This window comes from Ottowia cancrivicina (assembly GCF_029813755.1).
GTDB classification, from domain to species: Bacteria; Pseudomonadota; Gammaproteobacteria; order Burkholderiales; family Burkholderiaceae_C; genus Ottowia; species Ottowia massiliensis.
Genome location: NZ_JARVII010000011.1, coordinates 1 through 94,628 on the forward strand (window position 1 = coordinate 1; position 94,628 = coordinate 94,628).

A 94,628-nucleotide genomic window follows, 5' to 3' on the forward strand; every position below is an offset into this window, starting at 1 on the left:
GCTGCTGCTGGCCAGCGCCGTTTTCACGCTGGCCGCCGCCATTGGCTTGGTGCGCCTGCAAAGCTTTTTCCAGCGCATGCATCCGCCCGCGCTCATCTATACGGGTGCTGCCTGGTGCGTCACCTTGGCTTCCATCACCTACTTTTCAGCGCAGGGGCATGGCCTGGTGCTGCATGTGTGGATCATCATCATCTTGCTGTCCATCACGGTGCCCATCGCCACCGTGCTGCTGGCTCGCGCAGCGCTTTTTCGCAACCGGCAAGAACGCTTGGCGGGCACGCCCCTGCCGCTGCAACCGATGGTGGAGCCCAGCCTGGCTGAGGGCGAAAGCGCCGATCCTCAAACATGAAACGGCGCAAGGCAGGCGCTGGCCCGGCAATCCACCCGCCACGCCGGGCGTGCCGTGCAGGCACGGCGGCTCGCCTACACTGCCCGCGCGTGCGCAAAAGCACGCACTTTTTTCTCCCTCTTTTTCTTGAAAGGAACGCACCGTGTTCAAAAAACTGCTGATCCTGGGCGCCATGCTCTGCTGCTCCACCTTGTTTGCCGCAGACGTCAATACAGCCACTGCCGCCGAGCTGGACGCGATCAAGGGCATCGGCCCGGCCATGTCCGCCCGCATCATGAGCGAGCGCGAAAAAGCCCCGTTCAAGGACTGGGAAGATTTCAAAACCCGCGTCAAGGGCGTTGGCGACAAAAGCGCAGCCAAGCTCTCTGACGCCGGGCTGACCGTAGGCGGCGGCGCTTACCCGCAAGCCAAGGCGGCCGCCCCGGCCGCTGCGGAAAAGCCTGCAGCCGAAGGCCGGAAGGGGAAGAAAGCCGAGAAGGCGGCCAAAGCCGAAAAAGCGGCCAAGGCTGAAAAACCAGCCGAATCGGCCAAGCCGTAAAAACGGCCCTCTGCTCACGCAAAAAAGCCCGCACACGCGGGCTTTTCCGATTGAAGGCAGAGCTTGCAAATACTGACGCCACAAGGGCTTCCCAGCTTTTGCCGCTACCAACGAGCCACAGAAAGAGCGCGCCTGGCCTGGCAATGCACAGACATAAACTTAGCTCCTCTATTCATAGCAATAGGTCCTAGTCGAAACTGCGCGGAATGGCATTTCATCCCATCTTTATTCGCTCCTGTTTTTAATGTGGACAGCAGGCAAAGCCAGGCCGCGCAAACCTAGAATGCCCTTTTCTTCACTTCCTGCGATGCTGTCATGACCCTGCCACGCCCTGCCGCCAAGCCCCGCTGCCCCCATTTTTCTTCCGGCCCCTGCGCCAAGCGCCCCGGCTACAGCCTTGCGGCGCTGGAGACGCAAACGCTGGGCCGCTCGCACCGCTCGGCCATCGGCAAGCAGGCGCTGGCTAGGGCATGCAGCGAAACGCACCGCCTGCTGGGGCTGCCAGCCGACTGGCGCCTGGGCATCGTGCCCGCCTCGGACACCGGCGCGATGGAAATGGCGCTGTGGAGCCTGCTGGGGCCGCGCGGCGTGGACGCGCTCGGCTGGGAAACCTTTGGCTTGACCTGGGTGAAAGACGTGACGCAGCAGCTGAAGCTGCCCGACGTGCGCGTGTTCCAGGCCCCTTACGGCGAGCTGCCTGACCTGGCGCAAGTCGATTGCGACCGCGATGTGGTCTTTGCCTGGAACGGCACCACCAGCGGCGTGTGCGTGCCCAATGGCGACTGGATTGCCGACGATCGCCAGGGCCTGACTATTTGCGATGCGACCAGCGCCGCCTTTGCCATGCCGCTGCCCTGGCACAAGCTGGACGTGGCCACCTTCTCGTGGCAAAAGGCGCTGGGCGGCGAAGGCGCGCACGGCGTCATCGTGCTGTCGCCGCGCGCCGTGGCCCGGCTGCAAAGCTACACGCCGCCCTGGCCCATGCCCAAAATCTTCCGCATGACCACGCCCGACAAGCAAACGGGCGGCAACCAGCTCAACGAAGGCATCTTCCGGGGCGAAACCATCAACACCCCTTCCATGCTCTGTGTGGCCGACTGGCTGGACACCCTGGCCTGGGCCGAAGCGATGGGCGGCGTGCCCGCCCTGGCGGCCCGCAGCCGCCAGAGCCTGGCGCACATCGAGGCCTTTGTGGCGCAGCGCGACTGGATCAGCTTTCTGGCGCGCGATGCGGCCACGCGCTCATGCACCAGCGTGTGCCTGAAGCTGGCGCTGCCAGACGAGCAAGTCAAACAGCTGGCCAAACTGCTGCAAGACGAAGGCGTGGCCTACGACATCGGCTCCTACAAAGACGCCCCCGTGGGCCTGCGCATCTGGTGCGGCGCCACCGTGGAGCCGGAAGATGTGCGCGTGCTGCTGCAATGGCTGGACTGGGGGCGCGCGCAGCTTGGTCAAGTGTGAGCGGCGCATGCGCAAGACGGCGGCGCGGCGCTGTCTTGCGCCGCTCACCCCCTTCATTTGCTCTTTTATCAAGAGCAAGATGTCCTAGTGAAACCTGCGCAAGGCGTCTTTTTGCCCCTTCAAATCAGCTCCTGTTTTTGATGCTCCTTGAGCTGGCCGCCGGATCGGGCTGAAGGCTAGGGCGCGCGCAGCGCCGCCGCGTGGTGCGCCATGTGATCGGCCATGAAGCTGGCCATGAAGTAGTAGCTGTGGTCATGGCCCGCGTGCATGCGCAGCGTGAGCGGGTGGCCCGCCCGCTCGCAGGCGGCTTGCAGCAAATCGGGCCGCAGCTGGGGCAGAAATTCATCCGCCTCGCCCTGATCGACCAGCAGCGGCAGGCGCTCGCTCAAAGGCCGGGCGATGAGGGCCGTGGCATCGTGCGCCTGCCAGGCGGCGGGGTTGTCGCCCAGATAGGCGGCAAACGCCTTGCGCCCCCACGGCGCTTGCGCGGCGGCGCAAATGGGCGCAAAGGCGCTCACGCTGCGATAGCGCCCCGGATGCCGCAGCGCCAGCGTGATGGCCCCGTGCCCGCCCATGCTGTGGCCGCTGATGCCGCGCACGGGCAGCGCGGCAAAGTGCCGCTCCACCAGCGCGGGCAGCTCCTGCGCCACGTAATCTTCCATGCGGAAATGCGCGGCCCAGGGCGCTTGCGTGGCGTTCACGTAAAAGCCCGCGCCCTGGCCCAGGTCATAGGCCGCGTCATCCGGCACGCCAGCGCCGCGCGGGCTGGTATCGGGCGCCACCACGATCAGCCCGTGCTGCGCCGCCCACTGCTGCGCCCCGGCCTTGGTGATGAAGTTCTGCTCGGTGCAAGTCAGCCCCGAAAGCCAATACAAAACCGGGCATTTTTCTCCCGCCAATGCCGCTGGCGGCAAGTAAATGCCGAATTTCATGGGTGTGCCCGTGCTGGCGGCGTCGTGCTGCCAGACTTCCTGGCGGCCGCCAAAACTGGCGTGCTGTTCAAGGCGTTGCATGATGGTTTTTCCTGATTTGGCGTGTTTTCAAAAACCGTGCGTCATGAATTCATTCATCCAGATTCAAATAACGCAAATAACATGAATCGCGCAAATGGCGAAATCAATAATGCACCACGCTGCGAATGGATTGGCCCGCGTGCATCAGTTCAAACGCCTCGTTGATATTTTCCAGCGGCAGGGTGTGCGTCACGAACGGGGCCAGTTTGATTTCGCCTTTCATGGCCTGCTCGACCATGCCGGGCAACTCGCTGCGGCCCTTGACGCCGCCAAAGGCGCTGCCCAGCCAGCGGCGGCCGGTGACGAGCTGGAAGGGGCGGGTGGAAATCTCCTGCCCCGCGCCTGCCACGCCGATGATGACGCTCTGGCCCCAGCCCCGGTGCGCGCATTCCAGCGCGGCGCGCATGACTTGAACGTTGCCGATGCATTCAAAGCTGTGGTCCACGCCCCAGCCGGTCATTTCGATGATGACTTGCTGGATGGGCTGCGCGTGGTCTTTGGGATTGACGCAATCGGTCGCGCCGAAGGTGCGGGCCAGCTCGAATTTGGCGGGGTTGGTGTCGATGGCGATGATGCGGCCCGCCTTGGCGAGCTTTGCGCCCTGGATGACGGCCAGGCCGATGCCGCCCAGCCCGAACACGGCCACGCTGTCGCCCGGCTGCACTTTGGCGGTGTTTTTCACGGCGCCCAGGCCGGTGGTCACGCCGCAGCCCAGCAGGCAGACTTGCTCCGGATTGGCGGCGGGGTTGATCTTGGCCAGCGAGACTTCGGCCACCACCGTGTATTCGCTGAAAGTGGAGCAGCCCATGTAGTGATACACGGGCTGGCCCTGGTATGAAAAGCGCGTGCTGCCGTCGGGCATCAGGCCCTTGCCTTGCGTGGCGCGCACGGCAGTGCACAGATTGGTTTTGCCGCTTTTGCAAAACAGGCACTGGCGGCACTCGGCGGTGTACAAGGGGATGACGTGATCGCCCGGCTGCACGCTGGTAACGCCCTCGCCCACTTGCACGACGACGCCCGCGCCTTCGTGCCCCAGCACGGCGGGAAAGACGCCTTCGGGGTCATCGCCGCTCAAGGTGAAGGCGTCGGTGTGGCACACGCCGGTGTGGGTGATGCGCAGCAGCACTTCGCCCGCGCGGGGCGGGGCCACGTCGATTTCGACAATCTGCAAGGGTTTGCCGGGTTCAAAGGCAACGGCGGCGCGTGATTTCATGGCCTGGCTCTCCTGTGAATGATGGGGAGCGGGCAGTGTAGGCCCCGCCGCCCGGCCTGGCGCGAGAGAAGGCGGGCCGCGTGGTCAGTCCATGTCGCAAGCCGTGCCGTTTTGCAGGCGGCGGGCGCGGTCATGCGTGTCGGGGTGGGTGCTGAACCAGTTGTCGCCGCCGGGGGCCGGGGAGTCGGCTGGTTTGCGCCGTTCAGGCTGGTTTTCAGGTTTGGGGGCCTGGCCCGCCTTGCGGGATGGGGCGGGCGCTGGCGGCTTGTCGTTCCATTTTTCAGCGGCCAGCAGCAGCGTGCCCAGCGGGGCGGCGGGCATGTGCAGCGCGTGCAGCAGGCGCTGGGCGTAGCAGTCGGCTTCGCGTTCGTGGCTGCGGCTGTAGGAGGTGGCGGCCAGCAGCGTGGTGGCGGAAGCGGTGACGGTGGGCAAGTCGCCCAGCGCGAAGCCCAGGCCCAGGCCGATGACGCTTTGCTCCAGCACGGAGCGGGTGCCGTGGCGGTGCTGCACGTGGCCGATTTCATGGGCGAGCACGCCCATGAGCGCTTCGTCGCCCGCGCCGGGGGTGCTGCCGGCCAGCTCCACCATCGCGTCGGTCATGACGATGGCGCCGCCGGGCATGGCGAAGGCGTTGGGCGGCATACCGGAGCGAAAGCGCAGCTCCAGCGGGGGCGCGTAGCCGCTGTAGTGGTGCAGGGCGGCGTCTTGCTGCACGGCGGCGGCCAGGCGGGCGAATTGCGCTTGCAGCTCAGCCTGGCGCGCGGGCGGAATTTTGCTGGGCTTGAGGTAGCCGCCGTCCAGCTGATCAAGCACTTGCCGGGTGACTTGCCGCTCCCAGGCCAGCGGCACGGCGCGCGCCAGATGGCGGGCGGCCCAGGGCGTGCCGTGGTGGTAGAAGGTCCACAGCCCCGCGCCCACGAGCAGCAGCATGCCCAGCAGCGCGGGCCAGCGCGTTTGCATTTTCTCGGCCAGCGTGGGCCGCCCGCCAGCAGCGGCCAAGGCGGCCTGCCAGGCGGCGGGATCGTGCACTTGCAGGCTGCCGTGCGGCCCCAAGTCGATGGAGAGGGTTTCGGGCGTGCGGCGCGCGCTCCAGCGTTCGGGCCACTGCACGTCTTTGCGGGGCACGGCAAAGGGCGCGCCGCCTTCGGGACGCAGCCACAGCACGGGGCCTTGCGGACTGGCCTGAAGCAGCGCCTGCGCGGGCCGCGCGCGGGTGCTGCGGCCATCGAACCAGTGAACGTTCAGGGGGGTCATCGCGGGGCGCTCAGATCAGATCCAGCCCCAGCACATCGGCCACGGCGTCGCCGAAAGCGCCTTGCTGGCGCACCATTTCACCGCTCACCTGGTCCAGCCCGCCGCGCACGTACAGCGTGACAGAATTGGCGCGCGCCGCGTATTCGCTGACCACGGCATAGGGGCGGTAAAAGCCCAGGGTGAGCAGCGTCAGCAGCATGTTCCTGACGCACAGCCATACGTAGGCGCCGGCCTTGAGGCTGGTTTTGGAGCGGGCCATGCCGCCCAGCCCGGCGCCGTTCCACACCAGCTGGAACCGGCGCGCCACGCGGAAGGCGCGCGCGGGCACCGTGACGGCCACCACGAGCGTGAGGATGACCAGCGCCGCCATCACCAACATGCCAATGTTGCCGGGGCGGCCCCCGCCCGCCGCCGCTCCCATGATGCCCACAAAGGCAAGCATCATCAGCACCCAGGCGGCCACCATGCCGATGGCGCCGATGATGCCTATCTGCACGTACATCACCACCCACTCGCTGAAGGCCAGCCGCAGCCGCCCTGGCTGCTGGCCCAAAAAGGCGCGCCGCACGCGCAGCACGCAGTAGTTGTATTCCAGCCGCATGAACGCCAGCCAGCCGCCCAGCACGGCCAGCAGCATGCCGCCCAGCGCCAGCAGCATGTGTTCCGGCAGCTCCGGCTCGCGGGCATCGCCGGCGGGTTCATCGCCGGATTCGTCAAGCTCGCCAGATTCGCTTTCTCCGGCTTCGCTCTCGTCTGCGCCAGGTTCGCCGGATTCAGGCGCGCGCGCTTCAGCTGCATTGCCTTCTGGCGGCAGCCCGTCCGGCGTCGCAGCCTGCGGGCCGCTGCCGCTGGCAGCGGAATGAGATGCGGCAGAGGATGCCGCGCTGGCGGCCGTTTCTTTTCCGTCTTCCAGCACTGCGGCGGCGAAGCCCACGCCCATCATCAGCGCGCCCGCCAGCGCCAGCGGCCAGCTGGCCTTGTACACCTCGCCCCAGGTGGCGCGAAACGACATGCGCACCCCGCGCCAGCGCGTGCAGCCAAAGCGAAAACGCATGGCGCTGCCCCACAGAAACGGCAGCACCGCCAGAAAGGCTGCCCACAGCCCGATTGCCAGCTTCTGGAAGCCGAAGTGATTGGCCGCCTCGAACAGGCCGTAGAACGAGAGCATGACCACAAAGCCCAGAAACATGCGCCACGGCCTGCGCACCGAAAACTCCAGCGGGCTGCCCGCCACCTGCGTGTGCCCGTAAAAGTATTTGATGCTGCGGTAGCGCGCAAAGGGCGTGTACAGCCCCAGCGTGGCCAGCATCAGCAGCACATTGACGATCCACACCCTGAAATATTCGCTGCCCAGCCCCGTGAAGCGGACGGCATGGGCCTCAATGGCGGGGCGCTGCGCCGCCGCTGGCAAAGGCGGCGGCGCGAAGGGCGGTGAAGGCGGCAATGGCGGTGTGACTGGCATGGCTCAATTGTTTCATGAGGTGACGGTCACGCCCCTTCATGGCCAGGCCGTGAAAAAAGGAAAAGGCGGACCGCTACAGGCGGAGCGCGGCAATCCCAGGTGGCTATTCACTCGCCAGAGATTGTTCTCAGCGAATTTCTTCTCCATGGACATGCCGGAAGGCAAAAAGAATTTGATGGTTGGCCGCTGCCAGGACTTGCCGTAACCATCACGCCCAGCCCAGCCCCAGGCGCAAGGGCAAATACACGGCCATGCCCGCGCCGATCACGCCCGGCAGCGTCCAGGGCCGGCCCTGAAACCGCCTGTAAAACAGCGCAGCCGCCAGCGCGGCCCACAGGCGGGCGTCGCGCCACTGGAAAAAGTTCTGCATTTGCAGCGCCAGCACATCCGGGGCCACCACGGCAGCCAGCGCGGCAATGGGGGCGTATTGCAGGCCGCGCTCCAGCCAGCGGGGCATGGGCAGCGGCCGCGCGGAGATGAAAAACAGGCAGCGCGTGATGACCGTCAGGGCCGTCAGCCCCGCCAGCGCCAGCAGCGTCCAGCCGTCGGTTGCGCCCGCGCTCATGGGCACTGCCCTCGCGGGCGGGCCAGGCCCTCCAGCGCCAGCCCGGCCGACACGGCAGCGGCAATGGCCGCGACGATGCCCAGGCGATACGGCATGGCATGGGCGGCCACGGCCGCCGCGCCCGCCACCAGGGCGGCTATGCCACGCAAGCGCCGCCCTGCCAGCGACAGCGTCACGCCCAGCAAGGCCAGCGTGCCCGCAAACTCCAGCCCCCATCCCGGCGGCATGGCATGACCGGCGAAGATGCCCGCCAGGCCCGCCGCCTGCCAGCTGCACCAGCCCAGCGCGTTGCCGCCCCACAGATAAGCCAGCCGCGCGCGGCGCTGGCGCGGCGTGCGCCCCGGCGCGGGAAAACGCCGCACCAGCAGCACATAGCTCAAGTCGCCCGTGGTGTAGCCCAGCAGCAGGCGGCGCAGCAGCGGCAGGTGAATGAGGTAGGCGCGCAAATGCAGGCTGAAGACGACAAAGCGCAAGTTCACGCACAGCGCCGTCAGCCAAATGACCCACAGCGGCGCGGCAGCGGCAATCAGGGGCAGCGCCGCCAGCTGCGCGCTGCCCGCATAGACAAGCAGCGCCATCAGCACGCTTTCAGCCACCGACATGCCGGACTTGACCATGGCCACCCCCGTCATGAACGACCAGACGGATGTGCCCAGGGCCACGCCCGCCATGTCTTGCGCACCGGCGCGAAAGAAAGGGTTGTGCAGCAGCTGAAAAAAAGCGCGCCGCCGCTGCCCGCATGCCGCGCGCGCGCCGGCATCAGTCAAGCAGCGCTCCGGCTTGCAAGGCGGGCAGGCCGCGCACGAAATCGCTGGCGGGCAGACGCTTGCCGCCAGCGCGTTGCAGCTCGCTCACGCACACCGCGCTTGCGCCCGCGCCTGTTTCAGCGTCAGCCCCGCAAGCGATGTGTATGCCCTGCCCGTCAACGGCCAGCACCTGCCCCGGCCGGCTGCCGGCGGGCACGGGCAACGGGCTGAGGGCGCTGCGCCAGAGCTTGAGCGTTTCCGCGCCCAGGCGGGCGCTGGCGCAAGGAAAGGGGTTGAACGCGCGAATGCGGCAGTCAATCTGCCGCGCCGGCAGCGCCCAGTCGATGGCGCTTTCGGCTTTTTCCACCTTGCGCGCGTAGCTCACGCCTTCTTCGGGTTGCGGCGTGGCGCGCAAGCCGCCGCAAGCGGCGATTTCCAGCGCCTCGACGATGAGCCGCCCGCCCAGCGCGGCCAGTTTGTCGTGCAGCGTGGCCGTGGTGTCTTGCGCGGCGATGGGCAGGCGCTCGGCCAGCAGCATGCCGCCCGTATCCAGGCCCTCGTCCATTTGCATGATGGTCACGCCCGTTTGCGCGTCGCCCGCCTCGATGGCGCGGTGTATGGGCGCTGCGCCCCGCCAGCGCGGCAGCAGGCTGGCGTGAATGTTCAGGCAGCCCAGGCGCGGCATTTGCAGCGCCCAGGCCGGCAGGATGAGGCCGTAGGCGGCCACCACCATCACATCGGCTTGCACCGCCTCCATCGCCGCGCGGGCCGCTTGCGCCTCGTCGGCAAAGCGCCCATCCAGCCGCAGGCTGCGCGGCTGAAGCACCTGGCTGGCGGCCAGGCCGTGCGCCAGCGCCCATTGCTTGACGGGCGAAGCCTGCTCTTTCATGCCCCGGCCGGCGGGCCGGTCAGGCTGGGTGAGCACCAGCGGCACTTCAAAGCGGGCCGCGCACAGGCGCTCCAGCGCCACGCGGGCAAATTCGGGCGTGCCAGCGAAGATGACTTTCATGGTTTTTTCCCCGGCTTTTCCGGTTTTGCTTCCGGCTTGATTTCCGGCTCAGGCAGGGCGGCGGCAGCTTCGCAAGGCGTCAGGCGTTGGCCGGCCAGGCTGCGGGCCAGGCGCTCGCGCCAAGGGCGCAAGGCGCGCGTGACAGCCTCGACAAGGGCCTGCTGGTTGTGCGGGTTGGAAACATAGGCTTCGTCCGTGCGATCCACCAGCACGCCCGCTTCCAGCAAAACGGCGGGCATGGCAGTTTTGCGCAAAACGGCCAGCCCGTCATATTGGTAAATGCCCAGGCGCTGGTGGAGCAGCGGGCGGTTTTCACCTTCCACCGCCTCGGCGTGGTGCAGCGTGGGCGGACGGCCCAGGGCCAGTATTTCTTCGCCCAGGCTTTCGGCCAGGCAATAGGAATTGCGAAATTGCGGGTTCTGGCCCGAAACAAACAGCGAATAACCGCGAATGGGGCGCGTGGCCTCATAAACCTCGCCATTTTCCGTCTGCTTCTTTTCCAGAAACTGCAATTGCGCCGAATCGTGGTGTATGGATAAAAACACGTCGGCCTTGAGCCGGTTGGCCAAGGCGGGGCGCTGCCCCAGCGCCATTTCCTGGCCGCTTTGGCGCGTCAGGCGCACGCGCCAGCCGTCTTTTTGCAGCGCGGCAGCCAGCTGGGCCACAAGGCGGTCGTTGTAGGCCAGTTCATGAACGCCGCGCACGCCCAGCGCGCCGGGAGCGGCGGGGCTGTGCCCGGCGTCCAGCACCAGCAGGGGCTGCCGCTGGCTGGCGGGCAGCGCGGCGGCAGGCCACGCCAGCCAGCAGGCAGCGGCGGCCAGGGCCAGGCGCCGCTTCCACTTCCACATGACAGGGCGCGGCATTACCAGCTTTGCTGCGCAATCATGTCGGGGCGGCAGGTGCCGGCCTTGCATTCGCGCAGGCGGTCGCGCAAATATTCGGTTCGCTCGCGATTGACGCGGTAATTGCAATCCACATTGATGGTGCCGGATTCAGGCTGGCAAACGCTGTCGCGGTATTTCATCCATTTGCGCTGGATGATTTTCAAGTCCTCGCGGACGTCGGCATTGATTTGTTTGCCCAGCGCCTTGTAAACCTCGTTGAGTTCCTTGTCTGATTCAATAAAGAGCTTCGCAAGGCAATAAGTCCGGTCATACGAGGTGGTGTATTTGTCGCATTCACCGGCGGCATGCGCGGATGAGCAAAAAGCCCACGCCGCCAAAGCGGCAGCCATGATTCGAGAGATTTTCATCATGATTCTCCTGGATTGAAAAACCGTTTTGCAGGCCGCGCGCCGCTTGGCATGGCGCAAGATGCAGCGGCAGGAAAGCCTTCATCACAGCGACTGAAGAAACCCGCGAATTGTGCATGGAGCCGTTTCATGACCCGCCCATAACGGCCAGGCGCAAACAGGGAACCGAGAGAATGATTCAGCTCCTGTATCCATAGCAATAGGTCCTAGATGGACCTGTGCAGAACGGCATTTTGGTGCCTTTGTTTTTGCTCCTGTTTTTGGTGCAAGTGCTGCGCTCCTGGCGGCTCATGCAAACTGTGAGCAGGCTGCATTGAAGCCCTTTTTTCAAGTCTGGCCCTGGGGGGCGGCGGTTCAGAATGGGCCGCAAGGCGCAGTTTTGCGCCTCATCAAGGATTTGCGGCGCCCAGGAGCATCCCCATCTGCACTTTCACGCTCACGGACGCGCCGTGGCTTTGAATACCAGGGCGGCACGGGCGGCAGGCCATTTTGAATATGAATGCGCCGCCAATCCGGAAAAGAACGGAAAAGAAAATGGGCAAAAAAAAGCCGCCTGAATAATCAGGCGGCTTTTTGAATCCTTTGGCGGAGTGGACGGGACTCGAACCCGCGACCCCCGGCGTGACAGGCCGGTATTCTAACCGACTGAACTACCACTCCGCGCCGGTGCGACTTTTTGCTTTCTTGCGAAAGCCAAGCGCCGCAAAACTTGGCGACCCTACGGGGATTCGAACCCCGGTACTCACCGTGAAAGGGTGATGTCCTAGGCCTCTAGACGATAGGGTCAAAACCGATTTTTTGGTGGAGGTAAGCGGGATCGAACCGCTGACCTCTTGCATGCCATGCAAGCGCTCTCCCAGCTGAGCTATACCCCCGTTTCATCTGCGCTGGCTTTTGCCTTGCAGCGAAAGCGCGAATTTTATATCAATTTTCAGGCTTTGCGCAAGCAGTCCAGAACTTTTTGCTGGTGGTGCAGCGCCAGCACGGCGTCGAGGCTGGGTGTCTGGTGCGTGCCCATGACGAGAACGCGCACGGGCATGGCCAGCTGGGGCATTTTCAGGCCGTGCTCGGCCAGCGTTTGCTTGACGGCGGCGGAGATGGCGGCGGCGTTCCATTCGCTGACGGCTTTCAGCCTGTCATGCAGACTGGCGATGGCGGGGCGAATGGCGTCGGTGACGAACTGGTCCAGCTCTTGTTGCGGCGGCTGCACGTCGGCGTAGTAGGCGCGCGCCCAGCCGGCCAGGGCCACGGTGGTTTCGCAGCGGTCTTTGAAGAGGGCGCAGATGGCGGGCAGGCGTTCGTCGGTTTGCGCGATGCCGCGCTTTTGCAGCTGCCCGGCCACCAGCGGGGCCAGCTCGGCGTCGGGCATGGCCTTGATGTGCTGGGCGTTCACCCAGCGCAGCTTGGCTTCGTCGAACTGGGCAGCGCTTTTGCCCAGGTGATCCAGGTCGAACCAGGCTAGGAATTGCTCGCGGCTGAAGATTTCATCGTCGCCGTGGCTCCAGCCCAGGCGGGCCAGGTAGTTGATCATGGCGTCGGCCAGGTAGCCTTCGTCGCGGTATTGCGTCACGGCCTTGGCGCCGTTGCGCTTGCTCATTTTTTCGCCCTGTTCGTTGAGCACGGTGGGCAAGTGGGCGTAAACGGGCGGCTCGTGGCCCAGCGCGCGGAAGATGTTGATCTGGCGCGGCGTGTTGTTCACGTGGTCGTCGCCGCGTATGACGTGGGTGATGCCCATGTCCATGTCGTCCACCACCACGCAGAAGTTGTAGGTGGGCGTGCCGTCGGGGCGGGCGATGACCAGATCGTCCAGCTCGGCGTTGCTGATTTCAATGCGGCCCTTGACTTTGTCGTCCCAGGCCACCACGCCGTCTTTCGGGTTTTTGAAGCGCAGCACGGGCTGCACGCCTTCGGGCACGGGCGGCAGCGTTTTGCCCGGTTCGGGCCGCCACGTGCCGTCGTAGCGCGGTTTTTCACGCGCGGCTTCCTGGCGGGCGCGCAGCGCGTCGAGTTCCTGCTTGCTCATGTAGCAGGGGTAGACGTGGCCGGCCGCTTGCAGCCGGGCCAGCACTTCCTTGTAGCGATCCATGCGCTGCATTTGGTAGTAGGGGCCTTCATCCGGCTTCATGCCGAGCCAGTCCATGCTTTCCAAAATGACATCGACGGCGGCCTGGGTGGATCGCTCCAGGTCGGTGTCTTCGATGCGCAGCACGAAATCGCCCCCCTTGGCGCGGGCGAAGGCCCACGGGTAGAGCGCGGAGCGGATGTTGCCCAGGTGAATGAAGCCCGTGGGCGAAGGGGCAAAGCGGGTGCGCACGCGGGCGGGGGTTGGGGAAGATGGCTTGGTCATGGGATTTGGAAAGAGAAAACGGCGGCGGTTCAGCCTTGCAGCCCGCGCAGCAAGTCGGCGCGGATGTCGTCCAGGTGCTCCAGCCCCACGGCCACGCGAATCAGGCCCTGGGTCACGCCGGCGGCCTGGCGCTGCTCTTCGCTCAGGCGGCCATGCGAGGTGCTGGCGGGGTGGCTGACGATGGTTTTCACATCGCCCAGATTGGTGGCAATGCTGCACACGCGCAGCGAGTCAATGAGATGAAAGGCCCGGCGGCGCGCTTCATCGGGCGTGCTGCCGGGCAGGCTGAAGGCCAGCACGGCGCCGCCCAGGCCGCCTTGCTGCTGCATGGCCAGCGCGTGCTGCGGGTGCGAGGGCAGGCCGGGGTAATACACGCGCTCCACGGCGGGCTGGCTCTCCAGCCACCGGGCCAGTTGCAAGGCGGCTTCGCTTTGGGCGCGCACGCGCAGCGAGAGCGTTTCCAGCCCCTTGTGCACCACCCAGGCGTTAAAGGGCGAAAGCGTCAGCCCCGCCGCGCGCGCCACGGGCGAGAGCTGGCCGATGAGTTCGCTGCTGCCGCACACGGCGCCGGCCATGACGCGGCCTTGCCCGTCCAGAAACTTGGTGCCCGAATGCACCACCAAGTCAGCCCCCAGCGCCAGCGGGCGTTGCAGCACGGGCGTGGCAAAGCAGTTGTCCACCACCAGCAAGGCGCCGGCCTGATGGGCGATGGCCGCCAGCGCGGCGATGTCGCACACCTCGGTGAGCGGATTGGTCGGCGTTTCGGCAAACAGCAGGCGCGTGTCCGGGCGCACGGCGGCTTGCCAGGCGGCGGGGTCGGTTTGCGAGACAAAGCTCGTTTGCACGCCAAAGCGCGCGAAGTCCGTGCCGAACAGCCGCATGGTGGAGCCGAACATGGAGCGCGAGCAAATCACGTGATCGCCCTGTTTGAGCAGCGCCAGGCCCAGCAGCAAGATGGCCGACATGCCGCTGGCCGTGGCCAGCGCCCGTTGCGCGCCTTCCAGCGCGGCCAGGCGCTGCTCGAAGGCGGTGACGCTGGGGTTGCCCGTGCGGCTGTAGGTGTAGCCCTCGTCCGGGCTGGCGAAGTTGCGCGCCGATGTTTCGCTGTCCGGCTGCACAAAGCAGCTGGTGAGATACAGCGCCTCGGAGTGCTCGCCGTAGCCGCTGCGCGGGATGGTGGTGCGCACGGCCAGGGTGTCCGGGTGCAGGCCGGGGGGCAGAGGCAGGGTGTCGGTGGGTTGGGTCATGGCAGGCCTTCAGGGCGGATTAAAGAAAAGAGGAGCAAATTCAAGGCCCAAAAAATGGGCCTTGCACTCATTCCACTAGGACATCATGCTATGAATCAAGGAGCGAAATAAGCCGCTTGCTCAGGCATCCGCGTCTTCCTGTTTGGCGGCCTGGGCGACCTCGGCGGCGCGGCGCTCCTGCTGCATGCGCGCCAGCGTCTCTTCGGTGATGTCGCCCGTGACGTAGATGCCGTCAAAGCACGAAGCGTCAAAGCCCGGCAGCGCCGCATTGAGCTGGCCGATGGCCTGCTTCATCGCCTCCACGTCCTGGTAGATGAGCGCGTCGCAGCCGATGAGCTGGCAAATTTCTTCCGTGCTGCGGCCATGCGCCACCAGCTCCTCGCGCGTGGGCATGTCAATGCCATACACGTTGGGAAAGCGCACGGGCGGCGCGGCGCTGGCCAGGAAAACCTTGCTGGCCCCGGCGTCGCGCACCATCTGCACGATTTCGCGGCTGGTGGTGCCGCGAACGATGGAGTCATCGACCAGCAGCACGTTCTTGCCCGCGAACTCGCTGGCGATGGGGCTGAGCTTTTGCCGCACCGACTTTTTGCGCACGGCCTGCCCCGGCATGATGAACGTGCGGCCCACGTAGCGGTTTTTCACAAAGCCTTCCCGGCACGGCAGCCCCAGCAGCTGCGCCAGACGCGCGGCGCTGGGGCGGCTGGTTTCGGGCACGGGAATGACCACGTCAATTTGCGTGGGCGGCACGGTGGAAACCACGCGCCTGGCCAGCGCCTCGCCCAGCGCAATGCGGGCCTGATAGACGGAGATGCCATTCATCACCGAATCGGGCCGGGCCAGATACACGTATTCAAAGATGCAGGGCATGCAGCGCGGCTGCTGAGCGCACTGCATGGCGCTGCGCTCGCCGCTGGCGCCAATGAACACGGCCTCGCCCGGCTCCAGATCGCGCTCCAGCGTGCAGCCCAGCCCTTCCAGCACCACGGATTCGCTGGCCACCATCGTCAGCCCGTCGGCGCTGCGGCCCATGCACAAAGGGCGGATGCCGTGCGGATCGCGAAAGGCCAGCAGGCCATGCCCCGCAATCATGGCAATCACGGCATACGAGCCGCGCACGCGCTGGTGCACGCCGCGCACGGCGGCAAATACATCCTCTTGCGTGAGCGTGTGCCCGCGCGAAACGCGCTCCAGCTCATGCGCCAGCACGCCCAGCAGCACCTCGGAATCGCTGCTGGTGTTGGTGTGGCGGTGATCGGTGGAAAACAGCTCGGCCTTGAGCGCCGGCGCGTTGGTGAGATTGCCGTTGTGCACCAGCACGATGCCAAAAGGCGCGCTCGTATAGAAAGGCTGCGCCTCTTCTTCGCTGTAGGCGTTGCCCGCCGTGGGGTAGCGCACCTGGCCCAGCCCCATGTTGCCAGGCAGCGCGCGCATGTTGCGGGTGCGGAACACATCGCGCACCATGCCGCGCGCCTTGTGCATGAAAAAGCGGCGCTCGTGCTGGGTGGCGATGCCCGCCGCGTCCTGCCCCCGGTGTTGCAGCAGCAAAAGCGCGTCATAAAGAATCTGATTGACAGGGGCGCTATGGACTGCGCCAGCAATGCCGCACATGGTGGTTGGCTCCGGGTTGAGGTGGGAAAAAGCAGTTTTTCAGTAATGCACGCCCTGCCGCAGGGTAATGCTGCGGCGCTCGGCGGGCTGGGGTTCGGCGGCAGCGGGCTGCGCCTGAGCCGGCGGCGGCGCCACGGCGGGCGTGGGCGCAGGCACAGGGGCGGGCGCAACAGCAGGAGCCGGGACGGAAACAGGGGCAGGGGTTGCATGGCGGCGGCCGTGCGCGCCATGCTCCGTGCCATGCGCGCGATGCGGTCTCGCGCCATGCCCGGCAGGCTCAGCTGGCGCGATAGGCGCGGCAGGGGCCACCGGCGCAGCTTGGGCGGGCGGCGGCGCCACGTCAGGCGGCGGCGCGGAGGCCGCCTGGGGCGCCGCAGGCGCGGCAGCGGCCGGATGGGCGGGAACAGAAGCTGGCGCGCCGCCGCCCAGCAGGGACGGGTCATGCAGCAGGGCGGCCCACGCATCGGCAGGCGGCAGCGAAGGCGGCTCCTTGGGCAGCAGAGGCACAAAACCGGAAGCCACCCGCAAGCTCCAGGAATGCGGCCACCACGGCTTGCGGGCCAGCGGGGTAGCGCCGCACAGCCACACCATGAGCACCACGATGAACAGCGCGCGGCAGACGCCGAACACCGCGCCCAGGCCCCGGTCCACGGCGCGCAGGCCCACGGCCTCGGCGCCGCGCGACATCATCCAGGCCACGAAGCCTCCCGCGAAAACCGCCAGCACGTAAATCAGCGCGAAGCCTGCGGCCAGCCGCACGCCAGGCAGGGAGTTCTCCATGGGCAGCCAGGCCGCCACATCGGCTGCGAAGGCGCGGGCCAGAAAAAAGCCGCCCACCCAGCCGCACAGCGCAATGGCCTCGATCAGAAAACCGCGCATGAACCCCGCCAGCAGCGACACCAGCAGCACTGCCAGGGCCACCCAGTCCAGGGGAGTTGGAAAGATTTCGGCAGACATGTCGTTCACGCTCCTTGAAGGTGAGTGAAAAAACCAAAACAGGCGTCAGCGCCCTGGAGCCTGCGCCACAGCATGCGCGCCCTCACTGCGCCTGCACGGCGGAGGGCAGGCCCGCGCGTTTGAGCGCGGCGGCGGCCTTGTCAGCCTCTTCGCGGGAGCTGAAAGGGCCGGCCCGCACGCGGGTGCGCTGGCCGGCGGCCGTACTGACCGCCTGCGTGTAGGTGTGCACGCCCGCGCGCTCGGCTTTCTGGCGGGCGCTGGCCGCGCCTGCCGCATCGGCAAACGCGCCAATCTGGATGAAAAAGCGGCTGCCGCCAGCGGCGGGCTTGCCGGCAGGTTTGTCTGCGGCCTTGTCGGCAGCCTTGTCTGCCGGCTTGGCGCTGCGGCCTTCCAGCAGCGCGCGCGCGCGGTCGCCGTCGCTGGCTTCGGCCGCGCGCGAAGGCTTGCCGCCCTGGCCGTGCAGCAGGGCCAGGGCGCGCTGCGCGTCGCCGCTGCTTTCGCGCGCAGCGGCGCGAGGCTTGTCGGCAGCCTTGTCCGCCGGTTTTTCTGCAGGTTTCTCCACCGGCTTGTCCGCAGGCTTGACGGGTTTGCGGTCAGCTGGTTTTTCCGCCGGCCTGGCCGGTTTTTCGGCGGGCTTGGCTGGTTTCTCGACGGTTTTTTCAGGTTTGGCGGGCTTGGCTGCGGGTTTTTCAGCCGGTTTTTCCGCTGGCTTGTCCGCCGCAGGCCGGGGCTGGGGCGGCTGCGGTTGATAGGGCGTGAGCGGCTGCGGGCGCGCAGACGCGGCGGGCGGTTCAGGCGCGGCTCCAGTGGCGGCAATGAGTTCTTCGCGCTCATTCAGGCTGTCTGCCGTGTCAATCTGGCTGCTGCGCGCGGAGGTGGCGGATGAAGGCGGCGGCAGTGGAGCGACCTGATCGCGGTCTGGAATGACCACGGGCGCTTGCACGGCCACGGGCCTGGGCTGCGAAGAAAACAGCATGGGCAGCCCGATGATGGCGGCAGCCACCAGCACCAGCGCGCCCAGCAGGCGCACGCGGGCCTGGCGGCGCAGCTCATCGACCGACAGGGCGGGCGCCGCCGGCTCTGACCGCTTGCGGCCCGCACGAGCAGGCGAGGGTTTGTCCTGGCCGGGGGGGCGAAAAGGAGGAAAGGCCATGAGCGGTAAGGCGGACGAAAGTGTGAAGGCGAAGGCGTGAAGGCGTGCTGGAGGCGGGCGGGGCCGGTCAGGCGGACAGGCGCGCCGCCCAAGGCAAGCCGTGCGGCGGCTCGTCAGTTTGGCGTGGCCCTGGGCGGCGGCACGGGCTGGCCCGGCTCCAGATGCGGCACGCCATGCCGCAGCACGCCGCCGACGGTGAAAAACGAGCCAAAGACGACGATTCTATCGGTCGCCTCAGTCGCCAGCGCTGCGGCGTTCAGGGCCTGGGCGGGGCTGGCAAAGCACTCGGCGGGCACGTTCTTGCGCCGGGTTTGCGCCTGCCACAAGGCCTGCAATTGGGCGGCAGGCAGGGCGCGGGGCGTGGGCAAATCGGTGAAATACCAGTGGTCGATGATCGGGTCAATGCGCGCAAGGATGCCCGGCAGGTCTTTGTCGCGCATGGCGCCGAACACGGCGCGGGTGGTGGGATAAAAGCCCATCGCGTCCAGATTGGCCGCCAGCGTGGCCACGGCGTGGGGGTTGTGCGCCACATCCAGCACCAGGGCGGGCTTGCCCGGCACGATCTGAAAGCGCCCTGGCAGCGTGACGTGCGCCATGCCGCCCCGCACGGCCTGCGCCGTCACGGGCAGGCGGCTGCGCAGGGCCTCCAGCGCGGCCAGCGCGCCAGCGGCGTTCACCAGCTGGTTGGCGCCGCGCAGGGCCGGGTAGGCCAGGCCGCTGTAGCGCCGCCCGCGCCCGGCCCAGGCCCATTGCTGCTTGTCGCCGCTGACGTTGAAGTCGCGCCCTGACAGCCACAAATCCGCCCCGATGGCCGTGGCGCGCTCGATCACGCTTTGCGGCGGCACAGGGTCGCTGACGATGGCGGGGCGGCCCGCGCGCAAGATGCCCGCCTTCTCGCGGCCGATTTCCTCGCGCGTGGCGCCCAGAAATTCGGCGTGGTCGATGTCCACGCTGGTGATGATGGCGCAGTCGGCGTCGATGATGTTCACGGCATCCAGCCGCCCGCCCAGGCCCGCTTCCAGCACCACGGCATCCAGCCCGGCCCCTGCGAGCACATGCAAGATGGCCAGCGTGGTGAACTCAAAGTAGGTCAGCGCCACGCCGCCGCGCGCCTGCTCCACGGCGGCGCAGGCCGCCGCCAGCGTTTGGGCGTCGCAAGGCTGGCCGCGCACGCGGCAGCGCTCTTCAAAATCCACCAGATGCGGCGAGGTGTAGACGCCCACGCGGTAGCCCGCATGCATGAGCACGGCCTCCAGCATGGCGCAAGTGGAGCCTTTGCCGTTGGTGCCCGCCACGGTGAAAACAGGGCAGGCAAACGCCAGCCCCATGCGCGAGGCCACCTCGCGCACGCGCTCCAGCCCCAGCGCGATGTTTTCAGGATGCAGGCGCTCGGCATGCGCGAGCCATTCGGCCAGAGTCTTCGGGGTGCTCATGATGCAAGGAGATCGCTGTATTGACTATGCTTTTGATAGCGGCCTGCGCTGATTTCACTAGGACAAACGGCCGATTTGATGCCTGAACCTGATGCCTGGCCCTTGATCGAAGCCCGCGCCTTGGCGCCCCGCTCACGCAGCCGACTTGGCGGCCTCGCGCGGCACGCGCAGCGGCGGCTGGTTTCCGGTGATGACGGCTTCTTCGATGACGACTTTGGCCACGTCTGGCGTATTGGGCAGGTCAAACATGGTGTCGATCAGCGCCTGCTCCATGATGGAGCGCAGGCCGCGCGCGCCCGTTTTGCGCGCCAGCGCCTTGCGGGCAATGGCGCGCAGCGCGGCGGGGGTGATTTCCAGCTCCACGCCTTCCATCGCGAACAGGCGCTCGTATTGCTTGACGAGGGCGTTTTTCGGCTCGGTGAGGATTTGAACGAGCGCGTCTTCCGTCAGCTCCGCCAGCGTGGTCACCACGGGCATGCGGCCCACCAGCTCGGGAATCATTCCGTATTTGATGAGGTCTTCCGGCTCCACGTCGGCGAACACCTGCGTGAGCGAGCGCTCCTGCTTGCTGCGCACGGTGGCGCCAAAGCCGATGCCGCCCGATTCCATGCGCGCCTCAATCACCTTTTCCAGCCCGGCGAACGCGCCGCCGCAGATGAACAGAATGTTGGTCGTGTCCACTTGCAGGTATTCCGAGTTGGGCACTTTGCGCCCGCCTTGCGGCGGCACGCTGGCCACGGTGCCTTCAATGAGCTTGAGCAGCGCCTGCTGCACGCCTTCACCCGAAACGTCGCGCGTGATGCTGGGGTTGTCGGCCTTGCGGGTGATCTTGTCGATTTCGTCGATATAGACGATGCCGCGCTGCGCGCGCTCCACGTTGTATTCGCAGTTTTGCAGCAGCTTGGCGATGATGTTTTCCACGTCTTCGCCCACGTAGCCGGCTTCGGTGAGCGTGGTGGCGTCGGCCATCGCAAAGGGCACATTGAGCTGGCGCGCCAGGGTTTGCGCCAGCAGCGTTTTGCCGGAGCCGGTCGGGCCGATGAGCAGGATGTTGCTTTTGGCCAGCTCCACATCGCCGCCCAGGCTGTCGTCCTTGTGGCGCAGGCGCTTGTAGTGGTTGTACACGGCCACGGCCAGCGTGCGCTTGGCCTTTTCCTGCCCGATCACGTAGTTGTCCAGGTGCGCCTTCAGCTCCGCCGGCGTGGGCAGGCTGTCGCTGGCGCAAGCTGCCGCGTCATTTTTCAGCTCTTCTTGCAGGATGCTGGAGCTTTGCTTGACGCACTCGTCACAGATGAAGGCGAAATGGCTGCCCACCTTGCCTTCAATGAGTCGGTGCACCTCATGCTGGCTTTTGCCGCAAAAGGAGCAGTGAAGGGGCTTGTCGCCCGAAAAGTTTTGCTTGTCGGCCATGAGAGCGAAGGGTGGGGTTGCCCGCGAAAAATGCAACTGCGCATGATAGCAACGGGGTGCTTGCAGCAGGTGCAGGCAGAGCAAGTCTCCGGACAGGGCCGATCGACAGGAAATATCAAAAATAGGAGCGAATTCAATGGGTTCAAAATGCCGCTTTGCGCAGCCTATACTAGGACATCATGCTATTGTTAGAGGAGCAATCTAGAAGAAAGTGGCGCGCACCTGAAAGAGCTTGTCTGCTTTCCGGATGGCGCGTTTGTGGGGCAGAAAGAGAATGACGTGGTCATCGGCTTCGATGACGGTGTCATGGTGGGGCATGAGCACTTGCGTGCCCAGGGTGGAAGGGCGCACGATGGCGCCAACGCGCGCGCCTTGCGGCAGTTCGATTTCGTCGATGCGGCGGCCCACAAGGCGTGAAGTCTTGGCGCTGCCCCGGGCCACGCCTTCCAGCGCTTCGGCGGCGCCCCGGCGCAGGCTGTGAACGGCAACCACTGCGCCGCGCCGCACGTGGGTGAGCAGCTCGCCGATGACGGCGTGCGCGGGCGAGATGGCAATGTCGATGGCGCTGCCTTCGAGCATGTCGGCATAGGCGCGGCGATTGACCAGGGCCATGACGCGCCGCGCGCCCATGCGCTTGGCGAGCATGGCCGAGAGGATGTTGTCTTCGTCGTCGCTGGTGACGGCCACGAACAAATCCATTTCGCCCACGTTTTCGTTGCACAGCAGGTCTTCGTCGGCGGCGTCGCCCAGCAGCACAAGCGAATCGGGCAGCTCGCCAGCCAGGTATTTGCAGCGCAGACGGTCGTGCTCGATGACCTTGACGGCGCATTGCCCCGCCAGGCTGCGCGCCAGGCTCAGGCCCACGCGGCCGCCGCCCACAATCATCACGCGGCGCACGGGCTGGTTGGCGCTGCCGATGGCGCGCAGCACTTGGTTCGCCTGCTCGCGGGCGACCAGCACGAACACTTCGTCTCCCGCACACACACGCGAGGCCGAGTCGCAGGCTATTTCTTCGCCCAGGTGGTAGATGGCGACGATGCGGAAATTCATCTCCCCGTGTTCCTGGCTGAATTCGCCCACGGTACGCCCGGCCAGGTCGCTGTGGCCTGACACGCGCACGGCCACCAGGCAGACGCGGCCTTGCGAGAATTGCAGCGCTTGCAGCGCTTCCGGGTATTCCACCAGCTGGAGGATGTAGCGCGTGACGGAGTCTTCAGGGCAGATGACGCGGTCTACCGCAAAGCCGTCAGGCCCCAGCAGCGCCTCACTGTCCTTGATTTCGGGGGAGCGCACGCGGGCGATGCGGGTGGGTACGTTGAATACGTCGTGCGCGATCTTGCAGGCCACCAGGTTGGTTTCGTCCTGCGGGGTGCAGGCAACGAACATGTCGGCATCTTGCGCGCCCGCATTGCGCAGCACCGAGGGCTGGATGCCATTGCCGATGACGCCGCGCAGCTCCAGGCGGTCTTCCAGGCGGCGCAGGCGCTCGGGGTCGGGGTCGATGACGGTGATGTCGTTTTGCTCGCTGGCCAGGTTTTCGGCCACGCTTTCGCCAACGCGGCCTGCGCCAAGGATGATGATTCGCATGGGTCTGCTTCAGAAATAAGGGCAGCCAATCCTCGCGGCCCCGGAACCTGTTCAAAGAAAAGCGGGCCGGGCGGCCCGCTTGCGCGTTTGTCTGCTCAGGCTCAACCTGCTCTGCGGCCTGTGGCGCTCACAAGGCTTGCAACAAGTTGGCCAGGTCGACGGCGGATTTGACGCGCATCTTGTCAAACACGCGGGCGCGATGCACTTCCACCGTGCGCACGCTGATGCCCAGCTCGTCTGCCGTGGCCTTGTTGGCCAGGCCCCGGGCAATGCAGTACATCACTTCCTGCTCGCGGTCGGTCAGCTCGTTGATGCGGGCGACAACGTCATGGCGGTCATGCAGCACTTCCATGCGCTCGGCGGAGACTTGCAGGGCCTGTTCGATGCGGTCCACCAGCGCGTTGTCGGAGAAGGGTTTTTCGCAGAAGTCGAAAGCGCCGCGCTTGATGGAGGCCACGGCCATGGGCACGTCGGCATGGCCCGTGAGGAAGATGACGGGCCACACCCAGGCGATGCCGCGCGCCAGCAGTTTTTCAAACAGCTCCAGGCCGCTCATGCCGCCTTCCAGGCGCACGTCCAGCACGATGCAGGCCGGGTGCGGCGGCACGGGGGGCGGCTCATCGCCGTCAAGCTCCGGGGCCGGGCCGAGCATGGCCTCAAAGGCTTCGGCGCTGGAAAAGGCCTCAGGCACCAGGCGGCGCGAGCGCAGCAGCCAGGCAAGGGCTTCGCGCACGCTGGCATCGTCGTCGATCAGGAAAACAAGGGCGTCTTTGGAGTTGGACATTTCAATACTTCTAAAAAATCCTGCGGCGAATCAGCCGCGAAAAAACATCAAACAACGATGCGGAGCTATCTAGCATGACACGCTTTTCGGGTTTTTCATAGCATTTTTCGTGCCATATTCATGTAATAGGCGCGCTTGTCTCTTTCTTTGCATTCATTAATGGCGCGCGGCGGCCGCGCCCAGTGCGCGCCGGTATTGCACGGCTTCGGCCACGTGGGCGGCGGCCACGGTTGCGCTGCCGGCCAGGTCGGCAATGGTGCGGGCCACTTTCAAGGCGCGGTGCGTGGCGCGGGCGCTCCAGCCCAGACGCTCGGCGGCGGTTTGGGCAAAGCGGGCGGCTTCGGGCTGCAAATGCAGATATTCATCCAGCGCCTGCCCGGCCAGATATTGATTGGGCATGCCTTGCCGCGCCAGCGCGCGCTGGCAGGCGGCGGCGCAGCGCGCGCGTATGGCGGCGCTGCTTTCGCCAGGCGGGGCGGCCAGCAGCTCGGCGGCGGGCAGGGCGGGCACTTCCACGTGCAGGTCGATGCGGTCCAGCAGCGGGCCGGAGAGCTTGCCCTGGTAGCGGGCGATTTGGTCTGGCGTGCAGCGGCAGGCATGGCGCGCATCGCCCAGGTGGCCGCAAGGGCAGGGGTTCATGGCGGCAATGAGCTGAAAGCGCGCCGGAAATTCGGCCCGCTGCGCGGCGCGCGAGATGGTGATGTGGCCCGATTCCAGCGGTTCGCGCAAGGCTTCCAGCGCGGCGCGGGGGAATTCGGGCAGCTCGTCCAGAAACAGCACGCCGTTGTGCGCCAGCGAAATTTCGCCCGGCCTGGGCGGCGAGCCGCCGCCGACCAGCGCCACGGCGCTGGCCGAGTGGTGCGGCGCGCAAGTAGGGCGCAAGCCCCATTGGGCAAGCGAAAAGCGCCCGGCCAGGCTGGCAATGGCGGCGCTTTGCAGCGCGTCTGGCGCGCTCATGGGCGGCAGCAGGCCCGCAAAGCGCTGCGCGAGCATGGATTTGCCCGTGCCCGGCGGCCCGGACATGAGCAGGCTGTGGCCGCCAGCGGCGGCGATTTCCAGCGCGCGCTTGGCGGCGGCCTGGCCTTTCACATCGGCCAAATCGGGGTATTGGGGCGCAGCAGCGGGCGTGGCGCCGGCCAGCTTGGCCCAGCCGCTGGCCGCGTCTGAAGCGGGCGGCGGCGCGCCGTCAGGCAGAAACTGCGCCACCACGTCCAGCAAATGGCGGGCGCGGTACACGTCAATGCCTGGCGCCAGCGCCGCTTCTTCCGCGCTGCCGGGCGGCAGCACGAGGCGAACGCGGGCGGCGTCTTTCGTCTGCGCCGCGTGCAGGGCCGCCGCCGTGGCCAGCGCGCCGCGCACGGGGCGCAGCTCGCCTGAAAGCGACAGCTCGCCCGCAAATTCCCAGCCCGCGAGCTCGCGCCCGTCAATCTGGCCGCTGGCCGCCAGAATGCCCAGCGCAATGGGCAGATCAAAGCGGCCCGAATCCTTGGGCAAATCAGCCGGGGCCAGATTGACGGTGATGCGCTGGTTGTGCGGAAATTGCAGGCCGCTGTTGAGCAAGGCGCTGCGCACGCGCTCGCGCGCTTCTTTCACCTCTACATCGGCCAGGCCCACCAGCGTGAACGCGGGCAGGCCATTGGCCAGGTGCGCTTCCACCGCCACGGCGGGCGCGGCCAGCCCCATCAGGGCGCGGCCCTGCACCAGACTCAATCCCATGCTCGGCTCCCTTCCATTTTTCGCTGGCCTGTTTGACTATGAAAATAATAGCTGCCCGGGCTTGTTTCACGGGCGCAAGCGGCTCAAAAGGCCCCCGGAAACTCAACATTGAAAGGTGCGGGACACCTGTGCTGAACGCATGGGAGTGGCCATTTCACGAGCGGGCGTTTTCAGCGTCCGCTTGAGAGTTTCATCACGACCACGCCGCTGATGATCAGCGCCGCGCCGAGCCAGCGGCCAAGGGTGGCTGCGTCGTTGAAAAAGAGAACGCCCACGAGAAATGCGCCTGCCGCGCCAATGCCCGTCCACACCGCATAGGCGGTGCCCATCGGAATTTCCTTCTGGGCGAGAAAAAGCAGGAAACCGCTGCCTGCCATGAAGAGAACGGCGGCGGCGATGCCCGCGAGGCGGCAGCCGTCTTGCTGCGCGTATTTGAGGCCCAGCGGCCAGCCGATTTCCAGCAGCCCGGCGGTGATGAGAAAAAGCCAGCTCATGTCGTGGTTTCTGTAATGAAAAGAGGGCGCGCTGCATCTGCCCGATAAGGATTCACAAGGGTTCGCCAGGCGGCGCACGCCGCCATGATGCATTAAAAAAAGGAGCAGATTTAAGCGGTGGAAATACCGTCTTGCGCAGATTCCGCTAGGACTCCTTGCTCTGATTCAAGGAGCAAAAGAATGCGCGCATCCGCCCTTCACATTCGGCCCAGCGCAGCCAGCCGCGAGCGGGCGCTCACAGCATGACCCAGTCCGCCACATAGGCGCTGGGTCGCTGGAAGTTGTCGTTGAGCAGCCTGCCGGGGGCCAAGTCCAGGCTGTAGCCCAGTTCGGGCAGCGGGCTGCGAAACCAGCGCTGGTACATCTCCTGCATGGCGCCGCTGCGGTACAGGCGCTTCATTTCGCCATCCACCAGGCTGCCCAGCTCCCGGTCGGTCTTGCTGAATGCCAGGGTCAGCGGCTCAATGGACAAGGCAGGCCCCACCAATTCCAGATGCCGGGACGACTGGCGCGCGCGCACCAGCAGCTGAACGTCGTCTGTCAGGATGCCGTCGATCCTGCCTTGCTCCAGCGCGGTCACGCCGTCATTGGTGCTGTCAAACAGCTGCGTTTTCCAGACGTCGGTGTGCTGGCGCTGGTGTTTTTGCATCACCAGCTCGCCCGTGGTGCCTTTGACCAGCCCCAGCGTCTTGTTCTTCATATCCTGCAAAGAGAGGATGCCCTCGCCTTCGCGCACCAGCAGGCGCGCGCCCGCATAGAAGTAGGTCAGCCCCAAGGCCACCAGCTCGCGCCGGGCGGGCGTGTTGGTGGTCACGCCGCATTCAAGGTCAATACGCTTGTCAAGAATGGAGCGCACGCGATCCGCCGAAGTCACGGGAACGTAGCGCACTTCCAGGCGAGGCAGCTTCAAATGCTCCTGCACGGCGGCAGCCAGGCGCTGGCAGATTTCAATGGCGTAGCCCACCACTTGTCCGCTTTTGGTTTTCCATGAGAACGGTATGGCGTTTTCGCGGTAACCCAGGGTCATGCGCCCCGTGTTTCTGATGGCATCCAGGGTTTCACCCCCCCATGCGCTGCCTGCGCCCAGCAAAGCCAAGGAAAACACGCAGACAGCGCGGCGGACAGAGTTGTTCAACAGCATTTCATCAATCTCATTCGCAGCCTTGTCGCAGGAATGCGACGAACCCAGCGCAACAAAGCGTGGAATATTACCGGAATATGGCTTTCCGCGCTTTTTTACCGCCACGGCGCTTGCGCAAAGAGGGTGTTTCTGGCTGGCTGCTGGCTGATTGAGACCGCCTCAAGCTGAAATATGTGAATATTGCTTATCGACAGGATATTGACGATAAATCACGATATGCCTGAATCAAAATTGAACGGATTAACTCTCACGCCTTGACCCAAGCGCTCATGTGCTGTGAAAAACCGATGTGCGGATAGTAACCAGCGGCGTCCGGCGCGGCCAGCAAAATGATTTTGCACGCGGGATGCAGCGCCGATTTCACCTTGTCAATCAAGGCGATGCCGATACCTTGTTTCTGGTGCGATTCACGCACGGCCAGATCAGACAGATAGCAGCAGTAGGCGAAATCCGTCACGCAACGGGCCACGCCGATCAGCGAGGCCGCATCCCAGGCCGTCACCACCAGGTTGGCATGCGCAAGCATGGCGGCGATGCGAGCGGAATCATCCAGGGGCCGCCGCGCGCCCAGGCTGGTATTTTTCAGCAATTCCACGAATTGGCTGCCGCTGATGGGTTCATTGATTTTGAAAGTAATCATGCCGTGCTCAGTGAATATATCCAGGCCACGCATGGCAGCCTTTGCCGCAATTTGAGAAATGGATTTTGAAACGCACCAAAAACAATCCGGCGGATTTTCCGCCAGACTGGCGCTTGGCCTTGAGATGAAGCGAAAGACGCCGACGCGCAGCAGGCCGGCTTGCGGCGGCCTTGAAAAATCGCTGGAACACGCAGGGAGCAGGCAGAGTTATTTAGCTCCTTTATTCATAGCGTGATGTCCTAGTAGGAGCTGCGCGAAGGGCATTTTGAACCCCTTGAATTCGCTCCTGTTTCTGATGCCTGCAGGCGGGCTGAGCAGGCTCCTACATCACCGTCCAGTCGGTCACATAAGCCGTGGGGCGGCGCAGGTTGTCTTGCAGCAGGGCGCCCATTTTCAGGTTCAGGTTGTAGCCCAGGCCGGGCAGGGGAGAGAGAAACCAGCGCTTGTAGATGGCGTCCATTTCTCCGTCGCGGTAGAGCTGCTGCATGATTTGCAGCACCACCCGTTCCAGCTCCGGATCGCTCTTGCTGAACATGGGGGCCAGCGGCTCAATGGAGTAACGCTGCGCCGGAACGGAAAATTTGCCGCCGGATTGCGCGGCGATGGTGAGCAAAGTGACATCGTCGTCGAGCAGGGCGTCGATCTCGCCTCGCTCCAGCGCGGTTGTGGCTTCGCGCATGGATTTGAAGGTTTTGAGCGTCCAGCCGCCGCTGCGGTTTTTGTGGATGTCAATGATTTGGTTGCCGGTGGCTCCTTCGAGCACGCCCAGATTCTTGCCCCCGAGGCCGCTCAGGCCCGTGATGCCGCTGCCTTCACGAACCATCAGCGCCGAGCCGGCATAGAAATAGGCCAGGCCAAAAGCCACTTGTTCGCGCCGCGCCTTGTTGTTGGTGGTGCCGGCGCATTCCATGTCGATTTCGCCATTGACGACGGCGGGAATGCGCGTGGATTCAAGCACGGGCACAGCCTGCACTTGCAGCTTGGGCAGTTTCAGATGGGCGGCAATGCCTGCGGCAATGCGCTGGCAAATGTCAGGCGCGTAGCCTGTTGCAGCGCCGGGGCTGGTTTCCCATGAAAAGGGCACGCCGTTCGGGCGGTAGCCCATCTTGAACACGCCGGTGGCCTGGATGCGGTTCAGCACCGGCCCCGCATGCGCAGGCGACGCCAGGGCCGCGCAAGCAGCCAAGCCCGCCAGCAGGCGCAGGGCCAGGCGGGAGAAAGAAGCAGAAGCGATTGTCATGATTTGCAAGGGTTTTCACCGAGGGAATGTAATTATGGATTGCATTCTGCTTGCGCGGGTGAAAGCGCTTGCAGCAAAGTTCGTTTCAGTATTTCCTGTGCAGATACACAGAGAGGCTGTCTGCTGATTCTCTTTGGGGGAGAAGGAGGCGTGCTTACATCACCGTCCAGTCCGCCACATAGCTTGTGGGGCGGCGCAGGTTGTCTTGCAGCAAGGCGCTCATTTTCAGGTTCAGGTTGTAGCCCAGACCAGGCAGGGGGGAGAGAAACCAGCGCTTGTAGATGACGTCCATTTCTCCATCGCGATAGAGCTGCTGCATGGCTTGCAGCACCACTTTTTCCAGCTCGGGATCAGACTTGCTGAACATGGGCGCCAGCGGTTCGATGGAGTAGCGCTGCGCCAGCACGGAAAGCTTGCCGCCGGATTGCGCCGCTGCGGTGAGCAGGGTGACGTCGTCGTACATCAGCGCGTCAATCTCGCCGCGCCCCAGCGCCGCCGTAGCCTCGTTCATGGATTTGAAGGTTTTGAGCGTCCAGCCGCCATTGTCGTTTTTGAGTTCGGCAATCTGGCTGCTGGTGGAGCCTTCGATCGTGCCCAGCTTTTTGCCTCTGCAATTGCCAAGACCCGTGATGCCGCCGCCTTCACGAACCATCAGCGCCGAGCCGGCATAGAAATAAGGCAAGCCGAAAGCCACTTGTTCGCGCCGCGCCTTGCTATTGGTGGTGCCAGCGCATTCAATGTCGATTTCTCCATTGATGACGGCTGAAATGCGGGTGGATTCAAGCACGGGCACAGCCTGCACTTGTAGCTTGGGCAGTTTCAGATGGTTGGCGATGTTGGCGGCGATGCGCTGGCAAATATCCGGCGCATATCCGGTCGCTGCGCTTGGCCCTGTTTCCCACGAGAAAGGCGCGCCGTCGGCCCGGTATCCCATTTTCAATACGCCCGTGGACTGAATGCGATCCAGCACGGAGCCGGCCTGCGCCGCGAACGGCGCGGCGCAGACAAACAAAGAGGTCGCGCAGACAGCCAGCAGGCGGCGCGCGAAAGAAAGAGTCGTTGCGTGTTTCATGCGGCATGAGCGGGTTGAAGTAAAAACATTTTAAATGACGAATTGTTTCAGATATATTCATGAAAGCGTGGCGCAAATGCCCCAATCGGCTCTGCTTCATATAATTTCAGCCCAGGCCCGCATTCATTGCCGGGCTTTTTTTGTTTATGAAATCAAGCACTGTTTTTCCCCGCCGATTTGACGTGATTGTGGTGGGCGGCGGCCACGCTGGCGCTGAAGCGGCCCTGGCGGCGGCCCGCATGGGCTGCGCCACGCTGCTGCTGACGCACAGCATTGAAACCCTGGGGCAAATGAGCTGCAACCCCAGCATTGGCGGCATTGGCAAGGGCCATCTGGTGCGAGAGGTGGATGCGCTGGGCGGCGCGATGGCGCTGGCGGCGGATGAAGCGGGCATTCAGTTCCGCACGCTCAACGGCAGCAAAGGGCCTGCCGTGCGCGCCACGCGCGCGCAAGCCGATCGCGTGCTGTACCGCGCGGCCATGCGCGGGCGGCTGGAAAACCAGCCCAATCTCTGGCTGTTCCAGCAGGCCGTGGATGATGTGCAAGTGCAAGGCGGGCGCGCCGTGGGCGTGGTCACGCAAATGGGCCTGGCCTTCGAGGCGCGGGCGGTGGTACTGACGGCAGGCACATTTTTGAATGGGCGCATCCACATCGGGCTGGACAACTACGCGGGCGGCCGCGCGGGCGATGCGCCTTCCATTTCGCTGGCGGCGCGGCTGAGGGAGCTCCAGCTGCCGCAAGGGCGGCTGAAAACAGGCACGCCGCCGCGCCTGGACGGACGCACGATTGATTTTTCCGCCTGCACGGAGCAGCCCGGCGACGCAGACCCCGTGCCTGTTTTCAGCTTCATGGGCCACGCCAGCATGCACCCTCGGCAAGTGCCATGCTGGATAACCAACACCAACGAGCGCACGCACGACATCATTCGCAGCGGCTTTGACCGCAGCCCCATGTTCACGGGGCAGATCGAGGGCGTGGGGCCGCGCTACTGCCCCAGCGTGGAAGACAAGATCAACCGCTTCGCGGGCAAAGACAGCCACCAGATTTTTCTGGAGCCGGAGGGCTTGAGCACGAACGAGTTTTACCCCAATGGCATTTCCACCAGCCTGCCTTTCGATATCCAATACGCGCTGGTGCGCAGCATTCGCGGGCTGGAAAACGCGCACATTCTGCGGCCCGGCTACGCCATCGAATATGACTATTTCGATCCGCGCGCGCTGAAAAGCAGCTTTGAAACAAAGCAGATCGAAGGCCTGTTTTTTGCTGGCCAGATCAACGGCACCACAGGCTACGAGGAGGCGGCGGCGCAAGGGCTGTTTGCGGGCCTGAACGCCGCCTTGCAAGTCAAGGGCGAGCCGCCGTGGCTGCCGCGCCGCGACGAAGCCTATCTGGGCGTGCTGGTGGACGACCTGATCACCAAGGGCGTAACCGAGCCATACCGCATGTTCACCAGCCGTGCCGAATACCGCCTGCAATTGCGCGAAGACAACGCCGACATGCGGCTGACGGAAACGGGCCGCCGTCTGGGCCTGGTGGATGACGCGCGCTGGGATGCGTTCTGCCGCAAGCGCGATGCTGTTTCACGTGAAACACAGCGGCTGAAATCCACTTGGGTGAATCCGCGCACGCTGCCTGCCAGCGAGGCGGCGCGCGTGCTGGGCAAGGCCATTGAGCACGAGCATCATCTTTTTGATTTGCTGCGCCGCCCGGGCGTGAGCCATGCCGCTCTGATGACGCTGCCGAACGCGGCCGCAGGGCGTGACGATGCCAACCTGACGCCAGCTGCCATCGAGCAAGTGGAAATCGCCGCCAAATACGCAGGCTACATCGACCGCCAGAAAGATGAAGTAGCCCGCGCGGCGCATTTTGAAAATCTGCGTCTGCCGCCGCAACTGGATTACATGCAGGTGACAGCGCTGTCGATCGAAGCGCGCCAAAAGCTCAACGCGCACAAGCCTGAAACGCTGGGACAGGCCAGCCGCATTTCCGGCATCACGCCCGCCAGCATTTCGCTGCTGCTGATTCATCTGAAAAAAAGCGGTTTCAAAGGACTGGTTTCATGAAAGCGGCCCTGCTGCAAGGCGCGCAAGCGCTGGGGCTGGCGCTGGATGATGGGCAGCTTGAATCCCTGCTGGCCTATCTGGCTTTGCTGGCCAGATGGAACCGCGTTTACAACCTCACGGCGGTTCGCAGCGCGCCAGACATGCTCACGCATCACCTGCTGGACAGTCTGGCCGTGCTGCGCCCCTTGCAGGCGCAAACGCAGGGCAGGGCGCTGAAGCTGCTGGACGCAGGCTCTGGCGGCGGCCTGCCGGGCGTGGCGCTGGCCATTTGCCGCCCTGAACTGGACGTAACATGCGTGGATGCCGTGGCCAAAAAGGCTGCTTTCATTCAGCAAGCAGCGGCCACTCTGAAACTGCCCAATCTGCGCGGCCTGCATGCGCGCGTGGAAAGCTTGGGCGGCCCGTTTGACCTCATCACATCGCGCGCTTTTGCTTCCCTGGCTGATTTCACGGCCTGGACCGCGCAGGCGCTGGCTCCTCATGGCGTCTGGATGGCCATGAAAGGCAAGCTGCCCGATGAAGAAATCGCCGCCTTGCCGCCTGATGTGGAAGTGTTTCACGTGGAACATCTGACCGTTCCGGGGCTGAATGCCGAGCGCTGCATCATCTGGTTGCGCAAAAGGGCAGGGCAGTAGGACTGCTGCGTTTCGGATGAGCATGGGTTTGCCTGAAAATAGGCGGCCCCAAAAGCACCGCCAGCGTCTTCATTCTTCTCGCGCCGTTTTCATCATGTCCCGCATCTTCTGTATTGCCAACCAAAAAGGCGGCGTTGGCAAAACCACCACGACCGTCAATCTCGCCGCAGGGCTGGCCCGCATCGGGCAGCGCGTGCTGCTGGTGGATATGGATCCACAAGGCAATGCCACGATGGGATCGGGCGTGGACAAGCACAGCCTGCCGCATAGCGTGTATGACGTGCTCATCGGCAGCGTCACCGTGGCCGAAGCGATGCGCCGCCCGGCCGATCTGGCCGAGGCGGGCTGCGGCTATGCCGTGCTGGGCGCCAATCGCGAGCTGGCGGGCGCTGAGGTGGAGCTGGTTCAGCTTGAACAGCGTGAAAAGCGCCTGAAAAACGCCCTGGCGGCGGTGCGCGGGGATTACGACTTCATCCTCATCGACTGCCCGCCCGCCTTGAGTCTGCTCACGCTCAACGGCCTGTGCGCAGCCCAGGGCGTGATCGTGCCCATGCAGTGCGAATATTTCGCGCTGGAGGGGCTGGCCGATCTCACCAACACCATCAAGCTCGTACACGCCAATCTCAATCGCGATTTGCGCCTGATCGGCTTGCTGCGGGTCATGTTCGATCCGCGCATCACCTTGCAGCAGCAAGTGAGCGACCAGCTCAAGCGCCACTATGGCGACCGGGTGTTTGACACCGTCATTCCCCGCAATGTGCGCCTGGCCGAAGCGCCCAGCTACGGTCTGCCGGGCGTCGTTTTCGATTCCCACGCCAAAGGCAGCCAGGCCTTCATCGCCTTCGCCCATGAGATGGTTCAGCGCGGCCTTCAGGCTTGAGCATTCAAACCGCCGCAAGTCCCCGTGAAATCAGCGCAGGCAGCTATTATTTTTGTAGTTATTTCATGAGCGCCATGCCTGAATCCCGGTGAATAGACTCACGCCATGCCCAAAACCGCCCCCAACGCCAGCGCCACGGCTTGCACACTGAAGCTGCCCGCTGCGCTGCATCAGCAAATTGAAGCGGCCGCACAGGCCGCAGGCCAGGAAACCGCCGAGTGGATGCTGGCCGCCCTGCAAGCGGCTGCCGAGCGGCACCAGCTCGGCCACCAATTCATGCACGACGCGCAAGCCGCGCAACGCCACCTGAGCGAAAGCGGCCAAGGCCACCCTTGGGAAGAAGTGCGCTCGTACTTCGCCCGGCTGGCGCAGCACCGCGCCGGCCATGCCAGCCTGCCGCCCGCGCCCGTGGCCCGCCCCATTGACTGAACCTGCGCCGCAAGCCATGCCTTTTTCTGCCGCCCTCACAGCCGCCGTCAGGCTCATCCTCGCGCCCCACGCCTTGCAAGACCTCATGCGCATCGAGCAAACCCTGTGGTGCGAGCGCGGCCCGCAGGCCGCCCCCGTCTTCACCTTTTTGCTGGATGGCCTTCAATCGCTGTCTGCCCAGCCCGGCGTGGGCCGCCCGGTGGGCGACGGCCTGCGCGAGCTGGCCATTCGGCGGGGCCGCGACCACTATCTGGCCCGCTACCACTACGACGCCCCCCGCCAGCGCGTGCTCGTGCTGTGCTTGCGCGGCAAGGCCGAACTCATTTGCCACTGCGGCGAAGCCCATTGACCCTTGCCGCTGGTTCAACACCCGATTCAAGCTTTTCCAACTCATCATGGCAACCAAAAAAACCAAAGGACTGGGCCGTGGCCTGGACGCCCTGCTCATTCCCGAACCCGCCGCCGCCGATCCCGCTGGCGTGCCCATGCTCTTGCCGCTGGAAGAAATCAGCCCCGGCCAGTACCAGCCGCGCACCCGCATGGACGAAGGCGCGCTGTACGAGCTGGCCGAAAGCATCCGCGCGCAAGGCATCATGCAGCCCATCCTCGTGCGCCAACTGACGCAGCCCAGGGCCGTGACGCTGCCAGCGGCAGACGGCGCAGGCGAAGAAACCGCAACAGCGCACTACGAAATCATCGCGGGCGAGCGGCGCTACCGCGCAGCCCGTCTGGCCGGGCTGACGCAAGTGCCCGTGCTCGTGCGCGAAGTGGCCGACGAAGCCGCCGCCGCCATGGCCCTCATTGAAAACATCCAGCGCGAAAACCTCAACCCGCTGGAAGAAGCGCAAGGCATCAAGCGCCTGGTGAACGAATTTGGCCTCACGCACGAGCAAGCCGCGCAGGCCGTGGGCAAAAGCCGCAGCGCTGCCAGCAACCTGCTGCGCCTGCTCAACCTGGCCGAGCCAGTGCAAACCATGCTCATGGCTGGCGACATCGACATGGGCCACGCGCGCGCCCTGCTGGCCTTGTCTGGCGCGGCGCAAATCACGGCCGCCAACCAGGTGGTGGCCCGCAAGATGAACGTGCGCGAGGCCGAGCGCCTTGTGCGCCAGCTCTCGCAGCCCCAGCCAGCCAGCGCCGCTCAAGAGGCCGCTCAGGCCGCCCCCGAAAAATCCGGCGACGTGCGCCGCGTGGAAGAAGAACTCTCCGACCTGCTGCTGGCGCAGGTGCAGGTGCGCGTGAAAAAAAACCGCCGCCAGGGCGCGCCCATCTCTGGCGAACTGGCCGTGCAGTTCGCATCGCTGGACGAACTCAATGGCCTGATCGAGCGGCTGCGGCAAAGCGCCTGAGCGTCCGTGAGAACAGGTTCTGATGCGGGCGGGAAATGAGCGCCCAGGGCCCAGGAAAATTTGCTCCTTTTCCAATAGCGTGAGGTCCTAGTGAAAAGAGCGCAAAACCGCTTTTCGGCCCCTTTGAATTTGCTCCTGCTTTTGATGCCCTTCAGCGCCTGCACGGCATGAAAAAACGGCTCCGCCGCGAGGCTGGAGCCGTTTGCTTTTGGCGTTTGCGCCTGGATGGGCGGCGCTTCAGGCGGCGGGCAGGTAGCCGTCCACCGAGAGGTAGCGCTCGCCCGTGTCGTAATTGAAGCCCAGCACGCGGCTGCCAGCGGGCAGTTCGGGCAGCTTTTGCGCAATGGCGGCCAGCGTGGCGCCGGTGCTGATGCCCACCAGAATGCCTTCTTCGCGCGCGCAGCGGCGGCCGTATTCCAGCGCGGCCTCGTTGGGCACGGCAATCACGCCGTCCAGCGCCGCCGTGTCCAGGTTGCGGGGGATGAAGCCCGCGCCTATGCCTTGCAGCGGGTGCGGGCCGGGCGCCTTGCCGCTGATGACGGCGGAAGCGGCCGGCTCCACGGCAAACACTTTTAACTGCGGCCACTGGGCCTTGAGCACGTGCGCCGCCGCCGAAATGTGGCCGCCGGTGCCCACGCCGGTGATCACGGCATCCAGCCCCTCGGGAAAGTCTTGCAGGATTTCCTGCGCCGTGGTGCGCTCGTGCGCGGCGGTGTTGGTCAGGTTGTCAAACTGTTGCGGAATCCAGGCGCTGGCGCCGGAGGCGGTGATTTGCGCGGCCAGCTCTTCGGCGCGGGCGATGGCGCCTTTCATGCCTTTTTCCCGGGGCGTGAGATCGAATTTCGCGCCATAGGCCAGCATCAGGCGGCGGCGCTCCACGCTCATGCTCTCGGGCATGACCAGAATGATTTTGTAGCCCTTGACGGCGGCCACCATCGCCAGCCCCACGCCGGTGTTGCCGCTGGTAGGTTCGATGATGGTGCCGCCGGGCTTGAGGGCGCCGCTTTTCTCGGCTTCTTCCACCATGGCCAGCGCAATGCGGTCTTTGATGGAGCCGCCGGGGTTGGCGCGCTCCAGCTTGAGCCACACCTGCGCGGGCGGGGCGAAAAGGCGGTTGATGCGCACGTGCGGCGTGCGGCCTATGGTTTGCAGGATGTTGTCGGCTTTCATGGTGCGGGCGCTCCTTGTGCGGGTGGTGAAAGCGCGCATTCTGAACGGGCGCTGATGCCGCTGCGTGATATGGGTATGCCTGCGCTGGATAAGAGCCGGCCCCGGACGCGGCTGGCCCCAGACGGGAATGGCTGGCAGCACGGACGCGCGGCGCGCCAAGAGCCTGTTCAGAGCCTGACCGTGAGGGATGCCCGGGCGGGCCGCCACAAGGCGCAGACGGGCCTTCGCCACTTGCCGCTTCTTTGGCCGCCTTGCTTCACCTTTTCTCCCCTTTTCCCGCCCGGCAAAGTCCGGCCCCGCGCCCCAGGCGGCTGAACCGGGCAGCCGCATCCGCCTGATGCTATCAAAAAAAGGAGCAAATTTAAGAGGTAAAAATGGGCGCCAGCGCAATTTCCACTAGGACATCACGCTATTGATTCAAGAGCGAAACCGGCTTGCCTGCGTCAGTCTTCACGCCAGCGCAGCAGGCGCAGCCCCAGGGTGACGACGAGCAGGCTGGCACCGACATCGGCAAACACGGCCATCCACATGCTGGCGTGGCCCGTGACGGCCAGGGCCAAAAAGGCCAGCTTGATGCCCAGCGCCACGGCGATGTTGGCCCACAGCACGCGGTGGGTGTGGCGCGAAAGGCGGATGAGCGTGGCCACGCGGTTCAGGCCGCCGCTCATCAGCGCCACGTCGGCCGCTTCCAGCGCCACATCCGTACCGGCGCCGCCGACGGCAATGCCAATGTCGGCGGCGGCCAGCGCGGGGGCGTCGTTGATGCCGTCGCCCACCATCGCCACGCGGCCTTGCGCTTGCAGGGCGCGCAGCTGCGCCAGCTTGCCGTCGGGCAGCAGTTCGGCGTGCGCCTGGCTGATGCCTGCGGCTTGCGCCACGGCGCCGACGGCTTGCGCGTGGTCGCCAGAGAGCATGACGGTTTGCACGCCCAGCTGGTGCAGCGCCTGCACGGCGGCGGCGGCCTCGGGCTTGATGGCGTCGGCCACGGCATACAGCGCCAGCGGGGTGAGGGTTTCGCCGCTTTCGCTTCCGATTCCGCTGCCTTCGCCTTCAGCGCGCGCCAGCAGGCTGACGCTGCGGCCCGCTGCCTGGTGCGCTTGCAACGCGGCTTGCCATTCAGGGGCGGATTCAGAAGCGCGGGCCAGGCCCGCCGCGCGCGGGCTGATCAGGCACAGGCGCTGGCCTTGCACGGTGGCGCGCACGCCCAGGCCGGGCACGTCTTGCGCGTCAGGCAAGTCCACGCTGGCGGCAAAGCCTTGCGCGGCCAGGCCGCTGGCGATGGCGCGGGCCACGGGGTGGTCGCTGTGCGCGGCCAATGCGTGCGCCCGGGCGTGCAAGGCGGCTTCATCCGCTTTGTCTGACAGCGGCTGGCATGCGGCCAGCGCGGGCTGGCCCTGGGTGAGCGTGCCGGTTTTGTCAAAGGCCACGGTGCGCAGCTGGCGCGCCTGCTCCAGATACACGCCGCCCTTGATGAGCACGCCCAGCTGCGCGGCCCGCGCCAGCGCGCTGACCACGGTGGCGGGCGTGGCAATCACCAGCGCGCAAGGGCAGGCAATGACCAGCAGCACCAGCGCCTTGTAAATGGACTCGTGCCAGGGCCAGCCCGCCGCCAGCGGCCCCAGCAGCGCCACGGCCAGCGCCAGCGTGAACACCGCCGGCGTGTAAATGGCGGCAAAGCGGTCGATGAAGGCCTGCATGGGCGCGCGCTCGCTTTGCGCCTGCTCCACGGCGTGGATGATGCGGGCCAGCTGCGTGTCTTGCGCCGCCGCTGTCACGCGCACCAGCAGCGTGCCGCTCAAATTCAGCGTGCCGGCGTACACCGTGTCGCCCTCGCACTTGTCCACCGGCAGGCTTTCGCCCGTGACGGGGGCCTGATTGACGGCGCTTTGGCCCTGAATCACCGTGCCGTCCAGCGCCAGGCGCGCGCCCGGCTTGGCGCGGATCACGCTGCCGGGGGCCACTTGTGCGGCGGGCAGCTTGCGCCAGGTTTCGCCGCTTTCGCCGCCTTGGCCGCTTTTGCCGCCTTCCACGCGCACTTCCGCCTGCGCGGGGGCCATGTCCAGCAGGCGGGCGATGGCGCCGCGCGCGCGGTCCACGGCGCGCGCTTCCAGATGCTCGGCCAGGGCGTAAAGCGCCATCACCATTGCCGCCTCGGGCCACTGGCCAATGGCGAAAGCGCCCGTAACGGCCACGGCCATCAGCGCGCTGATGGAAAGCCGCGCGCGCCTGAGCGCCGCCAGCCCCTTGGCATACGTGCAAAGGCCCGCCAGCAGCACCGCCAGCGCCGCCAGCGCCATGCCCGCTGCGGCCCAGGCTTCAGGCGCGAAGGCGTGCCACAGCTCCGCGCCCAGCGCCAGCGCCAGCGCCGCCAGCGTGCGCCCCAGCGCAGGCGGCAGCAGCAGCGCCTGCCAGGCCGCTTGCAGGCGCGAATGCAGGCCCGAATGCAGGCGCGGGTGCAGGTCTGATCGCGCGTGCGAATGTGAATGCGGGTGCGCGTGGCCGTGCCCGTGTTCATGCCCGCAACAGCCGCCGCAGTGCCCGGCCGCTTGCGGCGCATTTGAAGCATCTGGCGGCTGCGGCGCAAAGCCCGCGTTGCGCAGCGCCGCTTCCACGTGCGCCAGCGCCTCTTGTTCGGCGTGCACCGTCAGCGTGCGCGCGCCCAGCCGGAACGCCAGCCGCCGCACGCCCGCCACACGGGCCAGCGCATGGCGAATTTCGCTTTCTTCAGCGGCGCAATCCATGTTGGGAATGCGCCAGGTCACTTCGGTCAGGGCGGAGCTTGTGGAGTTCATGCCGCCGATTGAAAACCCTGGAGCCGCTCCAGGGTCAAGCGCCCGGGCCGCTGCCTATGATGCGGCCGCCCCTCAGAATCTGTCCAGAGTCTGGCCGTGAGGGGCAAAAGCGCGAAACCGGGATGGGCTGCAAGGCATTTGCAATGCCGCGCAAGCCGCCTTCGGGCCGCGCCCGATTCCACAATTTCCGTCACACCTTCCGCATCACGGACAGACTTTGAACAGGTTCCCAAGAGTTTGGCCATGAAGATCAGCGAGCTTGCCCGCGCCACCGCCACGCCGGTGGACACCATCCGCTACTACGAGCGCCAGGGCCTGCTGCCCGCGCCTGCCCGCAGCGGCAACAACTGGCGCCACTACGGCAGCGCCCACGCCGAGCGGCTGGCCTTCATACGCCAGGGGCGGGGCCTGGGCATGTCGCTGCAAGAAATCAAAACCCTGCTGCGCTGCCTGGACGCGCCTTGCGGCGACTGCGGCGAAGTCAATCGCATGGTGGACGAGCACATCCGCCACATCAGCCAGCGCATCCGCGAGCTGCGCCAGCTGGAGCGCCAGCTCAAGGCGCTGCGCGCGCGCTGCCCCGCCGCGCAAGAGGCGGCCCGCTGCGGCATCTTGCGCGGCATGGCCGAGCAGGCCGCGCAAGACGGCCCGCCGCCCGCGCCTGTGCAAGGCGTGCATGGGCAGTAAGCAGGTTCAGTGAACGCGCCAGCGCGCAATGAAATGAAGAAAAGCGTGAAGTCCGCCGATAAGCCGGATTCTGTGCGGCATGGCGCGCCATGCCGTGACCGCCATCAATCTGGGCCGGGGGTCGCCCGCCCGGCTCGATGCCACCTACCCGCACACTCAGCGGGCCGCCTCACTGTGTGCCTATTTGGTGTTGCTGCGCGCAGAGATTGCCCGTTTCACCCGCACTCAAGCGGCTCGTCTCTGTTGCTCTGATCCTCGCCTCGCGGCGGGGAGCCGTTAGCTCCTGCGCTGCCCTGTGCAGTCCGGACGTTCCTCCAGCGCGGCCTTGCGGCCTGTTGCGCCAGCGGCGGTCTGGCGGGCTTCACGGGCGGCGATTATCGCCGCCCAAGCCCGGGCCTGGGCGGCAAAGGGCAGCGCGCCGGCAATGCAAGAAAACGCTCGAACGAAGGGCATATTTCGCTCCTTGATTCATAGCAATATGTCCTAGTGCATATTGCGCGAAGCGGTGTTTCTTGCCCGTTTATTTGCTCCTGTTTTTTTGTATCAAATCAGGCCTTCGAGCGTCAGCTCCACGCGCAAGCCCTTGAGCGCCTCGCTTTTGCCCAGCTTCAGCTCTCCGCCGTAGGCTTGGGCGATTTGGCTGGCGATGGACAGGCCCAGGCCCGTGCCTTCCACGCTTTCATCAAAGCGCAGGCCGCGCTGGCCGGCCGCTTCGAGCTGGGCGGCACTCATGCCGGGGCCGTCGTCTTCTATGGACAGGCGCAGGGCGCTGCCAGTTCGGCGCACTTGCAGGCGCACTTGGGAGGCAGCCCATTTGCCCGCGTTGTCCAGCAAGTTGCCTGTGGCTTCTTCCAGGTCGGTGCGGTCGCCTCTCCAGCGCCAGGCGGCAGCGGGCGGCGGCGCGTCCATGTGCCAGTCCAGCTCTTGCGCGGCGTGCAGTCTGCGCATGGCTTGCACGATGGGCGTCAGGCACTCAAGCACGGCTGTGCTGGCGTGGGTGGCGCTGGCGTGGGCAGCGTCGCTCATGGTGCGGCTTTGGTAGCGGTCTATCAGCCGCGTCATGGCGGTGATGTGCTGCAAGGCTTCGGCCGAGTCCACCTGGCTTTGGCGGCTGGCGCTGGCCGCCAGCAGGGCCAGGGGTTTTTTCAGGGCGTGGTTCAGGTCGGCCGCGTGGGCGCGGGCGCGGCTGACGACGCGTTCGTTGTGCGCCAGCAGGGCGCCAAGTTCGCGCTGCAGGGGGGCCAGGTCGGAGCCGGCGGGCACGTCCTGGATGCGGGGCATTTGCGGATGGCGCGGGCCGTGGGGCTGGCGTTCGGCCGCTACGGCACGGGTGAGCCGCCGCAGCGGCGCCAGGCCCACGCGCACTTGCGCCAGCAGCATGACGGTGAGAAAAACAATGAGGCTGATGACGCTGACCAGCAGGATGCGGTCTATGCGCTCCAGGTTGTCTTGCAGGGTGCTGGCGGGGGCGAAGACGGTCAGGGTCGCTGGCTCGTTCAGGCCGCTGAGGGTGATGCTGCGGCTTTGTGCCAGCAGCGGCTCGGCGCGCGGGCCGCGTGCCTGCATCAGCCCCAGCGCGGCCGGGCCTGCGGCTTTGTCAAGCAGCTGCGCCTCGGCATCCCATAGCGAACGCGAATGGCCCAGCGTGCTGGCGTCGGATGTGCGCCTGACCTGCCAGTACCAGCCGGAATAGATGGTGCTGAATTCGTCTCCTGCGCCTGATTCGGTGACTTCGTCTTTCACGCCGGGCACGTGCAGCAGGCGCGCGGCTACGCGCTCCTGGCGCTCTTGCAGCGCCTGCGCAAAGCTTTGGTAAAGCGCTCCGTGCATTTGCGTGCGCAGCCAGATGCTGCCGCCCACCAGCGCCAGCGCGGCCGGCGCCAGCGCCAGCACGGCAATGCGGCGCGCCAGTGTCCAGCGCCGCACGGAGGGCGCAGACGGCGGGGCTGTTTCAGAAAGGTCTTCAGGCGCGGACATGGGTGCGGATTATTCAAAACCTGCTCATGGCTCGAAGGCGCAGACGGGTCATTGCCTTGGCGCTGCACTTTCAGCTCCGTTCAGCTTGCACAGACACATCAAAAAAAGAGCTAATTCAGGCATCCAGAAACGGCATTGAACGCACATTTCATCAGGACCTGATGCTATGGATAAAGGAGCTGAATATTTTGTCTCATTCAGCTCTGTTCCTCCGTCTGCTGGCAAGGCTGTGAGCAAAACAGGGATAAATGTCATCTTGTCCACAGGGCGATGTGCGGCAGCGTTTCTTATCCCCGCTATGCCGCAAAGCAGGCGGCTGTTCTCCCTACCTTCGCTAAGCATGCAATCCATTGAAAAACAAAGAAAAAGAGATGTTCTCCACAGAGAGATGGCAGGCTTACTACGACGACTAATTAAAAAAATCAAAAGACACCCAGAGACAAGGAACATCTTTTTCCGGACCGTGCCTGGGCCAGACGCGGGCGTTTTCCGGCTGAAAGAATGAAAATTTCGTGAACTTCCCGCTATCGGCAAAGACAAAGGCTGCCCGGCACAGGCCCGGGCCTTGAACAACCTTCAACGAAACAAACCACCACGATGTCTTCTGCTCACACCAAAACCCTGCCAGACCAGGCCCGTTACACCCGGACGGCCATTGCCCTGCATTGGCTATTGGCGCTGCTTCTCATCGGCCTGGCAGGCTCGGGGGTCTATATGGCAAACCTGCCGTTTTCACCAGCCAAGCTCAAGCTCATCAACTGGCATAAATGGGTGGGCATCTGTGTGCTGGCGCTTTCAGCTTTGCGCCTGCTGTGGCGGCTGACGCACCGCCCGCCCGCGCTGCCGCCTGCCGTGCTGGAGGCTATGCCTGGCTGGCAGCGCGTGGCGCACCACGGGGTTCACGCGCTGATGTATCTGCTCTTTTTCGCCGTGCCGCTCGCGGGCTGGGCTTACAGCTCGGCGGCGGGCTTTCCCATTGTGTTGTTTGGCGTGCTGCCGCTGCCTGATTGGCTGGGCGCTGACAAGGCGCTGGCGGCTGGCATCAAGCCGCTGCACGCGCTTTTGGCCATGGCCCTGATGGCGCTGGTGGCGCTGCATGTGGCAGGCGCGCTCAAGCACCAGCTGATAGACCGCGATGGCCTGTTGAGCCGCATGAAATAACGCTGAATTTGTCCGAAGGAGTCAGATATATGTTCAGAAAAACCGTGGCTGCCAGCGCGTTGGCGCTGGTCTTCGCAACTCCCGCCCTGGCCGCTCAGGCGTTGCTGCCCGCCCAAAGCGAAATGGCCTTTGTGAGCACGCAAATGGGTGTGCCGGTGCAAGGGCATTTCACCCGTTTCAGCGGTGATGTGGCGTTTGACCCGGCCCGCCCCGCCGCCGCCAGCATCACCTTGTTCATCGACATGGGCAGCGCCACACTGGGCGTGAAGGAAACCGATGCCGAGCTGGCCAAGGCTGACTGGTTTGACGTGGCAAAGTTTCCGCAGGCCACTTTCACTTCCAGCGCCGTAAAGGCGCTGGGCGGCGGCCGTTTTGAAGTGGCGGGGCAGCTCTCCATCAAAGGCAAGAGCCTGCCCGTGACAGTGCCGGTCACGCTTGTCCAGCAAGGCGCGGTGACGGTGGCCAGCGGCGAGATCACCATCAAGCGGCTGGCCTTTGGCATTGGTGGCGGCGAATGGGGCGACGCTTCTTTGGTGGCTGACGATGTGAAAGTCAGCTTCAGACTGGCGCTTTCGGGCGTGGACAAAATCTGATGGCCCTTGCTCAAAATACCCGCTCTGGCCGCCTTGGCAGCTTTCAATTGTTTTTTATCAACCCCTAGAAAAGGAGTTTTTCCATGCGCCATGCATTTACCGTCCTCGCCGCTTGCGCCGCTTTCGCAGCCGCCGCGCCAGCCCAGGCCGCCGATTACGTGATTGACGCCACGCACACCACGGTGTTTTTTGAAATCAGCCACTTCGGCGCTTCAATCAACCGCGCCCGCTTTGACAAGAAGGAGGGCACGGTGCAGTTCGATCCCGCCGCCAAGACGGGCAAGGTGAATATCAAGATTGACGCCGCCAGCATCAGCAGCGGCGTGCCGCCGTTTGACAAGCACCTCAAGAGCGCCGATTTGTTTGACGTGGAGAAATACCCGTCAATCACCTTTGCGGCCGACCAATTCACGTTTGACGGCGACAAGGTGAAGGAAGTGAAAGGCCAGCTCACGCTCAAGGGCAAGACGCACCCCGTCACGCTGGCGGCGCGGCAGTTCACCTGCTACCCGAACCAGATGGTCAAGCGCGAAGTGTGCGGCGGTGACTTCGAAACCACGATTGACCGCACCCTGTTTGATCTGGGCTACGGCCCCGAACAAATGGCGGGCAAGCAAGTGCACGTCGTTGTTTCTGTAGAGGCTGTGCGCCAGTAAGAGCCTGCTTCCAATTTGTCAGTGGGCGCGAACCGCAGGCGGGCTTTGCGATCCGGCGAGAATTTGCAAGACCCGCGAATGCCCGAGGCCGCGCTCAAGTCCGCACTTTCCGCGCCCACGGACATGAATTAAAGGCGCGAGGGACTGGGAAGACAGGTTGATTTTGCTATTGCATTGATAGCTGCCCGCGCTTATTTCATCAGGATTTGCGGGCAATTTGGCTCCCATAAAAACGCTTTCTCATCCGGCCCGGCCGCCCCAGCGGCTCCAGCCGCCCAACCGGCTTTGACGCACCATGCCCCGATTTCCCTTGTGGCCCCTGGCCTTGCCCCTGCTGGCCGCCGCCCAGACAGGCGCGGCCGCGACGCCAGCCGCCTCTGCCTCGCCATTGGCCGAAGACACGCAAGCCAAAATTCAGCAGGCCGCCGCCTGGCAAGCCTGCACCCTGCTGGCCGATGACGAACGCCTGGCCTGCTTTGATCAGTGGGCCGCCAGCCAGCAAAAGCTCATGCAAGCCATGAGTCAGCGCGTGGCGGGCGTGACCCAGACGAGCGAGGCGGATGCCGCGCTGCCCGCTGCCAGCGCCACGGCCTCCGTGTTGCGCGCCGATGTCACGCAGGCTCTGGCCAGCGCCCAGCCCGCTCCTACGGCCCGTGACGACGCGCCTGAAGGCGTTACTGCTTCCACCGGCATTGTTGGCGTGGGGCTGGAGCAGGGCTGCCGCGACCGGCAGTTTTCTGCGCTCTCGCGCTTCTGGGAACTCGAGTCGGGCAGCGCCTGCCCCACTTTCAGCCTGCGCGGCTATGGCCCCACGGGCCTTTTGGCAGCCGTGGGCAACCGCATGAACCAGCAGCCAGCCTCGCCCAATGCGGCCAATGTGGTTTCCACTCCCACCAGCTGGCGCAAGGAAGAGACGCTGCTGCTGGTGTCCGTGCGCACGAAGATTGCGGGCGGCCTTTTCACCCCGGCCCATTCGCCCCGGCGCGACTCGCTATGGTTTGGCTATACCCAGCAGTCTTACTGGCAACTGTTCAGCCCGGAGCATTCGCGTCCTTTCCGCTCTACCGATTACGCACCCGAAGCCATCTACATCTACCCCACCACAGCCAGCCTGCCCCTGGGCTGGCGCTGGCGTTACACCGGCGCAGGCCTGGTGCATCAGTCCAACGGCCAGTCAGACCCCCAGTCGCGCAGCTGGAACCGTGCCTACCTGATGGCTGGCTTTGAGCATCCACGAGGCTTGACCGTGCAGGCCAAGCTCTGGAGCCGCTTCAAGGAAAAGGCGCTCAACGACAACAACCCTGACATCACCCGCTACCTGGGCCACAGCGAAATTGCCGCAGCCTGGCAAGTCAATTCCCGCAACCTGTTGCGCGCCACCTTCACCGGCCCCGTTGGCACAGGCCGTGGCAGCACGCGCTTGGAATGGCTGCGCGCCTTGGGCAACGGCGCAGGCAACAGCTTTAGCGGCCTGCATCTGCACCTGCGCCTGTTCCACGGCTATGGCGACAGCCTGCTGGACTACAACTACAAGCGCACGGTTTTCAGCGTAGGGCTGAGCCTGCTGGAGTTCTAGGAACCCGTCCTCAAGGTCATTCCAGAAGTCTGACCGTGCGACGAATACAGGCAATCTTCGCGAATGCTTCAGCCGAGGCCACGCTGACCCCCGGCTCAACTTTTCGATAGCGCTTGGAAAGCCACTCAGGCCGCCGCTTCCGTGGTGCTGAAGCGCACTTCGCCCGTTAGCAGCTTGTACAAGGTGTGGAGGTGCATTTTTTTCAAGCTTTGCTCCCGCCTTGGCGGGGCTACGGGGCGATGAAGCATCTCTCTCTTGCTAGTGCGCCACCAGCTGACGACTCCAGCCGCGCTGCCGGGCCGGTGTTGCTTGCCCGTATGAATTGAAAAACAGGAGCGAATTAAAGGGGTATGAAATACCATTCTGCGCTTTGTGCACTAGGACATTCAGCTATGGTTTCAAGAGCAGATTAAGTCTTTGTCTTTCTTTCGTACCAGTGTGAGTGACTCTTTTATCCGCAGAGTCGGCCCAGGAATGCTCGGACCGGAGTTTGGGTTTTGCTTTGGAGCGCTCAGGCACCACATTGAAGCGCTGCTCATTCCCTGCGGCATGTCGCCCGGCCACGCGGCGGGCGGCCATCTTTACAAAACTTCAGCGCTCATGCGCACTGCCCGAAACATGCGCAACCCACACTTGCTCTCCATGCCGGACAACGGCGCCCTTCCCCTGTTGGAGCTTCTAAAAGGAAACCGCCATGTTTCATCACCGCAAACCTTTTTTGATGGCCGCTTTGATGGCCGTTGCAGCCGCTTCGGCGCAGGCGCAAATGCCCGCTTCCGGCGAAGCCTCCGCCCAGGCTGATGGCGCGGCCCGCCAGAAAACCGCCAGCCACGACGGCAAGGCTGGCCAGTGCCATGCCCGCATGGCCGAGCGCCACGCCAAGCGCATGGCCGCGCTGAAAGAGCGCCTGAAGATTTCTCCCGCACAAGAAGACGCGTGGAACCAATTCGCCAGCGCCATGCAGCCGCCCGCCCCGCCCGCCCAGCGCCCTGACCGCGCCGAGTTTGAGCGTCTTACGACGCCTGAACGGCTCGACCGCATGCAAGCCATGCAGGCCGAGCATCAGACTCGCATGGCCGCCCGCAACCAGGCCATCAAGAATTTCTACGCGCAACTCACGCCTGAACAGCAAAAAGCCTTTGACCAGCACGCCATGCATGGCCGCCCCGAGGGGCGCCCGCACGGCCGGCCGCATGGCAAATCACGCGATGAACGCGACGGCTGCCAAGGCGGCAAGGGCGGTCCAAAAGCCGGATTCAGGGGCGGCGGCGGCCCTTGCGCCATGCCGCCTGATGGCCCCAATGGCCGCCCGCCGCGCGGCTGACGCTGGCGGCCCCTGCCGGCCGCTTGCTTTCATGCTTTGACTCCTCTTGCTCCTCCTGCCGCCCGGTGGCTTGCCACGGGCGGTTTTTTTATGCGCTGCTTTCATACCCGGCGCAGGCCGGGCGTGGGGCTATGCCGTAAGCTCCGCAGCCTTTTTCATTCCTTGCCCGCCCATCCATGTTCGGTTTCAGTGAAGAGCAGATTGCCTGGTTCGGCCTCACCTTTGGCGTGGGCGCGTTCATTCTTTACATGCTGTTTGTCATTGGACAGCTGGCATGGGAATCCAAGGCGGGCAAGTTCGGCACTTTCGTGCTCTTTCTCGCGCTGGCGCTGGGCATGCTGGGCTTTATTGCCAAGGTGGTGATCCAGTGGATTCTGGAAAAGGGCGCGCCAGCTTGAGTGCCGCGCCCCCGGCGGCGCAGGCGTCTTGCAAAAAGCCTTTTCTTGAGGTTTCCAGGACCTGTTCAAGGTCTGGCCGTAGACGTAAAGAAAATTTACGGCAAACGATCGTCATGTATCCAAGTAAGTGACATGACCGATGAATAGTGTGAGATTGTGCAAAAGCACTTTCCGATAGGTAAGCGTGCGGGCAGATCCCGGATGCGCAGCGCCCGGGACACCCTTTTGGGTTCATTCAGCAAAGTGTTTGGTCAGCACATGTCACTGTGCGTCGGTCATACCGCTTGGGTATATGGGGATTTTGCTATTCACTTGGGGTTTGAGGACAGGCTCTTATGACAGGAAGCGTTTAAGTCGCAGCACCAGAAACTGGTGCGCAAGCGGCAAGGGCGCGCAGGGGCTTGACGTGGGTGTCTGCCGTGCAATCAAAGCTGTCGCAAGCACTGCCCCAGGCTTGCTCCAGCAGTTCAGCGCAGATGCAGGATGCGCCCCGCCACTGTAGCGGGGCGGCCAGTAAGCCATGCAAGGTGGCTCACGCGCAAACTGGCAGTTTGCGCGGGGAAAAGTCCCAGGGCATTCCGTCTCCGCGCCGGAAGGCGCTGAGGTCAGGCTGGCTGATGCCTCAGTCCGTTAGCGCAGCAGATCAGCTTGCGCTTGGCCCAGCCAAATTGCCGGGGCGGGTGTCGGGCAGATCAATCTTGACTTCAAGCACATCCAGATTGCCCTGGTGGTGAATCTGGATGTCGCTGTCGTTGATTTGCACGTATTTCTTGACGACGGCGATCAGCTCGGCGCGCAGCGCAGGCAGATAGTCAGGGGCATGGGCGCTGCGCTCGCCGCGTTCGTGAGCCAGGATGATTTGCAGCCGCTCTTTCGCCACCGAGGCGGTTTTTTTCTTCTCGCCAAAGAACAGATCGAGCAGGGACATGGCTTATTTGCCTCCGAACAGGCGCTTGAAGAAGCCAGGCTTTTCCGCTTCGGTAAAGCGCAGCGGGCGCTCTTCGCCCAGAAAGCGCTCTACCACGTCTTTGTAGGCTTCGGCCACATCCGTGCCTTCCAGATAAACGGCAGGCAGGCCTTGATTGGAGGCTTGCAGGATGGCCTCGCTTTCAGGGATGACGCCGATGAGCGGAATGCGCAGAATTTCCTGGATGTCGTCCAGGCTGAGCATCTGTCCGTCGGCTACGCGATTCGGGTTGTAGCGGGTGATGAGCAGGTGCTCCTTGACGGCCTCTTTGCCGTCGATGGCGCGCTGGGTTTTGCTGCCCAGCATGCCCAGAATGCGGTCGGAGTCGCGCACGCTGGAGACTTCGGGGTTGGTGACCACGATGGCTTCATCAGCGTAGTGCATGGCCATGAGCGCGCCGGTTTCTATGCCGGCGGGCGAGTCGCAAACCACGTAGTCAAAGCCCATTTCTGCCAGTTCGTCGAGCACTTTTTTCACGCCTTCCTGCGTGAGGGCCTCCTTGTCGCGCGTCTGGCTGGCGGCCAGCACATGCAGGTTTTCGCACTGCTTGTCTTTGATAAGCGCCTGCGTGAGCGTGGCATCGCCCTGGATGACGTTGACGAAGTCGTACACCACGCGCCGCTCGCAGCCCATGATGAGATCCAGGTTGCGCAGGCCCACGTCAAAGTCGATGACGGCGGTTTTGAAACCCTTCAAGGCCAGGCCCGACGAAAACGCGGCGCTGGTGGTGGTCTTGCCCACGCCGCCCTTGCCGGAAGTCACGACAACGATCTTGCTCATCTTCAGAGGTCTTTCTTTGCGGAAAACTGTTTTTGCTGGAAAAGGTGAATTTCGTTTACATGGCGACAGCCACGAGCTTGTGCCCGGCATCGCTGCTGCTGAGATGGATCTGCGCAGGGCGGCCCCGCACGCCTTGCGGCAGGCCCGCTTCGGCGGTCTGGTACACGCCCGCAATGGCCACCAGCTCCGGCTCCATGGCCATGGCAAAGATGCGCGCCTTGGCGTCGCCATGAGCGCCAGCGATGGCGCGGCCGCGCAAAGGGGCGTAGACGTGGATATGGCCGTCAGCAATGACTTCCGCGCCAGGATTGACCACAGCGTTCACGATCAGATCGCGCCCTCTGGCATACACCTGCACGCCCGCGCGCACGGGGCGATCCACCATCATGGCCGTGCTGGGAACGAAGGCCGCCTCGGCCGTTCTGGCTGGCGCAGGGCGCGGGGCGGGGCGCGCGGCTTGATGTGACACGCGCGCATCAGGCGCGCAGGCCAGCCCGGCTGCGCGGGCGGCTTCCATCATTGCGGGCGTGCCGCCGCATACGGCCACGGGAGCCATCTTGTACTGGCGCAGCAGCTTGAGCAGCTCGGCAAAATCCAGCTCCGCGCCGGGCTGGCTGGCAACCAGTGGCGAGAGGTCGATCAGCAGCGGGTCGTGATCAAAAAAATCGGGAGTGGAACCATAGTGGCGGCGCAAATCCGCCGCCAGCGCATCCAGCCCGGCTGACTTGAGCAGCAGCCCCACCAGCGGCAAGCTGGCGCTCTTGACTTCAAAGCTGGCAGGCGCTTTGGCAGGGGAGACGGAAGGCATGGATGAAGACTGCGCAGGGGAAAAAATCGCCGCATCTTACCAGTGGGGGTTATGTTTTTCGCTGCCTGCTTGAGTGACGGATGTAAGCATTGATACCGGTGATGCGGACACAGGCAATGCCGCCCAAATTCCGTTGCAAATTCTCGTTTCCTGTCAGCCAGCTGGGGTCTAGGGGTATGGATTACATTCGCCCGGTTTTCCCGCCCAGCCCACGCCATGCCCTCTGATTCGCAACACTTTTTCTCCTCCAGCGCCGGCCAGCGAACCTCGGTCACGGTTTTGTTGTGGCGCGCGTTGGCGCTGCTGGGCATCGTCCTGTCCATCATCGGCGTCATGCTGCCCGTCATGCCCACCGCGCCTTTCGTGCTGCTGGCCGCCTGGGCGGCAGGCAAGGGCTGGCCCCGGCTGGAGGCATGGATGCTCGCGCATCCGCTGTTTGGCGTTTACATCGTGCGCTGGCGCGCCCGCCGCGCCATCCCACGCTCCGCCAAGTGGTTCGCCGCCCTGGCCATGCTGTGCAGCAGCGTCATGCTCCAGTTCACCGGCCTGCCGCTGGCCGCACGCCTGGGCGTGCCCGCCGTGATGCTGGCCGTGGCGCTGTGGATCTGGCAACGGCCTGATCAGTAAAAAAGAGGTCCCCTGCCTCCAGAAAGACTCGTCCCATGCAATTGCTCTTCATCGCCGATCCGCTGCACACCTTCAAAACGTACAAAGACAGCACCTTCGCCATGATGCGCGAAGCCGCTGCGCGCGGCCACGGCATCGCCTTTTGCGAGCCGCGCCATCTGCAATGGCAGCGCGGCGCAAGCGTCACGGCCCGCGTGCAAACGCTGCGCCTGACGGGCGATGAAGCCGGCGTCTGGCACGACATCACGGGCGAAAGCGTGCAGCCGCTGACGGCGTTTGACGCCGTTTTGATGCGCAAGGACCCGCCTTTTGACGCCGAATACATCTACGCCACGCACTTGCTGGAGCAGGCCGAGCGCGAGGGCGCGTGCGTCATCAACCGCCCGCGCGCCTTGCGCGACCACCCCGAAAAGCTCGCCATCATGGAGTGGCCGCAATACATCGCGCCCACGCTCGTCACGCGATCGGCCGAAGCCATCCGCGCCTTTCACGCCGAACACGGCGACATCATCCTCAAACCGCTGGACGGCATGGGCGGCATGGGCATCTTCCGCGTGGCGGCTGACGGCCTGAACCTCGGCTCCATCATCGAAACCCTCAATCACGGCGGCGCCGTCACCGTCATGGCGCAAAAGTACCTGCCCGCCATCAAGGCCGGCGACAAGCGCGTGCTCATCATTGACGGCCAGCCCGTGCCCTGGTGCCTGGCCCGCATTCCGCAAGGCAGCGAAGTGCGCGGCAACCTGGCCGCCGGAGGCCGGGGCGAAGCGCAGCCGCTCAATGACACCGACCGCGCCACTGCCCAGGCCATCGGCCAGCGCCTGGCTCCGCGAGGTCTGCTGCTCATCGGGCTGGACATCATCGGCAGCAACGTCACCGAAATCAACGTCACCAGCCCCACCTGTTTTCAGGAAATTCACCAGCAAGCCGGCATCAACGTGGCCGCCATCTTCATGGATGCCGTTGAAAAAAAAGCCAGGCACAACAGCTGAGCCAAACCACAAACGCTCCTGAAAAGATAGCTATACGTCCTAGTGCAAAGAGCACAGAACGGCATTTTTGGCCCCCTGAATTTGCTCCTGTTTCTGATGTTTCTGGGCTACCGAGCTGATCTGGAAGCCTGCCTGCAACCCATCCAGGGGCGTTAAAAGCGCGGCCACAAGCAGGCTGAGGCGCCTTGCCGGGCAGCAAGGGAGGAGTAAGGCCCATCTGCGGTTTGCGTCTTGCGGCCCATCCTGGCTCCTTGGCTTTCGCCCCTCCCGGCCAGCTTGCAAACAGGCTCTGACAAATGCGGACGGCGTAATCTCGCGCCATCTCTTTGGCTTGACCGGAAAACGCATATGCCCTCCCACACCCAGGACGCCACCCGCACCAACGACATCCGCATGCGCGCCGTGCGCCCGCTGCTCACGCCCGCGCTGCTGCAAGAGTGGCTGCCCGCGCCGGACGCCGCGCTGGCCCTGGTCGAACAAAGCCGCGCCGGCATCGCCCGCGTGCTGCACGGCGAAGACGACCGGCTCATCGCCGTCGTCGGCCCCTGCTCCATACACGACCACGCGCAGGCGCTGGAATACGCGCAGCGGCTCAAGGCCGAAGCGGACGCGCTGGCAGGCGAGCTGCTCATGGTGATGCGCGTGTATTTCGAAAAACCCCGCACCACCGTGGGCTGGAAGGGCTACATCAACGACCCGCGCATGGACGGCAGCTACGCCATCAACGACGGCCTGCAAATGGCCCGCCGCCTGCTGCTGGACGTGCTGGCGCTGGGCCTGCCCGTGGGCACGGAGTTTCTTGATCTGCTCTCGCCGCAGTTCATTTCCGATCTCGTCAGCTGGGGAGCGATAGGCGCGCGCACCACCGAAAGCCAGAGCCACCGCCAGCTGGCCAGCGGCCTGTCATGCCCCGTGGGCTTCAAAAACGGCACCGACGGCGGCGTGAAAGTGGCCGCCGACGCCATCGTGGCCGCGCAAGCGCCCCACGCTTTCATCGGCATGACCCAGATGGGCCAGGCCGCCATTTTTGAAACGCGCGGCAACCCGGACTGCCACGTCATCTTGCGCGGCGGCAAAGCGCCCAACTACAGCGCCGCCGACGTGCAGGCTGCCTGCCAGCTTCTGGCCCAGGCCGGGCTGCGCGAGCAAGTGATGATTGACTGCTCCCACGCCAACAGCGCCAAGCAGCACCGCCGCCAAATCGACGTGGCCGCCGACGTGGCCGCGCAAATCGCCGCTGGCGAGCGCCGCATCACCGGCGTGATGATCGAAAGCCACCTGAACGAAGGCCGCCAGGACATCACGCCCGGCCAGCCCCTGCAACACGGCGTTTCCGTGACTGACGCCTGTTTGAGCTGGCAGCAGACTGCGCCCGTGCTGCGCCAGCTGGCCGAAGCCGTGAAGGCGCGGCGAAAGCGCGGCGCCTGATGGGCGGCTTCATCACGCCTCACGCGGCAGCCCATTTGCCGCGCCTTTTCGTGCGCCATTACTAATAGCAGAAACTGCATTATCTGGCCGGCCTGGCCCGTTTGCAGTTTGAAAACCGGCGCCAATTCTCTGACCTGCGTCATGAAACACGAGAATGGCGCCTGCCAGAACAACATAATCCATATTTTTTCATCGCCCGGCTGCCGCGCCAGGTTTAGAATCCGCCTTCATTATGGTCATTTGTGCGGTCACGGCGTCCGTGGAAAATGCGGGCCATTAATGCATTCCGTGTGTCGGTAATTAGCGCGCAGGTGTGCGCTGGCAGTCGTTGATAGTTTGGAGACGTCATGTCCACGCTGTTTATTGTTCAGTTTGTCATTGTTTTGTTGTGCATTCTGGTGGGTGCGCAGGCTGGCGGCATCGGCCTGGGCGTCTTCGGGGGGCTGGGCCTGGCCGTGCTGACCTTCGGCTTCCAGCTCCAGCCCACCAGCCCGCCCATCGACGTGATGCTGATGATCATGGCCGTGGTCTGCGCCGCCGCCGCCATGCAGGCCGCAGGCGGGCTGGACCTGATGATCCGGCTGGCCACGCGCATTTTGCGCAAGAACCCCAAACACATCACCTTCATTGCGCCAGCGGTCACGTACGTATTCACCATTTTTGCGGGCACAGGACACGTGGCCTACTCTGTCCTGCCCGTCATTGCCGAAGTGGCCCGCCGCAACGGCGTGCGGCCCGAGCGCCCTCTGTCCATGGCCGTCATCGCCTCGCAGTTTTCCATTGTGGCCAGCCCGATCGCAGCCGCCGTGGTATCTGCGCTGGTCATTCTGGAGCCTTACCACATCACCATGCTGGATGTGCTCATGGTCACCATACCCTCCACCATTCTCGGCATTGGCTTGGCTTGCATTTTCGTCAACAAAATGGGCAAGGAACTCAAGGACGACGAGCATTACCAGAAACGGCTAAGCGATCCGGATTATCTGGAGATGATTGAATCGCAGCAGGAACAAAATGCCTCGGAAACGGCCGCCGGCAACCGCAACGCCAAAATATCCGTGGGTATTTTCCTGATTGCCGCCGTGCTGGTGGTCATTATGGGTTCGGTGGAAAGCCTGCGCCCGTTTTTCCCTGACGCCAGCGGCAAGCTGAAACCGCTGGGCATGGCGCACACCATTGAAATTGTCATGCTCACGGCAGGCGCGCTCATCTTGCTGATTTGCAGGCCCGACGGCACGGCCATCACGCGCGGCTCGGTATTCCACGCCGGCATGCGCGCCGTGATTGCCATTTTCGGCATTGCCTGGCTGGGCGACACGCTGATGCACGCCCACATGGGCGAAGTCAAAGAGCTGGTTTCAGGGCTGGTGAAAAGCGCGCCGTGGACCTTCGCTTTCGCGCTTTTCATTCTTTCCGTGCTGGTCAATAGCCAGGGCGCCACAGTCGCCACGCTGTTTCCCGTGGGCGTGGGCCTGGGCGTGCCGCCGGAAATCATGGTGGGCACCTTTGTGGCCGTCAATGGCTACTTCTTCATTCCGAACTACGGCCCCATCATCGCGTCCATCGACTTCGACACCACGGGCACCACGCGCATAGGCCGCTACATCTTCAACCACAGCTTCATGCTGCCAGGGCTGCTCAGCCTGGCGTTTAGCCTGGCGTTCAGCCTGTTGCTGGCCAAAATGCTGCTGTAGCAGCGGCGCTTCCGTCTGCAAAGCACCGCCCCTTCTGGCGGTGCTTTTTTATGCCAGCCTGCGAGATGGAAGCGGCAAGGTCGCCTTCAGGCTTCGGCGGCAAATTTCCTCTGAACAGCTTCTCAGCCCTTGCTTCAAAACCCGCAAGTCAACGCGAATGGCGCATGCCTGATTCAAGGGAGCAGAAATGCCGTTCCGCGCAGTGTTCACTAGGACATTGCGCTATGAATAAAAGAGCTAAATCAGGGCAGGCAACACGCTCTGCCCACCTGGCAAAGCCACGGGCACATCCGACAAAAAGCGCCTGGCTCCGTCAGCCGCGCGGCCAGCCCCTTTCAGACGGCATGAACCGGGCAAGCCGCCCGCGCGCCAGCGTCTCCGTTGATTATTTATTGATAAGAATTCTTATTGCTTGTAGCATGCGGCCCGCCATTTTCCTGACGCCTACGCATTGCCGCCATGCTGTTTCGCCCCGAAGTCATCCGCAATCACCGCAGCGCCCGGCTGGGCGGCATCGCTATCAGCCAGCCGCTGGGCGCGTGGCTGCTCACGCTGGCGGCGGCGGGCATGGCAGCGGCCATCGTCGCCTTTCTCCTGCTGGGCAGCTACACGCGCCGCGCCAGCGTGGCGGGCCAGCTGGTGCCCTTGCAAGGCGTGGTCACGCTGCCTGCCCCTGTCACCGGCATCGTTGAGCGGCTGGACGCGGCCGAAGGTGACGCCGCCAGCGCGGGGCAGGCGCTCGCCATCATCCAGGCCCCGCGCGCCATGCCTGAAAGCGGCAACGGCGGCGCGGCGCTGGAGCAGCAAATCCGCCAGCAGAAAGCCAGCCTGCAAGCCGCGCAAGACGCTCAGCAACAGCAACTGCGCCAGCAAGCCAGCGGCCTGAACGAACAACTGCACGCCGCCCGGCGCGAATTGCTGCAAATCGAAGCCGAAGCCGCCACCCGCCAGCGCCAAACCCGCCTGGCCCGCGAAAAACTGGCCCGCTACCAAAACCTGGAAAAAGCCGGAGCCGCCAGCGCCGTCAGCGTGCAAGAGCAGCAATCCGCCGTTTTCGAGCACGAAGCGCAAACGCAAACCCTGCTGCGGCAAGCCGCCAGCACCCGCCGCCTGCTTGCCCAGCTGGAACAGGCCCTGCGCGAGCTGCCCAGCCAGCGCGCCGCCGCCCGCGCCAACCACGCGCGTGACATGGCGCAACTGGAGCAAAGCGAAGTGCAGGTGCGCATGGACAACCGCCTGGCCGTCACTGCGCCCGTGGCGGGCGTCATCGCCGCCCAGCTCGTGCGCCAGGGCCAGGCCGTGCAGGCGGGCCAGCCCCTGCTCAGCCTGCTGCCCGGCCAGGGCACGCTGCAAGCCCACTTGCTCGCTCCCAGCCGCGCCGTTGGCTTCATCGAACCGGGCGACAAAGTCATGCTGCGCTACCAGGCCTATCCGTACCAGAAGTTTGGCCACCACACCGGGCGCGTGGCCAGCATCAGCCGCAGCGCCCTCACCCGCAGCGAATTGCAGGCCCTTTCATCCGTTTATCAAGGCGACGAGCCGGTTTACCGCATCACCGTGGATCTGCCCCGGCAGTACATCACCGCCTACGGCCGCCACGAAAACCTCAAGCCCGGCATGCTGCTGGACGCCGACATCATGGGCGAAAAGCGCCGCCTCATCGAATGGCTGGTGGAGCCGCTTTATTCAGTGGCGGGGAAAGTGGGGAATGCGGAATGACAAATGCCCTCGTTCATAAAACAGGCGCCGCCATTCAATGGGCAAGGGATTATGGGCAGGCGCATCCGAAAATGCAGAGCATTTTCTGGATCATCTCGACGGCTATCTTGACCATTGTTCCGAACGAAATCGTTAAATTCATGTGGAAATTTACGGGGAAAAATATTGCCGAATTCGCGGTGACGGCAATCACCATCCCCATCCTATTCGTGCTGCAAAAAGAGCAATGCAGGAAATTCATGGGCCGCAGAATACCCATGCTGGCGCTGGCAGGTATTTTGCCTGCTGCGCTGTGGCTTTGCTTCAATAGAGAAGGTCGCATCAATGTGAATGGCGACACAAGCGCGGTGAATTTGTTGATGTATTACTGTTTACATTTGATGAACATCTCGTTGATTATTCCGTTGTACGAAGAAAAAATCGTGAGGGGATTGTTTCTAAGGGGGCTTGAGAAATTCACTGGAAGCCTGGGAGCCATCATCATCACGTCGTTTCTGTTTGGCGTAGCTCATCGCGGCAATGAGTGGCTGACGTTTGTTTATGGCGTCGTGCTGGCGTGGGCGGCGACATGCATGCGCATGGGCGCGTTCGAGCGCTCCATCATTCATGGAGCATACAACTTCACAATAGGATTTTATGTGCTGTTTTACATGGCTGATATTTGAGCAGGATCCAAGAAATTACAGCAGAATTAATCAGCAACATCCCTGATTAATAGGAGATTGAAGGCTCCGTCATTTGTGGCGGAAGCCTTCTTCAGTTTACAGGCCGACATGAATTCATTTGTTTTCTTGATATTTATGTCCAAGGATCAGAAGCAGCATCCTGAGCAAACGTCAAAGCGCAGAAGCCGCCCATCCATTTCTTGAGATATTCATGATGCTTTTGGTATGACGCATTTCATTGTAAAACCATTTAAATTTGTTGTCCAATGGGCGCATGAGTATGGACAAGCGCATCCGAAAATGCAAGGTATTTTCTGGATTGTGATGTCAGTGGTCTTCATGATCGTGCCCAACCTGATCGGCCGTTCGCTCACGGAAACCATGGGTAGGAATGTGGCCAGCTGCATTTCGCTGCTCATTGTCATTCCCTTTGTTTTCGCACTGCAAAAGGAAGACGCCAGAAAAATCACATCGAGAAACCTGCTGTTCATGGCGCTGGGCGGCGTTTCGGCGGCCACCGTGTTTTCTCTTTTCATGGGTAATATTAAAATCAATGGCGATCCGGTTTCCATTCCCTGGTTCTATTATATTGTAGTCGTGTTGTACAATTCAGTGCTTGCTCCTTTATATGAGGAAAAGCTGTGCCGGAGCTTGCAGTTGCGGGGCATTCAGGTCATTGCAGGCAGTTTGGCGGCCATCCTCTTGACATCCGCTATTTTTGGGCTTGCCCACAAGGGAAATGAAATGGCAATGTCAGTTTATGCGGTGATATTGGCCTGCATGGCCCTGTATTTCAGAATAGGCGCAATCGAGCGGGCAGTGGCGCATGGCGCATATAACTTTGCTCTTGACCTGCATGTTTTCTTTCTTCTCCTGCCTGCGTGAGACATCAATGCATATTCAAAGAATTGCCGGGTGTTCTGGCAGTCCCAAGGCGCCGGGTTTGTGCCATTTCAATCGAAAGGAGCACAAAATGCGCGAATTGACTCAAAATGAACTTGCAATTGTGACGGGAGGTGAAGCAACCTGTGGAATCAGCATTCCCGGCGGGGTCTATTGCGAAGTGCCATGGAGTGATATCAGGGAATGGTGGTGCGAGAACGTCGGGTGGTTTTGCGATGCTCAAACACCAGAAGCAGCAAGGTAACAATGCCTTCTGGTTGCCAAGACAACGAAGGTTCCGGCCGAAAATTGCTGGGACCTTCTTTAATTGAATTGCTATATTGCCAATATTATTCTGTTTGCGATATTGAAGGTTGATTTTATATTTCATCTCGACGTTGTGTGATAGTGATGGAACCGCTCCAGCCCAAAAGAAGACAGGCTTTGCTGAAAGTGCTTTCAGCCTTATTTTTCAGTATCGTTCCTTCCATCGTAATAAGCTGGAGCGAAACTGGCGTCATGCGGCAAGTCGTCAGTATGCTGACACTGCTGGCCGTCACTGCAATGATGTTTATCTTGGAGAAGGAAAAGCTGGAATTTCCTCAAGCAGGCAGGGCGCTAAAACTGTTCGCTTCAGGCGCTTTGGCCAGTTTTGTTTATGTTGCCGCCTCAGGGGGCATTGTGGGATCGGTGGATGAAAACGTCCCGGGCTGGTTTATAGGTCTTGTATTTGTCGATACGGTCGCGCTCATTCCTTTTTATGAGGAAAAACTGGTCAGAGGTTTGCTGCTGCGCGGCCTGGCGAGATTGACGGGGAACATTTCTGCCGTTGCCATAACGGCGGTGCTTTTTGCCCTTGTGCACAAGGGAAACGAGGCCAGCGCCTTTGCTGGCGGGCTGGCGCTGGCCTGGCTTGCCATATATAAAAACTGCGGCGTCGTTGATCGTTCGATTATTCATGGGGCATGGAACATGGTTCCTGTCGTATGGATAATTATTTCAGCCGCCTCAAGCTCACCCGGACAGGCAATATGAATGAATATCGCCAAAAGCATTGGCTGGAGCACCATCATGGCGTTGATCCTTGCCGTGCGGATGGGAACCGAAGGAAGAGTGCCTTGAAAAATTGCCCATGAGCAACGCGCGAATAATCTGTCTCTATATTCTGCATTTGATGGTTGCCGTGCTGATTGGCGTGGGCTTGCAAGATGCTGTGGGCCGTCATGTCGCCCAGGCAATTGGCAATCTGGCTGGACTTTTGTTTTTCCTGGCGGTTTACAGGCATGTCAGCGGCGGGAAACTGTTCGCCTGGCGCCCTGAAAAAAGAGTTTTTACCGGAAAGGACATGGCAATGCTTGCAGCGGGAAGCATTATGGCGGGCATCGCCATCAAGAGTGGCATGGGGCTGATTGATGATGCCTTTTATTTTGTTGCGGGCGGAATGGATATGGGCGCATTCCAGGAGATGATCAACGAAGACGCCGTCAGGCTACAAAAGATATGGGGTTGGCCGCTGGTTCTGATGCTGGCAACGGGCGCAGTGCGGGAGGAGTTGATTTACAGAAAATACTTGCAGGGGCATTTCGCAAAATATGGCCTGCTTGCAGGAGCAGGGGTCTCCGCCGTCATTTTTGCCGCCATTCATTTCAGGCCGGATTATATTTTTGCGGCCTTGCTGTTCTCGCTGCTCTATGTGGTGACGGGGCATTTGTGGGCGGCCATGCTGGCGCATTTTTCGGCAAATATGTTTTTTGGCGTTTGGGTGTGGCTGGCTGGCGCGCCGCAGGCGAAAGCTGTTTGGGCGCTGGGCGTGCTGTCGTTCGCCCTGTGCGTGATGTTTGCGATTGATTCAGTCAGGCGCGTCCGCGCTCAGGGCGGTTTCGGGGCGGGCGCATGAAGCCGCTGATCCAGTCTGAGGCCGCCGAATGCGGCCTGGCCTGTCTGGCAATGGTGGCGGGGCATTACGGCCTGCATATGGATTTGCCGCAGATGCGGCGGCGCTTTCCGCTTTCGCTCAAAGGGCTGCGGCTGAACCAGCTGATTGAGCATGCGCAGCAGCTGGGGCTGAACGCTGAACGCGCGGGAGCTGCGGCTGGAGATGCAAGACCTGGGGCGGCTGAAGCTGCCGTGCATCCTGCACTGGGATCTGAATCACTTCGTGGTGCTGGCGCGCGTGGGGCGCAAGAAGGCGGTGCTGCTGGATCCGGCCTCGGGGCGGCGGGAGATGGATTTGCAGGAGGTTTCGCGCCACTTCACGGGCGTGGCGCTGGAGCTTGCGCCTGCGCCGCAGTTCAGGCCGCAGCGGGCAGCGCCTGCGGTTTCGCTGCGGCAGCTGACGGGGCCGGTGCGCGGGCTATGGGGAGCGCTGGCGCAAGTGCTGCTGCTTTCGGCGGCCTTGCAAGTGTTTGTAGTGTTGGCGCCCTTTTATATGCAATGGGTGGTGGACCATGTTCTGGTGTCTGCCGACCGTGATTTGCTGGCGGTACTGGGGCTGGGCTTCGGGCTGGCGCTGCTGGTGCAGCTGGGCATTGGCTTTTTGCGGGGGTGGACGGTGGTTCATCTCTCGTCCAGCCTGGGGCTGCAATGGGCGGGGCGGGTGTTCGCCCACTTGCTGCGGCTGCCGATGGCGTTTTTTGAAAAGCGCCATGTGGGCGATGTGACTTCGCGCATGGGTGCGGTGCAGGCCATTCAGAAAACCCTGAGCACGAGCTTTGTCGAAGCGCTGATTGACGGCCTGATGGCCGCCGTGACGCTGGCGCTGATGCTGGTGTACAGCTGGAAGCTGGCGCTGGTGACGCTGCTGGCGGTGGCGCTGTACGCGGGGTTGCGGCTGGCGGCTTTCGCGCCCTTGCGCGATGGCACGGAGCAGCAGTTGCTGGCCGCCGCGCGCCAGCAGACGCATTTGCTGGAAACGCTGCGCGGCATGCAGAGCGTGAAGGTGGCCAACCAGGAGCCGCTGCGCCGCGCCGACTATGAAAACCTGATGGTGGCCACGGTGAATCAGGATGTGCGGCTGGCGCGCATGAATTTGGGCTTTGGCAGCGCGAGCCAATTGGTTTTTGGCGTGGAGCGCATCGCCGTCATCTGGCTGGGCGCACTGCTGGCGCTGGACAGCGTGTTTTCGGTGGGCATGCTGATAGCCTACCTTTCGTACAGAGACCAGTTCGCCACGCGCGCCGGGGCGCTGATTGACAAGGGCATTGAGTTCAGGATGCTGCGGCTGCATGCACAGCGGCTGGCGGACATCATGCTGGCCGAGCCAGAGGACGGGCCGCTGCATGAGGAGGTTCCAGCAGGGGCTTGGGCGGATGCGCCAGCGCCCGCGAGTCTGCCGCCGCTGACGGCGCTGGCAGGAGCGGGCATAGAGGTGGAGAACCTGTCGTTCCGCCATGCGCAAGGGGAGCCGTGGCTGCTGAAGGATTGCAGCTTTCGCATTGAGCCGGGCGAATCGGTGGCCATCGTTGGCCCTTCAGGCTGCGGCAAGAGCACGCTGCTCAAGCTGATGCTGGGTTTGCTTTCGTCTACGGCGGGCAGCATTCGCATCGGCGGGCACTTGATGCAGCCCGCGAGCGCGGCGCGCGTGCGCGGCCTGACGGGCTGCGTGATGCAGGACGATCGCCTGTTTGCCGGCAGCGTTGGCGAAAACATCAGTTTTTTCGACCCCGGTTTTCAGCCCGATCGCATTGAGCAAGCCGCCCGGCTGGCCGCCATTCATGACGAAATCATGGCGATGCCCATGAACTACCACAGTCTGGTAGGCGACATGGGTAGCGCTCTCTCCGGCGGGCAGCGCCAGCGTCTGATGCTGGCGCGGGCGCTTTACCGCCAGCCGCAGTTTTTGTTTCTGGATGAGGCGACCAGCCATCTGGATGTGGCCTGCGAGCGCCAGGTGAGCGAGGCCGTGAGCCGCCTGCCCGTCACGCGCGTGATCGTGGCCCACCGCCCCGAAACCATTGCCAGCGCCAGCCGCGTGCTGGTGATGCAGGGCGGGCGCTTGCAGGAGGCAACGCGGCAAGAGGCGCCGTGAGAGCCTGTTCAGAGCGTGGCGTTTGCGCCGCCGCCAGCGGATTTTCAGAGCCAAATCGGCCTGAAGTCCCCGTGAAACGGGCGCGGACAGCTATTTTTCTGATAGCAAAAAGCCCTCGCTCCTACAATCGCGCCCCATCATGCAAGACCGTTACGACCCCTCTCAGATTGAAAAGGCCGCCCAGGCGCACTGGCAGGCCAGCCAGGCCTGGCGTGTGCGCGAAGACAGCCGCCGCCCCAAGTACTACGCCTGCTCCATGCTGCCTTACCCCAGCGGCAAGCTGCACATGGGGCATGTGCGCAACTACACCATCAACGACATGATCACGCGCAGCCTGCGCATGAAGGGCTTTAACGTGCTCATGCCCATGGGCTGGGACGCCTTTGGCCTGCCTGCCGAAAACGCCGCCATCAAGCACGGCGTGCCGCCCGCGAAGTGGACTTACGACAACATCGCCTACATGAAGGGCCAGATGCAGGCGATGGGCTTGGCCATTGACTGGAGCCGCGAGTTCGCCACGTGCGACGCCAGCTACTACAAGTGGAACCAGTGGCTGTTTCTGAAGATGCTGGAAAAAGGCATCGCCTACCGCAAGACGCAGGTGGTGAACTGGGATCCGGTGGATCAGACCGTGCTGGCCAACGAGCAAGTGATTGACGGGCGCGGCTGGCGCACCGGCGCGCTGGTGGAAAAGCGCGAGATTCCGGGCTACTACCTGAAGATCACCGATTACGCGCAAGAGCTGCTGGACCATGTGCAGGTGGACAACCCCAAGGCCACGCTCACCGGCTGGCCCGAGCGCGTGCGGCTGATGCAGGAAAACTGGATTGGCAAGAGCGAGGGCCTGCGCTTTGGCTTTCCCTTCGACTGGAACGACGCCGCCGCCTGGCGCGACGGCCAGCCGCCCGCGCTGCCAGCGGGCGAGCAGCCGCCGCGCGGGCCGCTGTATGTGTTCACCACCCGCGCCGACACCCTCATGGGCGTGACCTTTGTGGCGGTTGCGGCCGAGCACCCGCTGGCGGCGCTCATCGCGCGCTTTCGCCCGGAAGTGGCCGCCTTCATCGAAAAGTGCCAGCAGGGTGGCACCACCGAGGCCGAGCTGGCGCTCAAGGAAAAAGAGGGCGTGCGCACGGGCTTTCACGTCAGCCACCCGCTCACGGGCGAATGGGTGGAAGTGTGGGTGGGCAACTACGTGCTCATGAGCTATGGCGACGGCGCGGTGATGGGCGTGCCCGCGCATGACGAGCGCGACTTTGCCTTTGCGCAAAAGTACGGCATCGACATCAAAAAAGTCATCCTCTCCGCCGTGGAGATGAACTACATGCGGGCGCTGGAAGACCAGGCCCAGCCGCTGGACGAACTCACCCGCGAAACCTATGAGGCCGCCTTGCTGCGCCACGCCGAAGCCCAGGAGTGGCTGCCGGACTACGCCGACAAGCAAGGCGTGTGCATCAACAGCGGCCCGCTGGACGGCTTGCCCTACCAGCAGGCCGTGGACAAGGCGGCCGCGCTGCTGGCCGAAAAGGGCCTGGGCGAAAAACGCACCACCTGGCGCCTGCGCGACTGGGGCATCAGCCGCCAGCGCTACTGGGGCACGCCCATTCCCATCATCCACTGCGAAAGCTGCGGCCCGCAGCCCGTGCCCGAAAAAGACCTGCCCGTGCTGCTGCCGCAAGACCTGGTGCCCGACGGCAGCGGCAACCCGCTGGCCAAAAGCGCTGCCTTCCAGGCGGGCGTGCGCTGCCCCCAATGCGGCGGCCCGGGCCGGCGCGAGACGGACACGATGGACACCTTCGTGGATTCGTCGTGGTACTTCATGCGCTACTGCGACGCGCACGATGACGAAAAAATGGTGGGCAGCGGCGCGGCGCACTGGATGCCGATGGACCAGTACATCGGCGGCATCGAGCACGCCATCTTGCACCTGCTCTACGCGCGCTTTTGGACCAAAGCCATGCGCGATCTGGGGCTGATCCGCATCGACGAGCCTTTCACCCGCCTGCTCACGCAAGGCATGGTGCTCAACCACATCTACAGCCGCCGCACCGCCAAGGGCGGCAAGGAATACTTCTGGCCCGCTGACGTGGAGCCGGTGCTGGACGCCAGCGGCAAGCAAGTGGCCGCCAGGCTGGTCAAGCCCGTGGCCAGCGCCGACGGCGAGCTGCCCGCCGGCACGCCCATCGACTACGAAGGCGTGGGCACCATGTCCAAATCCAAAAACAACGGCGTCGATCCGCAAACGCTCATCGAGCAATACGGGGCCGATACCGCGCGCCTTTACACCATGTTCACCGCGCCGCCCGAGGCCACGCTGGAGTGGAACGACACCGCCGTGGAAGGCAGCCACCGCTTTTTGCGCCGCCTGTGGGCCTGCGGCCTGCGCCTGTCTGCCCTGCCGCAACTGGCGCAAGCGGGCAAGCCAAGCGCCCCCGCCGCTTTGGGCAAGGCAGCCCGGGCGCTGCGGCACGAAATCCACACCGTGCTCGGCCAGGTGGACTACGACTACCAGCGCCTGCAATTCAACACCGTGGTCTCCGGTGCGATGAAGATGCTCAACGCCATCGAAGCCTTCAAGGGCGACGGCGATGGCGCGGCCAGCGAAGGCGACACCTTCGCCCTGGGCGAAGCCTTCGGCATCCTGCTGCGCGTGCTCTACCCGGCCACCCCGCACATCACCCACGCCCTGTGGCGCGAGCTGGGCTACGAGGCGCTCATGGGCGATCTGATCGACGCGCCCTGGCCCAGCCCCGACGCCCAGGCGCTGGAGCGCGACGAAATCGAGCTGATGCTGCAAGTGGGCGGCAAGCTGCGCGGCCGCTTCACCGTGCCCGCCAGCGCCAGCAAGGCCGAGATTGAACAGGCCGCGCTGGCCAGCGAAGCCTTCGTCAAATTCGCTGGCGCGAACGCCACGCCCAAAAAGTTCGTCGTCGTGCCGGGGCGGCTGGTCAATGTGGTGCTGTGAGCGGCACGGCCGTGCGGCTGTGAAGGGGGGGCGCTCGCGCCCTTCTTCTTGCGCTTGATTTGCTTCTTTGTTCATAGCAAGACGTCCTAGTGGAATCTGCGCGAAGCGGCATTTCAGCCCCATCAAATTCGCTCCTCTTTTATGCCGCCTGTGCCCCCTTCTTTCTGAACCATGACGAAAGCGCCCGCCATGCCTTGCCGCCGCCTTTTGCTCACCGCCAGCCTGGCCGCCCTTGCTGCCAGCACCGCACCCTTGCTGACGGCCTGCGGCTTTCACCTGCGCCGCCCGCCTGAATTTGCCTTCCGCTCCATTTACGTGGACATGCCCGCCAGCTCCACCCTGGGCGCGGAACTCAAGCGCCAGCTTGCCAGCGCGGGCCTGCAAGTCATTACCGACGCCACTGAAAAAAACCGGGCACAAGTCATCCTGCAAGCCCTGCAAGACAGCCGCGAGCGCAGCGTGGTCGGCCTGAACGCGGCGGGGCAAGTGCGTGAATACCAACTGCGCGTGCGCTTTGGTTTTCGCCTCGTCACCCCGGCAGGCCACGTGGCGCTGCCCGACGCCGAAATCCTGCGCGAAATCGACCAGAGCTACAGCGAAAGCGCCGCCTTGTCCAAGGAAGCCGAAGCCGAAATGCTCTACCAAAGCATGCAAAGCGACGTAGTGCAGCAGGCGCTGGAGCGCATTGCCGCCATTCAACTGCCCGCCAGCGGCCAGCAAGCCGGGCAATAAACAGGCGCCTTCATGGGCAGCCCCAAAGCAGTCAGGCGGCCAAGCGCCCAACTGCATGCCGCGCGCAGCCAAGAAGCGCGTGAACAAGCGGCTGGATGGACGCGCGAATATTGAATACGCCAGCCCCGGAAACGACGCTGCCCGCCCCTGCAAAGCGCAGGCGCGGGCAGAAAAAAGGGCTGTTGAAGCGGCGGGAAAAGCGGGTTTTCAGCGCGCGCTGCGAGCGGGCGGCGAGGCGCTGCCGGGCGCACGGTTGAGGTGGCGGAAGCTGATGCGGCCCTTGCTCAAGTCATACGGCGAAAGCTCCAGCGTGACGCGGTCGCCCGCCAGAATGCGGATGTGGTTCTTCTTCATCTTGCCTGCCGAGTAGGCAACGAGCTGGTGGCCGTTGTCGAGGGTGACGCGGTAGCGCGAGTCAGGCAGCACTTCATTGACGACGCCTTGCATCTCGATCAGTTCTTCTTTTGCCATGAGGGTGAATTTCTCCTTCGGCGGCGCCCGGCGGCCAGGCAGTCCGGGGCCGAATATGTGTGGTAAAGCAACCGGCCATTTTAGTGGAAGCCCCTGCTGCCGGAAGGCGGCAGCGCGCGGCGCGGGCCAGCTTGCACCCTGACACAAGCCCAACAGGCCAGAGGTGGTGTGTAACGGCGATGGCGGACACACTGCAACTCCCCTTCAACTCGATGAAAGGTTCTTCCATGACCAAACGTTCCATCTACGCTTCTTCTGCCGTTGTGCTGCTGACCACGGCAATGAGCTGGGGCATGGCCCATGCCGCCGGCACGGGCATCAAGCCCGTGGATCAGCAGGCCAATGCGCCTGCGCCCTCAGCCGTTGCAGGACCACAGGCGCATGAGGCCGCCAAAACCACAGCGCAGCCTTCAGCCGCCCAATCTGCCACCCACTCCGCCACTCAGCCCGCCGCCACGGCAGCCGAACAGGCGCAAATGCCTGCGGTGACAGGACAGGACGACCGGCAGCAGGCAACCAAGGACGCCGCTTCGAACGCCGCCAAGGGCGCGGCTTCAGGCGCCCTTGGGCCGAAATAAACGCCCGTTTCTGCTCCTTTGCTCAGGCTGGGGTGCGCCATCAGGCGCGCCCCAGCCTTTTTGATGTGCAAACGGTGCAGGGGCTAAATGAGGTGAACTCCGAGCCGCCTTACCCAACAGCAGCCTTAAAAAGGGGAGCAAATTCAATGATTTCAAAAAACCATCCTGCGCTCTTCCCACTAAGACATCATGCTATGAATAAAGGAGCAATATTCATGCGTTGCATCAGTCCCGGCTTGGCCGAAGGCGTTTTGCTCTGCTTCACCCTTTCACGCACACCACCTGCTTGAGCGTGTGCAGCACGTCCACCAAATCGGCCTGGGCGGCCATCACGGCGTCTATGTCCTTGTAGGCCATTGGAATTTCGTCAATCACGCCCGCGTCCTTGCGGCATTCCACGCCTTCGGTCGCCCTGATTTGGTCGGCCTCCGTGAACAGTTTTTTCGCCTGGGTGCGGCTCATGGTGCGGCCTGCGCCGTGGCTGCAACTGTTGAAGCTGTCGGGGTGCCCCTTGCCGCGCACGATGTAGCTTTTGGCGCCCATGCTGCCGGGAATGATGCCCAGCTGCCCCTTTTCGGCGCTCACCGCGCCCTTGCGCGTGACAAAAACCTCCTGGCCAAAATGCGTTTCGCGCTGCACGTAGTTATGGTGGCAATTCACCGCCTCCACGTGCGTTTCAAATGGCTTGGTAATGACCTTGCGCATGGCATTGATCACGCGCGTCATCATCACTTCGCGGTTGGCGGCGGCGAATTTTTGCGCCCAGCCCACGGCTTTTACATATTCGCCAAAATACCGCGCGCCTTCTTCAAAATAAGCCAGATTTTCATCCGGCAGATTTTGCTGGTGCAATCGCGCATCTTGTTTCGCCAATTCAATAAAATGCGTGCCTATGGCATTGCCCACGCCGCGCGATCCGGAATGCAGCATGATCCACACGGCCCGATTTTCATCCAGGCAAATTTCAATGAAATGGTTGCCCGTGCCCAGCGTGCCCAGGTGTTTGTAATGATTCGTCTTTTCCAGGCGCGGGTGTAATTCGCACAATTGCCGGAATTCATCGGCCAGGCGGGTCCAGGCCGCGTCTGTTTCGGCGGGCGGCGTTTCCCAGCCGCCTTTGTCGCGGCCATATTTCTTGGGCGTCATGCCGTGCGGCACCGCTTTTTCAATGGCGCTGCGCAGCGGCCCCAGGTTATCGGGCAAATCGCTGGCCGTCAGCGTGGTTTTGCAGGCCATCATGCCGCAGCCAATATCCACGCCCACCGCCGCCGGAATAATGGCTTTGATGGTTGGAATCACCGTGCCAATCGTGGCGCCAATGCCCAAATGCACATCCGGCATCACCGCCACGTGTTTGAATACCACGGGCAGGCTGGCGATATTTTTTAACTGCTGGCGCGCGTCTTCTTCCACCGGCACGCCCCGGGTCCACATTTTGATGGGCGCAGCGCCGCCGATTTGCATTTGCAGGTAATGCCCGTTTTCGTTATTCACCTCAATGATTTCGGGCGGCATTTCTTCAGCGGCTTTTTCATTTCTGGCCCGCGCGGCCTCCAGGCGGCGCTCCAGCCGCTTTTGCGCCGCTTCTTCGGGCGCGGCGGCGTTTTGCATGGTTTCAGTCGTTGTCATTTTGATTCCTTTAATCAACTGGCCGGATCCGCCAGTCAGCCGCGTGCATCGGAAGCCGGAATTTCCAGCGCCTTTTGTCGCGCCTTTTGCTGCGCGCGCCACTGCCGCCGCAATTGGGCGCGGCGCTGTTTTTCCTGTTTGAAGGCTTGAACGTCAAAGGTGCGGGCGGCTTTGCGGGCCAGACCGTCTTGCGTGCGCTGGCGCTGCTCGGCCAGCTTTTGGCGGCGGGCGATGCGGCAGGGCAGGCAGCGCGTGGCGGTGCTGTAGATGCTGCCCTGGCAGTCTTCGTACCACCACTTTTGCTGGCGGGCTGTCCATATTTCTTCCTTGCCGCAGTCCATGCAGCGGAAGGGAACGGGTTCATAAAACTGCTTGCAAGCCGCGCCGTAGCTATTGTTGGGGACCAGGCGGCTGATGTCCGCTGGCAGCCTTTGCGCGCAGGGCTGCTTGCGCGCAGCTTTTTGCTCGGTGCGCAGTTGCTTGCGGCTTGGGGTGTTTTTCATGATGACCAGGAGATGGGATGACAGGGCGGCGCGGGGCCGCCCCTGGAAGATCAATTCAATTCGCGCCTTCATCGGCCGCAAAACCCATGAAGACGCGCGGCGGCTGCCATCCATGCGATGGCTGCCGTTTCAGTCCTGCCGGAGCTTGACCAGCCCGCTGAGCACTTGATCCAGCCCGCCGACGACGGAGATCTTGTCGATGCGTTCGGCCACGCGCTCCAGCGTTTCCAGCTCTTTCATGCGCAGGGCGACGGGGTTGCCTTCCATGACCTTGGCGGTGTTGAGCAGCGAGCGGGTGGCGGCGGTTTCCTCGCGGCGGCGGATGACGTTGGCCTGAGCGGCCTTTTCGGCTTCCACCACTTGGGCGAGGATGGTTCGCATGTCGCCCGGCAGGATGATGTCTTTCACGCCCACGCTCTCCAGCGCGATGCCGCTGCCGGCCAGGCGCGGCTGCACCTGGGCGAGCACGGTGGCGTCAATGGCGGCCTTGTCTTCCAGCAGGGCGTCCAGCGTGCGCTGGCCGACGGCGGCGCGCAAGGCAAATTGCAGTTCGCGGTACACGTGATCGGCGGGCTTGGGGTGCTGGCCGAAGGCGGTTTGCGCGTCGGTGTAGCGCCAGACGGCGGTGAGGTTCAGGCGCAGCGTGACTTTGTCGCGGGTGAGGATGTCTTGCCCGGCGACTTCGGCGGTTTGCGCGCGCAAGTCCACCACGTCCACGCGCACGGCGTGCCCGTGCTGCCACCAGCCATGCACGCCGGGCGGCAGGGTTTCGCGGATTTGCCCGTCCACCCACAGCAAGCCGGTGTGAAACTGCGGCACTTCGGCCATAAGCGGCGCGTAGCGGTTCATGCCCGCAGCGCGGGCGGCGCGTATGCGGGCCAGCAAGTCGGCGGGCACGCGCAAATCGGGCGGCACGGGCAGCACTTGCGCTTGCACTTCGTGCAGGCCCTTCCAGTACAGACGCCGCGTGGCGGGCGGGATGATGGCGGTCAGCACGCCGTCTTCGATGAGCAGGGCCACTTCGTCCTCGCCCGTTTGCACGCGCACAAAGTGCTCGGCCACCACTTGCGGCTCGCGCGCCATCAGGTAGTCGCTCAAAGAGTGCGTGAAGGCGCTTTCTTCCAGATTGAAGGCTTGGGCGCGCAGCTCGTCGCCCCAGGCTGCGATGCGATGCTTGCCTGGCATGAGCATGCGGTCAAAGTCGCCATTGCGCAGGAGCATGGCGCGTTCGTTTTTCTTGACCCGAATGGTTTTGAAGCCCCAGGTTTTCATGTTTTTTTCTCCTATGGCGATTCGCGCAAGTCATTCACGCCGAACCGGTTTGTTTCAAAGAGGTTCAAAAAAGATTGCCGAACCCTGTGGAACCTGTTCACAACCCGTCCGTGGGTGCGAAAAGCGCGGACTCGGGCGGTCTGCAGCGTTGCAAATCCTCGCCGGGCCACAGAGGCCCGTCTGCGGTTTGCGCCTTGCATCCCATCCCGATTTCGCACTTTCGCCCCTCACGGCCCGATTGCGAACAGGTTCCCGGCAGCGGGCCGGCGCGTGAGCCGGGCGCAGACGGGCGGCGTGCGATGCGGGCGGCGTCCAGAGAGCCTGCTTTGAGGCCAAGGCCCTGCCAAGGCGGCCTTTTCTCTGGCGCGGCCCGCCGCTGGCCGCCCGCTGCGGCCCCGGTGCGCGCGCTGGCGCGGGGCCGCCGGGGCAGGGGCGGCGCAGCTGGCAGGCCGGGCAGGCTTGACGCCAGCCGTGGCCTTGAGGCCGCGCCGCACTCGGCGGGAGGGGCCGTGCGGCCCCGGTACTTGAGCATTCCTTGCGGAATGCGGTTTTGTTTGGCGGGACTCGAACCCGCTACGGATGTACCGATGCATTAACAGTGCATTGCTCTACCGAATGAGCCACAAACAATTTGCCTGGCAGGACTTGAACCTGCGACTTCACCTTAGAAAAAAGTGCGCTCTATCCATACTGAGCTACCAGCAAAACCCGAACACCATCACCAGCGGCATACGGCGCGCCTACAGGCCGCTTTGCGCTGCAAGGCGCTTCGCGAACCGGGCGCCGCACCGGGCCGCAGGGCTTGTGGCCCGATGCGGCTCCTGCAAGCTGGCGGCAGCCATTCAGGTGCTTTCTTTAATGCAGACGGCATGCCAGCGCCGCTTGCAGGCGGCTGAAAGACCATTCAATTCATTGAAATAAAAGGAGAAAATTTTTTCTGAAGGCGTCTGGCCGCGCCTTTCAGGCCAGGCGGCAGGCGGGCTGATTCGATATTCAAAGCTAGACTTTGAGATATGAATATCAAACCTGTCACGGCCATTGGCTTTCTCGGCACGCAGCTCGACAGCGGCATGGGCGCGGGCCGCTGGCAAAAGTGGCGGCCCTCCGTGGCGCTGTGCCAGCAGCCTGGCCAGCCCGTGGCGCGGCTGGAGCTGCTCTACACCGGCGAGCGCCACCGCCGGCTGGCCGAATGCGTGCAGGGCGACATCGCCTCCTTTTCGCCCGCCACCGACGTGCGCCTGACCCTGCTGCCCATTGCCGACCCCTGGGACTTTGGCCAGGTCTACAGCGCGCTCTATGACTGGGCGCACGGCTACGCCTGGGCGCCGGACGAGTGGCAATACTGGGTGCACATCACCACCGGCACGCACGTGGCGCAAATCTGTTTGTTCCTGCTGGCCGAATCGCGCCACCTGCCCGGCGTGCTGGCGCAAACCTCGCCGCCGCGCCGCTGGGGCACGGGCGAGCCGGGCCAGCTCTCGCTCATTGACCTGGACCTTTCGCGCTACGACGCCATCGCCCGGCGCTTTGAGGCCGCGCAGCGCGACGCCGTGGCCTTTCTCAAAAGCGGCATCGCCACGCGCAACGCGCGCTTTAACGCGCTGATCGACGAAATCGAGCGCGTGGCCGTGCGCTCTGCCGCGCCCATCTTGCTGACCGGCCCCACGGGCGCGGGCAAATCCTTTCTGGCGCGGCGCATGGCCCAGCTCAAGCGCGAGCGCAAGCTCATCAGCGGCCAGTTCGTGGAAGTCAATTGCGCCACGCTGCACGGCGACGGGGCCATGTCCGCCCTGTTCGGCCACAAAAAAGGCGCCTTCACCGGCGCGGCCAGCGACCGCGCCGGCCTGCTCAAAAGCGCCGATGGCGGCGTGCTGTTTCTGGACGAAATCGGCGAGCTGGGGCCGGACGAGCAAGCCATGCTGCTCAAAGCCATCGAGGAAAAGCGCTTCTACCCGCTGGGCAGCGACCGCGAAGTGGGCAGCAACTTCCAGCTCATTGCCGGCACCTGCCGCGACCTGCGGCGCGAAGTGGCCGCCGGGCGCTTTCGCGAAGACCTTTTTTCGCGCATCAACCTCTGGACTTACGACCTGCCGGGCCTGGCCGCGCGGCCCGAAGACATCGAACCCAACATCGACCACCTGCTGGCCCTGCACGCCAGCGAGCAAGGCCGCATGGCGCGCTTTCACCCCGAAGCGCGCAGCGCCTTTTTGCGCTTTGCCCAAAGCGAAGAAGCCGCCTGGCGCGGCAACTTCCGCGACCTGTCCTCCAGCATCACCCGCCTGGCCACCCTGGCCGAAGGCGGCCGCATCACGCAAGCGCAAGTAGAAGCCGAAACCGCCCGCCTGCGCTGGCTCTGGGCGCGGCAGGGGCCGGAAAGCGGCTCCGAAAGCGGCCCGGAAAGCGCCCCCGAAAGCGCGCCAGCGGCCGCCGACTGGCCCGCCCGCCTGCTGGGGCCTGAAAAAGCCGCCGCGCTCGACCTCTTTGACCGCCTGCAACTGGCCGCCGTGCTGCCCGTTTGCGCCCAAAGCGCGAGCCTGTCCGAAGCGGGCAGGCGGCTTTTTGCCCAATCGCGCCAGCAGCGCAAAGCCGTCAATGATTCCGACCGCCTGCGCAAATACCTGCTGCGCTTTGGCCTGAGCTGGGAGCAAATCAGGCAAGGCATGGCCGGCAGCGTCAAGCCCTGACAAGCGCCGCCGGACCGGAACCGCCAGCGCCAAAACCGGCCTTGGCATTCGCATGCGGCTTTCCTCATGAAACGCCTTGCCGCCCTGCCCTCACAGCCTTCTCCCCTTCTTTTTGCCCCTCTATTGATAGCATGGGGTCCTAGTGGAACGGGCGTTATGGCGCATTTGGGCTCCGCTAAATTTGCTTCCTTTTTTGATGCAAAACGGCTGCGTGGCGGCAAAGAGAAAACGTGCGCTCTGGCCGGAAGGGCGCGGACGCCTGTCAAGTGCATCCATGACAATTGGCGCAATGACCACTTACGTTTTGACCCTCTCCTGCCCGGACCGCATGGGCATCGTGCATGCCGTCTCCGGCTTTTTGCTGGAAAACGGCGGCAACATCGAAGAAGCGGCGCAGTTCAACGATCAGGCCACGGGCCTGTTTTTCATGCGTGTGCAGTTTGTGGTGACGGACGAAAACCCCGAAGCCAAAAGCCAGGCCATGCGCGCGGCGCTGGACGCGCTGGCGGCGCAGTTCGACATGCGCTGGCAGCTGCACGACGCGGCGCAGCCCATGCGCTGCGCCATCTTTGTCAGCCGCGAGGGGCATTGCCTCAACGATTTGCTGTTTCGCTGGAAAAGCGGGCTGCTGCCGCTGGACATTCGCGCCATCGTCAGCAACCACCGCGATTTCTATCAGCTGGCGGCCAGCTACAACGTGCCTTTTCATCACATTCCCGTCACCCGCGAAACCAAGGCGCAGGCCGAGGCCAGGCAGTACGAAATCATCCAGGCCGAATCGGCGGAGCTGGTGGTGCTGGCGCGCTACATGCAAGTGCTCTCTGACGACCTGTGCCGCAAGCTGGCCGGGCGCGCCATCAACATTCACCACAGCTTTTTGCCCAGCTTCAAGGGCGCGCGGCCCTACTACCAGGCGCACGAGCGGGGCGTGAAACTCATCGGCGCCACGGCGCACTACGTGACCGCCGCTTTGGACGAAGGCCCCATCATCGAGCAGGATGTGGCCCGCGCCGACCACACGCACACCGTGGAGTCGCTCACCGCCGTGGGCCGCGATACCGAAAGCCAGGTGCTGGCCCGTGCCGTGAAGTGGCACGCCGAGCGGCGCGTGCTGCTCAACGGGCACAAAACCGTGGTCTTCCGCTGACGACCTGCGCAGCAGCCCGCTTCGTTTAAAACCTGTTCAAAAGTCGTGCGGCAAGCCTTGGGTGTTCGCATTCTTCACGCCCTGCGCATGAATGACCAAGAGCGCGTTTGAGGTGCCGCGCGCCGAGCTGATTTTTTTAAGACCTGCTCCAGCAAGCCGACGCCTTGCGCATTGAGCTCGGGCTGGATTTGGAAGCAAGCGTGCACGGTGCGCCATTTGGGAAAACCGCCAGGGACTTCCGAAACACCAGAATGGCTCCTTTAACAGGAGCAAATTCAGGCCTGCCAAAAACACGCTCTGCGCTTTCTGCACTAGGACATCATGCTATTGATAAAGTAGCGAAAAATTCTGGCCTGCTAGATGCATTGCTGCGCTACATTTTGGCGGCGGCGCCCTGGCGCGGCGCGGGCTGGGCGGCGTCTTGAAATTGCCTGGCGCGCCGCCAATTCCAGACACCTCTTTTGAACAAGGATTCCCTGCTTCATGACCACACTGACCCTGCTGCCCCCCCAACCGGTGGACATGCCGCTGATGCCCCTGCGCGATGTGGTGGTGTTTCCGCACATGGTCATCCCGCTGTTCGTGGGGCGGCCCAAGAGCATCAAGGCGCTGGAAGCGGCCGTGGGCGGAGAGCGCCGCATCGCCCTGGTGGCGCAGCGCACTTCCGGCAAGGATGAGCCGGCCATGACCGACCTGTACGCCACCGGCTGCATTTGCACTGTGCTGCAAATGCTCAAGCTGCCCGACGGCACGGTGAAAGTGCTGGTGCAGGGCCAGCAGCGCGCGGCGCTGGAGCGCGTGGAAGACGGCGAGTTTTTCAAGGCCACCGTATTGCCCATGCCGCCGGAAGCGGCCGCGCCCGCCGACCCCACCGAGGCCGAGGCGCTGCGCCGCGCCGTCACGCAGCAGTTCGAGCAATACGCCAAGCTCAAGAAGATTCAGCCCGACATCCTCAATTCCATCTCCGGCATTGCCGAAGCCGAGCGCCTGGCCGACACCATCGCCGCGCACATGCCGCTGCAACTGCCCGTCAAGCAGAAGATGCTGGAAGTGGCTGACGTGCAAAAACGCTTGCAGGCGCTGCTGGAAGAAATCCAGCGCGAGGTGGACATCCTCAACGTGGACAAGCGCATTCGCGGCCGCGTCAAGCGCCAGATGGAGAAAAACCAGCGCGACTTCTACCTGAACGAGCAGGTCAAGGCCATTCAAAAAGAGCTGGGCGAAGGCGAAGACGGCGCGGACATTGAAGAAATCGAAAAGCGCATCAAGGCCGCCCGCATGCCCAAAGAGGCGCTGAAAAAGGCGGAAAACGAGCTGAAAAAGCTGCGCCTGATGTCGCCCATGTCCGCCGAAGCCAGCGTGGTGCGCAACTACGTGGACGTGCTGGCGGGCCTGCCCTGGTCGAAAAAAACGCGTATCAAACATGACCTGGCCCACGCCGAAGAAGTGCTTAACGCCGACCACTTCGGGCTAGACAAAGTCAAGGAACGCATCCTGGAGCACCTGGCCGTGCAGCAGCGCGTGGACAAAGTCAAGGCCCCCATCCTCTGCCTGGTGGGGCCGCCCGGCGTGGGCAAAACCTCGCTGGGCCAGTCCATCGCGCGCGCTACGGGCCGCAAATACGTGCGCATGGCGCTGGGCGGCATGCGCGACGAAGCCGAAATCCGGGGCCACCGCCGCACCTACATCGGCGCCATGCCCGGCAAAGTGCTGCAAAGCCTGAACAAGGCCGGCACGCGCAACCCGCTGTTTTTGCTGGATGAAATCGACAAGATGGGCATGGACTTCCGGGGCGACCCGGCCAGCGCCCTGCTCGAAGTGCTGGACCCCGAGCAAAACCACGCCTTCAGCGACCACTACGTGGAAGTGGACTTCGATTTGTCAGACGTGATGTTCGTGGCCACCAGCAACTCCATGAACATTCCGCCCGCGCTGCTGGACCGCATGGAAGTCATTCGCCTGTCGGGCTACACCGAAGACGAAAAAACCAGCATCGCCATGCGCTACCTGCTGCCCAAGCAGATGAAGACCAACGGCGTCAAAGAGGCGGAGCTGAGCGTCTCCGAAGACGCCGTGCGCGACATCGTGCGCTACTACACGCGCGAAGCGGGCGTGCGCTCGCTGGAGCGCGAAATCTCGCGTATCTGCCGCAAAGTCGTCAAGGGCCTGCAACTGGGGCAGCTGAAGCCGAAAGTGAAAGTCACGGCCAAAAACCTGGGCGACTTTCTGGGCGTGCGCAAGTTCACCTATGGCCGCGCCGAGCAGAACAACCAGATTGGCCAAGTCGTGGGCCTGGCCTGGACGGAAGTGGGCGGCGACTTGCTCACCATTGAAGCCGCCGCCATGCCCGGCAAAGGCAACATCCTGCGCACCGGCATGCTGGGCGATGTGATGAAAGAGTCCGTCGAAGCCGCCCGCACCGTCGTGCGCGCCCGCGCGCGCCGTCTGGGCATTGCCGACGACGCCTTTGAAAAGCTGGACATCCACCTGCACGTGCCCGACGGCGCCACGCCCAAAGACGGCCCCAGCGCCGGCGCGGCCATGACCACGGCCTTCGTCTCGGCGCTGACCGGCATTGCCGTGCGCGCCGACGTGGCCATGACGGGCGAAATCACCCTGCGCGGCGAAGTCACCGCCATCGGCGGCCTGAAGGAAAAGCTGCTGGCCGCGCTGCGCGGCGGCATCCGCAAGGTGCTCATCCCCGAAGAAAACGTGAAGGATTTGCAGGAAATTCCGGAAAACGTGAAAAACGGCCTGGAAATCATCCCCGTCCGCTGGATCGACCAGGTGCTCGAAACCGCCCTGGAACGCCTGCCCGCGCCGCTGCCCGACGCGCAGGCCGCTGCCGCCCCGCCGCTGCCTTCCGCCGCCGCCGTGGCGGCCGCTGCCAAAAAGCGAGTGCGCGGCGCGCGCGCGGACGCAACCCGGCACTGAGCCGCCTGTATCCCACCCGCAGCTCTGGAGCAATGAATAGAACAGCAGTCTGCGAAGCACTCAAAAACAGGAGCGGATTCAGGGGTCATCAAAACGGCTCCTGCGCTTTATGCACTAGGACATGACGCTATGGATAGAGGAGCAAAACAAGCCCGCCGCAGCCCATCCATTTCCTGCCAGCGCCTTTTTCGCCCCGCTTTTCTTGTCTTGCGCGGCCAGAATTTGGCACAGGCGTCTGCCACAGCCTTCACAGAAGCGCTAAAAAGCCCCGGCAAGAAACACGAAGCAAAGCGGTCATTTCGTAAAAACACGTAAAAATCGCTTGATAGCCGTTCTTGTTTGTCGCTATAATCGCTGCGGTTCTCCAAGCCTGCGCGGGTGAACGTGACCACCGACTTCCCCCTGCGCGAACCTCTCTGCGCCGGACCTGCACTTTGTCAGTGCGGTCCGGCTTTTTTATGCTGCGCGGAACCTGCCCGGTATCTACCGCCAGGCCGCGCCCGCTTTCATTCAGAACCCGTGCGGAGTCTGACCGTGAGGGAGCGCGAGGCGGGGCGGGCGGCAAGGCGCTAATCGCAGATGGCTTGGCGGCCTCCATCAAGGATTCGCAAAACCCAAAAGCGCCCAAGGCCGCGCTTTTCGCACTGACAGATAAATTGCGAACAGGTTTTCAGGAGCGGTAATCCGCATTGATGCTTACATATTCGTGGCTCAGGTCGCATGTCCAGACGGTTTCGCTGGCCGCGCCGCGCCCCAGGTTCACGCGCACGGTGATTTCGGGCTGTTTCATCACGCGCTGGCCGTCTTCTTCGCGGTAGTCCGGATGCCGCCCGCCGCGAGTGGCCACGTGCACGCCGTCCAGATACAGATCGATTTTTTCCGTGTCCAGATCGGCAATGCCCGCGTAGCCAATGGCCGCCAGAATGCGGCCCAGGTTCGGGTCGCTGGCGAAAAAGGCCGTTTTCACCAGCGGCGAGTGGGCGATGGCATAGGCCACCTGGCGGCACTCGGCGGCGTTTTGTCCGCCTTCCACCTGCACGGTGATGAACTTGGTCGCCCCTTCGCCGTCGCGCACGATGGCCTGCGCCAGCCAGCGCGCCACTTCCAGCAGGGCGGCAAACAGCGCCTGCCCTTCGGGCGACTGAAGCGACTGCACGGGCGCGTGCCCCGCCTTGTTCGTGGCGATGACGATGAAAGAGTCATTGGTCGAGGTGTCGCCATCGACCGTCACGCGATTGAAGGAGCTTTCGGCCAGCGCCCGCGCCAGCTGCGGCATCAGGCCGGGGGCCACGCATGCGTCGGTTGCCACAAAGCCCAGCATCGTCGCCATGTTGGGGCGGATCATGCCCGCGCCCTTGCTGATGCCCGTGACGGTCACTTGCGCGCCGCCCACGCTTGCTTTCACGCTGCGCGCTTTGGGCACGGTGTCCGTGGTCATGATGCCTTCGGCGGCCTTGAGCCAATGGGCAGGCTGCGCGTCCGCCAGCGCAGCAGGTAGGCCCGCTTGCAGGCGCTCTAGCGGCAGCGGCTCCAGGATCACGCCCGTTGAAAACGGCAGCACCTGCTGCGGCCGCACGCCCAGCTGCGCGGCCAGCGCGTCGCAGGTGCGGCGCGCCGCTTCCAGCCCTGCCGCGCCCGTGCCCGCGTTGGCGCAGCCCGTGTTGATGACCAAAGCGCGGATGTCCGCTCCGGCTCCTGCCGTCAGGTGCTCTCGGCACACCTGCACGGGCGCGGCGCAAAAACGGTTTTGCGTGAACACGCCGCCCACGCTTGCGCCTTCATCGAGCAGCATCACGGTCAAGTCCTTGCGCCCGGCCTTGCGGATGCCCGCCTCGGCCACGCCGATGCGCACGCCGCTGACAGGATGCAGGCTGGCCGCGTCTGGCGGCGAAAGATGGACTGGCATGGCAAAAACTCCTTTGTTATCGGGAAACAGGGAAAAACGCGCGGCTTCCAGCCACGGCAGGCGGGCGGCTCGCTATGCAAATGATAGTTACAGGCCGGATCAGGCCAGCTGGCGCGCCAGCGCCATGGCTTCTTCCACGCGCTCGACGGCGTGAATGGTCAGGCCCTCGAAAGCCTTGTCTTTTCTTTTGGGCGCGTTGGCCTTGGGCACCACGGCCACGCAAAAGCCGAGCTTGGCCGCTTCCTTCAGGCGCTCCTGCCCGCGCGGGGCGGGGCGCACTTCGCCGGCCAGGCCCACTTCGCCAAAGGCCAGAAAGCCTTTGGGCAGCGCCTTGCCGCGCAGGCTGCTGGTGATGGCCAGCATCACCGCCAGATCGGCCGCCGGTTCGCTGATGCGCACGCCGCCCACGGCGTTCACGAACACGTCCTGATCGCCCGTGGCCACGCCTGCGTGCCGGTGCAGCACGGCCAGCAGCATGGCTAGGCGGTCGCGCTCCAGCCCGACGGAAAGCCGCCGGGGGCTGGGGCCGCCGCTGTCCACCAGCGCCTGCACTTCCACCAGCAAGGGGCGCGTGCCTTCCAGCGTGACGAGCACGCAGCTGCCGGGCACCGGGTCGGCGTGCTGGCTCAAAAAAATGGCGCTGGGGTTGCTCACGCCCTTCAGGCCCTTTTCCGTCATGGCGAACACGCCGATTTCATTGACGGCGCCAAAGCGGTTCTTGATGGCGCGTATCAGCCGGAAGCTGCTGTGCGTGTCGCCCTCGAAGTAAAGCACCGTGTCCACCATGTGCTCCAGCACGCGCGGGCCGGCCAGCTGCCCGTCCTTGGTCACGTGGCCCACCAGCACGATGGCGCAGCCTTGCGCCTTGGCCCAGCGCGTCAGATGCGCGGCGCATTCGCGCACTTGCGCCACGCTGCCGGGGGCGCTGGTGAGCTGGTCGCTGTAAATCGTCTGAATCGAGTCAATCACCGCCACCGCAGGCTGCCGCGCGGCCAGCGTGGCCACGATTTTTTCAAGCTGGATTTCAGCCAGCACCGCCACTTGCGAGCCAGCCAGCCCCAGCCGGCGCGCGCGCAGCGCCACTTGCGCGCCGCTTTCTTCGCCCGTCACGTAAAGCGAAGGCACGCCCGCGCGCTGCAAGGCATCCAGCGCCTGGAGCAGCAGCGTGGATTTGCCGATGCCCGGATCGCCGCCCATGAGCACCACGCCGCCGGCGACGATGCCGCCGCCCAGTGCGCGATCCAGCTCGGCCTGGCCCGTGGGCGTGCGCGCCACGTCTTGCGCTTCGATGCTGGCCAGCGCCTGCGCGTCTGACGCGGGGGCCAGCGCTGCGAAGGCCGCGCCCAGCCGGTTCTTGCCGCCGCCTGCGGGCGCTTGCGCCACGGTTTCCACCAGGCTGTTCCACGCCCCGCACGAGGGGCACTTGCCCAGCCAGCGCACGCTGGCGGCCCCGCATTCGTTGCAGGCGTAGGTGGTCTTGCTGCGGCTCATGGGGCGGCGATGGTAGCGGCGCGGCAAGCGCCCGGCCCGCCGCCTCAGACGGCCGCCGCCCAGCCTGCCATGCGGAGCCAGAAGGGCCTGGGCGGGCCGCGCCTTTGATCTGTTGAAAACGAGCGATCCTGCCCGCCGGAAGATAAAGAAAACAGGAGCAAAAACAAGGCCTATGAAATGCCGTTCAGCGCCCTATTCACTAGGACCTCATGCTGCGAATAAAGGAGCAAAAAAGACCGTCCGCCTGCCGCCTGCCCTCCGTCTGCCGCGAAGCCGTGAACAGGCTCTCAGGTATTGGAGACGGTGATGGTCGGAAAGCGGCTGGAATAGTCCTTGGCCTGTTCGGCCACCTTCACGGCGATGCGGCGGGCGATGGCGCGGTAGGTGGCGGCCTCGGCGCTGTCGGGCGCGGCCGCCACGGTGGGGCAGCCGCTGTCGGCCTGCTCGCGGATGGACAGCGACAGGGGCAGGCCGCCCAGGTAGTCCACCTTGTATTCCTCGGCCATGCGCTGGCCGCCGCCCGCGCCGAAGATGTGCTCTTCATGCCCGCACTGCGTGCAGCGGTACACGGCCATGTTTTCCACCACGCCCAGAATGGGCACGCCCACTTTTTCAAACATGGCGATGCCCCGGCGCGCGTCCATCAGGGCGATGTCTTGCGGCGTGGTGACGATGACCGCGCCGGTGACGGGCGCGCGCTGGCTGATGGACAGCTGCACGTCGCCCGTGCCGGGGGGCATGTCCACGATGAGGTAGTCCACGTCGTGCCAGGCCGTCTGGCGCATGAGCTGGTCCAGCGCCTGCGTGACCATCGGGCCGCGCCAGATCATGGCCTGCCCCTGCTTGACCATCAGGCCGATGGAGTTCACCTGCACGCCGTGGCCGATGAGCGGCTGCATGGCCTGGCCGTCATGCTCGGGCGAGCCGTGCACGCCCATCATGGTGGGCTGGCTGGGGCCGTAGATGTCGGCGTCAAGCATGCCCACGCGCGCGCCTTCGGCGGCCAGCGCCAGCGCCAGATTGGCCGCCGTGGTGCTCTTGCCCACGCCGCCCTTGCCGGAAGCCACGGCGATCATGTTTTTCACGCCCGGCAGCAGCGGCACGCCGCGCTGCACGCTGTGGGCGATGATTTTGAAATCCACATTCGCCGTGGCCTGCTGCACGCCGGGCACGCTGAGGGCGGCGTCTTCCAGCATTTGGCGGATGGGGGCAATCTGGCTGCGCGCGGGGTAGCCCAGCGTCACGTCAAAGCTCACGCTGGCGCCTTGCGCGCGCAGGTTTTTCAGCAGCTTGGTGGAAACGAAATCCTTGCCCGTGTTCGGGTCGATCACGCTTTGCAGCGCGGCCATCAGGGCGGCCTGGTCCATGCTCATGGGAAGTGTCCTTGCGGGAGTTGTTTCAATGGGCGCGGCAGTCTATCCGTGAGGGGTGAAACCCTAAAATCAGTGGCTTTTCTTCAACTGTCTGCAAATACAGCCATGAACCCGCGCCGCATATTCGTCACCACCGCCTTGCCGTATGCCAATGGCACGTTTCACATCGGCCACATCATGGAATACATCCAGGCCGATATCTGGGTGCGCACGCAACGCATGCTGGGCCATCAGGTGGATTTCGTGGGCGCAGATGACGCGCACGGCGCGCCCATCATGATTGCCGCCGAAAAGGCCGGAAAAACCCCGCAGCAATTCGTGGCCGATATTGCAGCGGGCCGCAAACAGTATCTGGACGGCTTTCTCATCCGCTACGACAACTGGCACAGCACCGACAGCGCCGAAAACATTGAATTATCCCGGGCCATTTACAAGGATCTGAAAGCCGCCGGCTTGATTGAAGTGCGCGCCATCGAGCAGTTTTTTGACCCGCAAAAAGGCATGTTTTTGCCCGACCGGTATATCAAGGGCGAATGCCCCAAATGCCGCGCGCCCGACCAGTATGGCGACAACTGCGAAGTCTGCGGCGCCGTTTATGCGCCCACCGACCTGGGCCATCCCTATTCGGCGCTCACCGGCGCAAAGCCCGAATTGCGCAGCAGCGAGCATTTCTTCTTCCGCCTCTCGGACGCGCGCTGCGTGCAATACCTGCAAGACTGGACGCAAAACGGGCGCCTTCAGCCCGAAGTGGCCAACAAGGCGCGCGAATGGTTTGCCGAAGACGAAAACGGCAAGCCCAAACTGGGCGACTGGGACGTCAGCCGCGACGCGCCTTATTTCGGCATTGAAATACCGGATGCGCCCGGAAAATACTTTTACGTGTGGCTGGACGCGCCCGTGGGTTATCTGGCCAGCCTGAAAAACCTGCTGGAAAAGCGCGGCGAAAGCTACGACGAATACATGAAAAACCCCCATCTGGAGCAGGTGCATTTCATCGGGAAAGACATCATTACTTTCCACACCCTTTTCTGGCCCGCCATGCTGCATTTTTCAGGGCGGAAAGCGCCGGATAATGTATTCGTTCACGGCTTTCTCACCGTCAATAACGGCGAGAAAATGAGCAAAAGCCGCGGCACCGGGCTGGATCCGCTCAAATACCTGAACCTGGGCATGAATGCCGAATGGTTGCGCTATTACCTGGCAGCCAAGCTTTCGGCGCGCAATGAAGATATTGATTTCAATGCCGAAGATTTCATGCTGCGCGTCAATGCCGATTTGATTGGCAAATACATCAACATCGCCAGCCGCGCCGCCGGCTTCATCACCAAACGCTTTGACGGCCGGCTGGGCGAAGTCTCGGCAGATGGCGACGCCCTGCTGTGCCACCTGCAAGATGCGGCCCCTGCCATCACCGCGCTGCTGGCCGGGCGCGAATACGGCAAGGCCGTGCGCGAAATCATGGCCCTGGCCGACCGCGTGAACGAATACGTCGATCAGAACAAGCCCTGGGAGCTGGCCAAGCAGCCCGGCATGCAAGGCCGCCTGCACGACGTGTGCACCACCTGCATTCAGGCGTTTCGCCTGCTCACCATCTTGCTCGCGCCCGTGCTGCCGCGCCTGGTCGAATGCGTGGGCCAGTGGCTGCATGCCCCCTTTGACCGCTTTGCCGCTGCCCGCCAGCGCCTGCCCGCCGGCCACGCCATCGGCGAATACAGGCACCTCATGCAGCGCGTGGAAGCCGGGCAGCTCCAGGCGCTTTTCGCGCCCGCCGAACTGGCCCAAGAGCCGCCTGCCGAGTCCGCCCATGCGGCCAGCGCAGACGGCGGCGCGCCAGGCGGCGAGCCGGTGGCCGATGTCATCACCATTGACGATTTCGCCAAAATCGACCTTCGCATTGTCCGCATCGTGGATTGCGAAGCCGTGCAAGGCAGCAAAAAGCTGTTGCGCCTGACGCTGGATGCGGGCGAAGGACGCACCCGCAACGTCTTCAGCGGCATCGCCAGCGCCTACAAGCCCGAAGACCTCAAGGGCAAGCTCACCGTCATGGTGGCCAACCTTGCGCCGCGCAAGATGAAATTCGGCGTGAGCGAAGGCATGGTGCTGGCCGCCAGCCACGCCGACGAAAAAGCCCATCCCGGCATCTACGTGCTCGAACCCTGGCCCGGCGCGCAGCCCGGCATGCGCGTGCGCTGAACGCGCCCTCGGCCCCTAAACGCACACCAGCCAGCATGCCCGGCCGGCTGCCGCCAGGGTGAACCACAGCCTGGCTACCCGGTGGGCGATCACTTCGTGGATGGAAACAACAAGGTGGTTTCCATTCCAGACCTTGCTCCGAGCATGTTGCGCGACGAGCAGAGCGGCTTTGACGCCGCCATCTACCGCAATGACCAGGGGCAATATGTCGTTGCCTTCCGTGGCACGGACCAATGGTTCGGGCCGGAAGGGGCGGATATCAAAGCCAACGGCGGACAAGCCCTGGGCCTGACGACGGAGCAATACGAGCAAGCGAAATTCTTGGCACGGAGCGCTGTTAGAGCCTTCGGCAAAGGCAACGTGATTTTCACAGGTCACTCCCTGGGCGGCGGCCTGGCTTCGGCGGCCATGCTGGCCACGGGCGCGCCGGGCGTGACCTTCAATGCGGCGGGCCTGAGCGACAACACCCTGCGCAGCCTGAATCCGGGCAAGACGCCCAACGCCATACGCGAAGGGCTGGCTGGCAGCGGCCAGATCCGCCGCTACAACGTGGAAGGCGAGCTGCTGACGGGCTTGCAGCAGGGTGCAATGCTCGCGCCCGACGCCGTGGGGCATGAGCTGCGCCTTGCCGCGCCCAGAGGCGCTTGCTGCAACCCCGTGGAACTGCATGGCGGCAAGGGCGACGGCCAGGCTTATGTGGAAGCCCTGCGCGAAAACACGCCTTACCGCGCCGCAGACAAGCCGCTATCGCTTTCCGCCCTTGAGCATTACATGGAAGCCAACTTCAACTTCCTGGCGTCAGCGGGCAGCAATGCTTTTGAAGCCGGCTCCAACGCAGGCCGGGTTTTTGCAGAAAAAGGCCAGGCGCTTGACTATATTGCCCGGAATGAAATGGCCCAGGGGCGCGTGCTGCCGGGCAGCCTTCGGGCCGTGGGCGAGGCGGCCGATGGCATTCTGGACGCGGGCGCGGGCCTTGTCAGGCAAGGCGGCAATTTCGCAGGCGACGCCATGCGCGAAGGCGCTTCGCTTTTGGGCAATGCGCTGCGCGGCGCGGGCAAGGCCACGGGACAGGAAGCCTCATTCAATCAAGCCGCCCTGCGGGTTGAGACGGCAGGCGAGCGCGCCAATGCGCTGATTGATGGCGCGAGCCATGAAGCCGCCGTGCTGGCGGACAAGGCGGGCGACGAAGCCAAACGGGCCGCCAGCGAGGCGGCGGATGACGTGAAGCGGACAAGCGACAAGCTGTCGCAAGGCGTGCGATGGCTGGGCGAGAAGACCGTTCAAGGCGCAGTGTGGACGATTGAAAAGACGGTTCAAGGTGCAGAGTTGGCGGCTGAAAAAGCCATTCAAGGCGCAGTGTGGACGATTGAAAAAACGGTTCAGGGTGCGCAGTGGGTGGCCGGGAAGACGACGCAAGGCGTTCAGTGGCTGGCTGAAAAGACCAGGGCCGTTGGCGGCGCCATCAGCCAGGGCGCACAAAAGGCGCGCGACGCCATTGCCGAAGCGGGCCGGACGATTGCGGGCCTGTTCAACAGATAAGCTGCGCTTCCGGCCCGGCGAGAAAGACATCCGGCTGAGGGCGCTTTCCATCGCTTTCCGGGCCGCTGTTTCTCTGTTTTTCCTTTCATCTTTCACGCAACACATGATGCGCAAACGCAGGCTGCTTTTATCCGCGCTGGCCGTGCTGGCCGTCTCGGCCTGCGGTCAGCCAGACACGGACATGAGCAACGGAAAATTCGCAACGCCCAAAGACGCGGCGCTGTACCAGGCGGCGGCCAGGGGCGACTTGGCGCAGGCGCGCCAGCTGCTGGCCGAAGGCGCGAGCCTCAATAGCCGCAACGCCAGGGAAATGACGCCGCTGGACGTGGCGATGGTGGAAGGCAACCGCCGCGCCTTCGAGAGCCTGCTGGATCTGGGCACGGACCCCACATGGCTGGGCGATGCGCGGGACACCTCCATGCACCTGGCTGCCATCCTGCATGACAGCCGCTGGCTGGCTGCGCTGCTCAAGCGGGGCTTTTCCACTGAAGTCAAGAACGCGCTGGGCGAAACGCCCCTGTTTGGCGCCTTGGGGCCTGAAACCCAGTCCAATGTGCAGCTGCTGCTGGATGCCGGGGCCAATGTGCATGCGCGCTCGAAGGATGGCCGGACGCTGCTGCATCATGCCGCGCTGATTGGCAGCTACGATGACCTCCTGCGCCTGCTGGACTTGGGCGTCGATCCGCGCGCGGTGAACGAGGCAGGCAATACGTTCCAGCGCTACTTCTTCATGGGGCCGCGCAATCCGGAAACAGAGAAAAAAGTGCGCGCCTGGCTGAGCGCCCACGGCATTGCCGTGGAAGACCAGATGTGATTGCGGCGGCCTGCGGGCCGTGGCTTCAGACTCTTGCCGTTTGAATGGGGCCTGCCAGAGCGGCAGGCCTTTTTCTTGGGTGGTGCAGGTAGAGCAGTATTAAAAAGAGGAGCGCGAGACGCCATCTTTATTCGTCAAATTTGCTCCTGTTCTTAATTCACTCTGAATCGGTGTCTTCGGCTTCAGAATCTGTCCAGCGCCTGGCCGTGAGGAGCGAAAGCGCGGGAATCGGGATGTACCGCAAGACGCAGACGGGCCTCGCAGCCCGGCAAGGATTTGCAAGGCCCACGAGCGCCCGAGGCCACGTCCAAAGGCGTACTTCTCGCATCGCATCCAGGGGCAGCTTTTGAGCAAGTTTCAAAGTTCCAAAACCACCGGAAAGCGGGCCGCCAGCCCGCTTTTTCATGCCCAAATTGGCCGTAAGCCCTGATGGAACGGGCGCAAGCTGCTATCGAAGCAGGAGCAATCTGCAGCCTGCCAGCCGCTGCGAAAGGCTCGGGAGCGCGCAGGCGCGTGACGCCGCAGAATTGCCCCTTTTTCCGCCTTCCGGCCCGCCAAAAACCGTTTCATGTTCCGCTTTTTTGAAAACCGCCTTGATTTCTACCCCGCCGCCGAGCCGGCCTTGCCGCCCAGGCGGCTCGTGCCGTTCGTGTGGGCCTGCACGCAGGGCATGCGCGGCCTGATCGCGCTGCTGACCGTGCTGGCAGCCTTGCGCGCGGCGTTTGACGCGCTGCTGTTCGCACTGCTGGGCCGCGTGGTGGACTGGATCGGCCAGGCCGATCCGGCCCATTTCTGGGCCGGGCACGGCCCTGCGCTGGCGGCGCTGGCGGCGGTGCTGCTGTCATCCATTGTGCTGATTGCGCTGCACACGCTGGTGCAGCACCAGGCGCTGGCCATCGGCTTTCCGATGCGGCTGCGCTGGAACTTTCACCGCCTGATGCTGAGGCAGAGCCTGTCTTTCTACGCCGACGAATTCGCCGGGCGCGTGGCCGCCAAAGTCATGCAAACGGCGCTGGCCGTGCGCGATGTGATGCTCACCGCCGTTGATGTCGTCATCGGCATGGGCGTTTACATGCTCACCCTCCTGGCTCTCACGGCGGGCATGGACTGGCGGCTGATGCTGCCTTTTGCCCTGTGGGCGCTGGCCTACGGGCTGGCGTGCGGGTATTTCGTGCCCCGGCTGGGCCGCGCCGGCAAGGAGCAGGCCGACGCCCGCAGCCTGATGACCGGGCGCGTGACCGACGCCTACACCAACATCGCCACCGTCAAGCTCTTTTCCCACAGCCAGCGCGAAGCGGCCTACGCCCGCGAAGCGATGCAGGCGTTCCAGATCACCGGCCAGGTGCAAATGCGCCTGATCAGCGCGTTTGAGATCGTCAATCACGCGCTCATCATGCTGCTGATGCTCTCGGCCGGCGGGCTGTCGCTGTGGCTGTGGTCGCGCGGCGAAACCGGCGCAGGCGCGGTGGCCGCCGTCATCGCCATGTCGCTGCGCCTGGCGGGCATCAGCCACTGGGTCATGTGGGAATTTGCCCGCCTGTTTGAAAACATCGGCACCGTGCAAGACGGCATCAGCGCCCTGACGCAAACGCCCGCCGTGGCCGACGCGCCCCAGGCCCGCCCCCTGGCCGTCACGCGCGGCGACGTGCGCTTTGAAAACGTGAGCTTCGCCTACGAAGCAGGCAGCGGCGGCAGCAAACCCGTCATCAGCGGGCTGAACCTGCACATCCGCCCCGGCGAAAAAGTAGGGCTAGTGGGGCGCTCCGGCGCGGGCAAATCCACGCTGGTGAACCTGCTGCTGCGCTTTCACGACGTGCAAGGCGGGCGCATCCTCATCGACGGGCAAGACATCGCCCACGTCACGCAAGAAAGCCTGCGCGCGGCCATCGGCATGGTCACGCAAGACACCTCGCTGCTGCACCGCTCCATGCGCGACAACATCCTGTATGGCCGCCCTGATGCCAGCGAAGAACACATGCGCGTTGCCGCCAGCCGCGCCCAGGCCAGCGACTTCATCGAACAACTGGCTGACCTTCAAGGCCGCAGCGGCTATGACGCGCACGTAGGCGAACGCGGCGTCAAACTCTCCGGCGGCCAGCGCCAGCGCGTGGCCATCGCGCGCGTCATGCTCAAAGACGCGCCCATCCTGCTGCTGGACGAAGCCACCAGCGCGCTTGACAGCGAAGTGGAAGCGGCCATCCAGCAAAGCCTGGAAACCCTCATGCAAGGCAAAACCGTGATTGCCATCGCCCACCGTCTGTCCACCATCGCCGCGCTGGACCGCCTCATCGTCATGGACGCCGGCCGCATCGTCGAGCAAGGCACCCACGCCCAGCTGCTGGCCCAGGGCGGTCTCTACGCGCGCCTGTGGGCACGGCAAAGCGGCGGCTTTCTGGGCGGCGAGCCGGATGCCGCTGGCTGAAAGCCGGTTCAGCATCTGGCCGTGAGGAGCGAAAGAGCGGGCTGGGTTGCAAAGCCGCAGACCGCCCGGGGCCGCCGCCTTCACACTAAAGCTTCAAGAGCAATGGTCACAAAGCGGGAGGCCATGAGCGGTACCGAATACGCAAAATTTGCTCTTTTATTAATAGCGCGATGTCCTAGTGGAAATTGCGCAAGGCGGCATTCAGACCCCCTTCGATTTGCTTTTTTTTTGATACTCTCCGGCGGGCGCGTCAGCTTTTTGGGTTGGTTTGCGAGGCATTGATGCCTGAAATTACGGCGAAAGCGCCAAACCTAGAATCCGGCCGCATGACGTTTACCCAGATGCTCGCAGCGGCCAGCCAGGCCAGGCAGTCCCTTTTGTGCGTGGGGCTGGACCCGGACCCTGCCCGCTTTCCGGCCGGCATGACGCCAGCGGCGGAAAGCTTTTTTGACTTCTGCGCGGCCATCGTGGACGCCACGGCGGACGTGGCCGCCGCTTTCAAGCCGCAAATCGCCTACTTCGCTGCACACGGCGCAGAGCGCCAGCTTCAGCGCCTGATTGCGCACGTGCGCCAGGCTGCGCCGGGCGTACCCGTCATCCTGGATGCCAAGCGCGGCGACATTGGCGCCACGGCCCGGCAATACGCGCGCGAAGCTTTCGAGCGCTACGGCGCCGATGCCGTCACGCTCTCGCCCTTCATGGGCTTTGATTCCATCGAGCCGTATCTGGACTACGCGGACAAAGGGCTGTTTTTGCTGTGCCGCACCTCCAACCCCGGCGGAGACGATTTGCAAGCCCTGCCGCTGGCCCTGCCCGGCCAGCCGCGCCTGTTTGAGCACCTGGCGCAACTGGCGCAAGGGCCGTGGAATGTGAACGGGCAGCTGGGCCTGGTGGTGGGCGCCACGCGCGCGCATGAAGTGGCGCGCGTGCGCGAAATGGCGCCTGCGCTGCCCCTGCTCATTCCGGGCGTGGGCGCGCAAGGCGGCGACGCGGCCGCCACCGTGCGCGCCGGCTGGCGCCCCGGCGGGCCGGTGGTCATCAACAGCTCCCGCGCCATTCTTTACGCCAGCAGCGACGCCAACTTTGCCGACGCCGCCCGCGCCGCCGCGCTGGCCACGCGCGCGCAACTGCAAGCGGCCCTGCCTGCGGGCGCGGTTTTGTAAAGGTTCATGAAAAAGATTGAGGGCAGCGCTTTTCAAAAGCATTTTCCCGAAAACGTTTTCTTATCTGCCCATTCCTGACCGGATGGATTTTTTGACAACCCGATTGAAATAACAGGAGACATGAATGAGCGCGCCTGAAAACCAAAAACCTTCACTCTGGGCCGTGGGCCTGATGCTGTTCGCCCTGTTTTTTGGCGCGGGCAACCTGATTTTCCCGGCTTTTCTGGGGCAGCAGGCTGGCAGCAATTGGCTTTCGGCCATGTCAGGCTTTTTGCTGACCGGCGCGGGGCTGCCACTGCTGGGCGTGATTGCCATCGGCTATTCCGGCTCGCGCGATGTGCAGGATTTGGCCTCGCGCGTCACGCCCTGGTATGGCGTGGCTTTTGCCGCCGTGCTGTATTTGGCCATCGGCCCGCTTTTTGCCACGCCGCGCACGGCAACCGTCACGTTTGAAATCGGCGTCACGCCTTTTATCGGGCCAGAGCACAAAACCATGGCGCTGGCGATATTCAGCGCCTTTTTCTTTGGCGTGACTTATTGGCTGTCCATTTCGCCCGGCAAGCTGGTAGACCGCATTGGCAAAGTGCTCACGCCCGCGCTGCTGGCCACCATTGCCGTGCTGGTGGGCTACGCGGCCTTCAACCCGATGGGCGAGCTGCAGGCGGCGCAAGGCGGCTTTGCAGACAGGCCCTTCGTCACGGGCGTGCTCGAGGGCTATCAGACGATGGACGCGCTGGCCTCGCTGGTGTTCGCCATCATCGTGATTGACGCCGCGCGCGCCCTGGGCGTGCGCAACCGCGCGCAGCTGCTGGCCACCACCACTGTTGCGGGCGCCGTGGCTGCCGCCTGCTTGGCCGTGGTGTATCTGCTCATTGGCTACATGGGCGCAACCAGCGTGGCCGGGCTGGGCCTTCAGGAAAATGGCGCCGCCGTGCTTTCAAAAACCGCGCAGCATTATTTCGGCATGGGCGGCAATGTCTTGCTGAGCGCGATCGTGTTTCTGGCCTGCCTGAGCACTGCCGTGGGGCTGATTATTTCCTGCTCCGAATATTTCAACCGCCTGCTGCCAGCGGTTTCATATAAAACCTTTGTCGTGATTTTCACGCTGGTTTCGATGGCGTTTGCCAACAAAGGGCTTTCAGGAATTATCAGCATTTCCGTTCCAGTACTGATGCTGCTTTACCCGCTGACGGTAGTCATTATCTTGCTGGCTTTTCTGAACAACTGGTTTGGCGGCAGCCGGGTTGTTTATGTTTGCACCATTTTTGCCACTTTGGTCGTGGGTGTGCTGGACGCCTGGAAGGCGGCTTTCAGCTTCGCGCCGGAAACGGCCGCGCTGATTAACAGCATTTTCCCGCTCTACGACATTGGCATGGGCTGGCTGCTGCCAGCCACCGCTGGTTTCGTGCTGGGCCTGGTTCTGAAGACGGCCATTGGCAAGAAAGGCTGAGATTCTGTTCAGAGTCTGTCCGCAGGCGTGAAAAGCGCGGACCCGGATGGTTTGCGGCGTCGCAAGTGCCTTGCTGGGCCGCAAAAGGGGCATCACCCACTGCGGTTAGCGCCCTGCTGCCATCCCGATTCTTCTCTTTTGCCCTTACGGCCAGCCACGGCACATCAAAAACAGAAGCAAATTTAGGTGGGCGAAAACGCTGTGTTGCGCAGTTTCTACTAGGACATCTAGCTATTAGAATAGGAGCAAATATCCTGTTTCGCTGCAGGCCCAGCCCTGCCGCAGCTGCGCAAGGCATGTTTCTGCATGGCGACGCCAGCATGGCAATTGCCTGACAAATATGCCGCGAATGTGTTGCGGATGGCCATAAGATGTCAAAATCGCGCCTGTGCTTCTTTCTGCAACCCGTTCTCATCGAAAAGGAGTCCGTCATGCCCGTATCCGATTTCGCTGCCTGGTGGATTGCCGCCGGTCTTCTGGTGGCCGCTGAAATGTTCACCGGCACGTTTTACCTGCTCATGCTGGCCGTTGGCATGACGGCGGGGGCGGTGGCCGCGCATCTGGGGCTGTCGCAAACGGCGCAAATGGCGGCGGCGGCCATTGTCAGCGCCGCAGCGGTGTTTGCCTGTTACTGGATACGCCAGCGGCGCGGGCGCGATTTGTCGCCTGGAGCAGACCCCAGCGTGAATTTCGATATTGGCGAAACGGTGGAAGTGCGCGCGTGGAAGGCCGATGGCACCGCCTCCGTGCGCTACCGTGGCGCGCCGTGGACGGCCATTTGCCGCCCGGGCGCCGCGCCTGCACCGGGGCCGCACCGCGTGGCCGAAATCGTTGGCAGCCGCCTGCTGGTTGATCCCGTCTGATTCACCCGCTTTCTTCAACCCCAGCCAGAAAGGCCATCATGGAAATCGCCATCATCGCGCTCGTTGTCGTCATCATCGCCGCCAAATTCACCATCAAAATCGTGCCGCAACAAAACGCCTGGATTGTCGAGCGCCTGGGCAAATACGAAGCCACGCTTTCGCCTGGTTTCAACGCCATCCTCCCCTTTGTTGACCGCGTGGCCTACAAGCACAGCCTCAAGGAAATTCCGCTGGATGTGCCCAGCCAGGTTTGCATCACGCGCGACAACACGCAGCTGCAAGTGGACGGCATCCTCTACTTTCAGGTGACGGACCCCATGCGCGCCAGCTATGGCTCCAGCAATTACGTCATGGCCATTTCGCAGCTGGCGCAAACCACGCTGCGCAGCGTGATTGGCCGGCTGGAGCTGGACAAGACTTTTGAAGAGCGCGACATGATCAACGCCAAGGTGGTGGAAGCCGTGGATGAAGCTGCGCTCAATTGGGGCGTGAAGGTGCTGCGCTATGAAATCAAGGACCTGACGCCGCCCGCCGAAATCTTGCGCGCCATGCAGGCGCAAATCACGGCCGAGCGCGAAAAGCGCGCCGTCATCGCCACGTCTGAAGGCAAGCGGCAAGAGCAAATCAACCTGGCCGAAGGCCAGAAACAGGCTGCCATTGCCAAGTCAGAAGGCGAAAAGCAGGCGCAAATCAACAACGCGCAAGGCGAAGCGGCCGCCATTACCGAAGTGGCCAACGCCACGGCTGCCGCTCTCATGCGCGTGGCCGAAGCCATCCGCCAGCCCGGCGGCCAGGAAGCCGTGCAGCTCAAAGTGGCCGAAAAGGCCGTGGATGCCTACAGCCGCGTGGCCTTTGACGCCAAAACCACGCTCGTGGTACCCAGCAATATGACGGAGGTTTCGGCCCTCATCAGCTCCGCCATGAAAATGGTGCAGGCCAACAAGAGCTGAAAGCCGCTAGAATTCGCCGTTTTCCCCCATTCAGGAGAGATGGATGAGTGGTTTAAGTCGCACGCCTGGAAAGCGTGTGTAGGTCAATAGCCTACCGCGGGTTCGAATCCCGCTCTCTCCGCCACTTGCCAAGCCCGGCCCATTTACGTTGGCCGGGCTTTTTTCTTGCCTGATGCAGACGCTTAGCCTGAGAGTTTGTCATCCAATCCTGCTCATGCCGCATGATCAGGAGCATGACATGCCGCTACGCTTTGACAGATACCCAATGAGAGCGCATTCAGGCCCTTTTGCCCGGCAGGGCTGGCCTGCGGGGGCGCCTCCCGCAGTCAACCGTCGCCTGTTTGTCGATGCCGAGCTCTATTGCTGCTGCGCCGGGATGCCTCGGCGCAATCTGCCGGAGCGCTTTGGCGACTTTCGCGTCATTCATCTGCACCATTCGCGCCGGAGCCGATCGGACCCGTTCGAGTGTGCGGCAGCGCGTGTTCCAGGCCATGGTTCAGGATGCGGACAATGAATAGGCCATGATCGACTCGGCATTCGCGCGGGCGCATCAGCACAGCGCAGGGGCGAAAAACAAGCCTGTCAGGCCATTGGGCGTAGCCGAGGAGCTTAGGCGCCAGGAATGACGCCACGGTGGAGGCCATGGACAACCCACGACCTTTCCCTGACGCCCGGACAGGCGCACGTTCTGCAAGGAGCTGATGCGCTGCTGCCATGCATTCAGGGTCGCACGATCATTGCTGGCAAGGGCGATGGCCTGCATGAGCGAATCATTGAGCCACTGGTGGCTGCAGGCAAGCAGGCGCTTACTGCGCAGCGCGAACCGGAGGCAACGCCAATGGGATAGGGGTCTATACAAGCAGGGCGTGCCACGTTATTGAGGACTTCTTTACCGAACTCAAGCAGTATCGAGAGCCATCGCCAAGCGCTACGACAAGACAGCATGCGCCTTCCTGGGGAGCATTTATCTGGCCGCAGCCATCCCTGAATGATTTGACGGCACGCCATAGAGGAAGAAAAAAGCTGACGTGGCGAAGCAGGGAACCAGAAGATGTGAACGAGAAAGGTATCATGCAAATTTGCCACCAGGCTCTTGCACAAGCAGCAATTTTGAAGCATAATTAGAAGCTTCACTCAAGGAGGGGTGGCCGAGTGGTTAATGGCAGCAGACTGTAAATCTGCCGGTTTACACCTACGCTGGTTCGAATCCAGCCCCCTCCACCATCTGTCACGCAGAAATGCGCAGCAGGAAGGTGCGGGAGTAGTTCAATGGTAGAACCTTAGCCTTCCAAGCTAATGACGCGGGTTCGATTCCCGTCTCCCGCTCCAAAAGCCGGCGCAAAGTATGGCGTTGCGAAGCATGTTTGCCCTTGTGGCTCAGTGGTAGAGCACTCCCTTGGTAAGGGAGAGGTCGCGGGTCCGATTCCCGCCAAGGGCACCAATTCCATCAAGTGTTGTCAAGTCAACTTTTTCGGAGCTGAAAAATGGCGAAAGAGAAATTCGAGCGGACGAAGCCGCACGTAAACGTAGGCACGATTGGTCACGTTGACCACGGCAAGACCACGCTGACGGCGGCGAT

83 protein-coding genes, 9 tRNA genes, 1 other RNA gene and 1 pseudogene are annotated in these 94,628 nt (G+C 63.8%); 49 read left to right on the forward strand and 45 right to left on the reverse strand.

The window, feature by feature from the left end:
* Position 1 precedes the first annotated feature (1 nt).
* The 3 genes from QB898_RS06575 (at position 2) to QB898_RS06585 (ending at position 2,348) form a co-directional block, all read left to right on the forward strand.
* Positions 2–349, forward strand: a complete 348-nt coding sequence (locus tag QB898_RS06575; protein WP_279524300.1) for a monovalent cation/H(+) antiporter subunit G — start codon at positions 2–4, stop codon at positions 347–349.
* A 142-nt stretch (positions 350–491) separates the two neighbouring features.
* Positions 492–887 carry a ComEA family DNA-binding protein gene (locus QB898_RS06580; RefSeq protein ID WP_279524301.1) on the forward strand — a complete coding sequence of 132 codons (396 nt, stop codon included), beginning with the start codon at positions 492–494 and terminating at the stop codon, positions 885–887.
* Positions 888–1,202: 315 nt separating this feature from the next.
* Positions 1,203–2,348: a phosphoserine transaminase gene (locus QB898_RS06585; protein WP_279524302.1), complete on the forward strand. Its 1,146-nt coding sequence runs from the start codon at positions 1,203–1,205 to the stop codon at positions 2,346–2,348.
* A gap of 176 nt (positions 2,349–2,524) precedes the next feature.
* Here the strand turns inward: QB898_RS06585 and fghA are convergent, their stop codons facing one another.
* The 4 genes from fghA to QB898_RS06605 form a co-directional block, all read right to left on the reverse strand.
* Entirely contained in the window at positions 2,525–3,361 is an 837-nt protein-coding gene (gene fghA, locus QB898_RS06590) for an S-formylglutathione hydrolase (protein ID WP_279524303.1), read from the reverse strand.
* A 103-nt stretch (positions 3,362–3,464) separates the two neighbouring features.
* Positions 3,465–4,574: an S-(hydroxymethyl)glutathione dehydrogenase/class III alcohol dehydrogenase gene (locus tag QB898_RS06595; protein ID WP_279524304.1), complete on the reverse strand. Its 1,110-nt coding sequence runs from the start codon at positions 4,572–4,574 to the stop codon at positions 3,465–3,467.
* A gap of 84 nt (positions 4,575–4,658) precedes the next feature.
* Positions 4,659–5,828 carry a M48 family metallopeptidase gene (locus tag QB898_RS06600; RefSeq protein ID WP_279524305.1) on the reverse strand — a complete coding sequence of 390 codons (1,170 nt, stop codon included), beginning with the start codon at positions 5,826–5,828 and terminating at the stop codon, positions 4,659–4,661.
* Positions 5,829–5,838: 10 nt separating this feature from the next.
* The gene (locus QB898_RS06605; RefSeq protein WP_279524306.1) at positions 5,839–7,290 is read right to left on the reverse strand and encodes a YjgN family protein; all 1,452 of its coding nucleotides are present in this window, start codon (positions 7,288–7,290) and stop codon (positions 5,839–5,841) included.
* On the opposite strand from QB898_RS06605, the gene QB898_RS06610 reads away from it, so the two are divergent.
* A complete protein-coding gene (locus QB898_RS06610; protein WP_102283462.1) occupies positions 7,289–7,495 on the forward strand; it encodes a hypothetical protein in 207 nt (68 codons plus the stop codon). The two genes, QB898_RS06605 and QB898_RS06610, sit on opposite strands and share 2 nt — an antisense overlap.
* Before the next feature lie 3 nt (positions 7,496–7,498).
* Here the strand turns inward: QB898_RS06610 and QB898_RS06615 are convergent, their stop codons facing one another.
* From QB898_RS06615 to QB898_RS06725, 23 genes are all read right to left on the reverse strand, one after another.
* A complete protein-coding gene (locus QB898_RS06615; protein WP_279524307.1) occupies positions 7,499–7,855 on the reverse strand; it encodes an AzlD domain-containing protein in 357 nt (118 codons plus the stop codon).
* A complete protein-coding gene (locus QB898_RS06620; protein WP_233199809.1) occupies positions 7,852–8,622 on the reverse strand; it encodes an AzlC family ABC transporter permease in 771 nt (256 codons plus the stop codon). The genes QB898_RS06615 and QB898_RS06620 overlap by 4 nt, the downstream gene beginning before the upstream one ends.
* Positions 8,615–9,610, reverse strand: a complete 996-nt coding sequence (fmt, locus tag QB898_RS06625) for a methionyl-tRNA formyltransferase (protein ID WP_279524308.1) — start codon at positions 9,608–9,610, stop codon at positions 8,615–8,617. The genes QB898_RS06620 and fmt overlap by 8 nt, the downstream gene beginning before the upstream one ends.
* On the reverse strand, positions 9,607–10,458 hold the full coding sequence (locus QB898_RS06630) for an N-acetylmuramoyl-L-alanine amidase family protein (protein ID WP_158241638.1): 852 nt from the start codon (positions 10,456–10,458) through the stop codon (positions 9,607–9,609). Before QB898_RS06630 ends, fmt begins: the two co-directional genes overlap by 4 nt.
* Positions 10,459–10,472: 14 nt before the next feature.
* On the reverse strand, positions 10,473–10,862 hold the full coding sequence (locus QB898_RS06635) for a lysozyme inhibitor LprI family protein (RefSeq protein ID WP_279524309.1): 390 nt from the start codon (positions 10,860–10,862) through the stop codon (positions 10,473–10,475).
* 583 nt (positions 10,863–11,445) lie between these two features.
* Positions 11,446–11,522: transfer RNA gene (locus tag QB898_RS06640), tRNA-Asp, on the reverse strand.
* Positions 11,523–11,572: 50 nt separating this feature from the next.
* Positions 11,573–11,648: transfer RNA gene (locus QB898_RS06645), tRNA-Glu, on the reverse strand.
* A gap of 13 nt (positions 11,649–11,661) precedes the next feature.
* Positions 11,662–11,737: transfer RNA gene (locus tag QB898_RS06650), tRNA-Ala, on the reverse strand.
* Between the two features lie 56 nt (positions 11,738–11,793).
* On the reverse strand, positions 11,794–13,209 hold the full coding sequence (gene gltX, locus QB898_RS06655) for a glutamate--tRNA ligase (protein ID WP_102283467.1): 1,416 nt from the start codon (positions 13,207–13,209) through the stop codon (positions 11,794–11,796).
* 29 nt (positions 13,210–13,238) lie between these two features.
* Complete coding sequence (locus QB898_RS06660) at positions 13,239–14,456, reverse strand: O-succinylhomoserine sulfhydrylase (RefSeq protein WP_050715259.1); 1,218 nt, start codon at positions 14,454–14,456, stop codon at positions 13,239–13,241.
* 120 nt (positions 14,457–14,576) lie between these two features.
* Positions 14,577–16,067 carry an amidophosphoribosyltransferase gene (purF, locus tag QB898_RS06665; RefSeq protein ID WP_279524310.1) on the reverse strand — a complete coding sequence of 497 codons (1,491 nt, stop codon included), beginning with the start codon at positions 16,065–16,067 and terminating at the stop codon, positions 14,577–14,579.
* Between the two features lie 39 nt (positions 16,068–16,106).
* Positions 16,107–17,024: a CvpA family protein gene (locus QB898_RS06670; protein ID WP_279524311.1), complete on the reverse strand. Its 918-nt coding sequence runs from the start codon at positions 17,022–17,024 to the stop codon at positions 16,107–16,109.
* Between the two features lie 82 nt (positions 17,025–17,106).
* A complete protein-coding gene (locus QB898_RS06675) occupies positions 17,107–18,177 on the reverse strand; it encodes an SPOR domain-containing protein (protein WP_279524312.1) in 1,071 nt (356 codons plus the stop codon).
* A gap of 113 nt (positions 18,178–18,290) precedes the next feature.
* Positions 18,291–19,610: a bifunctional tetrahydrofolate synthase/dihydrofolate synthase gene (folC, locus tag QB898_RS06680; protein ID WP_428982756.1), complete on the reverse strand. Its 1,320-nt coding sequence runs from the start codon at positions 19,608–19,610 to the stop codon at positions 18,291–18,293.
* 132 nt (positions 19,611–19,742) lie between these two features.
* Positions 19,743–21,020, reverse strand: a complete 1,278-nt coding sequence (gene clpX, locus QB898_RS06685) for an ATP-dependent Clp protease ATP-binding subunit ClpX (RefSeq protein WP_102283472.1) — start codon at positions 21,018–21,020, stop codon at positions 19,743–19,745.
* Positions 21,021–21,221: 201 nt separating this feature from the next.
* A complete protein-coding gene (gene trkA / locus QB898_RS06690; protein WP_279524313.1) occupies positions 21,222–22,607 on the reverse strand; it encodes a Trk system potassium transporter TrkA in 1,386 nt (461 codons plus the stop codon).
* A 127-nt stretch (positions 22,608–22,734) separates the two neighbouring features.
* The gene (locus tag QB898_RS06695; RefSeq protein ID WP_050715252.1) at positions 22,735–23,391 is read right to left on the reverse strand and encodes a response regulator transcription factor; all 657 of its coding nucleotides are present in this window, start codon (positions 23,389–23,391) and stop codon (positions 22,735–22,737) included.
* 156 nt (positions 23,392–23,547) lie between these two features.
* Positions 23,548–25,107, reverse strand: a complete 1,560-nt coding sequence (locus QB898_RS06700; protein ID WP_279524314.1) for a YifB family Mg chelatase-like AAA ATPase — start codon at positions 25,105–25,107, stop codon at positions 23,548–23,550.
* A gap of 170 nt (positions 25,108–25,277) precedes the next feature.
* Positions 25,278–25,601 (reverse strand): DMT family transporter, encoded by a 324-nt coding sequence (locus tag QB898_RS06705; protein WP_279524315.1) that lies wholly within the window; start codon positions 25,599–25,601, stop codon positions 25,278–25,280.
* A 235-nt stretch (positions 25,602–25,836) separates the two neighbouring features.
* Positions 25,837–26,628, reverse strand: coding sequence for an amino acid ABC transporter substrate-binding protein (locus QB898_RS06710; RefSeq protein WP_279524316.1), 792 nt, complete (start codon positions 26,626–26,628; stop codon positions 25,837–25,839).
* 361 nt (positions 26,629–26,989) lie between these two features.
* Entirely contained in the window at positions 26,990–27,337 is a 348-nt protein-coding gene (locus QB898_RS06715) for a GNAT family N-acetyltransferase (RefSeq protein ID WP_279524317.1), read from the reverse strand.
* Positions 27,338–27,704: 367 nt separating this feature from the next.
* Positions 27,705–28,622 (reverse strand): amino acid ABC transporter substrate-binding protein, encoded by a 918-nt coding sequence (locus QB898_RS06720; protein ID WP_279524318.1) that lies wholly within the window; start codon positions 28,620–28,622, stop codon positions 27,705–27,707.
* Positions 28,623–28,776: 154 nt separating this feature from the next.
* Complete coding sequence (locus tag QB898_RS06725) at positions 28,777–29,694, reverse strand: amino acid ABC transporter substrate-binding protein (RefSeq protein WP_279524319.1); 918 nt, start codon at positions 29,692–29,694, stop codon at positions 28,777–28,779.
* 146 nt (positions 29,695–29,840) lie between these two features.
* Between QB898_RS06725 and mnmG the strand changes: the two genes are divergently transcribed.
* The 6 genes from mnmG to QB898_RS06755 all read left to right on the forward strand — a co-directional run bounded on the left by mnmG (position 29,841) and on the right by QB898_RS06755 (position 35,050).
* On the forward strand, positions 29,841–31,757 hold the full coding sequence (mnmG, locus tag QB898_RS06730; RefSeq protein WP_279524320.1) for a tRNA uridine-5-carboxymethylaminomethyl(34) synthesis enzyme MnmG: 1,917 nt from the start codon (positions 29,841–29,843) through the stop codon (positions 31,755–31,757).
* On the forward strand, positions 31,754–32,392 hold the full coding sequence (rsmG, locus tag QB898_RS06735; protein ID WP_279524321.1) for a 16S rRNA (guanine(527)-N(7))-methyltransferase RsmG: 639 nt from the start codon (positions 31,754–31,756) through the stop codon (positions 32,390–32,392). Before mnmG ends, rsmG begins: the two co-directional genes overlap by 4 nt.
* A 94-nt stretch (positions 32,393–32,486) precedes the next feature.
* Positions 32,487–33,272, forward strand: coding sequence for a ParA family protein (locus QB898_RS06740; RefSeq protein ID WP_279524322.1), 786 nt, complete (start codon positions 32,487–32,489; stop codon positions 33,270–33,272).
* Positions 33,273–33,377: 105 nt separating this feature from the next.
* Positions 33,378–33,701, forward strand: coding sequence for a hypothetical protein (locus tag QB898_RS06745; RefSeq protein ID WP_050715242.1), 324 nt, complete (start codon positions 33,378–33,380; stop codon positions 33,699–33,701).
* A gap of 16 nt (positions 33,702–33,717) precedes the next feature.
* A complete protein-coding gene (locus QB898_RS06750) occupies positions 33,718–34,050 on the forward strand; it encodes a type II toxin-antitoxin system RelE/ParE family toxin (protein WP_050715241.1) in 333 nt (110 codons plus the stop codon).
* A gap of 46 nt (positions 34,051–34,096) precedes the next feature.
* Positions 34,097–35,050 carry a ParB/RepB/Spo0J family partition protein gene (locus tag QB898_RS06755; protein ID WP_279524323.1) on the forward strand — a complete coding sequence of 318 codons (954 nt, stop codon included), beginning with the start codon at positions 34,097–34,099 and terminating at the stop codon, positions 35,048–35,050.
* Between the two features lie 237 nt (positions 35,051–35,287).
* On the opposite strand, the gene cysK is transcribed toward QB898_RS06755, so the two are convergent.
* Complete coding sequence (gene cysK, locus QB898_RS06760) at positions 35,288–36,220, reverse strand: cysteine synthase A (protein ID WP_279524325.1); 933 nt, start codon at positions 36,218–36,220, stop codon at positions 35,288–35,290.
* Between the two features lie 443 nt (positions 36,221–36,663).
* The gene (locus tag QB898_RS06765) at positions 36,664–39,012 is read right to left on the reverse strand and encodes a heavy metal translocating P-type ATPase (protein WP_279524326.1); all 2,349 of its coding nucleotides are present in this window, start codon (positions 39,010–39,012) and stop codon (positions 36,664–36,666) included.
* A 243-nt stretch (positions 39,013–39,255) separates the two neighbouring features.
* Here QB898_RS06765 and cadR point away from each other — a divergent pair, with 243 nt between their 5' ends.
* Complete coding sequence (cadR, locus tag QB898_RS06770) at positions 39,256–39,699, forward strand: Cd(II)/Pb(II)-responsive transcriptional regulator (protein ID WP_050715238.1); 444 nt, start codon at positions 39,256–39,258, stop codon at positions 39,697–39,699.
* A gap of 43 nt (positions 39,700–39,742) precedes the next feature.
* On the opposite strand, the gene rnpB is transcribed toward cadR, so the two are convergent.
* The 3 genes from rnpB to QB898_RS06785 all read right to left on the reverse strand — a co-directional run bounded on the left by rnpB (position 39,743) and on the right by QB898_RS06785 (position 42,126).
* Positions 39,743–40,062: RNase P RNA component class A (gene rnpB, locus QB898_RS06775), an RNA gene on the reverse strand.
* Positions 40,063–40,242: 180 nt separating this feature from the next.
* Positions 40,243–41,676, reverse strand: a complete 1,434-nt coding sequence (locus tag QB898_RS06780; RefSeq protein WP_279524328.1) for a sensor histidine kinase — start codon at positions 41,674–41,676, stop codon at positions 40,243–40,245.
* A 48-nt stretch (positions 41,677–41,724) separates the two neighbouring features.
* Positions 41,725–42,126, reverse strand: a complete 402-nt coding sequence (locus tag QB898_RS06785) for a hypothetical protein (RefSeq protein WP_279524329.1) — start codon at positions 42,124–42,126, stop codon at positions 41,725–41,727.
* Positions 42,127–42,273: 147 nt separating this feature from the next.
* On the opposite strand from QB898_RS06785, the gene QB898_RS06790 reads away from it, so the two are divergent.
* The 6 genes from QB898_RS06790 (at position 42,274) to QB898_RS06815 (ending at position 47,384) form a co-directional block, all read left to right on the forward strand.
* Positions 42,274–42,837, forward strand: a complete 564-nt coding sequence (locus QB898_RS06790) for a cytochrome b (RefSeq protein ID WP_199170958.1) — start codon at positions 42,274–42,276, stop codon at positions 42,835–42,837.
* A gap of 29 nt (positions 42,838–42,866) precedes the next feature.
* Positions 42,867–43,430: a YceI family protein gene (locus tag QB898_RS06795; protein WP_050715236.1), complete on the forward strand. Its 564-nt coding sequence runs from the start codon at positions 42,867–42,869 to the stop codon at positions 43,428–43,430.
* A gap of 83 nt (positions 43,431–43,513) precedes the next feature.
* Positions 43,514–44,086, forward strand: a complete 573-nt coding sequence (locus QB898_RS06800; protein WP_279524330.1) for a YceI family protein — start codon at positions 43,514–43,516, stop codon at positions 44,084–44,086.
* A gap of 295 nt (positions 44,087–44,381) precedes the next feature.
* On the forward strand, positions 44,382–45,662 hold the full coding sequence (locus QB898_RS06805) for a phospholipase A (protein ID WP_279524331.1): 1,281 nt from the start codon (positions 44,382–44,384) through the stop codon (positions 45,660–45,662).
* A gap of 694 nt (positions 45,663–46,356) precedes the next feature.
* Positions 46,357–46,986 (forward strand): Spy/CpxP family protein refolding chaperone, encoded by a 630-nt coding sequence (locus tag QB898_RS06810; protein WP_279524332.1) that lies wholly within the window; start codon positions 46,357–46,359, stop codon positions 46,984–46,986.
* A 176-nt stretch (positions 46,987–47,162) separates the two neighbouring features.
* The gene (locus QB898_RS06815) at positions 47,163–47,384 is read left to right on the forward strand and encodes a DUF2788 domain-containing protein (RefSeq protein WP_050715231.1); all 222 of its coding nucleotides are present in this window, start codon (positions 47,163–47,165) and stop codon (positions 47,382–47,384) included.
* A gap of 643 nt (positions 47,385–48,027) precedes the next feature.
* Here QB898_RS06815 and minE read toward each other — a convergent pair.
* From minE to minC, 3 genes are read right to left on the reverse strand one after another with little or no spacing between them, the layout of a single operon-like run.
* Entirely contained in the window at positions 48,028–48,312 is a 285-nt protein-coding gene (gene minE / locus QB898_RS06820) for a cell division topological specificity factor MinE (RefSeq protein WP_279524333.1), read from the reverse strand.
* Between the two features lie 3 nt (positions 48,313–48,315).
* Entirely contained in the window at positions 48,316–49,131 is an 816-nt protein-coding gene (gene minD / locus QB898_RS06825; protein WP_279524334.1) for a septum site-determining protein MinD, read from the reverse strand.
* Positions 49,132–49,186: 55 nt separating this feature from the next.
* Complete coding sequence (minC, locus tag QB898_RS06830; protein ID WP_050715228.1) at positions 49,187–49,939, reverse strand: septum site-determining protein MinC; 753 nt, start codon at positions 49,937–49,939, stop codon at positions 49,187–49,189.
* A gap of 216 nt (positions 49,940–50,155) precedes the next feature.
* Between minC and QB898_RS06835 the strand changes: the two genes are divergently transcribed.
* The 14 genes and pseudogenes from QB898_RS06835 to QB898_RS06900 all read left to right on the forward strand — a co-directional run bounded on the left by QB898_RS06835 (position 50,156) and on the right by QB898_RS06900 (position 65,667).
* Complete coding sequence (locus QB898_RS06835; protein WP_279524335.1) at positions 50,156–50,566, forward strand: YbaN family protein; 411 nt, start codon at positions 50,156–50,158, stop codon at positions 50,564–50,566.
* 35 nt (positions 50,567–50,601) lie between these two features.
* Positions 50,602–51,558 carry a glutathione synthase gene (gene gshB, locus QB898_RS06840; RefSeq protein ID WP_279524336.1) on the forward strand — a complete coding sequence of 319 codons (957 nt, stop codon included), beginning with the start codon at positions 50,602–50,604 and terminating at the stop codon, positions 51,556–51,558.
* Positions 51,559–51,906: 348 nt separating this feature from the next.
* Complete coding sequence (locus QB898_RS06845) at positions 51,907–52,986, forward strand: 3-deoxy-7-phosphoheptulonate synthase (RefSeq protein WP_279524337.1); 1,080 nt, start codon at positions 51,907–51,909, stop codon at positions 52,984–52,986.
* A 347-nt stretch (positions 52,987–53,333) separates the two neighbouring features.
* Positions 53,334–54,680 (forward strand): anaerobic C4-dicarboxylate transporter family protein, encoded by a 1,347-nt coding sequence (locus QB898_RS06850; protein WP_050715224.1) that lies wholly within the window; start codon positions 53,334–53,336, stop codon positions 54,678–54,680.
* Positions 54,681–55,139: 459 nt separating this feature from the next.
* Complete coding sequence (locus QB898_RS06855) at positions 55,140–56,399, forward strand: HlyD family secretion protein (RefSeq protein WP_279524338.1); 1,260 nt, start codon at positions 55,140–55,142, stop codon at positions 56,397–56,399.
* Positions 56,396–57,064 carry a CPBP family intramembrane glutamic endopeptidase gene (locus QB898_RS06860; protein ID WP_279524339.1) on the forward strand — a complete coding sequence of 223 codons (669 nt, stop codon included), beginning with the start codon at positions 56,396–56,398 and terminating at the stop codon, positions 57,062–57,064. The genes QB898_RS06855 and QB898_RS06860 overlap by 4 nt, the downstream gene beginning before the upstream one ends.
* Positions 57,065–57,289: 225 nt before the next feature.
* The gene (locus QB898_RS06865; protein WP_279524340.1) at positions 57,290–57,949 is read left to right on the forward strand and encodes a CPBP family intramembrane glutamic endopeptidase; all 660 of its coding nucleotides are present in this window, start codon (positions 57,290–57,292) and stop codon (positions 57,947–57,949) included.
* Between the two features lie 88 nt (positions 57,950–58,037).
* Positions 58,038–58,211 carry a hypothetical protein gene (locus QB898_RS06870; protein ID WP_279524341.1) on the forward strand — a complete coding sequence of 58 codons (174 nt, stop codon included), beginning with the start codon at positions 58,038–58,040 and terminating at the stop codon, positions 58,209–58,211.
* Positions 58,212–58,399: 188 nt separating this feature from the next.
* Positions 58,400–58,981 (forward strand): CPBP family glutamic-type intramembrane protease, encoded by a 582-nt coding sequence (locus QB898_RS06875; RefSeq protein ID WP_279524369.1) that lies wholly within the window; start codon positions 58,400–58,402, stop codon positions 58,979–58,981.
* A 97-nt stretch (positions 58,982–59,078) separates the two neighbouring features.
* Positions 59,079–59,843 carry a CPBP family intramembrane glutamic endopeptidase gene (locus QB898_RS06880; protein ID WP_279524344.1) on the forward strand — a complete coding sequence of 255 codons (765 nt, stop codon included), beginning with the start codon at positions 59,079–59,081 and terminating at the stop codon, positions 59,841–59,843.
* Positions 59,844–59,893: 50 nt separating this feature from the next.
* Positions 59,894–59,950 (forward strand): annotated as a pseudogene (locus tag QB898_RS06885) (hypothetical protein); the annotation flags it as partial.
* A gap of 94 nt (positions 59,951–60,044) precedes the next feature.
* Entirely contained in the window at positions 60,045–61,973 is a 1,929-nt protein-coding gene (locus QB898_RS06890) for a peptidase domain-containing ABC transporter (RefSeq protein ID WP_279524345.1), read from the forward strand.
* 139 nt (positions 61,974–62,112) lie between these two features.
* Positions 62,113–64,935 carry a leucine--tRNA ligase gene (gene leuS, locus QB898_RS06895; protein WP_279524346.1) on the forward strand — a complete coding sequence of 941 codons (2,823 nt, stop codon included), beginning with the start codon at positions 62,113–62,115 and terminating at the stop codon, positions 64,933–64,935.
* A gap of 171 nt (positions 64,936–65,106) precedes the next feature.
* Complete coding sequence (locus tag QB898_RS06900; protein WP_279524348.1) at positions 65,107–65,667, forward strand: LPS-assembly lipoprotein LptE; 561 nt, start codon at positions 65,107–65,109, stop codon at positions 65,665–65,667.
* Positions 65,668–65,874: 207 nt separating this feature from the next.
* Here QB898_RS06900 and infA read toward each other — a convergent pair whose 3' ends face one another.
* Positions 65,875–66,138, reverse strand: coding sequence for a translation initiation factor IF-1 (gene infA / locus QB898_RS06905; RefSeq protein WP_279524349.1), 264 nt, complete (start codon positions 66,136–66,138; stop codon positions 65,875–65,877).
* A gap of 227 nt (positions 66,139–66,365) precedes the next feature.
* Between infA and QB898_RS06910 the strand changes: the two genes are divergently transcribed.
* Positions 66,366–66,716 (forward strand): hypothetical protein, encoded by a 351-nt coding sequence (locus QB898_RS06910; RefSeq protein WP_279524350.1) that lies wholly within the window; start codon positions 66,366–66,368, stop codon positions 66,714–66,716.
* 261 nt (positions 66,717–66,977) lie between these two features.
* On the opposite strand, the gene QB898_RS06915 is transcribed toward QB898_RS06910, so the two are convergent.
* The 5 genes from QB898_RS06915 to QB898_RS06935 all read right to left on the reverse strand — a co-directional run bounded on the left by QB898_RS06915 (position 66,978) and on the right by QB898_RS06935 (position 70,826).
* Positions 66,978–68,180: an RtcB family protein gene (locus QB898_RS06915; protein WP_279524370.1), complete on the reverse strand. Its 1,203-nt coding sequence runs from the start codon at positions 68,178–68,180 to the stop codon at positions 66,978–66,980.
* Positions 68,181–68,380: 200 nt separating this feature from the next.
* Positions 68,381–68,848, reverse strand: a complete 468-nt coding sequence (locus tag QB898_RS06920; RefSeq protein WP_279524351.1) for a zinc-ribbon domain containing protein — start codon at positions 68,846–68,848, stop codon at positions 68,381–68,383.
* Between the two features lie 129 nt (positions 68,849–68,977).
* The gene (locus QB898_RS06925) at positions 68,978–70,120 is read right to left on the reverse strand and encodes a slipin family protein (protein ID WP_279524352.1); all 1,143 of its coding nucleotides are present in this window, start codon (positions 70,118–70,120) and stop codon (positions 68,978–68,980) included.
* A 549-nt stretch (positions 70,121–70,669) separates the two neighbouring features.
* Positions 70,670–70,750, reverse strand: a tRNA-Asn gene (locus tag QB898_RS06930).
* Positions 70,750–70,826 (reverse strand) — tRNA-Glu (locus QB898_RS06935). The genes QB898_RS06930 and QB898_RS06935 overlap by 1 nt, the downstream gene beginning before the upstream one ends.
* Positions 70,827–71,133: 307 nt before the next feature.
* Between QB898_RS06935 and rtcR the strand changes: the two genes are divergently transcribed.
* From rtcR to lon, 4 genes are all read left to right on the forward strand, one after another.
* A complete protein-coding gene (gene rtcR / locus QB898_RS06940; RefSeq protein WP_279524353.1) occupies positions 71,134–72,804 on the forward strand; it encodes an RNA repair transcriptional activator RtcR in 1,671 nt (556 codons plus the stop codon).
* A gap of 289 nt (positions 72,805–73,093) precedes the next feature.
* The gene (gene purU, locus QB898_RS06945; protein ID WP_279524354.1) at positions 73,094–73,951 is read left to right on the forward strand and encodes a formyltetrahydrofolate deformylase; all 858 of its coding nucleotides are present in this window, start codon (positions 73,094–73,096) and stop codon (positions 73,949–73,951) included.
* Between the two features lie 164 nt (positions 73,952–74,115).
* On the forward strand, positions 74,116–74,376 hold the full coding sequence (locus QB898_RS06950) for a hypothetical protein (protein WP_279524355.1): 261 nt from the start codon (positions 74,116–74,118) through the stop codon (positions 74,374–74,376).
* Between the two features lie 58 nt (positions 74,377–74,434).
* Positions 74,435–76,885, forward strand: coding sequence for an endopeptidase La (gene lon / locus QB898_RS06955; RefSeq protein ID WP_279524356.1), 2,451 nt, complete (start codon positions 74,435–74,437; stop codon positions 76,883–76,885).
* Positions 76,886–77,555: 670 nt separating this feature from the next.
* Here the strand turns inward: lon and argJ are convergent.
* The 3 genes from argJ to apbC form a co-directional block, all read right to left on the reverse strand.
* Complete coding sequence (gene argJ, locus QB898_RS06960) at positions 77,556–78,791, reverse strand: bifunctional glutamate N-acetyltransferase/amino-acid acetyltransferase ArgJ (protein WP_279524357.1); 1,236 nt, start codon at positions 78,789–78,791, stop codon at positions 77,556–77,558.
* A 99-nt stretch (positions 78,792–78,890) separates the two neighbouring features.
* Positions 78,891–80,282, reverse strand: coding sequence for a DNA repair protein RadA (gene radA, locus QB898_RS06965; RefSeq protein ID WP_279524358.1), 1,392 nt, complete (start codon positions 80,280–80,282; stop codon positions 78,891–78,893).
* Between the two features lie 287 nt (positions 80,283–80,569).
* Entirely contained in the window at positions 80,570–81,655 is a 1,086-nt protein-coding gene (apbC, locus tag QB898_RS06970) for an iron-sulfur cluster carrier protein ApbC (protein ID WP_279524359.1), read from the reverse strand.
* A gap of 105 nt (positions 81,656–81,760) precedes the next feature.
* On the opposite strand from apbC, the gene metG reads away from it, so the two are divergent.
* The 9 genes from metG (at position 81,761) to QB898_RS07015 (ending at position 93,173) form a co-directional block, all read left to right on the forward strand.
* Positions 81,761–83,848, forward strand: coding sequence for a methionine--tRNA ligase (gene metG, locus QB898_RS06975; protein ID WP_279524360.1), 2,088 nt, complete (start codon positions 81,761–81,763; stop codon positions 83,846–83,848).
* 114 nt (positions 83,849–83,962) lie between these two features.
* Entirely contained in the window at positions 83,963–85,387 is a 1,425-nt protein-coding gene (locus QB898_RS06980) for a Tle-like phospholipase domain-containing protein (protein ID WP_279524361.1), read from the forward strand.
* A gap of 106 nt (positions 85,388–85,493) precedes the next feature.
* Positions 85,494–86,201, forward strand: coding sequence for an ankyrin repeat domain-containing protein (locus QB898_RS06985; RefSeq protein ID WP_279524362.1), 708 nt, complete (start codon positions 85,494–85,496; stop codon positions 86,199–86,201).
* A 568-nt stretch (positions 86,202–86,769) separates the two neighbouring features.
* The gene (locus QB898_RS06990) at positions 86,770–88,623 is read left to right on the forward strand and encodes an ABC transporter ATP-binding protein (RefSeq protein WP_279524363.1); all 1,854 of its coding nucleotides are present in this window, start codon (positions 86,770–86,772) and stop codon (positions 88,621–88,623) included.
* A gap of 326 nt (positions 88,624–88,949) precedes the next feature.
* Positions 88,950–89,786: an orotidine-5'-phosphate decarboxylase gene (gene pyrF / locus QB898_RS06995; protein ID WP_279524364.1), complete on the forward strand. Its 837-nt coding sequence runs from the start codon at positions 88,950–88,952 to the stop codon at positions 89,784–89,786.
* 124 nt (positions 89,787–89,910) lie between these two features.
* Positions 89,911–91,236, forward strand: a complete 1,326-nt coding sequence (gene brnQ / locus QB898_RS07000) for a branched-chain amino acid transport system II carrier protein (RefSeq protein ID WP_279524365.1) — start codon at positions 89,911–89,913, stop codon at positions 91,234–91,236.
* A 431-nt stretch (positions 91,237–91,667) separates the two neighbouring features.
* Positions 91,668–92,099, forward strand: a complete 432-nt coding sequence (locus QB898_RS07005; RefSeq protein WP_279524366.1) for an NfeD family protein — start codon at positions 91,668–91,670, stop codon at positions 92,097–92,099.
* A gap of 38 nt (positions 92,100–92,137) precedes the next feature.
* Positions 92,138–93,049 (forward strand): SPFH domain-containing protein, encoded by a 912-nt coding sequence (locus QB898_RS07010; protein ID WP_279524367.1) that lies wholly within the window; start codon positions 92,138–92,140, stop codon positions 93,047–93,049.
* Positions 93,050–93,082: 33 nt separating this feature from the next.
* Positions 93,083–93,173: transfer RNA gene (locus tag QB898_RS07015), tRNA-Ser, on the forward strand.
* A 295-nt stretch (positions 93,174–93,468) separates the two neighbouring features.
* Here the strand turns inward: QB898_RS07015 and QB898_RS13425 are convergent.
* Positions 93,469–93,693 carry a hypothetical protein gene (locus QB898_RS13425; RefSeq protein ID WP_428982758.1) on the reverse strand — a complete coding sequence of 75 codons (225 nt, stop codon included), beginning with the start codon at positions 93,691–93,693 and terminating at the stop codon, positions 93,469–93,471.
* 494 nt (positions 93,694–94,187) lie between these two features.
* Here QB898_RS13425 and QB898_RS07025 point away from each other — a divergent pair.
* From QB898_RS07025 to QB898_RS07040, 4 genes are all read left to right on the forward strand, one after another.
* Positions 94,188–94,273 (forward strand) — tRNA-Tyr (locus QB898_RS07025).
* Between the two features lie 31 nt (positions 94,274–94,304).
* Positions 94,305–94,378 (forward strand) — tRNA-Gly (locus tag QB898_RS07030).
* Between the two features lie 37 nt (positions 94,379–94,415).
* Positions 94,416–94,490, forward strand: a tRNA-Thr gene (locus tag QB898_RS07035).
* A 43-nt stretch (positions 94,491–94,533) separates the two neighbouring features.
* Positions 94,534–94,628, forward strand: a 95-nt coding sequence (locus QB898_RS07040) for a GTP-binding protein (RefSeq protein WP_018003793.1), incomplete at its 3' end; no start/stop codon positions are given.

Bases quoted from the DNA above. Each gene is read 5' to 3' on its own strand.
- QB898_RS06585 (WP_279524302.1), top strand. From the start codon at position 1,203: ATGACCCTGCCACGCCCTGCCGCCAAGCCCCGCTGCCCCCATTTTTCT.
- fghA (WP_279524303.1), bottom strand. From the start codon at position 3,361: ATGCAACGCCTTGAACAGCACGCCAGTTTTGGCGGCCGCCAGGAAGTC.
- QB898_RS06595 (WP_279524304.1), bottom strand. From the start codon at position 4,574: ATGAAATCACGCGCCGCCGTTGCCTTTGAACCCGGCAAACCCTTGCAG.
- QB898_RS06600 (WP_279524305.1), bottom strand. From the start codon at position 5,828: ATGACCCCCCTGAACGTTCACTGGTTCGATGGCCGCAGCACCCGCGCG.
- QB898_RS06610 (WP_102283462.1), top strand. From the start codon at position 7,289: ATGGCTCAATTGTTTCATGAGGTGACGGTCACGCCCCTTCATGGCCAG.
- QB898_RS06605 (WP_279524306.1), bottom strand. From the start codon at position 7,290: ATGCCAGTCACACCGCCATTGCCGCCTTCACCGCCCTTCGCGCCGCCG.
- QB898_RS06615 (WP_279524307.1), bottom strand. From the start codon at position 7,855: ATGAGCGCGGGCGCAACCGACGGCTGGACGCTGCTGGCGCTGGCGGGG.
- fmt (WP_279524308.1), bottom strand. From the start codon at position 9,610: ATGAAAGTCATCTTCGCTGGCACGCCCGAATTTGCCCGCGTGGCGCTG.
- QB898_RS06630 (WP_158241638.1), bottom strand. From the start codon at position 10,458: ATGTGGAAGTGGAAGCGGCGCCTGGCCCTGGCCGCCGCTGCCTGCTGG.
- QB898_RS06635 (WP_279524309.1), bottom strand. From the start codon at position 10,862: ATGAAAATCTCTCGAATCATGGCTGCCGCTTTGGCGGCGTGGGCTTTT.
- gltX (WP_102283467.1), bottom strand. From the start codon at position 13,209: ATGACCAAGCCATCTTCCCCAACCCCCGCCCGCGTGCGCACCCGCTTT.
- QB898_RS06660 (WP_050715259.1), bottom strand. From the start codon at position 14,456: ATGACCCAACCCACCGACACCCTGCCTCTGCCCCCCGGCCTGCACCCG.
- purF (WP_279524310.1), bottom strand. From the start codon at position 16,067: ATGTGCGGCATTGCTGGCGCAGTCCATAGCGCCCCTGTCAATCAGATT.
- QB898_RS06670 (WP_279524311.1), bottom strand. From the start codon at position 17,024: ATGTCTGCCGAAATCTTTCCAACTCCCCTGGACTGGGTGGCCCTGGCA.
- QB898_RS06675 (WP_279524312.1), bottom strand. From the start codon at position 18,177: ATGGCCTTTCCTCCTTTTCGCCCCCCCGGCCAGGACAAACCCTCGCCT.
- folC (WP_428982756.1), bottom strand. From the start codon at position 19,610: ATGAGCACCCCGAAGACTCTGGCCGAATGGCTCGCGCATGCCGAGCGC.
- clpX (WP_102283472.1), bottom strand. From the start codon at position 21,020: ATGGCCGACAAGCAAAACTTTTCGGGCGACAAGCCCCTTCACTGCTCC.
- trkA (WP_279524313.1), bottom strand. From the start codon at position 22,607: ATGCGAATCATCATCCTTGGCGCAGGCCGCGTTGGCGAAAGCGTGGCC.
- QB898_RS06695 (WP_050715252.1), bottom strand. From the start codon at position 23,391: ATGTCCAACTCCAAAGACGCCCTTGTTTTCCTGATCGACGACGATGCC.
- QB898_RS06700 (WP_279524314.1), bottom strand. From the start codon at position 25,107: ATGGGATTGAGTCTGGTGCAGGGCCGCGCCCTGATGGGGCTGGCCGCG.
- QB898_RS06705 (WP_279524315.1), bottom strand. From the start codon at position 25,601: ATGAGCTGGCTTTTTCTCATCACCGCCGGGCTGCTGGAAATCGGCTGG.
- QB898_RS06710 (WP_279524316.1), bottom strand. From the start codon at position 26,628: ATGACCCTGGGTTACCGCGAAAACGCCATACCGTTCTCATGGAAAACC.
- QB898_RS06720 (WP_279524318.1), bottom strand. From the start codon at position 28,622: ATGACAATCGCTTCTGCTTCTTTCTCCCGCCTGGCCCTGCGCCTGCTG.
- QB898_RS06725 (WP_279524319.1), bottom strand. From the start codon at position 29,694: ATGAAACACGCAACGACTCTTTCTTTCGCGCGCCGCCTGCTGGCTGTC.
- mnmG (WP_279524320.1), top strand. From the start codon at position 29,841: ATGAAATCAAGCACTGTTTTTCCCCGCCGATTTGACGTGATTGTGGTG.
- rsmG (WP_279524321.1), top strand. From the start codon at position 31,754: ATGAAAGCGGCCCTGCTGCAAGGCGCGCAAGCGCTGGGGCTGGCGCTG.
- QB898_RS06740 (WP_279524322.1), top strand. From the start codon at position 32,487: ATGTCCCGCATCTTCTGTATTGCCAACCAAAAAGGCGGCGTTGGCAAA.
- QB898_RS06745 (WP_050715242.1), top strand. From the start codon at position 33,378: ATGCCCAAAACCGCCCCCAACGCCAGCGCCACGGCTTGCACACTGAAG.
- QB898_RS06750 (WP_050715241.1), top strand. From the start codon at position 33,718: ATGCCTTTTTCTGCCGCCCTCACAGCCGCCGTCAGGCTCATCCTCGCG.
- QB898_RS06755 (WP_279524323.1), top strand. From the start codon at position 34,097: ATGGCAACCAAAAAAACCAAAGGACTGGGCCGTGGCCTGGACGCCCTG.
- cysK (WP_279524325.1), bottom strand. From the start codon at position 36,220: ATGAAAGCCGACAACATCCTGCAAACCATAGGCCGCACGCCGCACGTG.
- QB898_RS06765 (WP_279524326.1), bottom strand. From the start codon at position 39,012: ATGAACTCCACAAGCTCCGCCCTGACCGAAGTGACCTGGCGCATTCCC.
- cadR (WP_050715238.1), top strand. From the start codon at position 39,256: ATGAAGATCAGCGAGCTTGCCCGCGCCACCGCCACGCCGGTGGACACC.
- QB898_RS06780 (WP_279524328.1), bottom strand. From the start codon at position 41,676: ATGTCCGCGCCTGAAGACCTTTCTGAAACAGCCCCGCCGTCTGCGCCC.
- QB898_RS06785 (WP_279524329.1), bottom strand. From the start codon at position 42,126: ATGTTCCTTGTCTCTGGGTGTCTTTTGATTTTTTTAATTAGTCGTCGT.
- QB898_RS06790 (WP_199170958.1), top strand. From the start codon at position 42,274: ATGTCTTCTGCTCACACCAAAACCCTGCCAGACCAGGCCCGTTACACC.
- QB898_RS06795 (WP_050715236.1), top strand. From the start codon at position 42,867: ATGTTCAGAAAAACCGTGGCTGCCAGCGCGTTGGCGCTGGTCTTCGCA.
- QB898_RS06800 (WP_279524330.1), top strand. From the start codon at position 43,514: ATGCGCCATGCATTTACCGTCCTCGCCGCTTGCGCCGCTTTCGCAGCC.
- QB898_RS06805 (WP_279524331.1), top strand. From the start codon at position 44,382: ATGCCCCGATTTCCCTTGTGGCCCCTGGCCTTGCCCCTGCTGGCCGCC.
- QB898_RS06810 (WP_279524332.1), top strand. From the start codon at position 46,357: ATGTTTCATCACCGCAAACCTTTTTTGATGGCCGCTTTGATGGCCGTT.
- QB898_RS06815 (WP_050715231.1), top strand. From the start codon at position 47,163: ATGTTCGGTTTCAGTGAAGAGCAGATTGCCTGGTTCGGCCTCACCTTT.
- minE (WP_279524333.1), bottom strand. From the start codon at position 48,312: ATGTCCCTGCTCGATCTGTTCTTTGGCGAGAAGAAAAAAACCGCCTCG.
- minD (WP_279524334.1), bottom strand. From the start codon at position 49,131: ATGAGCAAGATCGTTGTCGTGACTTCCGGCAAGGGCGGCGTGGGCAAG.
- minC (WP_050715228.1), bottom strand. From the start codon at position 49,939: ATGCCTTCCGTCTCCCCTGCCAAAGCGCCTGCCAGCTTTGAAGTCAAG.
- QB898_RS06835 (WP_279524335.1), top strand. From the start codon at position 50,156: ATGCCCTCTGATTCGCAACACTTTTTCTCCTCCAGCGCCGGCCAGCGA.
- gshB (WP_279524336.1), top strand. From the start codon at position 50,602: ATGCAATTGCTCTTCATCGCCGATCCGCTGCACACCTTCAAAACGTAC.
- QB898_RS06845 (WP_279524337.1), top strand. From the start codon at position 51,907: ATGCCCTCCCACACCCAGGACGCCACCCGCACCAACGACATCCGCATG.
- QB898_RS06850 (WP_050715224.1), top strand. From the start codon at position 53,334: ATGTCCACGCTGTTTATTGTTCAGTTTGTCATTGTTTTGTTGTGCATT.
- QB898_RS06855 (WP_279524338.1), top strand. From the start codon at position 55,140: ATGCTGTTTCGCCCCGAAGTCATCCGCAATCACCGCAGCGCCCGGCTG.
- QB898_RS06860 (WP_279524339.1), top strand. From the start codon at position 56,396: ATGACAAATGCCCTCGTTCATAAAACAGGCGCCGCCATTCAATGGGCA.
- QB898_RS06865 (WP_279524340.1), top strand. From the start codon at position 57,290: ATGACGCATTTCATTGTAAAACCATTTAAATTTGTTGTCCAATGGGCG.
- QB898_RS06870 (WP_279524341.1), top strand. From the start codon at position 58,038: ATGCGCGAATTGACTCAAAATGAACTTGCAATTGTGACGGGAGGTGAA.
- QB898_RS06880 (WP_279524344.1), top strand. From the start codon at position 59,079: ATGAGCAACGCGCGAATAATCTGTCTCTATATTCTGCATTTGATGGTT.
- QB898_RS06890 (WP_279524345.1), top strand. From the start codon at position 60,045: ATGCAAGACCTGGGGCGGCTGAAGCTGCCGTGCATCCTGCACTGGGAT.
- leuS (WP_279524346.1), top strand. From the start codon at position 62,113: ATGCAAGACCGTTACGACCCCTCTCAGATTGAAAAGGCCGCCCAGGCG.
- QB898_RS06900 (WP_279524348.1), top strand. From the start codon at position 65,107: ATGACGAAAGCGCCCGCCATGCCTTGCCGCCGCCTTTTGCTCACCGCC.
- infA (WP_279524349.1), bottom strand. From the start codon at position 66,138: ATGGCAAAAGAAGAACTGATCGAGATGCAAGGCGTCGTCAATGAAGTG.
- QB898_RS06910 (WP_279524350.1), top strand. From the start codon at position 66,366: ATGACCAAACGTTCCATCTACGCTTCTTCTGCCGTTGTGCTGCTGACC.
- QB898_RS06915 (WP_279524370.1), bottom strand. From the start codon at position 68,180: ATGCAAATCGGCGGCGCTGCGCCCATCAAAATGTGGACCCGGGGCGTG.
- QB898_RS06920 (WP_279524351.1), bottom strand. From the start codon at position 68,848: ATGAAAAACACCCCAAGCCGCAAGCAACTGCGCACCGAGCAAAAAGCT.
- QB898_RS06925 (WP_279524352.1), bottom strand. From the start codon at position 70,120: ATGAAAACCTGGGGCTTCAAAACCATTCGGGTCAAGAAAAACGAACGC.
- rtcR (WP_279524353.1), top strand. From the start codon at position 71,134: ATGAATATCAAACCTGTCACGGCCATTGGCTTTCTCGGCACGCAGCTC.
- purU (WP_279524354.1), top strand. From the start codon at position 73,094: ATGACCACTTACGTTTTGACCCTCTCCTGCCCGGACCGCATGGGCATC.
- lon (WP_279524356.1), top strand. From the start codon at position 74,435: ATGACCACACTGACCCTGCTGCCCCCCCAACCGGTGGACATGCCGCTG.
- argJ (WP_279524357.1), bottom strand. From the start codon at position 78,791: ATGCCAGTCCATCTTTCGCCGCCAGACGCGGCCAGCCTGCATCCTGTC.
- radA (WP_279524358.1), bottom strand. From the start codon at position 80,282: ATGAGCCGCAGCAAGACCACCTACGCCTGCAACGAATGCGGGGCCGCC.
- apbC (WP_279524359.1), bottom strand. From the start codon at position 81,655: ATGAGCATGGACCAGGCCGCCCTGATGGCCGCGCTGCAAAGCGTGATC.
- metG (WP_279524360.1), top strand. From the start codon at position 81,761: ATGAACCCGCGCCGCATATTCGTCACCACCGCCTTGCCGTATGCCAAT.
- QB898_RS06985 (WP_279524362.1), top strand. From the start codon at position 85,494: ATGCGCAAACGCAGGCTGCTTTTATCCGCGCTGGCCGTGCTGGCCGTC.
- QB898_RS06990 (WP_279524363.1), top strand. From the start codon at position 86,770: ATGTTCCGCTTTTTTGAAAACCGCCTTGATTTCTACCCCGCCGCCGAG.
- pyrF (WP_279524364.1), top strand. From the start codon at position 88,950: ATGACGTTTACCCAGATGCTCGCAGCGGCCAGCCAGGCCAGGCAGTCC.
- brnQ (WP_279524365.1), top strand. From the start codon at position 89,911: ATGAGCGCGCCTGAAAACCAAAAACCTTCACTCTGGGCCGTGGGCCTG.
- QB898_RS07005 (WP_279524366.1), top strand. From the start codon at position 91,668: ATGCCCGTATCCGATTTCGCTGCCTGGTGGATTGCCGCCGGTCTTCTG.
- QB898_RS07010 (WP_279524367.1), top strand. From the start codon at position 92,138: ATGGAAATCGCCATCATCGCGCTCGTTGTCGTCATCATCGCCGCCAAA.
- QB898_RS13425 (WP_428982758.1), bottom strand. From the start codon at position 93,693: ATGGCCTCCACCGTGGCGTCATTCCTGGCGCCTAAGCTCCTCGGCTAC.